We start from the raw sequence: 101946 nt of genomic DNA on the forward strand, positions 1-101946 counted from the left end.
TTGTGTCGCAAGGTTCGTCTGAAAGAGGTATTGGTCTTATTATTGATGCCGACCAAGCAACCCAGGCTGTTATTGCTTTAGAACGTGAGTTTGAAAGCGATTTTTATTCGCAGGATGTCAATAAAATTGATGTGGTTGATGATGTTTCGGTTATTTCTATTGTGGGTATCGAATTGAGTTCCTTCCATAAACCATTCAATGCACTGATAAAAAATCAAATTACACCGATACTTTTCAATAATACCGTTACCGGGAAGAATGTGAGTTTGGTGGTTAAAAAATCACAGTTACATAAAGCGGTTAACGTTATTCACGGTGAGGTTTTTGGTATTTCGAAAAAAATAAACATTGCCATTTTTGGTCACGGCGGAGTTGGCGGTGCGCTAATCAATCAAATTTTGAAATCGAAAGAAGATATTGAAAACCGAAAAGGTATTAACTTAAATGTGTTTGCCATTGCCAATTCAAAACAGGTGCTTTTAAATAGAAAAGGCGCCAGCAAAACTTGGAAACAAGATATCGCGAAAATTGATAACGACCTTTCCGTTAGTGACATTATTACCTTTGCTGAAAATCATCACTTAGAAAATTTAATAGCAGTTGATAATACGGCAAGTTCTGACTTTTACGAAAATTACATACCGTTGGTTGAGGCAGGTTTCGATTTGGTGTCATCAAATAAAATTGCCAATACTATTTCTCATGAATTTTATAAAGATTTGCGACTTCAATTAAAAGAACATAACAAGCAATATTTGTATGAAACCACTGTTGGAGCAGGTTTGCCATTAATTGATACGATTAAATTATTGCACGAATCGGGAGAAAATATTACGAGAATACGAGGTGTGTTTTCAGGAACATTAAGTTATTTGTTCAATAATTTTTCTATTCAAGACAAGTCATTCAGTGAAATAGTTCGGGAAACTATTGATAAAGGTTTCACCGAGCCAGATCCTCGAGAGGATTTTTCGGGAAATGATGTGGCCAGAAAGCTGTTAATTCTTGCAAGAGAGTTAGATTTGCAAAACGAATTTGAAGATGTATCAGTGCAAAACCTAATTCCGGAGGCCTATCGAGAAATTTCTGTTCAAGAGTTTTTAAGTCAGCTTAATGTTTTAAACGAAGAATATCAGCAGATAAAGTCAAGCCAAAAACCTGGGTATGTTTTGAGATATGTAGGTGATTTGTCTGGCGATTTATCAAAAGATAAAGGAACTTTAGAGGTTAAACTGGTTTCTATTCCTGAAGACAGTACTTTAGGACATGTAAAAGGTAGCGATGCCATTTTTGAAATTTTCACCGAAAGCTACGGCGAACAGCCCATTGTCATTCAAGGTGCCGGGGCAGGAGCTGAGGTTACGGCCAGAGGTGTTTTTGGAGACATTTTAAGGCTGTCAAAACATATAAATTAATGAGAAGGTTTAGCGTGGTTTAAGCCTAAAATAAGAGAAAATGAAAGAGAATATAAAGAATTTTGAAACAGAAGCCATCCGCACACAAGCTGAGACCTCTCAGTTTTCAGAACATTCCGTGCCGTTATATTTAACATCAGGGTTTGTTTTTGACGATGCCGAAGAAATGAGAGCCTCTTTTGCCGAAGAAAAACAACGTGATTTATATAGCCGTTATAGCAATCCAAATGTTAACGAATTTGTAGATAAAGTTTGTGCTATGGAAGGTGCAGAAGCAGGTTTTGCCTTTGCTAGTGGTATGGCCGCTGTGTTTTCAACATTTGCCACATTGTTGGATGCTGGAGATCATGTGGTGTCATGTAGTTCTGTTTTTGGAGCAACCCACGGCTTGTTTACTAAGTATTTTCCAAAATGGAATATTGAATGCTCCTATTTCAATATAAATGAAGTTGAAAATATTCAAGATTTAATTCAGCCTAACACTAAGTTTATTTACGCTGAAACACCCACTAACCCTGGTGTTGATGTGCTAGATTTAGAATATTTAAGTGCTATTTGTAAAAAGCACAACCTGTTGTTAGTGATTGATAATTGCTTTGCAACACCATACCTGCAAAACCCGATAAAGTATGGGGCAGATTTAGTAATTCATTCTGCTACCAAATTAATGGACGGGCAAGGCCGCGTTCTAGGAGGTATTACTGTTGGAAAAAAGGAATTGATAAGAGAGATTTATTTGTTTTCAAGACTTACAGGTCCTTCAATGAGTCCTTTTAATGCATGGGTGCTATCAAAATCTTTAGAGACATTGGCTGTTAGAGTTGAAAAACATTGTGAAAATGCATTGGAAATTGCCACATATTTGGAAACACATCCTAAGGTGAAATGGGTAAAGTACCCATTTTTAAAGTCGCACCCTAAGTATGATGTAGCCATTAAACAAATGCGTTTGGGCGGAAACATTGTAGCTTTTGAGGTAGAAGGAGGATTAGAAGGAGGAAGAGCGTTTTTAGATGGATTAAAAATGTGCTCGCTTTCTGCTAATTTAGGTGATACCCGCACTATTGCAACGCATCCAGCGAGTACCACACATGCTAAAGTTGAATCAGAAGTAAAAGCCGCAGCAGGTATTACTGATGGCATGGCGCGCATTTCTGTGGGATTGGAGCATGTGGACGATATTATTGCTGATTTGGAGCAAGCACTAAATTAATTATATTAGCCGAATGCTATCCAAAAAAACAAAATATGGCCTTAAGGCACTCACTTTTATAGCGAGAAATACTGGTGATTTACCTGTTCAAGTTGGTGAAATTGCCAAAAGTGAAAGTATTCCCCAAAAGTTTTTAGAGAGTATTTTGCTCACCTTACGGAAGTCGGGCATATTGGGTTCTAAAAAGGGTAAGCACGGTGGATATTATTTACGGAAAGAACCTTCAGAAATTTTAATGACCGAAGTTATGCGCGTTTTAGAAGGTCCCATTGCCATGGTACCTTGCGTAAGTTTAAATTATTATGAAAAGTGCGACGACTGCCCAGACGAAGCCCTATGTAGCGTAAATAAGCTCATGATTCAAGTACGTGATAGCACACTTAAGGTGTTCAGAAATACCACCTTAGCAGATTTATCCAAAAGAAATGAGTAAAGATTTCTTAATAAAAACAGTTTTTATTTTTGATTTTCTTCAGTTTGTCGTAAAAAAATGCCATTATTCTAAAAAGTTGTTAGTACAATTTGTCATCTAAAAAAAAGTATTACTTTTGTAATTCCTATTAAATTGATAGGATTAATATAATTCAACGACAAATGATTGGACAGATGTTAATAAAAGATAAAGAAAAGTCAACCTATGAAGCAGATGCTTCAAGCGAAAAACCAATAAGAAGTATAGTTAAGTCTTTAAGTTGGAGAACTATAGGCACTTTAGATACCATTTTAATATCGTGGATTATAACAGGTAAGTTAGATTTAGCGTTTTCAATAGGAGGTATCGAATTGGTAACAAAAATGGTATTATATTTTTTCCATGAGCGTATTTGGAATTCAATTAAGTGGGGAAAATAAAAAGTGAAAATTAAGATGTTTACAGAAACTCAAATAAAAGAATTAAACGAAGCATTTAAAGATGCTAAACCGGCCGACGTCATAAAAAAAGCATTTGAGCTTAATGATGAAGCTGTTGTTACGACTAATTTTAGACCTTACGAAGCGGCTATTTTACATGCCGTAAGTTCGGTTGAATCAAAAATACCGGTGGTATGGTGCGATACAGGTTATAACACGCCACAAACCTACAGGCATGCCGAGCAAGTTATAAAAGATTTAGATTTGAATATCTTTTTATACGTGCCCAAGCAAACATCGGCTCACCGCGATGTGGTGTTGGGAATTCCATCTGTCGATGCGCCAGAACATGCTTTATTTACAGAACAGGTAAAGCTAGAGCCATTCAAAAGAGCTATGGAAGAGCATAAGCCTAAAGTATGGTTCACCAACTTGCGCCAAGGTCAAACGGCGTTTAGAGATAGTATTGGTATTTTTAGTTTAAGCAAAGACGGTGTTCTAAAGGTGAGTCCGTTTTACTATTGGTCCGACGAAAAATTAGATGGCTATTTAGAAGAAAACAAATTACCAAATGAATTTAAATATTTTGATCCAACTAAAGCATTAGAAAATAGAGAGTGTGGTTTGCACGCATAATCCTGTCGGTAGTAGGCAGTCGCAGTAACTAGAAAGTAAATTAATATAATAACAAAACTCTTAACCCGCCCGAGTAAGAGTTCTCCCTTCGGGGGTTAGGGGGCAGAATATTATGAAGAAAGATACATCACATATCAACTCGCTCGAAAACGAAGCGATTTACATCATGAGAGAAGTAGCCGCACAGTTTGAAAAACCTGTACTGTTGTTTTCTGGAGGAAAAGATTCGATTACTTTGGTAAGGTTGGCCGTAAAGGCATTTTACCCTGCAAAAGTACCGTTTCCTTTGATGCATATTGATACAGGGCATAACTTTCCTGAGACCATTGAGTTTAGAGACCGATTGGTTAAGGAGTTAGGTTTGGAGCTTATTGTTCGCAACGTTCAGGATTCTATTGATCAAGGAAAAGTAAAAGAGGAGTCTGGCCGTTATGCAAGTAGAAACCAATTGCAAACCACTACACTTTTAGATGCCATTGAAGAATTCAAGTTCGATGCTTGTATTGGGGGAGCACGTCGTGATGAAGAAAAAGCTAGAGCGAAAGAACGTATTTTTTCAGTACGTGATGATTTCGGTCAATGGGACGAAAAAAACCAACGTCCAGAGTTGTTTGATATGCTGAATGGTGATATTGAGCATGGCCAGAACGTACGTGTATTTCCAATTTCAAACTGGACAGAATTAGACGTTTGGTCGTATATCGAAAAAGAAAACATTGAAATACCATCAATTTATTTCGCTCATAAGCGTAAAGTATTCTTAAGAGACGGCATGATATGGTCAGCAGATGACGAGGTGGTTTACAGAGATGATCATGAAGAAGTGATAGAGGAAATGGTTCGTTTTAGAACCGTAGGAGATATGAGTTGTACAGCGGCGGTGCTTTCCGAAGCTGCAACCATTTCAAAGGTAGTAGAAGAAATTAGAGATTCTACAATTTCAGAACGTGGCGCTCGTATAGACGATAAACGATCTGAAGCAGCTATGGAAAAACGTAAACAACAAGGGTATTTCTAAGATGGTTAATAGTTGTTAGTTATTGGATACTGGTAATTAGCAATTTGTAAAATATTCAAAAAAATAAAAATTAAGTTGTTGAAGTTTAAAAGGGAATTTAGAAAAATCTAACAACCAAAAACCAACAACCAATAACAAAATAAATGGAAGTATTAAAAATTGCAACAGCAGGAAGTGTAGATGATGGAAAAAGTACGTTAATAGGACGTATTCTTTACGATACAAAATCATTAACTACTGATAAATTGGAAGCTATTGAAAAAACAAGTAAACAACGTGGGTACGATTACTTGGACTTTTCCTTAGCTACGGATGGCTTGGTTGCCGAAAGAGAACAAGGTATTACTATTGATGTAGCACATATATATTTTTCAACAGGAAAGAAAAGTTACATTATAGCCGATACCCCTGGCCATGTGGAGTATACCAGAAATATGGTGACTGGAGCATCAACCTCGCAAGCATCCATTATTTTAATTGACGCTAGAAAAGGGGTGATTGAGCAAACTCACCGTCACTTCTTCATCAATAATTTATTAAGAATTAAAGATGTGGTTGTTGCGATAAACAAAATGGATTTAGTTGATTATTCTGAAGAGGTTTACAATAGCATTAAAGGCGATTTTGAGGAGTTGATGAGCAAGCGTGATTATCAAGACCAAAAAATTACTTTTATCCCTGTTAGTGCGTTAAAAGGTGATAACGTGGTTCATAAATCTGATGAGATGCCTTGGTATAAAGGTGAAGCTTTGTTAGAGCATTTAGAGCAATTGGATAAAGCCGATATTTTTAATGTAGGTACACCGCGTTTTCCTGTGCAGTATGTTATCCGTCCTAAAACCGAAGATTTCCATGATTTTAGAGGTTATGCCGGAAAAGTATACGGAGGGAATTTAAGTGTGGGCGATGATATTATCGTATTACCTTCAAAAACACGATCTAAAATAAAAGATATTTTTTTCTATGATGAAAAGTACGAAACGGCATCACGTCGTTCGTCCGTGACCATCACTTTAGAAAACGATATTAATGTTAGTCGAGGCGATATGATAGTAAAAGAAGGCGATTTACCAACTATCGATAAGCAGTTTACGGCCAATGTTTGTTGGATGGATTCAGATCATTTAACTACTGGCGGTAAGTATATTGTGCAACACGGTGTAAATAAAGTGTTGGCAAAAGTGGATAGAATCAACCATAAAATTCATCCAGATTATTCTGGGTTTGAGAAAGGTGTAACTAGTTTAGGCGTTAACGATATAGCTTCGATAACATTCAAGCTTAACAAACCTATTTTTTACGACCAATTTAAAAACCATAGAACAAATGGGTCGTTTATTTTAATAGATCCACAAACCAACCATACGGTTGGTGCAGGATTCATTCAATAAAAAAAAGAAAATGCAAAGTTTTAGAACAGAAATAGAAAATCCAATAGTTGAAAAAGATATTATTGAATTAGCCAATAAAATCGAGCTTTTCAACAATGGAAAAATAGACGAAGAAAAATTTAGAAGTCTGCGTTTAGCACGTGGGGTTTACGGTCAGCGTCAAGAAGGCGTTCAAATGATTCGTATAAAATTACCTTATGGAAAGGTTAAGGGTAGTCAATTACGCAGAATTTCAGATGTATCCGATGAGTATTCTCGTGGGCGCTTACATATTACAACACGTCAAGATATTCAAATTCATTATGTTGATTTGAATAGAACACCAGAACTTTGGGCAGATTTAGAACGTGATGATGTTACCTTAAGAGAAGCTTGTGGTAACACGGTAAGAAACGTAACCGCTAGCGAAACAGCTGGTATAGATGTAAATGAACCGTTTGATGTGTCGCCTTATGCAGATGCCCTTTTCAAGTTTTTCTTAAGAAATCCTATTTGTCAAGAAATGGGACGTAAGTTCAAGGTGTCATTTTCATCTTCCGATGAAGATACCGGGCTGTCTTACATGCACGATTTAGGTTTCATTGCTAAAGTTAAAAATGATACTCGTGGTTTTAAAGTGATGATTGGTGGCGGATTAGGGTCTCAACCCCGTGAGGCTGATGTGTTGTTTGATTTTATTGAAACCGATAAAATCATTCCTATAATGGAAGGTGTTTTAAGAATTTTTGATCGTCATGGTGAGCGTAAAAGCCGTGCCAAAGCGCGTATGAAATTCTTAATTAAAGACATAGGTCTAGAAGCGTTCAAGGAATTGGTTGAAGAAGAGCAAAAAGCTATAGAAAATAAATCAGTTGCTATAGACGCCGATGCTTACACTGCATCAAAACCGGTTGAAGTTTCAGAGATTCCTCAGGTAAATATAAAAGACGAGCAAGCTTTTGAAACTTGGAAATCTACCAACTTAATTCCTCAAAAACAGGAAGGTTATGTAGCTATTGGTATTAAAGTGCTTTTAGGAGATTTTTATACCGATAAGGCCAGACTATTGGCCGATTTGGTTGAAAACTATGCAGCAGGCGAAATTCGTTTGTCATTGCGTCAAAACATCGTTATTCCTTTTGTGAAAGAAGAATTGGTGCCGTTTTTCTATACAGAGTTAGAAAAATTAGGATTTGTTGAAGCAGGTTATAACAAAGCAGTCGATATTACCGCATGTCCGGGTACAGATACTTGTAATTTAGGTATTGCTAGTAGTACAGGTATTGCAGATGAGTTGGAACGTATTATAAAAGCCGAATATCCACAATATTTAAAGAACGAAGATTTAGTTATTAAAATTAGTGGATGTATGAACGCTTGCGGACAGCACAATATGGCAAATATTGGTTTCCAAGGGATGTCGGTCCGTACACCAGATAAATTGGTCGCTCCTGCTTTACAAGTATTGTTAGGTGGTGGAAATTTAGGAGACGGAAATGGTGTTTTTGCTGATAAAGTGGTGAAAGTACCTAGTAAACGTGGACCAGAGGCTTTACGTAGAATTTTAGATGATTTTGAAGCCAATGCAGGCGGCAAAAAGTTTGTTGATTATTACAAAGAGAAAGGCGAGCGCTATTTTTATGATTACTTAAACGATCTTCAAGATGTTAGTAATTTAACGCAAGACGATTTTATCGATTGGGGTACCGAAGAAGAATATGTAAAAGAGATTGGTATTGGTGAGTGTGCTGGTGTTGTTATCGATTTAATTGCTACTTTATTTTTAGAAAGTCAAGAGAAAATCGAAAACGCTGAAGAAGCCTTGGGCAACAAAGTATATTCGCATGCTATTTACCATGCTTACAGTTCTTTGGTTAATTCCGCGAAAGCGTTATTATTAGCCGAAAACAAGAAAACTAATACGCATGCTGGTATTATCAGTCAGTTTGACGACTTGTTTGTTGAAAGCGGAAAAATTGATTTAGGAATTTCATTCTCGGAATTAATTTATCAAATCAACAAATTTGCACCGAGCCAAGAATTTGCAGAAAAATATATTGGGGATTCTAATAAGTTTTTAGAAAAAGTAAAAGCTTACAGAGAGGCTGAAACTTTAGAAAAGAAAGTAGTTTAAATAAAAGAAATGATTGTAAAAATCCCAAAATTAACGATTGTAGGTGCTGGTCCTGGTGACGAAGACTTAATTACCCTTAAAGCTATTAAGGCAATTGAGTCTGCTGATGTCATTTTGTACGACGCACTTATAAACGAAGCCTTATTAAAATATGCTTCAGTAAACGCTGAGCTTATTTTTGTGGGCAAACGTAAGGGGTGTTATGCATTTCAGCAAGAGCAGATTAACGAGTTGATTGTTTCAAAAGCCAAAGAAAAAGGACATGTGGTGCGCTTAAAAGGTGGAGACCCATTCATTTTTGGTCGGGGAGCTGAGGAAATTGATTATGTTCGTGGTTTTGGTTTAGAAACCTTTTTAGTGCCAGGTATATCGTCATCGATGGCGGTTCCAGCTTATCAAGGTATTCCGTTAACAAAACGTGGTGCATCTGAAAGTTTTTGGGTTATTACAGGAACGACTAAAAAACATCAGATTTCTGGTGATCTAGCTTTAGCTGCTAAGTCAACCGCAACCGTTGTTATTTTGATGGGGATGGGCAAACTTGGAGAAATTGTTCGCATTTTTTCAGAAGAAAATAAACAGGATGCTCCCATTGCCATCATTCAAAACGGAACAAGAGAAGATGAAAAAGTGGGTATAGGTACGATAAGCACTATTCAAGGCATTGTGGCCGAAAAGCAATTGTCGTCACCAGCTATTATTGTTATTGGCGAAGTGGTTAAAGAACGAGCAGTTTTAAGTTCGGTTTTGTCAGAGGTAACAAAAGGATAACTCGTGGAAAGAAATAATCTATATCCTATTTTTTTAAAAGCGAAAAGCTTAAACGTTCTTATAATTGGAGGTGGTTTTGTGGCTGAAGAAAAATTAACATTTCTTCTAAAGTCTAGTCCAGATGCTTGTGTAACAATGGTGTCACCAATGTTCAGAGAAGGTACTGTGTCTTTGTCAAAACAGGGAAATGTTACTTTAATAAAAGATAAATACAAAAAAAAGTATTTAAAGGGGAAGCATATTGTTGTTGCCACGACCGATAAGCCCAAAGTAAACGTGAAGGTGCACAAACATTGTCGCAAAAAAAGCATTTTGGTAAATGTAGCCGACAACCCGCCATATTGTGATTTTTACATGGGTGGAATCGTCACCAAAGGAAATGTAAAAGTAGCGATTTCAACCAATGGAAAATCGCCAACAACAGCAAAACGTTTACGTCAGTTTTTTGAGGATGTGCTTCCTGAAAATGTAGACGATTTAGTGAAAAATTTAAACGAGTATAGAAAAACGATAAAAGGAGATTTCGAACAAAAAGTGGAAACACTAAACGAATTCACCAAAGGATTAATTGAAAAAAAAGAGTAAAACAGTATACAATGATTAAAACAGATATACTTATCATAGGAGCAGGGCCAACAGGGTTATTTACGGTTTTTGAAGCTGGATTGTTAAAGCTTAAATGCCACTTAATTGATGCATTGCCGCAACCGGGTGGTCAGTGTTCAGAGATTTACCCTAAAAAGCCAATTTACGATATACCTGGGTTTCCTGAAATATTAGCTGGTGATTTAACCAGAAATTTATTGGAACAAGGTAAGCAGTTTGAGCCAGGTTTTACATTGGGTGAACGTGCCGAAACTATTGAAAAGCAAGATGATGGTTCGTTTATTGTAACAACCAATAAAGGCACAAAACACCATGCGCCAGTAGTTGCCATTGCTGGTGGCTTAGGGTCTTTCGAGCCAAGAAAACCGGCTATTGATGGTATTACCGAATTCGAAGATAATGGTGTGGAATACATTATTAAAGATCCAGAGTTTTACCGCAATAAAAGAGTAGTGATTTCTGGAGGAGGTGATTCTGCTTTGGATTGGAGTATCTTCTTAACTGATGTGGCTTCGGAAGTTACCTTGATTCACAGGAGAAACGAATTTAGAGGTGCTTTAGATTCTGTTGAAAAAGTTAGAGATTTAACGCAAGAAGGTAAAATCAATTTAGTGACACCAGCTGAAGTAAAGGAACTTCATGGTGATGGAAAAATTGAAGCAATAACCTATGTAAAAGATGGCGAATCAACTAAAATTGAAACCGACCATTTTATACCATTGTTTGGGTTGTCGCCTAAATTAGGGCCAATTGGTAATTGGGGACTAGAAATTCAAAAAAATGCCATTAAGGTTGATAACACATTAAACTATCAAACCAATATTCCAGGTGTTTTCGCTATTGGTGATGTAAATACATACCCAGAAAAATTAAAGTTGATTCTTTGTGGTTTCCACGAGGCCACTCTAATGTGCCAAGCGGCATATCGAATTATCAATCCAGGTAAAAAATACGTTTTAAAGTATACAACCGTAAGTGGAATTGATGGTTTTGACGGTTCGCGTAAAGAAGCACCAAAGGCAGTAGTACAGGCTATAAACTAAAATAAACTAAATAAGAGGTTAAAAAAAATCCCGCAAGGTTATGTTAGCCTTGTGGGATTTAATATTTTTGAATGGTTTTTATCAGTAAAGACTATAGCAAAAAAGAAACCACCCAAACATAAAAAAAGCCCATGAAAAGTTACAATGTTTGTTTAAAGGATACAGTAAAAACGTTTACCAAAAAAATATTCTATTCATTGTTCGATTGTGAGCATGAAGAAGCCAATAGTCAATATTTAGAAGATACTTTTTTAAAGATACTTTCAAACTTGGATATTGAAAACGGTGAAAACATTTGGGCAACGTTTAAAACCGAACTTCTCGAAATTAGAAGAAAGCTCGATTTAGATGCCATCGCATTTGAAAAGAACGATCCAGCTTCGCACAGTTTGGCCGAAATATATATGGCATATCCAGGGTTTTACGCCATTTCAATTTACAGATTGAGTAATGCACTTCACAAATTGGGCGTTTATATTTTGCCAAGAATGATGAGTGAATTTATTCATGGAATCACAGGTATTGATATTCACCCCGGAGCAACTATTGGTGAATCGTTTTATATTGATCACGGAACAGGAATTGTAATTGGTGAAACCTCAATTATAGGCGAGAACGTAAAAATATACCAAGGGGTAACCTTAGGTGGTATTTCAGTAGCTAAAAGTTTAGCGTCTACAAAACGACACCCTACTATTGAAGATAATGTTTGTATTTATGCCAATGCGACTATTTTAGGAGGAGACATTGTTATTGGTAAAAACAGCATTATTGGGGCTAATGTCTGGATTACTGAATCGGTTCCAGTAGACTCATTGGTAACCTATCAAACAGAAATAAAAATCAGACCTAAAAAAAATGGGATACGAAAATAGCATCATTGGTCAAATAGGCAATACGCCATTGGTTGAAGCCACACACCTTATTTCAAAAAAAGGAGTAAGGCTTTTTTTAAAGTTAGAAGGCAATAATCCCGGAGGTAGCGTTAAGGATCGTCCGGCTTTTAATATGATAAATGAAGCCTTAAAACGTGGAGATATAAAAAAAGGAGGCACTTTGGTGGAGGCCACCAGTGGAAATACAGGTATAGCTTTGGCTTTTATTGCCAAATTATTAGGGATGAATATGGTGCTAATTATGCCTGAAAATTCTACTGAAGAGCGTGTAAAGACCATGCGAGCCTATGGAGCTGAGGTTATTTTAACTTCTGCTGATGTAGGTATTGAAGGTTCAAGAGATTTAGCTTTTAAATTAAGGGATGAAAAAGGTTATACCCTTTTAAATCAGTTTGAAAATGATGACAATTGGAAGGCGCATTATAAAACCACTGGCCCAGAAATTTGGAGAGATACTAAGGGTGAAATAACCCACTTTGTATCTGCTATGGGCACCACAGGTACCATTATGGGTGTTTCCACCTATTTAAAAGAACAAAATAAAGATATTACCATTGTTGGGGCGCAACCCGATGATGATTCCAGAATTCCAGGTATTAGAAAGTGGCCAGAAGAGTATGTGCCCAAGTTTTTCGATAGAAGCAAAGTAGATGAGGTTATCGAAGTTACCGAAGCAGATGCCAAGGAAGCGACCGTTAAATTAGCCAAGGAAGAAGGTGTGTTTGCTGGAATGAGTAGTGGTGGTTCTGTGTTTTGTGCATTACAAGTTGCAGAAAAGATAGACCAAGGAGTTATTGTGGCAATAATTTGCGATCGTGGTGATAGGTACCTCTCATCAACCTTGTTTGAGTAATATTGAATAAACTAGGTTTAGAGAGTTTTCAATAAAATAGGAAAACAAAAATATAGTCACTATTTTTGCATTCTGGTTTTAAGAACAAAAAGTTCATTAACGTAATAGTGTTATCAAGAAAGGTAGAGGGATTAGACCCAGTGAAACCTTGGCAACCCTTTAACTCGTAAAGAAGGTGCTACGTTCTGCCGCTTGTCCTAAATTTATTTCAGGAACTTAGTGGAAAGATAACGAATAGTATTTTTTACTTTTCTTGATGATATTATGTGCTTAAAATAATATCAAAAATGTCAAACATAAAAGAGGTTTTAAAAGAACGAATTTTGGTTTTAGACGGTGCTATGGGTACCATGCTACAAGCTTATAAATTCACCGAGGAAGATTTCCGAGGTGAGCGTTTTAAGGATTATTCTTTGCCATTGCAGGGAAACAACGATTTGTTGTCCATAACACAGCCTGAAGCTATAAAAACCATTCATGGCAAGTATTTTGAAGTAGGAGCCGATATTGTTGAAACCAATACGTTTTCGGGTACTACTATTGCTATGGCGGATTACCAAATGGAAGATTTAGTTTATGAACTGAATTATCAGTCTGCTAAAATAGCCAAAGAAGTTGCTGAAGAATTTAGTGCAAAAGAGCCCCATAAACCTCGTTTTGTGGCGGGTTCAATTGGGCCAACTAACCGTACGGCAAGTATGTCGCCCGATGTTAACGACCCAGGTTACAGAGCAGTCACTTTTGATGATTTAAGAGTGGCTTATAAGCAACAAGTTGAAGCTTTAGTAGATGGCGGTGTAGATTTGTTATTGGTTGAAACTGTTTTTGATACTTTAAATGCCAAAGCGGCATTGTTTGCGATAGAACAAGTTAAGGAAGAACGTAATATCGATATTCCAATCATGTTAAGCGGAACCATAACGGATGCATCAGGAAGAACACTTTCTGGACAAACAGCCGAAGCTTTTTTAATTTCGGTTTCTCATATACCGTTGTTGTCTGTCGGTTTTAATTGCGCTTTGGGTGCTAATTTATTGCAACCCCATTTGGAAGCTATTGCCAATAAAACCGATTTTGCCATTTCGGCACACCCCAATGCAGGATTGCCAAATGCATTTGGAGAATACGACGAAACTCCCGAAGAAATGGGCGAGCAGATTGAAGAATATCTTAAGAAAAATTTAATCAATATTATTGGAGGCTGCTGTGGTACTTCGCCAGAGCACATAAGGGTTATTGCTAAAATAGCTTCAAAATACAAACCGCGTCCTCATGCTGAAATTGTTTCAGTATCTCATTAGAAGCTAAGAAAGAAAATGAAAGTGAAGCAAACAAAATACATGAAATTGTCTGGTTTAGAGCCTTTGGTTTTAAATGAAAACAGCAATTTTATAAATGTAGGAGAACGAACAAACGTAGCTGGATCAAGGAAATTTCTTCGATTGATTAAAGAAGAAAATTTCGATGAAGCTCTGGATATCGCGCGTCATCAAGTAGATGGTGGGGCACAGATTATTGATGTAAATTTTGATGACGGACTTATTGATGGCAAGGAAGCCATGGTTAAGTTTTTAAACCTCATAGCTGCCGAACCTGATATTTGCCGAGTACCCATAATGATCGATAGTTCCAAATGGGAAATTATTGAAGCTGGATTACAGGTAGTTCAAGGTAAATGTGTGGTTAATTCCATTTCTCTTAAGGAAGGCGAGGAAAAGTTTATTTGGGAAGCTAAGCAAATATTGCGTTATGGAGCGGCAGTTATCGTTATGGCTTTTGATGAAGTGGGGCAGGCGGATAATTACGAACGCCGAATTGAAATAGCCAAACGATCCTATGATATTTTAGTAAACAAAGTAGGTTTTCCTTCAGAAGATATTATTTTCGATTTAAACGTTTTTCCTGTGGCAACGGGTATGGACGAGCACCGAAAAAATGCCGTCGATTTTATTGAAGCTACCCGTTGGGTTCGCGAAAACTTGCCAAATGTTAGTGTTAGCGGGGGTGTAAGCAACGTATCGTTTTCGTTCCGTGGAAATAATATAGTGCGAGAAGCGATGCACTCGGTATTCCTTTACTATGCTATCCAAGCTGGAATGAATATGGGAATTGTTAATCCTGCCATGTTGGAGGTTTATGATGATATTCCTAAAGATTTATTAAAGCATATTGAAGATGTTATTTTAGATAGGCGCGATGATGCTACCGAACGTTTATTGGAATTTGCCGAAACCGTAAAAGGTACAAAAGCTCAAAGAGCGGTCGATTTATCGTGGAGAGAAAACCCATTGCAAGATCGTATTACACATGCCCTTGTAAAAGGTGTCGACGCCTATATAATTGAAGATATTGAGCAGGCCAGACAAGAAGCCGATAAACCTATCGAGGTTATAGAAGGTCACTTGATGATTGGTATGGACGTGGTTGGTGATTTGTTTGGTGCAGGAAAAATGTTTTTACCGCAGGTTGTGAAATCGGCTCGTGTTATGAAAAAAGCCGTGGGGTATTTAAATCCGTTTATTGAGGCTGAAAAGACTGATAAATCTGAACCTGTTGGTAAAATACTAATGGCTACCGTAAAGGGCGATGTGCATGATATTGGTAAAAATATAGTAAGTGTGGTATTGGCTTGCAACAACTACGAAATTGTTGACTTAGGGGTTATGGTACCACCAGAAAAAATAATTGAAACCGCCATAAAAGAGCGGGTAGATGCTATTGGTCTTTCGGGTTTAATCACCCCGTCGCTTGACGAAATGGTGTATCTCGCCAAAGAAATGCAACGCCAAAATTTTAAGTTGCCTTTGCTTATTGGAGGAGCCACAACATCAAAAGCGCATACCGCAGTAAAGATTGATACACAGTATAAAAATGCAGTAGTGCATGTAAACGATGCATCAAGAGCTGTGACTGTTGTTGGTGATTTACTTAATAAAAAAACCTCGCACGAATATGTGTCGAAACTTAAAAAGGATTATGATGAATTCCGAACTAAGTTTTTAAAACGCGGAAAGGAAAAACCATATATTTCAATAGAAGAGGCACGTAAACGAAAATATAAAATTGATTGGGAAGCTTCAGAAATCACTAAGCCAAATGAAATGGGGGTTCAGGTTTTGAAACAGCTCAGTTTAAAAGAATTGCTACCATTTATTGATTGGAGTCCATTTTTTAGAAGTTGGGATTTACATGGTAAGTTCCCTGATATTTTATCTGATAAAGTGGTGGGCGAACAGGCAACTATCATGTACAATGAAGCCCAAGTAATGATTGAAGAAATCATTGCCAAGCAGTCATTAAAACCTAAAGCAGTTTTTGGTTTGTTTGAAGCTAATTCTATAAACGATGACGATATTTCGGTTAAGAAAAAGGGTGAAGAAATTGCGGTTTTTAGAACATTACGCCAACAATTAAGTAAGCGAGAAGGAATACCTAATCATGCTTTGGCCGATTTTGTTGCCCCAGAGGATTCCGGTAAAACAGATTATGTTGGTGCATTCTGTGTAGGTATTTTTGGTGCCCAAGAATTAGCAGATAGTTATAAGGCCAAAGATGACGATTACAATGCCATAATGGCTCAGGCTATAGCTGATAGATTTGCCGAGGCGTTTGCTGAATATTTGCATAAGCAAATAAGAACGAAACATTGGGGTTATGCTACCAAGGAGGATTTAACCAACGATGATTTAATAAAAGAAAATTATAAAGGTATTCGACCAGCTCCAGGGTATCCAGCATGTCCAGACCATTTGGAAAAAGAAACTATTTGGAAGGTTTTGAACGTTGAAGAGCTTATTGGGGTTAAACTTACTGAGAGTCTGGCCATGTGGCCAGCAGCAGCAGTTTCCGGATATTATTTTGCCAATCCGGAGGCTAAGTATTTTGGTCTTGGAAAAATGAAAGATGACCAAGTGACTGATTATGCCAGCAGGAAAGGCATTGAAAAAAGTGTAGCTAGAAAATGGTTACATCCTAATATAGCTGAGTAAAAGCCCCTCCTAACCTCCCCGAAGGGGAGGGGATTGGGTTTGTCAGTAACAGCGCGAAATTAGAATAAAGAGATAATTATAACTATTTAAAAAATAAAACCCTTAAATTCCCATCCTTTGGAGGGGTTAGGGGAGGCATCATGAAAGTAACAGACCACATAAAAAACGCCAACGGAAAAACATTGTTTTCGTTTGAAGTAATACCACCAAAAAAAGGTAAAGACATTCAGGATTTATATGATAATATTAATCCGCTAATGGAATTCAATCCGCCGTTTATTGATGTGACTACATCTCGCGAAGAGTATGTTTATATCGATAAAGGAAACGGTTTATTGGATAAACGTATTACGCGTATGCGTCCTGGTACGGTAGGTATTTGTGCTTCTATTATGCATAAATATAAAGTGGATGCCATTCCACATTTGCTTTGTGGTGGTTTTACTAAAGAAGAAACCGAATATGTTTTGGTAGACTGTCATTATTTAGGGCTAGATAATGTTATGGCACTGCGTGGCGACTCTATGAAAGATGAAGCATATTTTAAACCCGTTAAGGGTGGCAATGCTTATGCTAGCGAATTGGTAGAACAAATAGCTAATCTAAACCGCGGTCAATATTTACATGATGATGTTGAAGTGGAGCATAATTCTGATTTTTGTATCGGTGTGGCCGGTTACCCAGAAAAGCACATGGAAGCACCATCGTTAGAAACCGATTTAAAACGGTTAAAGACTAAGGTAGATGCGGGTGCTGATTATGTGGTTACCCAAATGTTTTTCGATAATCAAAAGTACTTTGATTTTGTTAAAAAAGCCCGAGATATGGGTATTACGGTTCCTATTATTCCAGGAATAAAGCCTTTGGCCGTAAAGCGTCATTTGCAGTTGTTACCACAGGTGTTTAAAATTGATTTACCTCAAAATTTAATCGAGGCCGTTGAAGATTGCAAAGACAACAAAGCCGTGCGCCAAGTGGGCATTGAGTTTGCCATTCAGCAATCAAAAGAATTATTAGATTTTGGTGTACCTGTGCTGCATTACTATTCTATGGGAAAAAGTGATAATGTTCAAGCGATAGCCTCGGCATTGTTTTAGCCATTCCCTTACATTTGCGGAATAGAAAACCCATTATGAAGTTATTTTATACCTACGTTTTATTTTTTTGCTTTAGTATTGTTTTAGCCCAAGATAAAACGCATACTTTGTATGTTGATGTAAATTATTTTCGAGGAAATATTGCTTTACACAATAATGAAATCCTACATTTAATAAAAGGCCACCCAGAGGGGGCTATTATAGGTTGGAATAAAAAAACTTACGGGTTTAAGGAGTGGGAACAACGTTTTAATTATCCAGATTATGGCGTTTCGTTTGCTTACCAAAACTTTAAAAATGAAGTTTTAGGCAGCAATTATTCCCTTTACGCACATTACAATTTTTATTTTTTTAATAGAAACGTCATGTTTCGTATTGGTCAGGGTTTAGCATACAATACCAACCCATATCACAAAGAAAACAATTATAAAAACGTGGCTTTTGGGTCAAAGTTTATGAGCAGTACTTTTGTGATGCTCAATTATAAAAAGGAAAGAATTTTTGATAAATTTGGGCTGCAAGCAGGGTTGTCGTTAATTCATTATTCTAACGCCAATGTTAAATCTCCCAATAACGGAACAAACTCAATCACACTCAACGTCGGAGTAACTTATAATTTGGATGATACCGATTTGGATTATCAAAAAACTATTGATAAGAAGTCCGACCAAGATTATACTGAACCCATAAAATACAATCTAGCCTTTAGAACTGGAATAAATGAAAGTGACATCGTGGGCAGTGGGCAATATGCTATGTACGTGGCTTCGGTGTATGCCGATAAACGTATCAATAAATCAAGTGCATGGCAGTTGGGAACAGACGTTTTCTTTTCGAATTTTTTGAAGGAGTTAATTTATTTTGAAAGCGTAGCTTTTCCTGAAAAGAACGTTGCAGGTGATGAAGATTACAAACGTATAGGCGTGTTTGCAGGACACGAATTGTTTGTAAACAGAATATCGTTAATCACCCAGTTAGGTTATTATGTTTATTATCCTTTTGATTTTGAGGGGAGAACCTATTTTAGATTAGGGCTAAAACGGTATTTTAATGATAAATGGTTTGGGACACTAAGCTTAAAATCGCACGGTGCGAGGGCTGAAGGTGTTGAATTTGGAATTGGAGTACGACTGTAATCATGAAAAAATTATTTTACATATTATGTTCAATTGTTTTATTTTGCTGTAACAGCGAAAACGCTGGCGATTGTTTTCAAACCACGGGTGAAATTATCCAAAAGGAAGTTGTACTTGCCACTTTTAATAAAGTTTTGGTAAATCGCGATGTTGAATTAATTGTTATTCAAGGAGCAGAGCAAAACGTTGTCATAGAATCAGGTGAAAATTTGATGAATGATGTAAGTGCTGAAGTTATTGACGGCCAACTGATTTTAACTGATAACAACACATGTAATTATGTGCGCGATTATGGCGCTACAAAGGTATTTGTAACCTCGCCAAACATTAATGAAATACGAAGCTCTTCACAATATGATGTCAGTTCGAATGGTATTTTAACTTACCCTAATCTGACCATTCTTTCTGAAGATTTTGGTGCGCCCAATACCTTTACCATAGGCGATTTTAGGTTGCAAATCGATAATAATAGTTTCTCCGTAGTGTTTAACAACCTATCTGTCTGCCACATTTCAGGAGAAACAGATAATTTGTCGGTGCTTTTTGCAGCCGGTAATTCACGTTTTGAAGGTAGAAACCTTATTGCTCAAAAAGTGTATGTAAATAACAGAAGTTCCAACGATATGATTGTTAACCCCCAACAAGAAATAAAAGGAACCATAAAAGGGGTGGGTAACATTATATTGGTTAACGAGCCACCCCTTGTTGATGTTGAGGAGCTATACAAAGGTCGGTTAATCTTCGAATAAACCTACCGATTGTTTAGCTATTTCAAGCTCTTCATTTGTTGGAATTACTAATATTTTAGTTTTTGAGTTATGACTGCTTATGTCGTGCACTTTATTTGAACGAATCTGGTTTTCCTCCTCATTTAACTCAATGCCCAAAAAGTCTAAATCCTCGCAAACCAATTGACGCATCAAACTGGAATTTTCGCCAATACCCGCCGTGAAAACAATAGCATCCAAACCATTTAAAACGGCAGCATAACTTCCTATATATTTTTTTATGCGGTAAGCATTCATTTGTAAGGCCAATTGGCATTTTTTGTTTCCTTTGTCGGCTTCGTCTATAATATCTCTTAAATCACTAAACCCAGTCAAGCCTAACATACCACTTTTCTTTAATAAAAGCGTGTTAACATCGTTTAAGTCATAGTTTAGCTTATCGGCTAAATAGAATGCAAATGCGGGGTCAATATCACCTGATCGCGTACCCATTATCAAGCCACCTAAAGGTGAAAACCCCATCGAATGATCGATGCTTTTTCCGTTCTTAACTGCGGTCATACTACAACCATTTCCTAAATGGATAGTAATGATTTTCGACTCTGGCTTGTCAAGGTATTCAATAGCTTTTTCTGAAACAAATTTATGGCTAGTGCCATGAAAACCGTACAAGCGAATACTGTATTTGTCCGAAAACTCATTTGGAATGGCATACTTATAAACATGTTCTGGGATAGATTGGTGGAAAGCGGTGTCGAAAACCGCTACCTGTTTCGCATTCGGGAATATTTCTTCGGCTACTTCAATACCCTCTAAATTAGGGGGGTTATGTAAAGGTGCTAACGTTGAAAGTGATTTTATTTTGTCTTTTACCTCTTTAGTGATTTCGGTGGTGTCGCTAAAATGCTTTCCACCATGCACCACACGATGTCCAACAATATCAATCTCATCAGAAGAAGCAATAATTCCTGTTTCCTTATCAAGTAATTGATTGGATAAAAGTTCCAATCCAGTTTTATGGTTCGGAATTGAGGTGGTGACCTCTATTTTTTTGCCGTTAGCTTTGAAAGTAAATTTACCATCATCTAAACCTATACGTTCAATTAAGCCTGAACACAAAATGGTTTTTTGCGGCATTGAAAAAAGTTGGAATTTTAATGATGAACTTCCTGAATTTAAAACGAGTACTTGCATTATTTTAAAGGTCTTGAGCTTGAATAGCGGTTATAATTACGGTGCTGTAAATGTCGTCTGCAGTACAGCCACGGCTTAGGTCGTTTACTGGTTTGTTTAGTCCTTGAAGCATTGGTCCAATAGCTAATGCCCCAGTTTCACGTTGAACGGCTTTATAGGTATTGTTTCCTGTGTTTAGGTCTGGGAATATAAGAACACTGGCTTGTCCAGCTACTTCAGAGTCTGGTAATTTACTTTTGCCAATACGCATATCAACAGCCGCGTCATATTGAATCGGGCCTTCAATTTTTAGTTCTGGAGCTTTTGCTTTAGCAATTTCTGTAGCTTCTCTTACTTTATCCACGTGCTCACCTTTTCCTGATGACCCCGATGAATATGACAACATAGCCACTTTCGGCTCAACACCAAAGTTTAACGCTGTTTGTGCCGACGAAATAGCTATCTCTGCCAACTGTTCGGCATTGGGGTTGGGATTGATTGCACAATCACCAAATATAGATACACGATCTTCTAAACACATAAAGAATACAGACGACACAATATTAACTCCAGGTTTAGTTTTGATGAATTGCAGCGCTGGGCGCAACGTATGCTGGGTTGTGTTTACGGCACCTGAAACCATCCCATCAGCATGGCCTTTATAAATCATCATCGTACCAAAATATGAAACGTCAGACATAGCATCTCTCGCCATATCCATATTCACATTCTTGTGTTTCCGTAATTCGTAAAAAGTGCTTACGTAGTCTTCAAAGTGCGGCGATTTTGTTGGAGACACAACGTTAACTTCTTCTAAATTCAATGGAATGTCATGTTTTTCTATACGCTCCCTGATTTTGTCTTCTTCACCAATTAAAGTTAAGTCAACAACGTGCGCATCAATTAACCTTGCCGCTGCTCTTAATACACGTTCGTCATAGCCTTCAGGTAAAACAATATGTTTTTTATTTTTAAGGGCACGTTGTAGCAAATTATATTGAAACATTCTTGGGGTGAATATTTCTGATTTAAATGTGATTAAATCATTCGCTAATTTCTCGGTGTCAACATGCTTTTCAAAAGTTGCAATTGAAGTTGTTATTTTTTCAATGTTTTCAGCATAAATTTTTGATTTTATTTTGCCTATACTATTGGTAGCATTATAAGTACCCGCATTAACGCTAATAATTGGCACAACACTTGAAAGTCCTTCTATTAGCCGTAAGATTGGTGTTTCAGGAATAAGCCCTCCCGTTAAAACTATACCGGAAATTTTAGGATAGTTTTTAGAGATATTAGCTTGTAGGGCACCTAAAATAATATCTGCCCTGTCTCCTGCAGTAATGACCAAGGAACCTTCTTTTAAGTGCGTTAGGTAATTTCTTAGTTGCATGGTTCCTACCCCAAAATTTTCCACGGGGTTGTTTAGCATATCTTTTCCGAAAAGAACCTGGCCTTCTAACAATTTTAAAACTTCTTTAACCGTAGGGTTTGCCAAACTGTGGATTTTGGGAATTACGGTAATGTCTGTACCATTACCTATACGGTCTTGTAGTAGTGATTTTAACTTAGGTATATTTTCTTCATTAACTTTATTGGTCATTATAGAAAGTACATCAACACTTTGTTTAAAAGTGTCGTGGGATAATTGGGCGCTTTCTACAAGTTCTTTTAAATCCTTTTTGTCACCTTGCATGACTATTATTACGGGTAGACTTAAATTTTTTGAAATCAATATATTCAAGTCAAGCTCTATACTAGAGTTTTCGTGCGAAAAATCAGTTCCTTCAACTAAAACGATATCAAAACGTTCTTCAAGGTATTTGTACTTCTTAATTATATGGTCAATAACATCACCAGATTTACCTTGGTTGTAAAGGTCCAATACTTCATTTCTAGTGTATGCATAAGTTTTTTTATAATTAAGGTCAATTTCAAAATGAGAGATGACCGTTTTAATATGGTTGTCCATTTCACCTTCTTCGGGATCCTCAATAATGGGTCTAAAATAACCTACTTTTGCCGTTTTTCCTAAAAGCATCCGCATTAAACCCAATACCACAACAGACTTCCCGCTGTTAGGTTCTAACGTAGCTACATAAATTCCTTTACTCATATTAATTTGTTTTTTTTATTTGCTTAATCGATTAAACAAAATCGAAAAAGGACTTGACTTGAATTGTTTTTAATTTAACGTTGACAAAATTAAGATGTAAATGAGTTACCAAAGATGACAATTGTCATTCTTGAAATATATTTTGGTTAATTGGATGTTAAATCCTTAAAAAGTGACTCCAAGCTAGCATTTTTTTGATTGAGCTGAAGTATTTTCAATTTGTTGTCGTGTGCAAAATCGAAAACATGAGAACGCATATCTTCTGAGGTTTTAAATGTAATTTCGTAAACAAAACCATAGGTGTTAGCAACGCTTTTAACTTTTGGTAGGCTTAACAAAAAGGCTTCTTCTACGCGATAGTCAAACTCAACAATAACCACTTGTTCTTTTTCGTCGCGTAAATCTTTTAGTTTTTTGTCGGCCACAATTTCACCATTGTTGATAATTATAACGCGGTCGCACATGGCCTCAACTTCCTGCATAATGTGGGTAGACAGAAACACCGTCTTTGTTTTTCCAACGGTTTTTATCAAATTTCTTATGTCGATAAGCTGATTGGGGTCTAAACCTGTTGTAGGTTCATCTAAAATTAAAACCTCTGGGTCATGCAGTAATGCATTGGCCAAACCAACACGTTGGCGATACCCTTTTGAAAGTTGACCAATTTTTTTATGGGCTTCCGGGGTTAATCCGGTAAGCTTGATGACTTCGTCAATCCGATTTTTTCCAACAGCATGAATGCTGGCATTAAAAGCCAAATATTCTCTTATGTACAAATCTAAATACAAAGGGTTATGCTCTGGTAAATAACCAACGCTTTGCTGAACTTGCTTAGCACGGTCTTTTACGCTATGACCATTTACTCGGGTTTTTCCACTATCAGCATTAAGGTAGGTCGTTAAAATTTTCATCATAGTCGATTTTCCAGCACCATTCGGACCTAAAAACCCGACAACTTCTGGGCTGTCCACTCTAAAAGATATGTTGTTCAAGGCCTTTTGCTTTCCATATAATTTAGAAACACTTTCTACTTCTATAGACATATTTAAAATTGTTTCTTCAAAAATAGTGATTATCCAACGCAAAGTTGTATTTGCCTAAAAATCTTTAAAACTTTTAAAAAAATAGCAAAAAAGATTTTAATCTGTTTTTATTTCTTAAAATAATATTTACTTTAGCGCCGTAATTATGATAAAGACAGCTTATTATACATATTTTAACAACTATTTCTTTTTTAGCGGAAGAAACGAGGCGTTGTATGTATAATTTATAAACATAAATTAGAATATGAGTCTCGATGAAAATCGGGACTTTTTTTTGTCAAGAATTGGTTGAAAAACATTTAATATTGAATCGCAAAGCAAATAAAATAATAAGGTGATAAAAACGGTGGCCATACAAGGAATCAAAGGGTCTTTTCATCATATTGTGTCGCAGCAATTTTTTGAAAAACCTGTAGACTGTATCGACTGTTTAACTTTCGATAGGGTGGTTGATGCATTGATTACAGAAGAATGCGATGCTGCTATTATGGCTCTTGAAAACTCTATTGCCGGTTCAATAATTCCAAATTATGCCCTTATTGACAAATATCACTTACATATTGTTGGTGAGCATTATTTAGATATTCAGCACAATTTAATGGTTTGGCCCGGCCAAAACATTGACGACATAAAAGAAGTGTATTCGCACCCCATGGCTTTGTTGCAATGTAAAGAGTTTTTTAAGGGATACCCACATATAAAATTGGTTGAAGATAAAGATACAGCCGAGGTGGCAGAGCGCATTCGCGAAAAAGAGCTGAAAGGTGTCGGAGCCATTGCCAGCATTGCGGCTTCCGAGATTTTTGAGCTAGACATTTTGGCACATAGTATACAAACTATTAAACATAACGAAACCCGTTTTGTTATAGTTAAACGTGTGAATTCTGAAGTTCCTGAAGATGAAATCAATAAAGCTTCGGTTAAGTTTGAGGCCAATCACAAACGAGGTAGTTTAGCAACTATTTTAAACGTTATGAGTGATTGTAAGTTGAATTTAACCAAAATACAGTCGTTGCCTATAGTGGAAACACCATGGAAATATGCTTTTTTTGTAGATGTTACGTTTGAAAGTTATGAAGATTTTAAAAAGGCCAAATCGTTAATCAATATTATGGCCGATGGCTTTAAAGTTTTAGGAGAATATAAAAACGCCAAGTTATGATAGAGGTAGCTAATAGGTTGCAAACAGTTGAAGAATACTATTTCTCGAAAAAATTACGGGAGGTAAACTTGCTGATAGCAAATGGAAAACCCGTTATTAATTTAGGTATTGGTAGCCCAGATTTACAACCGCCTAAAAAGGTTTTGGATGCAATTTTGGCTAGCTTTAGTAACCCAGGGGCGCATAAATACCAGAGTTACCAAGGGCTTCCGGAGTTAAGAGAAGCTATGGCTAAGTTTTATAAGTCGCATTTTTCGGTGAACCTGAGTCCTTCAACAGAAATTTTGCCTTTAATGGGAAGTAAGGAGGGAATCATGCATATTTCAATGGCCTATTTAAATAAAGGCGATGAAGTTCTTATCCCCAATCCGGGTTACCCAACATACCAATCGGTAACTAAATTGGTCGAGGCAAAAGGCGTGCTTTACGAATTGGACGAAGCCAACGATTGGTTGCCCGATTTTGATGCACTGGAAAAGCAAGATTTAAGTAAAGTAAAGCTTATGTGGGTCAATTATCCACATATGCCAACAGGTGCCAATCCAACCGAATCGTTGTTTGAAGATTTGGTAGCATTTGGCAAGCGCAACAATATTTTAATTGTAAACGACAATCCATACAGTTTCATTTTAAATGATTCACCCAAAAGTATTTTGAGTGTAGAAGGAGCCAAGGAAGTTTGTTTAGAACTTAATTCGTTAAGTAAAACCTTTAACATGGCAGGTTGGCGAGTAGGTATGGTTGTTGGAGATAGCACCCATATCAACAATATTTTAAAGGTAAAGAGCAATATGGATTCTGGTATGTTTTACGGCATACAAAAAGGAGCTATTGAAGCCTTGAAATGCTCAAATATGTGGTTTGCAACATTGAACAATGTATACCACGAGCGTCGGCAGTTGGTTTGGAAATTGGCTGAGGCCTTAAATTGTACTTATGATCAAAATGCATCCGGACTTTTTGTTTGGGCTAAGTTGCCTTCCTATTTAAAGTCTGAAGAGTTTATCGATTTGGTCCTCAAGGAAAACCATATTTTTATCACGCCAGGAACCATTTTTGGAAGCAAGGGTGAGGGCTACATTAGGTTTTCGTTATGTGCATCAACCGAAGTATTACAAGAAGCTATTGAAAGAGTAAAATAAGAATGAAAAATATATACGCCATAGGAGTTGGATTAATTGGAGGTAGTTTGGCTATCGACATCAAAAAGAATGACCCCAATGTGGTTATTCATGGTGTGAGTAGAAAACAAACGACGCTTGACCAAGCTTTGTCACTTAATTTAATTGACAAAAAAGCCTCTTTGGATGATATTGAACATGCCGATTTGGTTATAGTATCCATTCCAGTTGATGCAACAGTAAAACTATTACCTTCAATTTTAGATAAAATACCAGATACAGCATTGGTTGTAGACGCAGGTTCAACTAAAGTAGATATTTGTAAGGCTGTTGAGAACCATCCGAAGCGAAGAAATTTTTTGGCTATGCATCCCATTGCAGGTACAGAACATTCAGGGCCAAGTGCGGCAGTGGAAGGGTTGTTTGTGGGTAAAACCAATATTGTTTGCGAAGTAGAAAAAACAACTTTCAAATTACAGGAAAAGGCTTTGAAATTATTTGCAGATATCGGCATGCGCATTCGTTATATGAACCCTGAAGCACACGATAAGCATATTGCCTATATGTCGCATCTATCACACATTAGTTCGTTTATGTTGGGTAAAACGGTTATTGAAAAAGAAAAGAACGAACGTGATATTTTTGACATGGCAGGCAGTGGATTTGCTTCAACGGTGCGTTTAGCCAAAAGTTCACCCGAAATGTGGACCCCTATTTTTAGACAAAACAAAAGAAATGTTATTGAAACGCTCGAAGAATACATCTCAAATCTATCACATTTTAAAGAAATGATGAACCAAGATGACTTTGAAGGCATTTTCAATGAAATGAAAAACACCAATCACATAAAAGATATTTTAAAAGGAATTAGTTAAGAGTAAAATTATGGAAAACAAAAAAGAAATGAGAACATGGTTAGATGATTTAAACTTAGATCATCCGTTAGTAATTGCAGGACCATGTAGCGCCGAAACAGAAGAGCAAGTATTAAAAATAGCTCACGAGCTTAAGGATACTGATGTAAACTATTTTAGAGCAGGTATTTGGAAACCAAGAACACGTCCTGGTAATTTTGAAGGTGTTGGTGCTTTAGGATTAAAATGGTTGCAAAAAGTTAAAGCTGAAACTGGTATGAAAGTTTGTACAGAAGTAGCTAATGCTGCTCATGTGAAATTAGCTTTAGAGTATGATGTTGATTTATTATGGATTGGTGCGCGATCAACAGTAAGCCCGTTCATTATGCAAGAAATTGCAGATGCACTAGATGGAACTGATAAGCCCGTGTTAATTAAAAACCCAGTAAACCCAGATCTGTCGTTGTGGTTAGGAGGTATTGAAAGAATTTATTCTTCTGGTGTTAAAAATATAGGGGCTATCCACAGAGGATTTTCAACTTACGAAAAAACAAAATACAGAAATAACCCTGAGTGGCAATTGGCTATCGAGTTTCAAAATAAATTCCCCGATATTCCTTTAATTAGTGATCCATCGCATATTACAGGAAAACGAGATATGATTTTTGACGTGTCGCAAACGGCTTTAGATTTGAATTATGACGGATTGATGATTGAAACGCATTATGATCCAGATAACGCATGGAGTGATGCTGCACAGCAGGTAACGCCATCAAGTTTGGTTCAAATTATGAAAGATTTAAAAATTAGAAAGGAAACCGATTCTGAAGCAGCTTACAACAAAGCGCTGGATAATTTGAGAGCACAGATTGATGTGGTTGACAATCAAATTATTGATTTGTTAGGAAAACGAATGAAAGCAGCTGATGGTATCGGTGAATTGAAAAAGAATAAAAACGTAGCTGTTTTACAATCTAAGCGTTGGAACGAGATTTTAGGAAAAATGGTTCTAGAAGGAGAAGAGCACGGATTGAGTGAAGAGTTCATTTTAAGAATGTTTAAGGCTATTCACCAGGAATCGATTAATCATCAGGAAAAGGTTATTAATGGTTAATACAATTAAAAAAAGCCTCGCATTGCGAGGCTTTTTTGTCTTTATAAAATAAACTATTTGTTTCTTTTAAAAATATAACGGGTAATAAAAATACCTTGGTTATCCCCTTTCCCGGCACTTTCAACGGCACTGGTTACAAAAGCCAATTCCCAGCCTTCTTCTATCATAGTATTTATTTTTGACGTAATAATGGCATCATTGGCAGCTATATTTTGAAACCGGATACCTCCTAAGTTAAAAAAGTTTAACAGTTTGGTTTCATCAAATTCTTTAACTCTTATTTCGTCCCGTTTCGACTTGTTTCTTGTATTATCATCTTCAGTTTGAGTTGTAGTAAACTCTTTGTAATCTTTGTCTTCATTGGCACTTATTATTCTGGAGCGGCCCAGTCCGTTTGGAACAATCGATTCTACACTGGTTACCACTTTATACTCTACTTGTGCGCTGGTTTCAATAAAGGCAAATAAAGAAATACTTAATACGATTATAAGTTTTTTCATGTTGTTGTTTGTTTTTTTTTAGATTTTAGGCACTAATATAGTCTTTTTCTTAAATTGAAAAGTCGTTAATTTGTAGTATAATTGTTTTTAATGACGGGAAGTGTTTATAAATCTACGGGTAGTTGGTACACGGTTAAAACCGAATTAGGGCATACGTATCAGTGTCGTATAAAAGGTAAATTTAGAATAAAAGGTATTAAAAGTACCAACCCAATTGCTGTTGGCGATGTTGTAGATTTTGAACTAGAAACCGATAACAACCAAGAATCGGGCATTATTTATAATATTCATGATCGAAAGAATTATATCGTTCGAAAATCGGTAAACTTATCGAAGCAAACTCATATTATTGCGGCCAACATCGATCAGGTCTTTTTGATGATTACCATTAACAATCCGCCAACTTTAACGAGTTTTATTGATCGGTTTTTAGTAACCGCCGAGGCTTATTCGGTCAAGACCGTTCTGCTTTTTAATAAAATAGATACGTACGACCAAGAAACGTTAGACGATGTAAGATATTTGGCGCATGTTTACAGAAAGATAGGTTACGAATGTATTGGGGTATCGGCCAAAACAGGAAAAAATATCGAAAAGGTAAAGGCTTTAATGGAAAATAAAGTGAGTTTATTTGCTGGGCATTCGGGTGTAGGTAAATCTACTTTGGTCAACGCCATTGAACCTGGTTTAAATATAAAAACCAAGGAAATTTCAACCTTGCACATGCAAGGTCAGCATACCACGACATTTGCCGAAATGTTCGATTTAAGTTTCGGTGCAAGAATTATCGATACGCCCGGAATAAAAGGCTTTGGTGTTGTTGATATGGACAAAGAAGAAGTAGGGGATTATTTTCCTGAGTTTTTCGCTTTAAAACAAGATTGTAAGTTTAATAACTGCTTACACCTAAACGAGCCCAAATGTGCCATAAAAAAAGCATTGGATGAAGGTGAAATTGAGTACTCAAGATACCGTAGTTATTTGCAGATTATTGAAGGCGAGGAAGAAAATTATAGAACTGATATCTGGGATAAAGAATAGGCTATGAAAGTATTAATACAGCGAGTTACGAGGGGAAGTGTAACCATTGAAGGTGAAAAAGTGGCTTCTATAAATACAGGTTTTTTAGTGTTGCTCGGTATTGTTAATGAAGATAATCATAAGGATATTAAATGGCTTTCAAACAAATTGGCAAATCTGCGTATTTTTGGCGATGAAAACGGCGTGATGAACCGTTCTATTATGGACATAGATGGAGATGCCATTGTTGTAAGTCAGTTTACCCTTCATGCGGCAACCAAAAAAGGAAACCGACCAAGTTATATAAAAGCAGCCAAGCCGGATGTAGCCATTCCGTTGTACAAGAGTTTTGTGAACCAATTCCAAACCGATTTGGGTAAAAAAGTCCAAACGGGTGAGTTTGGTGCTAATATGAAAGTAGAGCTGATTAATGATGGCCCGGTAACTATTATCATCGATTCAAAAAATAAAGAATAATGCCATCGGTTTTTGGTCATAGTGCTGTTGGTTACACTTTGGCTAAATTGTTGGATTCCAAAAATTCAAAATGGCTCCTTTTGGCTGCCATCTTTTCGACTAATCTGCCAGATTTTGATGTGCTAGCCTTTAAATTCGGTATACCGTACGAGCACCCTTTCGGTCATCGAGGATTTACACATTCGGTTATTTTTGCATTTATATGGGCAGTAATTTTAATGTTTGCTTTTGGTAAAAACCGCAAAATGTTATGGTTTTTAGTGGTTTTCGTGGGCACCTTATCACACGGTATTTTTGATGCCATGACTTCTGGGGGGAGAGGAGTTGGCTTCTTTATTCCAATTGATAATAGTCGTTATTTTTTTCCTTTCCGTGATATTAAAGTTTCACCAATTGGGGTAGATCGTTTTTTTTCTGCTTGGGGAATAAAAGTACTTTTTAGCGAAATTAAATATATTATTTTTCCATGTTTTCTTATATTAGCTGTAAGATTTTTATTTCTAAAGTTGAAAAGGATGGAAAAACGGTGAAGCATGACAAAACTCATCTTTTATCAGAAAGTGCTTTTTTACTTTTAGCTAAATTGTAATTATGAGATTATTGTATCTGCCCAAGGTTTTATTTTTTTTTATTGCTCTTCAAGGTTTTACACAAGAAAATTTATATACAAGTTTAACGATTCCTACACCGCTTTCACAAGAGGCTAATGCCGTGATTAGGCTAGACGATTTGTTTATAAATCTAGAATCATCAAATGAAATGCTTATTCGCAGAAAACGCATTATCACCGTTTTAAATAAGGCTGGAAACAAAAGTGTTGATGCCTATGTGTATTATGATGATAATGTGAAAATAAAAGGATTAGAGGTAAAGGTTTATAACAAGTTTGGTGCTAACATAAAAAAAATCAGAAAGAAAGATTTTAAAGATGTTAGTGCGGTTGATGGCGGTACATTATATACTGATTCTAGGGTGAAATTTCTGGAATACACACCTACAGATTATCCTTACACGATTGAATTTATTTGCGAAACCCAAACCAACAATACTGCTTTTATTCCACCCTTTACTCCGGTTTCAGATTACTTTGTTAGTGTAGAAAATAGCAGCTATGATATAATTTTTCCAGAAAATATTAACGTTAGAAAAAAGGAAAAAAACCTTGAAGGCTATGATGTTAACAAAGAGGAGATGTCCAGAGAACTCATTTATCAAATAAAAAATTTGAATTCTTTTAAGCCTGAGGAGTACAGCCCGTCAGTTAATGATATAGCCCCGAGGGTTTTGTTTGCGGCTGAACAATTCACATTGGAGGGCGTTGCGGCGGAAGTTAAAGATTGGAATACTTTTGGTAAATGGATGTACCACGACATTATAAAAGAAACCCATGATTTGCCAGAAAGCACTATAAAAAAAGTAAAGGATTTGGTCAAGAATGAAACCAATGATTTGGATAAGGCAAAAAGAATTTATCAGTATGTTCAGGATAAAGTACGGTATATCAGCGTGCAGGTAGGGATTGGTGGGTGGAAGCCGTTTAAGGCTTCTGAAGTGGATGCGCTGGGTTATGGAGACTGTAAAGGTTTGACCAATTATACCATGTCATTATTAAAGGCTGTTGGAGTGGAGTCTAATTACAGTGTTATTTATGCAGGTAAATCACAGAGAAGTGTAGAAAATGATTTTGCAGCGATGCAAGGTAACCACGTTATTTTATCTATTCCTTTTAATGGTAAAACTGTATGGCTTGAATGTACTAGCCAAAAACTTCCTTTTGGTTTTATTGGAGATTTTACAGATGACAGGGATGCCCTTATAATTACTCCAGAAGGAGGTAAAATCGAGCATACCAAAAAATATAAAACCGAAGAGAATTTACAAGATATAAAAGGAAGCTACAAAATAAATAACGATGGCGGTTTAGAAGCAGAAGTCCAATTAATATCAAGAGGTATTCAGTACGACGATAAGTATTGGCTAGAAACCGAAACAGAGCGCGATTTGGATATGCACTATAAAAAAAGGTGGAAATACATAAATAGTATTGTTATTAATGATATGACCATTGATAACGATAAATCCACAATTTCGTTTAAGGAAACTGTAACTTTTAAAGCTCCAAATTATACCAAAAAAGCAGGTAGTAGAATGTTGCTGACCGTTAATGCATTCAATAGAAGTACTCACATTCCAGATCGATATCGGAATAGAAAATATCCTTTAAAAATAAGAAGGGGTTTTATTGATAATGACGAAGTAGAAATAACCCTGCCCTCGGGTTATTCTGTTGAAGGCCTGCCGAAAAATATTGAAATAGAAAATAAATTTGGAAGTTACAAGGTTTCATTCACCAAAAAAGATGAAACTAAACTGGTTTACAATCGGACATTTATAGTTAACGATGGTGAATATCCCAAAGAGGACTATAAAGCATTTAGAGAATTTTATAAAGAGGTTGCAAAAATGGATAATGCCAAAGCAGCCTTAATAAAGAATGAACTATAAAACCAAACAAACTAAATATGAAGACCACCACCTTATTCTTTATGCTATGTTTCAGCATATCGGCGTTTTCGCAAAATTACAAATTCGGAAAAATTTCAAAAGAAGAGCTTCAGGAAAAGTTTTATCCATTGGATTCTTCTTCAGCTGCCGCTTTTTTGCATAAAGAGAGACTAACGTATATCAAATACAGGCAGGGAGAAGGTTGGTATATGCAAACCGATGTACATGAGCGTGTGAAAATATATAACAACGAAGGCTTTGATTATGCCACCAAACAAATTAATTTACATGTGAGCAATAACGAAGAAGAAAACATATCGGGAATAAAAGGTTCTACTTATAATCTAGTTGGGAATAAAATTGAAGATACCAAGTTAGATAAGCAAAGTATATTTAAAACCGAGTTGTCAAAATTCAGAAATCAAGTTAAGTTAACTATGCCGAATATAAAAGAAGGTTGTGTTATTGAATATAAATATTCTATTATATCACCTTTTTATTGGTATGTTGATGATTATGTGTTTCAGCATGATATTCCGATTAAAAATTTACATGCCAAATTTGAATCACCAGAGTATTTCAATTTCAAAATTAATTCAAAAGGCTATTTTCCCGTTAAACCTGTTTATGGTAAAAAGCGGGGAGTTGTTAGGTTTAGAACTGTAACAAGGGCGTCTTCAAGTTTAAGTGGCGGTTCAGCCTCTTCCAGTATTAATAATTCTGAATTTGATTTTATATTAAACACTACAACGTATGATCTTTCTGATGTACCCGCATTAAAAGACGAACCGTATGTGAACAATATTAATAATTATCGTTCTACCATTGAATATGAGTTGTCGTATACCAACTTTCCGCAATCACCTCTAAAGTATTATGCTACTACTTGGGAAGATGTGGTTAAAACTATTTACAAAAGTGATAATTTTGGGAAAGAGTTAGATAGAAGTGGGTATTTTGAAGGTGAAATAGATGCTTTAACAGCCGGTGCATCTAGCCCAATGGAAAAAGCGGCTTTGGTTTACAATTTTGTAAAATCGCATATGTCATGGAATGGTTATTATGGTAAATTCACAGACGAAGGTGTTAAGAAAGCATTTCAGGCAAAAACGGGTAATATAGCCGACATAAACTTAATGCTAACAGCTATGCTTCGTTATGTTGGATTAAACGCAAACCCTGTACTAGTTAGCACAAGGCACAACGGCGTGCCCTTGTTTCCAACGATTGATGGCTATAATTATGTGATAACAGCCATTGAATCACCACAAGGAATTTTATTATTGGACGCAACCAATCCTTACGGCGTACCAAATATATTGCCAGTCCGAGTTTTGAATTGGGAAGGACGTATTGTAAGAAAGAACAAAAGTTCTTCAACTATTAACCTATATCCAAAACAAAAATCGAAAAATGCGGTAACTATGATGGTAAGTTTGAGTGATAGTGGTGTTTTAGAAGGAAATATTAGGTCTATAAGAAATAGCCATTTTGCTATGTCCTATCGGACAAAGTATTTTGAAACCGACCCTGATCAGTTTTTAGAAAAATTAGAAAACAGATATGGAGGTATTGAAATATACGGTTTTGAAGTGAAAAATGACAAAGATTTATCGAAGCCAGTTATGGAGTCTTATAAGTTTTCTCTCGAAAGTCAGGCAGATATAATAAATGATAAAATATACTTTTCGCCTTTGTTTTTTCTGAGATCTAAGGAAAACCCGTTTAAACTAGAAAAACGAGAGTTCCCCGTGGATTTTAGTTATCCAATAAGTAAAAAATATATGGTAATTGTTAATTTACCCGAAGGGTATAAAGTGGAGTCTGTACCTGAACCAGCAGCTATGATGCTGCCCGATAATTTAGGGGCGTTTAAGTATAATTTGCAGGCTAAAGACGCTCAAATCCAAATTATTGTCGAGGAGGAAATTAATCAAGCCATTATATCGCCTATTTACTATGATGCTTTAAAAGCGTATTTTAGCAAACTCATAGAAAAAGAATCAGAGCAAATAGTTTTAACCAAAGCATAATGGATATAAAAAACGCCCAAAAAATAGTTGACGATTGGATAAGCGAACACGGTGTACGTTATTTTAATGAACTAACAAACATGGCACAACTTACCGAAGAAGTAGGTGAGGTAGCAAGAATAATTGCACGTCGTTATGGCGAACAAAGCGAAAAAGAAAGTGATAAGGATAAAGATTTAGGTGAAGAATTGGCTGATGTGCTTTTTGTAGTACTGTGTTTAGCCAACCAAACAGGGGTAGACTTGCAGGCTGCTTTTGATAAACGAATGGACAAAAAGGCAAAACGAGACCATGATAGGCACCATAATAATGAAAAATTAAAATAAATTATAAGTATCTTTGGGCGCTTCTTTTAAAGAAGCGCTTTTTTTGTTTGTCAAGTATAACTGGGCATCAATCATGTTAATTTTTTAAAATGAATTTTACGCTCCACAAATCGCAATTAGCGAATCAAAAATCTCAAATAACCATAACGGGCTCAAAAAGCGAGTCTAACCGATTGTTACTATTGCAAGCACTTTATCCAGAGTTTAAACTCGAAAATGTTTCCAATTCAGACGATAGTAACTTAATGACGAATGCACTGGCTTCGGGTGAAAAAATTGTGGATATCCACCACGCGGGAACAGCTATGCGATTTTTAACTGCTTATTTTTCCATTCAAGAAGGCAGGGAAACCATTTTAACGGGTTCAAAACGGATGAAAGAACGCCCCATTAAAATATTGGTTGAAGCATTAAAGGAATTGGGAGCAGATATCAGATATGAGGAAAACGAAGGTTTTCCACCTATAAAATTACAGGGAAAAAAGCTTACTAAAAATAAAGTATCTTTAAAAGCTAACGTAAGTAGCCAGTATATTTCTGCATTATTACTTATAGCTTCCAAATTAGAAAATGGAATAGAATTAACCTTAGAAGGTGAAATTACTTCGGTGCCTTACATAAAAATGACCTTGGCGTTATTGGATGAAATTGGTGTAGAATCCTCATTTTTAGGTAACATAATTACCGTAAAACCATCAACTAAAAACCAACAACCAAAAACCTTAACTGTAGAGTCCGATTGGTCATCGGCATCCTACTATTTCAGTATTGTTGCCCTTTGCGATGTAGGGACAGAAATTACACTCTCATCGTATAAAGAAGATTCGTTACAAGGTGATTCTTCATTGGTGGAAATCTATAAGCATTTTGGTGTCTCAACTGTCTTTAACGGAAATAGTATGACTTTAAAAAAGGATGCTACCAATTTTAAACCATTAAACTTAGATTTAGTAAACGCACCAGATATTGCACAGACCATTGCCGTAACGTGCTTTGCGTTAGGCATGCCTTGCAATTTAACAGGACTTCACACTTTAAAAATTAAAGAAACAGACAGGTTGGTGGCTTTAAAAACTGAAATTGAAAAATTGGGAGGTGAGGTGAATATCACCGATAAATCTTTACACCTTTCAGCTTCAAACCAGATAAAAGAAATGGTGCCTATAGCCACATATAATGATCATCGAATGGCCATGGCTTTTGCGCCATTAGCCCTAAAAACATCCTTGGTTATTGAAGATGCCATGGTGGTTTCAAAGTCATATCCAACCTTTTGGGACGATTTAAAATCCATCGGGTTCCAAATAAGCAAATAATAATCACATATTTACTTGACAACCCCTGCTTTCAGATTGTATATTTGCAGCTTTATCAAAATATAAATAAATGAAATTATCAAATTTTGGGTTCGAATTACCGAACGAATTATTAGCAGAATATCCAGCAGAAAATAGAGATGAATCTCGTTTAATGGTTCTGAACAGAAAAGAACAAACCATCGAACATAAAATGTTTAAAGATTTAATCAACTATTTTAATGAAGATGATGTGTTGATTCTGAATAATACCAAAGTGTTTCCTGCAAGATTATTTGGAAATAAAGAAAAAACAGGTGCCAGAATCGAAGTGTTTTTGTTAAGAGAATTAAACGAAGAACAGCGTCTTTGGGATGTATTGGTAGATCCAGCAAGAAAAATAAGAATTGGTAACAAATTGTATTTTGGTGAAGATGAGACTTTAGTAGCCGAAGTGATAGACAATACCACATCACGAGGTCGTACATTGCGCTTTTTGTATGATGGTTCATACCGCGAATTTCGTTTAAAGCTTAATGAGCTTGGCGAAACACCACTTCCAAAATACATAAAAAGAGATGTTGAGCCAGAAGATGAAGATCGTTACCAAACCATTTTCGCAAAAAATGAAGGTGCTGTAGCTGCACCAACAGCAGGACTTCACTTTTCAAAGCACTTGTTAAAGCGTTTAGAGATTAAAGGAGTGAATTTTGCCGAAGTAACGCTACATGTTGGATTAGGTACATTTAATCCGGTAGAGGTTGAAGATTTGTCCAAACACAAAATGGACAGCGAGGAGTTGAAGATTAACGAAAAAGCAGTTGAGATTGTTAATAAGGGAATACAAGAAAAACGCCGTGTTTGTGCTGTTGGAACCACTGCCATGAGAGCAATTGAAAGTGCCGTGTCATCAAACGGTATGCTTAACGAATTTGATGGTTGGACCAACAAGTTTATCTTCCCGCCTTACGATTTCAGTATAGCCAACTGTATGGTAACCAATTTCCACACACCAAAATCAACTTTACTGATGATGGTTTCAGCATTTGCAGGCCATGATTTCATAAAACGTGCCTACGAAGAGGCTGTTAAAGAGCAATATAAATTTTATAGCTACGGTGATGCCATGCTAATAATATAATCCAAATTGGGATTAACAAAATACAAGAGGCTGTCTAAGAACAATGGGCAGTCTCTTTTTTATTTTGGACAAGCTTCTTCTAATGACTTTATAACAAGAGTTTCCTCCTTTGGAGGATTAAGGGGGCTTTTTTCACTATTTTTGCAATCTAATGAGCACCGATAAAAAAGACATAAGGGCGTTAACCAAAGAACAACTTCGCGACTTTTTTGTAAACCAAGGCGATAAAGCCTTTCGAGGAAATCAGGTATACGAATGGCTCTGGCAAAAATCGGCGCATACTTTTCAAGATATGACCAATATATCGAAAGAAACGCGCCAAATGCTGGAAAATCATTTTGTAATCAATCATATTCAGGTTGATACTATGCAGCGAAGTAACGACGGAACTATTAAAAATGCCGTACGTTTGCACGACGATTTGGTGGTTGAATCTGTGCTTATTCCTACTAAATCCAGAACAACAGCTTGTGTGTCCAGTCAAGTGGGATGCAGTTTAGACTGTAAATTCTGCGCTACGGCTCGCTTAAAGCGCATGCGCAACTTAAATCCAGACGAAATTTACGACCAAGTGGTAGCCATAGATAACGAAAGCCGTTTGTACCATAACCGCCCTTTAAGCAATATTGTTTTTATGGGAATGGGCGAGCCACTCATGAACTACAACAATGTTTTAAAAGCTATTGAAAAAATCACTTCACCTGAAGGTTTGGGTATGTCGCCAAAACGTATTGTAGTTTCAACTTCAGGAGTGCCTAAAATGATTAAAAAAATGGCTGATGACGAAGTGAAATTTAAGTTGGCCGTTTCGTTGCATTCGGCCATTGATGAGGTGCGTACGTCCATTATGCCTTTTAATGCTACTTTTCCGTTAAATGATTTGCGTGAAGCTTTACAATACTGGTACTCTAAAACTAAAAATAGAATTACTTACGAATATGTGGTTTGGGATGGCATTAATGACAAAAGAAAAGATGTTGATGCTTTAGTGGAGTTCTGTAAATTTGCACCAAGCAAAGTAAATCTAATTGAATATAATCCCATTGATGATGGCGAATTTCAGCAGGCTAATTCAAAAGCTTTAGATATATATGTAAAGGTTTTAGAAGCTAGCAATATTACGGTCACGGTTAGGCGGAGTAGAGGGAAGGATATTGATGCCGCTTGTGGGCAATTGGCTAATAAAAATTGATAAAGGTTGCGCGTGAAATATTATCTTTGGTTTTCTAAATGAAAATAGTAGAGCAAATAAAACAGCCTGTAGCTTTTGAAATGGATCTTTTTGAACAAAAGTTCCAACTTTCGATGTCCAGTAAGGTAGCTTTGCTTAATCGGATTACCCACTATATTGTGAATAGAAAGGGTAAGCAAATGCGCCCCATGTTCGTATTTTTGGTAGCTAAAATGGTCTCCAATGGCGAGGTGAGCGAACGAACCTACCGAGGAGCTTCCGTTATTGAGTTGATACATACCGCGACTTTAGTACATGACGATGTTGTTGACGATAGTAATAGACGACGGGGGTTCTTCTCTGTAAATGCGCTTTGGAAAAATAAAATAGCCGTTTTAATAGGCGATTTTCTATTGTCAAAAGGCTTGTTGCTGTCTATTGATAATAATGACTTTGATTTACTGAAAATTATTTCCATAGCCGTCCGTGAAATGAGCGAGGGCGAGTTGCTTCAAATTGAAAAAGCCCGAAAGCTTGATATTACCGAGGAGGTTTATTACGAAATTATTCGTCAAAAAACGGCAACTTTAATAGCGGCATGTTGTAGTTTGGGCGCTGCCTCGGTAAAACCAGGATCAATTTATATAGAATCGATGCGTAAGTTTGGTGAACTTATTGGTATGGCTTTTCAAATTAAAGATGATTTATTTGATTATGGTGATGCCCAAATAGGAAAACCGACAGGAATAGATATTAAAGAGCAGAAAATGACGCTGCCTTTAATTTATGTGTTAAATAAATCATCTAAAAAGAATAAGAGCTGGTTGATAAACTCAATTAAAAACCATAATAAAGATTCAAAACGAGTAAAAGAAGTGATTGCTTTTGTAAAAAATAATGGCGGTTTGGATTACGCCATAAATAAGATGAAGCAATTTCAAGATGAAGCTCTGAACCTTTTAGAGAATTACCCTGAATCCGAGTACAAGAACTCACTAAAACTTATGGTCAATTATGTGATTGACAGAAAAAAGTAGTTCGTATTTATTTTACTGCTGCTGCTGCTGATGTTGTTGTCGAAATTCTAAATTACGTTGAAAACTATTACCGTTCTCTGAAACAGAGGTTGCTTGCGGTGTATCTGTACTTTGATATTTTTCGGTTTTTACTTCAACGGATACTTCCATTTGGGATTCAACGTTGCCTTTAAAAACACCTTTTACCGGGGAGCAATCACTATAATTTCTGCCTATAGCCAGTTTTACATGGTTCTCATCTGCAATCGCATTATTTGTTGGGTCTATACCCAACCAACCATAAAATGGAATGTACGCCTCAATCCAAGCGTGTGTAGCACCTTCGCCACGCGTTATTTCGTCATTAGGACAAATGTACCCGCTTATATAGCGCGCAGGAATGCCCAACATTCTAACCATTTGCAATAAAATATTAGTAAAATCCTGACATACACCGGCTTTCAATTTCCAAATATCATCTAACTCGCTGTGAATATTTGTAACGCCTATTTTGTACTTAAAGTTATCGTAAACATACTCGCAGAGCTCCAAAACGGCCTTATAAGGCGATTTAGATTTTAAGTTTTTCGCTTTAATAATTTCGTTAGCTTCAGGGCTTCCATCGAATTTTTTATATCTTAAAAAATCAATAAATGCTACATTGTGTTTTATGGAATCCAAGTTTTCCCATTGGCTTTCAATGTCAACAGAATCATCAGGAAATAACCTGCCTCGGGTTTCTACTTCTATTTCTGAGGTTATACTTAGTTCGTAATGGGGCTCCGTTACCATAAAAGTACCTACCCGGTTATAAAAGAAATCAAAAAAAGTTTCAATGAACGGGTCATTTGTAATAGATAGAAGATGGGAATTTACTTTCTGAAAAGCATCATTAATTGGGTGTAACCTTATAAATGTGGCACCATCTATCACCTTATCGGAATAGCTGTATTTTGTGTTATGTTTTATGTAAAAAGTAGCCATGTGGGTTTAAATCAATTGTTTTGGGAAAAGTACACTGCATTTATATTTAATGATATGTTTCTGATGTCCTCTTTTATGCCGTCAATAAAATTTGTTAGTCCAATGTTATTGATATTTTCAATGGTCGTATATTTTATTTGACTCTCTAGTTTCCCGAGTAAAAATTCTAAATTATTTTTTTCAAGTTGTTCTGCTTCAATAAGTCCATTTATATGACGGTTTAATTTTTCAATACAATAATAAACAGATCTGGGAAACAGCCTGTCTTGAAAAACCATTTGTATAACATGATCTTCATTAAAGGTAGATTTATGCGTTTTTAGATAGAGCTGATAACCACCGATGGATAAAAGCAAGTTTTTCCAATAAAAGCTTTTTTCTAAATTATCAGTTGTGTTTGCTATTTCTTGGAGCTTTAATCCTGTAAAATCTGAAATTAGCATGACACGCTCAAGATACTTGCCAACATTCATAAAATAATATGAAGGCCCTCGTTCTTGTGTAATATCGCAGGTGCCGCTATACACTAAATGATGGTTTTTTAAATCTTCAAGAAACTGTACGGGATCTTCTTCTTTTAACTTATTTGGTAAATCTTTGTTTGTAAGGTACAAATAATAACTATTAATGCATAACCATAGTTCCCTTGAAATATGCTCTTGGACGCTTCGGGCATTCTCTCTTGCCTTTGTTACAATATTTAAAATAGAGTTTGAATTATCTGTGTTAAATACCATAAAATTGATGCATTCTAGGGCATCCTCCGTGTAAAATTCATTATCATAGGGAGTGAAATTCTTTATAATTGGTGACCATGAGAATAATTCCGGCGAGTCCTGATTTGCGTAAAAATTCACTTTGAGTAAACCTAAAATTCCATTTCCGCGTTCCATGTATCTTTCTAACCAAATGAGGTTATTTGCTACTCTACTTAACATATATTACATATTAATTTATGGATATTAATCTATTACCCAAGTATCTTTACTGCCACCTCCTTGAGAACTGTTAACAACAAGCGACCCCTTTTTTAAGGCAACCCGTGTTAAACCACCGGGGCAAATATCTATTCCATCTCTTCCAGAAAGGGCAAAAGGTCTCAGGTCTATACACCTAGGAGACAGTTTTCCATCTATATAACACGGTGCTGTAGATAGTTTTAAGATGGGTTGGGCAATAAAATTATCCGGTTTCTTTTTTACATTATCAAGATAATCTTTTATTTCTTCATCTGAGGCTTCATGCCCCATTAACATACCATAGCCACCACTTCCATCGGTTTTCTTAATAACCATGTCTTTAACATTCTTGGTTACATAGTCCAAATCCTCTGGTTTTCCCAATTGGTAGGTCTCAATATTTTTTAAAATTGGATCTTCCTCTAAGTAGTACTTTATCATATCTGGCACAAAAGTGTAGATTGCCTTATCGTCTGCTATGCCTGTTCCTGGAGCATTAACAATGTTAACATTGCCTTTTCTATAAGCAGCCATGATACCTGCAACACCTAAAACACTTTTGGCGTTAAATTCCAAGGGGTCTAAGTAATCATCATCAACACGTCGGTAAATAACATCCACTTGTTGTAAGCCATTTGTTGTTTTCATGTAAACAATATGGTTTTTTACAACCAAATCGGTTCCCTCAACCAATTCAATGCCCATAAGCCTAGCCAAGGTTGTATGCTCGTAATACGCAGAATTGTAAATTCCAGGTGTTAAAAGCACAATATTGGGATTTGCTTTATCTGAAAGCTCTTTAAGTTTTTTGTACAATACGTTTGGGTATTCTGATACCGAACGAACTTTACTTTTTGGCAAAATGCCAGGGAACAATCGCTTTGAAATTTCTCGGTTTTCAAGCATGTAGCTCACCCCTGACGGCGTTCTTAAATTATCTTCAAGTACATAAAATTCACCATCATTATTGCGGATTAAATCAACACCTGAAATATGAACGTAAACATCATAAGGTACTTTTACGCCTTTCATTTCGCGCAAAAAATAGGGGCAGGAGTATATTAAATCGGCAGGGATAATGCCATCATTAATAATATATTGGTCATGGTATATATCTTTAATAAACAGATTTAACGCCCGCAAACGTTGTTTGATTCCCAATTCAATTTTAGTCCACTCCTCGGAGGTAATAATTCTTGGAACAATATCAAAAGGAAAGATTTTTTCAATACCCTCATTGTCATTATAAACCGTGAAGGTAACACCTTGGTTCATAAACAACTGTTTTGATAAATCTTCTTTTTTAGTAAGTTTTTCGGCAGAAGTGCCTTCAAGATATTTTACAAAGCCTTCATATTGTAATCTGAAATTAGCTTCGTCATTATACATTTCGTCCCATGTTTTAGGAAGCTTGTCATAAGATGAGAAAAGATTATTGTTTTTCATAGGCTAATGATATCTTATCAAATATAAGTAATTGTTGATGTAATTTCAATCAATTTAAACTTTACTTAAATAAAATTTAGCAATTATTAGAATTTAATAAAAATTCTATTATTTATTGATTTTAGGTGCAGATTTTTCAAGGATAATTATTATTGCTACCAATTATGGACCTAATTGATTTTGTAACGCCCTTAGTTATGATGTGAACTGGATTATATGATTAAGAAATAGATAATAGAATTTTTGAGAAGGTTATAAATTCGTATGAATCATAAATATAGATGCTATGCGTTAGTGTTGATTAGCTTCTGTATATAAGCAGCTAATTATTACTTTGAAAAAGATAGGACTCTAATTTTTTTAAAATCAGTTAATTAAATAATGGCTGATATTTTTTCTTGAAATTTAATATTAGCAGTACATTTAAAATTGCAACAATTAATGCAGGCCAAATTTTTATTAAATCGTTGTTTGAAATATTAAAAACCAAGAATGAAATAGTTAACGGAAACAACACTATTAAAATAAAAGGTGTCCATTTATTTATAACTAGTAAGAATCCAATCAAAATTTCAAAAATGTACAGAAAGGGCAAATAGCCAACTACTGCATCAATAAAATCCCTGGTGTTTTCAGGCATTTCTCCGTAAGTAAATGGTATAAAATGAATAAATTGGTTTAGCGCATATACAATTAGAAATAGCCCCAGTATAATTCTTAACCATTTAGATATGTTATCTTTTGTTTCCATAGGTCTTATGTTTTTAATTAATTATAAAGTTGATTTTGAAATCATGCTTAAGATACTTTAAGCGTTGTAAATAAAACATGATTAATGTCATATGCAAAAAGTGTTGTAAACCATTTAATTGAACTTTTTTTAACTTTTGAAGTGATTTATAAATTTCTAAAATGAATAGTTTATATTACTTTTACATGCATTCCCATGAAGAGGGGAAACCGGGATATAATATTTTGTAATAAATATAATTTCTTATTTCAATAAAACAACTAACAATTTGATATCAAATTCATCTATAGACGAAGTGTTTGAAACCGCCCGTGTTGAGGAGGTTATTGGCGATTTTGTTCAACTTAAAAAGTCAGGAAGTAATTTTAAGGGTCTGAGTCCGTTTAGTGATGAGCGAACTCCCAGTTTTATGGTTTCTCCAGTGAAGCAAATTTGGAAAGATTTCTCAACCGGAAAAGGCGGTACAGCCGTTTCGTTTTTAATGGAGCATGAGCATTTTACTTATCCAGAGGCCATACGTTATTTGGCTAAAAAGTATAATATTGAACTTGAAGAAACTGAGCAAACCTCTGAGCAAAAGGAAAAAGCTGATGAGCGTGAAAGCTTGTATTTAATAAATGAATTTGCCAATAAATATTTTCAAAATATTCTATACAAAACCGATCAGGGAAAAAGTATTGGTTTAAGCTATTTTAAAGAACGCGGTTTTACCGAAGAAACTATAAAGAAGTTCGATTTAGGTTACTCACTTGACGAATGGCAGGCCTTTACGGATGAAGCTTTGAAAAAAGGTTATAATATTGATTATCTTGAAAAAATAGGTCTTACCATTGTTAAGGAAGAAAAACGTTTTGATCGCTTTAAAGGTCGCGTAATGTTTCCTATAAAAAGTATGAGTGGCCGTGTTCTGGGTTTCGGGGGGCGTATTTTAGTCACAGATAAAAAGGCTGCAAAATATCTAAACTCACCCGAGAGTGATATTTACCATAAAAGCAAAGTGCTTTATGGTATTTATAATGCGAAACAAAGTATTTCTAAAGAAGATAATTGTTATCTGGTTGAAGGTTATACCGATGTTATTCAGTTTCATCAAGCAGGAATAAAAAACGTGGTGTCCTCTTCTGGTACAGCTTTGACTTCAGAGCAAATTCGATTGATAAACCGGTTGACCAAAAACATCACGGTACTTTTTGACGGTGATGCTGCGGGGTTGCGCGCTTCGCTTCGAGGCATTGATTTGATTTTGGAACAGGGTATGAACGTCAAGGTATGTACATTCCCAGAAGGTGAAGACCCTGACAGTTTTGCTAAACATAACACCATTGAAGAACTTACTGAATACCTTTCTGAAAATGCCAAGGATTTTATTCAATTTAAAGCTTCAATATTGTTTGAAGAATCGAAAAATGACCCCATAAAAAAAGCTGATACAGTTAGGGATATTGTTAATAGCATCTCTAAGATTCCTGATCGTATTAAAAAAGAAATCTATGTGCAGGAATGTGCCAGGATTATGGATATTAGCGAAGAGGTGTTGTTTAGCACCTTAGCGCAAATTGATAAAAAGGATTTTCAGGAAGAAAATAAAAAATTTAAAACCCAACAAAAGGCCTTTGAGGTTATTAAGCACCAGCAACCTCTAAAAAAGGTAGATGTTCAATATGTCCTGGAACGGAAAATCATTGAAATCTTATTGCTTTATGGAAATAAAACCGAAGATTTTGAAGATTTGGTACTAAAGGAAGACGATAATGGCGATTTGGGTTTAAAGCCAGAAATACACCGTGCTAAGGTATTTGAGAAGGTGTTTTTGGATTTACAGGATGATGAAATGCAGTTTTCAAATCCGCATTTTCAAACCTTATATTATACGGTTATTGAAAGGCTTAACCAAGATGCCGAATTTGAGCTAAAGAACTTTGTCAATTCTGTTGACCAAGATATGGCTAATGAAATAACTACCATCCTAATGGATGATGAGCGGTATTCTCTTGATAATTGGAACCGAATGAATATTTATCCAAAAGAGAAACAGCACAGCATTGCCCAACTTGTGAGCGAGACCATTTTAAGTTTAAGATGTTTTTTAATCGATCAAAAGGTAAAAGAGTTTCAGCACGAAACTCTTAAAAATAAAATAGACTCGAATAGAAATGTACTTGAAGAAGTAAAAGACTATTCAAGTCTAAAAATGTTATTATCTAGAAAATTAAATAGGGTATTATGATACCTCCTGGCTTAACTTTGCCTGGTTAACTAAATCTACTAAGTTAGTAACTTTTAATTTTCGCATTAAGCGAGCTTTATATGTACTAACCGTTTTTTCGTTAATATCTAATTCTTTAGAAATTTCCTTGTTCTTTTTACCAATGGTTAACAGCTTTAAAACTTCTGCTTCACGGGTAGAGAGCTTTTTGTAGTAATTTCCACTTTTGCTAGATCTTGTGCCAAAAGCCAATTGTTGGGTTAACTCATTACTTAAATAAATGCCACCATCGTGAACTTTGGTAATGGCTTCACTAATGGTAATAACATTTTCCGATTTATTGATATATCCAGAAGCACCAGCTTTAATGGCGTTAATGGCATAAACTTCTTCGGGTTGCGCACTTAGAATAACAGTTTTTACATCCGGATGATCATTTTTTAAATACCTAAGCAATGTTAAACCATTTAATTTTGGCAAGTCTGCTTCAGTTAAAAGAATGTCTACAGGGTTTTTTTTTAAAAATTCTAAAATGGCTTCGCCATTGTCTACACTTCCAACAACTTTTATGTTGGGAGATGCTGAAAATAGGACTTCTAGTCCCTTTCTCGTAATTGGGTGGTTGTCTGCTATTAATAAATTTATCATAATTGAAAGCTTTTTTAGATAACTACTTGATAGTTGAGAGATAGTTAAGGTTGAGAGTTTAAGCTTAATGTAAATGTACTACTTTTTTGGATAATCTACAACAATTGAGCTAAATCGGTAGGAATTTCGCAAATCGGAATAGGAATCATCTTATGCTTATTGGCGTTGTTAAATCGTTTGTAAATTTTAAACACTTCTTTTTGTCTGCCGGAGAAATCATCTATGGTTTTACCTTGGTCATCCATTTTCATGGCCCATTCTAGTTCAGGATATGACGCTCCTATTTGATCTTCGTCGGTTCTGTCGTCACCCCAAAGGCCGTCGGTTGGTGCTGCATCTATAATTTCTTGGTTTATTCCTAGAAATTTGGCGACTTCATAAACTTCGGTTTTAAGCAAATCGGCTATAGGGCTTAAGTCTACACCTCCATCGCCATATTTAGTGTAGAAACCAACACCAAAATCTTCAACTTTATTACCGGTACCGGCAACCAGTAGGCCTTCTAACGCTGCAAAATAATACAACGAAGTCATTCGTAATCGGGCACGTGTATTAGCTAACGACATAAAACGTTCTTCTTCATTATCAACTGGCGGCAATGAATCTATCAAACTGTCAAAAACAGGTGTTAGGTTAACCTGGGTCATACTTACTTTTTCAAAATTTGATTTTAACCAGTCAATATGATTCAAAGCTCTATTAACTTGCGAAGGGGCTTGGTGAATAGGCATTTCTAAACATAGCAAGTTAAGTCCCGTTTTTGCACAAAGTGTGGATGTAACAGCCGAATCAATACCACCTGAAACCCCAATAACAAAACCATTAACGCCAGCATTTGTAGCATAATCTTTAAGCCAGTTTACAATATAATCTACAACTTTTTCTGTTTGCATTTTTATCAAATTTAATTCTAAGAATAGTACCTTTGCTAACAAAAATAACCCATAAGCTCAATTTATAAAAATTTATGACGTTTAAGTTTTTTATGAAGACTGTTTTATATGTTTTTGCCTTGCTGCTCATAGTAAGTTCCTGTAAAAATGATAGTGGATTAGAGGGCGAAATTGCCAATGTAAATACGGATGTTAAGATTGAACGTTTTGATATGCTCTTTAAAAAAGTGAATGAAGAAAGCTTTCCTAATCTCAAGAAATCTTATCCATTTATGTTTCCTGAAAAGTATACCGATTCGTTTTGGTTGGCCAGAAAAGAAGATAGCCTTCAGATACAATTATTGGAAGAAGTAGTTGATGAATTTGCTGAATTTGAAAACGTCGAGGGAGAAATAGAATCGCTTTTCAACCATATAAAATATTATTTTCCAGAATTTAATCCGCCAAGAATAATTACTGTAACTAATGATGTCGATTACAGAAACAGTATGATTGTTACTGATACTATTGCCTTAATCGCATTAGATTCGTATTTGGGTGGCGACCACAAGTTTTATCAAGGTATTCCTAAGTATGTTCGGGCCAACTTAAGAAAGGAACAAATCGTGGTTGATTTGGCTGATGCCTATGCAGAAAAATTTATTTTTCAACCGAAGAGAAAATCCTTGTTGGACGAAATGATTTACTTTGGAAAACAACTGTATTTTAAAGATGTGGTTATTCCGTTTAAAACCGATGCCGAAAAAATAGCTTATACTAGTTCAGAACTAGAATGGGCGAAATCCAACGAAAGTTATATATGGCGTTATTTTGTGGAGCGCGAACTATTGTTTAGCAACGACACAAAATTACCAAGCCGGTTTATAAACCCTGCGCCTTTCAGTAAGTTTTTCCTAGAAGAAATTGACACCGATTCACCTGGCCGTTTGGGTAGGTACATAGGTTGGCAAATTGTGCGGGCATACATGGAAAATAACAACGTATCGTTAAACGAAATGCTCATAAAAAGCACTGAAGATATTTTTAACAACTCAAAGTTTAAACCTAGAAAATAATGGCTAATATAAAATCGAAAATAGAATTAAACATTGAACTAGACGAAAACCGAGTGCCCGAAAAACTGAAATGGACAGCACAAGATGGCGGAATAACCAACCAAGAAGCCAAAGCCATGATGTTATCTGTTTGGGATTCTAAGACACAAGAATCTTTGCGAATAGATTTATGGACCAAAGATATGCCCGTAGATGAGATGAAAGTGTTTTTCCATCAAACCTTAGTAGCCATGAGTGATACATTTTATCGCGCTACACAAGACGATAAAATGAGTGCCACCATGAAAGATTTTTGCGATTATTTTTCCGAGAAATTGGAGTTGAAAAAGTAAAGAATACTACTTTTTAGCATCTTGTGTTTCCTTTTTAAGGTGGTCTAAATAAAGTATTCCATTTAAATGGTCAATTTCATGCTGAAAGATTACTGACGTAAAATTTCCTACCGTTTCAGATTTATGTTTACCAGCCATGGTGTCGTACTCAATTTTAATGGTTAAAGCGCGGCAGTTTAAAGTGTCAATTCTGTTTGGAATGGATAAGCACCCCTCTCTAGCGGTTTGCTTTTTTTCTGAATACTCTACGATTTCAGGGTTTAAATACACTTCAAAAGGGAAGTTTTCCTTATCAAAACGTTGTACCCAAATAATGTTTTTCGAAATGCCTACTTGTGGTGCTGCAACGCCCACACCCAAACTCATAGAGTCTGTTACGGTGACGTAAAGTCGTTTCACAAAGGTTTTAAGAACTGGGTTTTTTGGATTTGGTTTTATATAGGAACTTTTAGTTCGAAGAAGCAAAGAATCTGTTTTACTGGTGATTTTATAAACCCTCATAGGTTTAAGGCTATCAGAATTCATAATGAGTTTTGTTTCTTCAGAAGAAAACCCTTTTTTCGAAACAGTTTTTGTGCTCGAACAGCCAGCAATTAATAGAAAGGTGAAGATTATAGCTACTCGGTATTTCATCAGAAAAAGTAATTAAAAAAAAATTATAGAGCTACCATTCGTTGATGCGGTTAGAATCCAATTTAATAAAAATAAAGATTAATATTGTAAAAGCCCAAAGCCCAGAACCTCCGTAACTAAACAGAGGCAATGGAATGCCAATAGTGGGTATTAAGCCCATAACCATTCCAATATTTATAAAAAAGTGGATAAAAATGATTGCAGCTACACTGTAGCCATAGACCCTGCTGAATTGTGATTTTTGCAACTCGGCCAAATGGAGTATGCGAAGCAACAACAATACAAATGTTATAACTACCAAGCTGCTTCCTAAAAAACCCCATTCTTCACCAACGGTGCTAAAAATGTAATCGGTGTGTTGCTCGGGAACAAATTTTCCAGTGGTTCTTGTGCCTTCCAAAAAACCTCTGCCTAGAAAACCTCCCGAACTAATCGCTTTTTCTGACTCATTAAGGTTGTAAGCGAATGTTTGTTTCATCCTTTCTAGCTTTACGGGGTCTTTTTCTAGATTTAGCCAAAGACTAATTCGGTCTTGTTGGTGAGGTTGTAAGATATTTTGATAAAAGAACTTTACACCGAACGACATGGCAATGGCAAACACCGAAATAAGAATAGACTGATAGATTCTCAATTTCTTTTTGCTCAAAAAATGGTAGCTTATAACAGCAACAATGGCTATAACAGAAGTAATAATAGCACCGAATTTTAATGCTAAAACCGATAATATAACAGTGGAGATTCCGAAGGTAAGGTAGTATCTTGGTAGCCCTTCTCTGTATAATACGAAGAAAAATGCACCATAAACAATGGTGCTTCCCGTATCATTTTGCAATAGCACCAAAACCGCGGGAATGAGAATGATGACAAAAAGCTGGATTTGGTTTTTTAGAGAATTTATGTTGAAGTTTAAATCGCTAACATATTTAGCGACGGCAAGAGCAGTAGCCATTTTCGCAAACTCACTGGGTTGAATGGTCATGCCCCCAATGGCATACCATGAGGTGGCACCATTTACATTTTTTCCAAATACAAAAAGACCGACCAAAGACAACATGGATGTGAAGTAAATAATACTTGAAAACCGTTCATAAAATTTCGCGTCGATAGCCAGCAACAAAACAATAAGCCCAACAGTCAGAAAAATGAAAATCAGTTGTTTGCCAAAAGGTTGTGAAAAATCAAAATAATCTATGGAAGTTCCTGTGTGTGATGCTGACAGTATATTTAGCCAACCAAAGCCGACCAATAGCAAGAAAAGAATAATGGTAATCCAATCGAATCTGAAATGCCTGTTAGTGTCTCTAACCATTAATTGTTCGTTTCGTTAATTTTTTTCAATTCTCTTTTTAGCTGTTTGTATTCCTGTTCTTCAACTAATTGCATAGTTGTATAGCCATTTATTTTAAATGGTTCGCCAGAATAGGGTTTAGCATATTCATTTTCTAAGCTATGTGTTAAAAGCCATTCTTCCAAATCGGTTCTGGTAATGTAACCCTTAATGTGTTTTTCTATCATTAAACTGGCCACTTTTCCAGCAAACCTACTGCCCCAATAACCGTTTTCAACAAAAACAGCAATGGCGATTTTTGGGTTTTCTTTGGGTGCGAATGCAACAAATATGGAGTGGTCTGTTAGCTGGGTTTTTACGCTATCTATTTTAACAAAATTCTCAACCGTTCCTGTTTTTCCACAGATTTCAATTTCCTTAACTTGTAATGAGGCGGCCGTTCCTTTTTTATATACCTGCAACATACCTTCAATTACAGGATCAAAATGTTTGCTGTCAATGGTTGTCTGCTTGGGTTTTGTAAACTGTTCGGGCAACGTTTCGTTCTCTATGTTTTTTATAATATGAGGTGTATAGTAATAACCCCTATTGGCTATGGCAGCAGCCATATTTGCCAACTGAATGGGAGTTGTAGCCACTTCACCCTGACCAATAGCGTTTGAAATGGTATAGGTTGAATAAAACGTTTTTGGATAAATATTTTTATAATAATCCCGATCGGGAATTCTGCCTTTTTGACCTACGTACAGGTCATTGTTTAAAAATTCACCCAAACCAAAACTTTTGGCATGTTTGCTCCAGGCATCAATGCCGTCGGAAGCATTACCATTTTTGTCTAATATTTTACGGTATGTTGTTGCAAAATAAGCGTTGCAGGATCTTTGGATACCTGATATTAAATTATTTCTTGTGCCATAATTACAGTGGCATTTCATAATTCGGTTGCCATAGCGGTAGCCTTTGTAGCAGGTAACGGATTCTTCAGGGGTAATGACGCCCTCTTGTAAAGCGATTAAGGCATTCATTAGTTTAAACGGCGAACCCGGCTCGTAAACGCCTTGCAGACTTCGGTTAAAAAGTGGTTTGGCAATAGAATCGTTGTAAAGTTTGGTAAAGTTTTTTGAGCGTTCGCGCCCTACCAAAATATTAGGGTCGTAAGTTGGTGCCGCAACCATGGCCAAAATTTCACCGGATGAAGGTTCAATGGCTATTACGCCCCCACGCTTATTTTTCATTAACAGTTCGCCATAGGCTTGTAGTTGGGCGTCAATGGTGATGGTGATGTCTTTTCCAGGCACAGGAATAGTGTCGAATTTACCGTCTTTATAAGGTCCAATATTTCTGTTAAAACGGTCCTTCTGAATGAACTTTTTGCCCTTTGTGCCTCGCAATGTCTTTTCGTACGAAGCTTCAACACCTTGCTTTCCAATTAAATCGCCCATACGGTAGTAAGGGTCTCTACTTATTATCCGGTTGTTTACTTCACCTATGTCGCCCAAAACATTAGCGCCAATGGAAGTGGTGTAGTGCCTTAAAGAACGTTTTTGAATATAAAATCCTTTAAACTTTCGCATTTTTTCCTGTAAAACGGCATAGTCTTCTTTGGATAAATGAGAAACAAAAACCGATTCTAAACGAGGCGAGTAGTTATAGGCTCTTTCATATTTCTTAATGAAATCTTTTTTTTCAATTTTTAAAAGTCTGCAGAATTCCAAGGTATCCAAAGATTCTACTTCCCGTGGAATAACCATCACATCGTACGATGGTTGGTTAGATACCAAAAGCTCGCCATTGCGGTCGTAAACAAAACCACGTTTGGGTAGATCAAACACCTTTCTAATGGCATTATCGTCATACAAACTTTGGGTGTTGGTAGTGTAAACCTGCAAATAAAAAAGCCTTGAAATAAATAGGAGGCCTACGGCAATTACCGAAATAAAAAGTAATAATTGTCTCATTTCGCTTTTCTACTAAAGATAATGGTTACTATCACACTTAATAAGATAGTAAATATAATAGAGAATAACGTTTTTTGTAGCACTAAAAGTATTTCCGAAACACTAAAAATTTCTAAAGAAAATAGCACAAAATGGTGTAAAACGGTTAGGAGTGTAAAATAGGTGAGTTTTGAACCAAAATCTATAGTGTTGAACTTAACGTTTTGGTGTTCGTAAACGGTTCCGAAAGATGACTTTAATATCATAGGGCGTAAATAGGCGATAAATACTGAAGCGCCAGCATGTATACCTCCGGTGTCAAGAAATAAATCAATAATTAACCCTAATAAAAATGCCAATAACAAGAGGATAATGCGATTGTGCTTTATGGGAAAAAGAGCTATAAAAAGTATATAGATATACGGATTAATATAGCCCATAAAATTAATATGGTTCAATATTAAAACCTGCACAATAACCAAGGTTATAAAACGGACGGTATGAATTGAAAGTAGGTTGTTCATTTAATTATCATCGTCCAATAGTTGGTTGATTTCCTTTCGGTTTACATTTTCAATTATATAAACATGTTCCAAGTTGGTCATGTCGTTAAACAGTTTTACATTGAGTTCATAAAAATTTTGGTCATTATCTAATTGAAAATCATCAACGGTACCTATGGGAATTCCTTTAGGGAAAATTGAACTTATTCCAGAAGTAATGATCGTGTCGCCTTTTGATACTGGGGCGATTTTTTGAATATCAATTAATTGAGCATGTGAAGGGGCTTTCCCGTTCCATACTAAAGAGCCATAATGATTGGTTTTTTTCAGTTGGGCACTAATTTTTATGGTTGAATTTAAAATTGATATTACCGTACTGTATCCACGACTGGTTTTGTCAACGATACCCACTATGCCTTTTGAAGAAATAACACCAAAATCCTGTTTAATACTATCTTTTTTTCCTTTATTTATTGTTAAATAGTTATCGGTTAGCGAGTAACTATTTTTTATAATATTAGCTGTATAAAATCGATAGGCTTTGTTAAAAGTTACACTGTCAATGTAAGTGGAGTCGGTTTCTATTACAGAATTTTGAAGTAGTGCTCTAAGTTTTCTGTTTTCTTCTGCCAGTATTTCATTTTGAGATTTTAAATTGAAATAACTGCTGATGTTATTGACGGAATTATAAACACCTCCCGTTAAAAAATTAGCAGAATTGATAAATTTACTGGTGTGATACGAATGTGACTGTATGGTAAACAACAACGAAATAGAAAAGAGCAACAAGAACAACAAAAAGTTTTTGTTCTTTATTATAAAATTAATAATCTGTTGCATGGGTGTTCGCCTATTTTACGCTTACTTTATCAATACGCTTTTGTATTTAGGTAAATTTTTAAGGGTGATGCCTGTACCTCTTACAACGGCACGCAAAGGGTCTTCGGCAATGTAAACGGGCAAGTCTGTTTTTTGTGATAAACGTTTATCTAAGCCGCGTAACATCGAACCACCACCGGCCAAATAGATACCAGTATTGTAAATATCGGCGGCCAATTCTGGAGGGGTTTGCGAAAGGGTCTCCATAACGGCGTCTTCAATTCGCAGAATAGACTTATCTAATGCTTTAGCAATTTCACGGTATGAAATTGAAACCTGTTTTGGTTTTCCAGTTAATAAATCACGCCCTTGAACACTCATATCTTCAGGTGGCAATTCCAGATCTTCGGTAGCGGCACCTATTTGGATTTTTATTTTTTCAGCTGTACGCTCACCAACATAAAGATTGTGTTGCGTACGCATGTAATAAACAATATCGTTAGTAAATACATCACCGGCAATTTTAACTGATTTATCGCAAACAATTCCGCCAAGAGCGATAACAGCAATTTCAGTGGTACCACCACCTATATCAACGACCATATTCCCTTTAGGCTGCATGATGTCAACCCCAATACCAATTGCCGCAGCCATAGGTTCGTGTATTAAATATACTTCTTTTCCATTTACACGTTCAGCACTTTCTTTTACAGCGCGCATTTCCACTTCGGTAATTCCTGATGGAATACAGATAACCATACGCAGTGCAGGAGTGAAAAACTTCTTTTTTAATGCTGGTATGTTTTTAATGAACATACTTATCATTTGTTCCGAAGCATCAAAGTCGGCAATCACGCCATCTTTTAACGGACGAATGGTTTTTATGTTTTCATGGGTTTTACCCTGCATTAAACTAGCTTGTTGACCAACGGCAATTATTTTGCCAGAAATTCTATCTCGTGCTACTATTGAAGGGGCGTCAACAACAACTTTGTCGTTGTGAATAATAAGTGTATTTGCAGTACCTAAATCTATTGCAATTTCTTCTGTTAAGAAATCAAAAAATCCCATGCGCTATTAAAAGTTGTTTATGGTTAAAAAACGAATCTCGTAAAAGTAATAAAAGTTAATAAATATATGAGTTTTAAAAGGTTCAAATTGATTTTTAAAACAAAGCATACGATACTTATACGCTATTAGTCGATTTTTGGACGATTATAATTAAAATACTCGCCCCAATTATGTTAGTTTTAGTGCTTAAAATGACGTGTGCCTGTCATGACCATTGCTACGTTGTTTTCATTGCAATAATCAATACTCAATTGGTCTTTAATAGATCCGCCTGGTTGGATTACAGCTGAAATACCCGCATTATTTGCAATCTCTACGCAGTCTGGAAATGGGAAAAACGCATCGCTTGCCATGACGGCTCCTTCTAATTCAAACTCGAAGGACTTCGCTTTGTGGATGGCTTGTTGCAGCGCATCAACACGACTAGTTTGACCAGTTCCACTGGCACATAATTGCTTGTTTTTAGCTAATACAATAGTGTTTGATTTTGTGTGCTTGCAAATTTTAGAAGCAAATAATAAATCTTCTACTTGAGCATCCGTTGGTGCTGTGTTTGTAACAGTTTTTAAATCCTCAACTTTATCGGTGATATTATTTCTGTCTTGAACCAAAACCCCATTTAAACAACTTCTAACGTTAGTTTTAGGCATATCAACATCATGTATTTCCAATAAAATTCTATTCTTTTTGCCTTTCAACAATTCTAATGCATCAGAGGTGAAAGAAGGTGCAATAACCACCTCGCAGAACAACTTGTGTATTTCTTCGGCAGTAGCCAAATCAATTTCGGTATTGCTGATTAAAACACCGCCAAAAGCAGAAACAGGGTCGCCAGCTAAAGCATCAACATAAGCTTGGTGCAAATTGTTTCGTTGGGCTAGGCCACAAGCATTGTTATGTTTTAAAATGGCAAATGTTGGAGCATCGTTTTTAAATTCCAACATTAAATTTACTGCAGCATCAACATCTAAAAGATTGTTGTAACTCAACTCTTTTCCATGTAGTTTGGTAAACAACTCATCAAAATTCCCAAAGAAAAATCCTTTTTGGTGTGGGTTTTCGCCATAACGCAATACTTTTCCGTTGGTTTCGCTAATTTTTAAGACGGCTTCATCATGGTTTTGGTTGAAGTAGTTGAAAATGGCTGTATCGTAATGCGATGATACATTAAACGCTTTTCCGGCAAAACGTTTTCTGTCTTCTTCTGAAATGGAACCATTATTTGCTGAAATCAATTCCAAAAATTCGGCATAATCATCAACCGAAGAGACACAAATAACGTCGGCATAATTTTTTGCTGCAGCACGTATTAGCGAAATGCCTCCAATATCTATTTTTTCAATAATGTCTTGATTGCTGGCTCCCGAAGCTACGGTTTTTTCGAATGGGTATAAATCTACAATCACCACATCAATTTGCGGGATTTCATATTCAGCCAATTCGGCCACATCGCCATCATGATTCTGACGGTTTAAAATTCCACCAAACACTTTAGGGTGTAATGTTTTTACACGTCCGCCAAGAATGGAAGGGTATGAGGTTACATCTTCGACGGGAACAACATTAACGCCTAAATCGTTAATAAATTTTTCGGTACCACCGGTAGAATAAATGGTAACGCCTTGTTTGTCTAATTCTTTTACGATCGGCTCTAGGCCATCTTTACTGAATACAGATATTAATGCCGACTTAATGGTTTTTTCGTTGCTCATTGCTGATAAATATGTATTAATTTTTGCCGTTTGAGAGGGGTCTCCCTAAAATTATAAATAAGTGCAAAAATACTTATTTCCTTTAAAAAATGAACTATGAGTTATTGGAAAACAGCGTGATTTTTCAACTAATAAATGAAGTTGTTAACACATTAGGTGAAAATTAAATATCCGAGGTAGATTAATGTTTGTTGTTTGTGATAATAATTACTCTAAAATACATGCCACTTCTTTGCAAACAAACTCCAAGAAACGCTCGTCGGCTTCTGTAAATGGGTCCGGCGTATTCGAGTCAATATCAATCTGGCCTATGTTTTCGTTATTTACGAAAATAGGAATAACAATTTCAGCTTTAACGGTTATACTGCAAGCAATATAGTTGTCTTGAGCAGACACGTCTGGTACTACAAAATTCTGGTTGCTCAAGGCTACTTGTCCGCAAATGCCCTTGCCGAAGGGAATAATAGTGTGGTCTGTAGGTTCGCCAACATATGGTCCGAGTTTTAATTCGTCTTTAGCACCGTTTTTAAAATAAAATCCAACCCAATTGTAGTGCTCAATATGTTTTTCAAGCAATTCGCAAATACTCAAAAGGCGTTGGTCAACTGTTTTGCTACTATTTGAAACAATTGTTTTTACTTGAGGTTTTAACTGTTCGAAAATCATAAAGTGAAAAGTTTTGGTAAAAGTATTTAAAAAGGTGTAATTTCGGTGTTCAGTTTATTCAATTTTTTGCGAGCGCTTTTTATAAAATACAAATCGGTTATAAGATTTATCCTAACGTTTTTGTTGGTTTATGTGGTGCTGTCTTTTAGTTATAAATTGTATTTGCAGTTTTCCGGTGGCTCAAAATTCTATCCGGATTATATGACGCTTTTGGTAGCAAAACAAAGTGAAGTTTTACTAGATTCCTTTGGCTATAATACTGAGGTTTTGCCCCATCCTGATGAACCTTCTATGAAAGTGATTGTTAACGGACAATATTTAGCCCGTGTTGTTGAAGGATGCAATGCTGTTAGTGTTATTATTTTGTTCATATCATTTATTGTTGCTTTCGCCGGTAAATGGAAAACTACTTTTTTCTTTATTCTATCAGGAAGCGTTTTAATTTACTCTGTGAATTTGTTGCGTATTGTTTTTTTGACAATAGGTTTGTACCATTATCCTAAATATGGAGATGTACTGCACACCGTAATTTTTCCAGCTATTATTTATGGTATGGTGTTTTTTCTTTGGATTTTTTGGGTGAATCGGTTTTCAAAATTAAAAAGGAAACATGGGTAAAGTTTCAAAATACATATGGCTATCTGGATTGTTTTTTTTATTGATGTTAATTCGGTTTTTTGAGGATTCCTTGTTTTACGACCCTTACTTAACATTCTTTCAAAATGATTATTTATACATTGATAGCCCAAGACGTGAAGTAGCCAAATTGGTAGCCTTTACAACTTTAAGGTATGTGCTAAATACGGTTATTTCGATGGGTATTTTATATGTTTTTTTTAAGGATAAAAGCATCGTCAAGTTTTCGGCCATTATTTATACAATGGCTTTTGTGGTGTTGATGCTTTTCTATTTATATTTTGTGGTTAATCCGAGGCAAGAGGATTATTATTTGTTTTTTAATATCCGAAGGTTCTTGATTCAACCAATCATACTAATTCTATTATTACCCGCTTTTTATTACCATAGGCTGAAACAATAGAATGTTAATCAAATTGTAAAAACGGTTTATGTGAAACGGGTTTTTTGTAAATTTGTATTGTGATTAAACAAATAGCACATAAAAGTTTTTCGGTTGCATTAGCACTGTTGGTGTTAATTTCTACTATGTCTTTTGCCATTGAAAAGCATTATTGTGGAGATACTTTAGTGGATGCTGCAATATTTTCAAGTGCCAAAGGTTGTGGCATGGAAATGTCTAAAACCGAAACAGGTATCAAGAAAAATAACTGCTGTAAAGATGAAGTTGAGGTTGTAAAAGGTCAAGATGACTTAAAAATCAACTCTTTTGAGGAATTGAAGTTTCAGCAACAACTGTATTTTACTGCTTTTGCCTACGTTTATAAAAACCTTTTTGAAAGTTTACCAAAACAAATAACTCCTCTTAAAGATTATTCCCCTCCCAATTTGGTCACCGACATACAGGTTCTAGACCAAGTTTTTATAATTTGATTTTTTGTTATACCTGCGAGTGTGGCAATCTACTATTTTATTGACGATGAATTTAAAATCGTAAAATCAAATTATTATTAAATCATGAAACATACATATAAAATTACAGGAATGACCTGTAATGGTTGTCGTTCGCACGTTGAGAATGCCCTCAATGAAGTTGATGGCGTTGTTAATGCACATGTCGATTTAGAAAAAGCCGAAGCTTCAATTGAAATGGATAAGCATATTGCTATTGAAACGTTTCAAAATGTTCTGGGCAATCATTATGGCATTCATCTTCACGGGGAAGCGTATCGTCATGTTGAACATAAAAAAGAAAAACAAGGTGAGGGTACAGGTGTATTTTATTGCCCAATGCGTTGCGAAGGTAATAAAATATACGATAAACCGGGTGACTGTCCTGTTTGTGGGATGGATTTGGTTGAAGAAATGAGCACATCAGATTCTGTTGATTCAGCCCATTCCAAAACCTATAAAAAACTCCTTAAAAAATTCTGGATTTCGGTGGCTTTTACATTGCCTATTTTTTTAATCGCCATGTCCGAAATGATTCCCAAAAACCCGTTTTATGGCATTTTAGACTTAAAATATTGGAATTACATCCAGTTCGGATTATCACTCCCAGTAGTGTTCTACACTACTTGGATGTTTTTTGAGCGCGCTTATAAATCCATAAAAACATTGCGTTTAAACATGTTCACGCTCATAGGAATGGGGGCAGGTGTGGCATGGTTGTTTAGTGTTTTTGGGATGCTGTTTCCAGATATTTTGCCCAACCAGTTTAAATCTGAAACAGGAACCGTTCATGTTTATTTTGAGGCAGCAACCGTTATTTTAACCCTAGTTTTACTGGGGCAATTGTTAGAGGCGAAAGCACACAGCAAAACAAATTCAGCAGTAAAAGAACTACTCAAATTAGCACCCAATAAAGCGATTATTGTTGTTGATGGTGAAGAACAAGAGATATCGATTGATGATATAAAAATGGGCGATATATTACGCGTTAAACCTGGTGATAAAATACCGGTGGATGGTGTTATTTCGGAAGGTAATAGTTCGATAGATGAGTCTATGATTACGGGTGAGCCCATTCCTGTTTCAAAACGAATTGAAGATAAAGTTAGCGCTGGAACTGTAAACGGTAAACAATCGTTTTTAATGAAGGCCGAAAATGTGGGTGAAGATACTTTGCTGTCGCAAATTGTGAAAATGGTTAATGATGCTAGCAAAAGTAAAGCGCCTATTCAAAAATTGGCCGATAGAATATCTGGATATTTTGTGCCAATTGTAGTACTCATATCTGTTATCACATTTGTGATTTGGAAATTTTTTGGTCCAGAACCGTCATATGTTTATGCCTTGGTAAATGCCATTGCAGTGCTAATTATTGCCTGTCCGTGTGCGTTGGGATTGGCAACCCCCATGTCTGTTATGGTTGGTGTTGGCAAAGGTGCAAAATCTGGTGTGCTGATAAAAAATGCCGAAGCTCTTGAAAATTTCAACAAAATAGATGCTCTAATAATAGATAAGACAGGAACGATAACCGAAGGAAAACCTTCAGTTGAAGCAGTAAAAAGCGTTCATAAAGATTTCGACGAGAACAAAGTACTTCAATACATTGTTTCCTTGAATAAATTGAGTGAGCATCCCATTGCCGATGCCACGGTTAAATATGGAAAGGAAAACGGTGCTAAAACTTTAGAAACTAAAGAATTCAGTTCCATAACAGGGAAAGGCGTTAGCGGAAAAGTTGAGGACAAAGATGTTTTGCTTGGTAATGAAAAACTCCTTGTAGATTCAAATATCTCAATTTCACAAAACATTAAAGATGAAATTTATAAACAGCAAAAAACTGGCAAAACCGTACCCATTCTTGCTATAAATAATGAGGTGGTCGGTTATGTGGTTATTGCTGATAAAATTAAGGAAAGCAGTAAAAAGGCCATTTCAAAACTACAAGAAAAAGGCATTGAAGTGGTAATGCTTACGGGTGATAATAGCGATACGGCAAAAGCTGTAGCGGAAGAAATAGGATTATCCAATTTTAAAGCTGAAATCCTTCCGGAAGGGAAACTGGAAGAAGTTGAGAAACTTCAAAATGAAGGAAAAATGGTAGCTATGGCGGGTGATGGTATCAATGATGCGCCAGCATTGGCAAAAAGCGATATAGGAATTGCCATGGGAACCGGTACAGATGTAGCTATCGAAAGCGCCCAAATCACCTTAGTTAAAGGTGATTTACATGGTATTGTAAAAGCATATAATTTAAGCGAAAAAGTAATGAAGAATATCAAACAGAATTTATTCTTCGCTCTTTTTTACAATAGCATTGGCGTGCCAGTTGCTGCTGGAATTTTATTTCCGTTTTTCGGCATTTTATTATCTCCCATGATTGCGGCGGCGGCTATGAGTTTTAGCTCTGTTTCGGTAATCGCAAATGCTCTAAGATTAAAAAATATCAATATTGATTAACAAATGAAAAACCTACTATATATAATCATAATGCTTCCTGCTGTACTTTTTTCACAAGAGAAAATCACGGGCATGATTATGGAAGCTAACGACAAAAACCAACATATTGGTTTACCGGGAGCCAATGTATATTGGTTAAATACAGAAGTTGGAACTGTTACGGATATTGATGGTAAATTCAATCTTAGGTACAAAAAAGAATATTCAAAGTTGGTAATTAGTTATGTGGGCTTTAAAACCGATACATTAACTATTAAAGAACCTAAAATGGTGCACCATTGGTTGCAACCAATCGATAATTTAGATGAAGTTACCGTAACGTCGAGAAAGCAGGCTACGGCTAAGTCGTATCTAAAGGCGGAAAATACGTTTACAGTGAGTAGTGACGAATTGTTAAAAGCCGCTTGCTGTAACCTATCTGAAAGTTTTGAAACCAACCCGTCCATTGATGTTAATTTTGCCGATGCCGTTACCGGAACGCGACAAATAAAAATGTTGGGGCTCACTAGTCCGTATATTTTGATTGCTACCGAAAATATTCCAACGGTTCGTGGGGCGTCACAAGCCTTTGGTTTGAGTTTTATACCGGGTACTTGGGTAGAAAGTATTCAAATTACCAAAGGGGCAGGAAGTGTGGTGAATGGCTACGAAAGTATTGCAGGGCAAATAAATGCAGAGTTGGTAAAACCGGCAACCGATAATAAATTATTTGTTAATCTTTACGGTGCATCAAGTGAGCGATTAGAGCTGAATGCGCATGTTAACGCTAAAGTGGGCAACAGGTGGCACACTGGTTTGTATTTACATGGAAATACTCATAATAAAAAGCACGATGTCAATAATGATGGGTTTATGGATATGCCATTGTACGACCAAATTAATGTGATGAACCGCTGGCAATATTCCGATTTAGAAAAGGGCTTCGTAAGTTTTATTAATTTGAAAATTTTGAATGATGAAAAACAAACAGGGCAATTGAATTTTAACCCGGACACTGATAAATTAACCACCAATGCCTGGGGAAGTGAAATTGACACAAAACGTTACGAGATTTCGGCAAAGTTTGGTTATGTAAATCCAGAAGTTCCTTGGCAAAGTATAGGGGTGCAAACAGCGTTTAGTAGTCATAAACAAGATTCTTATTTTGGGCTAAATCAATATGATATTATGCACAATAGTTTGTATGCCAATGCTATTTATAATTCCATAATTAGTGATTCTAGGCATAAAATAAAAACAGGAATAAGTTACACGTACGACCGTTATGATGAAATGCTAGCCGTACAAAACTTAGATTCGGATTATGAAAGAACCGAAAATTCAGTAGGTGCTTTTTTCGAATATAACTTTGATGATTTGAATAAGTTGAATTTAACCGCAGGAGCTCGTATAGATCATCATAATTTAATGGGCACTTTTGTTACTCCCAGGTTTCATGCGCGTTATACGCCTTGGGAAAAGTCTGCTTTACGGGTGTCATTTGGTAGAGGAAAGCGCAGTGCCAATATCTTTGCCGAAAACCAAAATATGTTTTCAACCTCAAGAGCCATTAATATTATTAGTTCTTCCCCTACGGGTAGGCTAGGAGGGGCTATTTATGGTTTAGATCCAGAAATAGCTTGGAATTATGGTTTGTCGTACCTGCAAGGCTTCAATCTTTTTGGGAGAAAAGCCGACTTGACTTTAGATTACTACAAAACCGATTTTAAAAATCAAGTTATTATAGATTATGAAAACCCTCAAGAAGTTAACTTTTATAATTTGGATGGAAAAAGCTATGCCAATAGTTTTCAAGCTGAAATGAACTACAATGCTTTTGATTATTTTGATTTAAGGTTGGCATACAAATATTATGAAGTGAAAACCCAGTATAATTCTGGTAAACTAGAAAAATCATTAGTGCCAAGGCACCGGGTTTTTGCAAATGCGGGGTACGAAACACCAATTAAAAATAATAGTAACTGGAAGTTTGATGCGACATTTAATTGGCTGGGTTCACAGCGGTTTTCGTCTACGTTGGCTAGTCCTATGCAGTATCAATTACCAGAAAGAACTTCTGCCTTAACGACCTTAAATGCGCAGGTAACTAAAGTGTTCTCTCCAAGATTTGAATTATATTTGGGAGGAGAAAACATTACAAATGTTAGGCAACCGAATCCAATTGTTGGAGCAAACGACCCATTTGGCGCAAATTTTGATACTACTTTTGTATACGGTCCTATTTTTGGTAGTATGTATTATGCAGGGCTAAGATTTAAAATATAATAGAAAATGAACCGTCATTACGAGGAGGACGAAAGCGACGTAGTAATCTCATGAATTTGAACTTAAATTTAAAAGATTGTCACGATTTCTTAAAATCTCGCAATGATAGCTAAAAATTAAGTAATGAAAAAAATACTAGTAATAACGTTAATGCTAATAACAACAACCGCATTTGCTCAAAACAAAAACGCCCAAACCATTTTAGAAGTTGATGGTATCTGTATGATGTGTAAATCCAGAATTGAAAAAGCATGTTTAAGTACAAAAGGTGTGAAAAGTGCCAATTGGAATGTGGAAACCCATGAGCTTAAAGTGTATTTTGATGAACGTAAAACCAATTTAGATACCATAAAATCTAAAATTCTTGGCGCTGGCCACGACTTAAAGGAGTTAAAGGCTACTGATGAGGCTTATGCAACCGTTCACCCCTGTTGCAGGTATCGCGATGTTGGTGTAGTTGATGATCATAAAGGTGAAGAAAGAATTGAAGACTAATGCTAAAAGGCCCAAACATTTAAGTTTGGGCCTTTTATTTTACAATAAGTTAACTAATTTTCTGCTCGGTCAATTTAAGTAAGAAATGAATCAAAACAACAAATTGAGAGAAGTTGCAGGCCTATTTTTTAAATTGGGTTGTATCGCTTTTGGTGGCCCAGCAGCTCATATCGCCATGATGGAAGATGAAGTGGTTAAAAAAAGAAAGTGGATAACCCAAGAACATTTTCTTGACCTTATTGGAGCGACAAACCTTATCCCAGGACCTAATTCTACTGAGATGACCATGCATTGTGGTTATGAGCGTGCCGGGTGGAAAGGGCTTTTTGTTGCAGGGATTTGTTTTATTTTTCCAGCCGTTGTTATCACCGCCGTTTTTTCGTGGCTGTATCAAGAATACGGTCAGCTGCCCAAAGTAGAGCCTTTTATTTATGGTATAAAACCTGCTGTTATAGCCATTATTTTTATGGCAGCTTTTAGACTGGGAAAAAAGGCGGTTAAAAATACCCAACTTATTGTTTTGGGGCTCTTAGCTGTAGTAGCCTGTTTGTTTGGGCTAAATGAAATTATAGTACTGTTGGGTTGTGGTGTCTTTGGGTTGCTGCTTTATTTTTTCAGTAAAAAGGCAACTACATTAAATAGCATAATTCCACTTATATTTTTACAAACCCAAACCACAATGTCAATTAGTGCAATTAAAATATTTCTAACTTTTTTAAAGGTTGGCGCTATACTATACGGAAGTGGTTATGTGCTGTTTGCTTTTTTAGATGCTGAATTAGTCGGAAACGGTTGGCTAACACGTCAAGCTCTAATTGATGCCGTGGCTGTTGGGCAAATTACACCAGGTCCTGTTTTGTCTACAGCAACTTTTATTGGATGGCAAATGAATGGGGTAACAGGAGCGCTCGCAGCTACTCTTGGTATCTTTTTACCATCATTCCTTTTTGTACTTCTTTTGAATCCATTGATTCCTAAAATGCGAAAATCACCGATAATTGGGGCTGTTTTAGACGCGGTAAATGTTGCAGCCGTAGCATTAATTATTGCGGTGTGTATCGAAATGGGGAGGGAAACCTTAACCGATTGGCGCACCATCATAATCGCTGTTATCAGTTTAATACTTGTGTTCACTTTAAAAAAAGTAAATAGTGCTTTTATTGTTTTGGGTAGTGCATTGGTGGGTTATGTGCTCAGTTTTTTATGAGTTCAATATATAAACAGTTTAAAAAATAACTTTAAAAATACTTGAATCGTTGTCTTTTGTCAATTTAATAATATATAAACCTTTTAAGGCTAGCGATATTTGGTTTAGGTTATTTTGCAACTCTTCTTTGTGGATTAATCGACCGTTTAAATCATAAATAGATGTTGTAGTCTGCGGTTGGGTTTTAATCATTAAAAGTTTACCGCTTGTCCAAACTCTACTTATCATGTTTGTCTTTTTATTAATGCTAAGCGGTTCTTCAGAAATTTTTCCAATACCACTATATGTTGATACTATTGAGGGAACATTGGTTGTCGCTATCAATATATTCGAATAATCATATAAATTTGAAGGAGTGAAATTACAGTCCCTATTAAACTCTTCGCTTTCACTTAACGGGTCAGATTTACCGCCATTAATATTGGAAATTCCAGCGGGCAATCTGCTGCAGTTTTCAAAAATATTGTCGATTAATATACCTTGGCCATTTTCCGAAATTTTTCCGAAGACAGGTTTTTTGGAATTCTTAAAATAGTTTTGCTCAATGTAAGCATTGGTATTTATACGCAGATTAACTCCATCTCCAGGGCAATCTGTCATATAATTATTAAAATAATGATGCTGCCCATATCTTAATAAAGGTAGGCGCGAACCATCAATTCTTGCAAAATAGTTATGGTGAAAGGTAATGGTACGATTGTAAATGTCGCTGTTGCCGCTTCCTGAAAGTAAAGCTTTTGAATGGTCATGAAAGTAATTCCATGAAATAGTTAGGTTTTGGGTGTTGTTTTTATTGTCCACCAGTCCGTCGTATCGGTCTTTGTTATCAATGTTTTCGTTGTAGAATTCACAATGATCAATCCAGATATGCTGACTGATACGCTGCGGTTCGGGAATGCTTTCTTTGTCTGCCTGAATGCCAATGCAATCGGGGTCACCTAGAGTGGTTACACCATCCGTGTCCAATATTTTGTATTCGCCGTCGCGAGTGGCAGGTACGTGTTTCATCGTAAATTTTATATTTCTGATGATAATATTCGATTGACATTGAATAACCAACCCTATTCGGTTAAAGAAGGCTTGGTCGGCAATACCAATAAGTGTTTTATTAGACCCAACCCTTAATATGTCTCCAAATGTGGTTTCAATAGCGCCTGGAGCATCACTGGCAACAAGGCCTCCATCGGCATCCACCCATGTTTGAACTCCAGTATTAAACTCCTTATCAATTCTTATAACGTAAGGGGTCGTGGCATTTTCAACATATTGTTTTAGTTCTTGAAGCGTAGTTGGGGTTACAATTTGTCCGCCCGCGCCACCATTAGTTCCGCCGCCCAATGTAGCAAAGCCTGTCATGCTGAAATCTGGGGCTTGACCAAAAATTTGCATCGAAGTCAATAGAATAAAAACGAAAAACTTAATGGAAGGAGCCTTTGTTATGGTCATCGTATTAATAGATTAGAAATTTCACCTAGTAAAGATAGCGCTAAAAAAACTTCAATTGGTGTCCTTTCAAATACAATTTTGGTAGAAAATTAATCCTTATCGAAACGTGCTCCAATAGAAATATTATTTTAATCTGTATTTTGGTTTTTGAAAATAGGTAAAAGATGTATATTTTTTGCAAATGGTTGCCTATGGGGATTGTTTTTTTGAATTTAGTTAAATTTTTCCCAATGGAATGATAACGGATTTAACTTCTCACTACCTTTAGTGTGTTCTTTTTAAATTAAGAAACTATGGGACAATTAAAGTCTAAAAGTAAGTCTTCTTTGCCAAAACAAGCGATAAAGAAGACAACACAGGCTCCTGCTAAAAAGAAGTAGTTTGTGTGTTAGGTTTGTTTAGAATAAACCGCATTTATGAAAGAGAAAAACTTGTAGCCACCTTCAAAAAAGGTGGTTTTTTAGTTTAGGGGATTATAAAAAAAGCTTTCTATTTTAAGAGAAGTTTTTTTATAAATTGACTACCATGGCTTTTGACTACATCATGCTTGGTATACCGCTACCCATGCCAACTTGCATAGCAGTATAATATTTTATGGGTAAATCGTTTAAAAAGATAATTTTATAATTAATTAGTCTGTAAAATTTGTGCGAGTCGTTATGAAATCTGTATTAAAGTTATTAGGTAGCTTTAAAATCCCATAATTTTTTGCACTATTATATTAATTATTTGATCAAAATTTGGTCAGAAATTGGTGAAATTAACTTACATTTAAATTTCAATTAAAAATTTATAGTTTATTATGAAGTATTTTATACCTAAAATTAAGTGTTTTTTGTTGGTTTTTGCTGTAGTATTGACTGCATCTTGTTCTCCTGAGGATGGCGCTGATGGCGTACAAGGTCCTGCTGGTCCTGCTGGTCAAGACGGTATCGATGGCGTTGACGGTATCGATGGAAACGCTAATGTTATTTCAGTGGTACTTGAAGATGTAGCTCTTGTTTTTGGCTCTAATGAAATTTCAATTGCAGAGCTTACGGCAGATATAGCTAGCAACGGTTTTGTTCAGGGTTATATTGCAGACCAAACGGCTAATCAATGGTATACTTTGCCCCTTGCTGATTATAAACCAGTAGAGGCTCTAATATTTGATGAGGGTGGAAATCAAACAGGAACGGAAATAGCTGCCGCTTCTGCTATCTTGTTACATATTGAGGCTGTGGGGTCAGGAAAAGTGATTTTGTATTCTTTATTTGAGGGAACTGTTGATTTAAGATTTGCATTAGTTGAAGCTAGCACCCCTTAATGTTTTATGTTTTCTTAATAGGAACAGAATAAAAAATTTTAAGTGAGTTAATATGAAATATTGGCTCACTTTTTTATATAACCTTTAATGATATTATAGAGTTATTTAATTCTGTAATAAAAAAAACATCTTTTTTTTTACTGTTATAACATATATCATTGGATGTAGTTACAAAAGCATTTTATAAAAAATAAGCGCTTCCATTAATGGAAGCGCTTATTTTTATTTTTCACCTACTCTAAGGGTAAGTAATTACATCATGCCTGGCATACCGCCACCCATGCCACCTGGCATAGCAGGAGCATCTTCTTTAATATCGATTAAAGCACACTCTGTAGTTAAAATCATTCCAGCAACCGATGCTGCATTTTCCAATGCAATACGTGTTACTTTTTTAGGGTCTATGATACCTGCTTTTAGCATATCAACATATTGCTCAGATTTGGCATCATAACCAAAATCTTTTTTGCCTTCAAGCACTTTGTTGATAACAACACTTCCTTCTCCACCAGCGTTTTCAACTATAGTACGTAAAGGAGCTTCAATGGCTTTGTTCACGATTTGAACACCTGTTGTTTCATCAAGGTTTTCAGTTGTGATTTTTTCCAATACGGCTTTAGCTCTCACTAAGGCTACACCTCCACCGGCAACAATACCTTCTTCAACGGCAGCACGCGTAGCGTGTAAAGCATCGTCAACTCGATCTTTCTTCTCTTTCATTTCAACTTCAGAAGCAGCACCAACATAAAGAACAGCAACACCGCCAGCTAATTTAGCCAAACGCTCTTGAAGTTTTTCTTTATCGTAATCGCTAGTAGTCGTTTCAATTTGAGCTTTTATTTGGTTTACTCTCGCTTTAATAGCTTCAGCATCACCAGAACCGTTCACGATAGTTGTATTGTCTTTATCAACCGTTACGGTCTCAGCGGTACCTAACATGCTTAAATCGGCATTTTCAAGAGTAAATCCTCTTTCTTCAGAAATTACAGTTCCGCCAGTTAAGATAGCAATATCTTCAAGCATAGCTTTACGTCTGTCACCAAAACCAGGTGCTTTTACAGCGGCAATTTTCAATCCGCCACGTAATTTGTTTACTACCAAAGTAGCTAGAGCTTGACCATCAACATCTTCTGCGATAATTAATAAAGGACGGCCAGATTGTGCCACAGGCTCTAGAATAGGAAGGATTTCCTGTAAATTAGAAATCTTTTTATCGAATAATAAAATGTATGGATTTTCTAAATCGGCAATCATTTTATCAGAATCAGTTACGAAATAAGGTGATAAATAACCTCTGTCGAACTGCATACCTTCAACTACATCAACATAAGTGTCCAAACCTTTAGCTTCTTCAACGGTAATAACACCTTCTTTACCTACTTTTTCGAAAGCTTGGGCAATCAATTCACCAATAGTGTCGTCGTTATTTGCAGAAATAGCTGCTACTTGCTTGATTTTCTCAGACGAATTACCAACTTCTTCAGATTGTTTTTCAAGGTCTTTAGTGATGGCTGCAACGGCTTTATCAATACCTCTTTTTAAATCCATTGGGTTAGCCCCTGACGCTACGTTTTTTAAACCTTCTTTTACGATAGCTTGAGCAAGAACGGTAGCTGTAGTAGTTCCATCACCAGCTAAATCGTTTGTTTTGCTGGCTACTTCTTTTACCATTTGCGCACCCATATTTTCGTGCTCGTCTTCTAATTCGATTTCCTTAGCTACAGAAACACCGTCTTTAGTTACAGATGGTGCTCCAAAACTTTTGCTAATGATTACATTACGGCCTTTAGGGCCTAAAGTTACTTTTACTGCATTTGCCAATGCGTCCACGCCGCGTTTTAATCCATCGCGTGCTTCAATATCAAATTTTATGTCTTTTGCCATTTTATTAAATTTTTAGCTGTTTGCCTTTAGCTATTCGCTATTGGCTTGGGTTTGTGATTAATTTTAGTTGTGCTAAAAGCCAAGGGCTAATAGCAAAATAGCCATTTACACGATTGCCAAAATATCGCTTTCGCGCATTATTAAGTAGTCTGTTCCTTCAAGTTTTAGTTCGGTTCCGGCATATTTGCCATATAAAACAGTATCGCCAACTTTTACGGTAATTGGGTCGTCTTTTGTTCCAGGCCCGGCAGCAACAACAGTGCCTTTTTGTGGTTTTTCTTTAGCGTTGTCTGGAATAATAATTCCTGAAGCTGTTTTAGTTTCAGCTGCAGCAGGTTCAATAAGAACTCGGTCTGCCAATGGTTTAATGTTCAATGCCATTTGTTGTATATTTTTATGTTTAAAAAATTAATATTTATGATTAGCCTTTAAGCTAAAAATGTGCCAATACAATTAGACTGACAAACTTGCAGAAACAAAAATGCCAGCTTTATTAGCTGGCATTTTTTATGTTCGTTCAAAAAACAATTTATTTGTTGTCAGATGAAGTATCTGCTGCTCCATCAACTGGAGTTGCGGGTGCTGCATCTTGCGCGTTTGGTAAAGCTTCTGGTAGCGGTTGTGTTGTCGTAGCATCAGGATCTAATGCTTTTGAGTCTACTGTTTCAGAGCTTCTGTTAATTGCTACGTTAGAAAGTAAAATTAATACTAAAAGTAAAGTAGCTAATGTCCATGTGCTTTTGTCTAAAAAATCGGTGGTCTTTTTTACACCTCCCAATTGTTGTGTGCCGCCGCCGCCAAAAGACGATGACAAGCCGCCGCCTTTAGGGTTTTGCACCATAACTACTACTATTAGTAAGAAGGCGACAACCACTATAAGGACTAAAAATATTGTAAACGTACTCATTGTTCTTTATTATTTTGTTCTTGTAATTGTTCTACTGCTTTAATTTGGTTTGCAAAGAAACTACTTTTTTCTGGATATTTCAAACTTAAAATTTTATATGATTGAATGGCCTTTTTGAAGTTTTTTTGTTCAACATAAATACGGGCCAAAGTCTCGGTCATTAAAGATTCTGGCTTTATCATTTGGGCTTTTGCTAGATTACCCTTTTTAGCAACGGATTTTACCGGACTTATTTTCGGGCTTTTTGATATAAACCTGTCGATAAGCTCAAATTTCTTTTCTTTTTCTGAAGCAACAAGTGTTTTTTTCTCCCTGATGGGGTTTTTAGGAGTTTCATCACGAATTATAGGTTTAAAACGTGTAAGCTTGAGCCATTCGTTGAAAGAGTGTTTTTCGCGTTTATCGAATTGTAATGGCTGCCCCAATTTTAAAATATCTTCGGCTGATGCTTCCTGGGTTTTGGTATCTTGGGTAACCGCTTCGATAGTTTCAGATTCATCTAAAATAAAAGAACTCACCTTTGTAGGGCGGGCTTCTTTGGGTTCAAATAATTCCGGGTCTAAAATGCCTTCGGTTTCCTTTATCTGCTCGTTTAAAGCATCATCAATGTTAATGCTTTTCTGAACTGAAATATCTTCCGAATCAACTGCTAAATCTTTTAAATTGGACGTATTTTGTTTTATGAATTTTGAAATTTTATTCTGGATAAAAGTTTCGGAAGTTATAAAATCAAATAGAATACTTCTATCGGTGGTATAGGCTGCCGTCTTTTTTAGTTCTTGGTTGTAATTGATGCTGCCTTGGTCTTTTAAGCCTTTAAGATAAATAGCGCGTGCCGACTGAAAATAAGGGAATTCATCAATAATAGATTTTATGCCCTCGGTTTGCTCGTGAGTAATGCTTTGAGGGTTTTGGAGAATATATGTGAAATCTATATTATTCATTGGCTGAACCAAATTTATCGATTTTTTTTTAATGGTTTAGTTTTACAGCTGGCTGAGACTGAAAACGGGCATCTTTTAAATTACCATTTTGCCAAAGTAGCATTAAAAATATCTTGGGTGATACGTTCAAAAATGGTTTCGTGTGCCGTCGTTTTTTGTCCGCCAATAAGTTGTTCACTACCCGGGTAATCATAAAAAAATGTGAAACTCTGTTCCAAATCGTCTTCTTCTTTTTTAGTATTAAAAAACCGTAGCTTAACACTAATGGTCAGTCGGTTTTGCGCTGCCGTGTTCTGAGATGTTGCTGTGGTTGGTGAAATTCTGTAGTCGGTTATTTCGCCTTCGTAAACTAAATCGGCATTAGATTGCACCAAGGTTAAATTGGTTTGGTTTTGTATTAAATCTTCCAAGGCGAGTTTAAAGTCGCGTTCTAGACCGGGTTCGACCAAAAGTGCCGTGTTTTCAAAACGGTTAACTTGGTAGGTTTCTGTGCCCGGAGGGATGGATGCACCCGTAAACGAATAGAATCCACAATTTAATAGTGTAAAACTAATGGTTAAAAGAGAAAAGTATATGATGGTTTTTTTCATGCGATTTTGTTGAGCTCGGCTGTAAATCAATTGTTTTTTTAACGTTTTCGTTTTTAGAATGTTGTTGCTAAAGGTCGTATTGCTTTATCTTTCTGTACAATGTACGTTCGCTAATACCTAGCTCGGCAGCCGCTAATTTGCGCTTTCCGTGGTGACGCTCCAGCGATTTTTTAATCAATTCCAGTTCTTTATCCTGTAAAGATAGGGTTTCCTCTTCCTCAATTTCTTCGGCAAAGTGGTATTTGTCTTGGGTACTGTCGATTTCATCTTTGGCTTCAACGTGTTCTGGGATAGAAAGTACTTTGGGTTCATCCATAGACTCCTCAAAATCGATATCATCTTCATCATCGTCACCATATATTTTTTGAATTAAACCTTCATTTTCTTTTTCAACCTCTTTGACGTTTCCAGTTTTCATGAGTTCCATGGTGAGCTTTTTTAAGTCGTTGAGGTCACTTTTCATGTCAAAAAGCACCTTGTACAGAATTTCACGTTCGCTACTAAAATCGCTATCGGATTTTGAAGTCTTTACAACTGTAGGTAAATTGGTGCCGGTAGTGGGTAAATACTTCCTCAGCGTATCGGCAGTAATGGTTCTGTCTTGTTCTAGAACCGATAATTGTTCGGCAATATTTCGAAGTTGCCGAATATTTCCACTCCAGCGGTATTTATTGAGAATCTGTACGGCATTATCAGTCAGTTTTACGGTGGGCATTTTGTACTTTAAAGCAAAATCGCTCGCAAACTTCCTAAACAATAAATGTATATCGTCGTGGCGTTCGCGTAATGGAGGCAAATGAATATCTACGGTGCTTAACCTATAAAACAAGTCTTCACGAAACTTTTCTTTTTGTATGGCTTCAAACATATTAACGTTGGTTGCCGCTACAATGCGCACATTGGTTTTTTGCACTTTGCTGGAACCTACTTTTAAAAATTCGCCATTTTCTAAAACACGGAGCAATCTTACTTGCGTGGTTAGTGGTAGTTCGCCTACTTCATCAAGAAAAATGGTACCACCATCAGCTACTTCAAAATACCCTTCGCGGGTTTGGGTGGCTCCTGTGAAAGCACCTTTTTCATGACCAAAAAGTTCACTGTCTATAGTGCCTTCGGGAATAGCTCCGCAGTTTACAGCGATATATTTGTTGTGTTTTCTGTGTGATAATTGATGGATTATCTTTGGGATGCTTTCCTTACCTACACCACTTTCTCCAGTAACCAGTACCGAAATATCGGTAGGTGCTACCTGTATGGCTTTTTCAATAGCGCGATTAAGGCCAGGTGTATTACCAATAATTCCAAATCGTTGTTTTATAGCTTGAACTGATTCCATGTAACTTAGATTCGGTTTTTAATTTTTCTCAGAATATCCAATAGCTTCTCCAATGAGGGTGGCCGTTGTACAATCTATAGTTTTTACATTTACAAAATCCCCAATTTTATAATGTTCTTTAGGAAAAACACAAACTAGATTTTCTGAGGTTCTACCAGACCAGTGGGCGTCCGATTTTTTGGATTCTTTTTCAATTAACACTTCAACTACAGTGTTAAGATGTTCTTTCGTGCGGATACCACTGTGTTTTTGCTGAAGCTCAACAATTTCTGCAAGTCTGCGTTTTTTTATGGGTTCAGGCACATCGTCTTCCATTTTTCGTTCTGCCAAAGTTCCAGGGCGTTCAGAGTATGTAAACATATACCCAAAATCATATTTAACGTATTCCATCAATGATACGGTATCTTGAAAATCTTCCTCAGTTTCGGTTGGAAACCCAACAATCATATCTTGGCTAATGGCACATTTCGGAATGATACGACGAATGTTGTCAATCAATTCCATATATTCCATACGGGTATGTAAGCGGTTCATTTCCTTTAAAACACGGTCGCTTCCACTTTGCACAGGTAAATGTATGTGCTTGCAAATATTATTGTGCATGGCCATAGTTTCTACCACATCTAAAGTTAAATCTTGCGGGTTTGAAGTAGAAAAACGAATACGCATTTTTGGCTGAGCTTTGGCACATAAATCCAGTAATTTGGCAAAGTTTACGGCTGTGGCTTTTTGTAGGTCGCTAGCTTTTTCAAAATCTTTTTTAAGTCCCCCGCCGTACCATAAATAACTATCAACGTTTTGGCCAAGAAGCGTAACTTCTTTGTAGCCTTTGTTCCATAAGTCGTTTATTTCTTCAATAATACTTTGCGGCTCTCTACTGCGTTCACGTCCACGTGTAAAAGGCACCACACAGAATGTACACATATTATCGCAACCTCGGGTAATAGAAACAAAAGCAGTAACGCCATTTGTGTTTAAGCGAACAGGAGCAATATCGCCATAAGTTTCTTCTTTTGAAAGAATAACGTTTATGGCATCTCGGCCTTCGTTAACCTCGCTTAAAAGATTCGGTAGATCTTTATAGGCATCGGGACCCACTACTAAATCGACAATTTTTTCTTCCTCGAGAAATTTAGCTTTTAGGCGCTCCGCCATACAGCCTAAAACGCCCACTTTCATTTTGGGGTTATGGTCGCGTTTTACGGCGTTATATTTTTCAAGGCGTTTGCGTACAGTTTGTTCGGCTTTGTCGCGAATAGAGCAGGTGTTTACCAAAACCAAATCGGCTTCTTTTAAATTTTGTGTGGTATTAAAACCTTCAGATGCCAAAATGGAAGCTACAATTTCGCTGTCACTAAAATTCATGGCGCAACCGTAACTTTCAATAAAAAGTTTGCGTTGGTTCCCTTCTTTTTGTTCTAAAACCAAGGATTCCCCTTGTTTGTTTTCGTCAATAATTTTTTCCATAGTCAATACTGAAACTTGTACCAGTCAATAAGCATGCAAAGATACAATATTATTTGTGTTTATGACAAAGTGGCAGTTTAATTTTGCCTTAGGTTTTTATAAAAAATGTTAATTTAAGTACGCAACCAAATGGCAATTTTTGTATCTTATAAATAAATTGAGTTTTAATGAGAAGGCCTTTGAGAAGTGTTGTTTTAGTGGTTCCTTTGATGTTGTTTTTTGTGAACATGACTTGCGATAAGAATGATGATGCAGATAATTATAATGGAAGTTGTGACCAAATAACTATTGTCGATAGCGACATGTATAATAATTTAGAAACAGATTATTTCACATTTATTGAAGCAGAAATAGTTGATGATTGCTTGTATATTGAATTTGGTTCTTCTGGTTGCGATGGTAACTCTTGGAGGTTTAATTTAGTTGATTCTGGGGCTGTTGCTGAGTCGTTTCCTGAACAGCGGTATTTAAAATTTCAACTTAAAAATGAAGAAGCCTGTTTGGCTTATTTTACCAGAACGGTTTCGTTTGATTTAAAACCTATTCAAGTTAGTGGAAGCAATGAAATCATTCTAAATATTGAAGGTTTTGAGCCTTCTCTAAAATATAAATACTGAGTATAAATCCCATTGTTATGAAATTGAAATACCTTTTTTTGTCTCTATTGGTTGTAATGTCCTTTTCTTGCGACACTAACGACGAAGATTACGAATTTGTGCAAGTGGCCACGCCACAGTTAATGAGTAAAACTGCGTTTAGGAGTTCGGTAAAGGTTGATGCTCCCCAAACTATTGAAAATATTGGGAAGATTTATGCCTATAAAGATTATATTTTTATAAGTGATGAAGGTAAAGGGGTTCATGTTATTGACAACTCTAACCCTGAAGTACCAAACGCGGTTAAGTTTATAAAAATTCCTGGAAACGAAGATATTTCAGTAAAAAACGACTTTTTATATGCCGATAGCGCAACCGATTTGGTGGTTTTTGATATTTCTGACATCAATAATGTTACTGTAGAGGGACGTTTGGAAGAAGTTTTTAATGTCTATGATTACGCTGTTCCTCTTGAAGCCGAGGTGGTTGATTATGAAAAATTTAATTATGAAACCGATATCATTGTCGGTTGGACGATAACTACAGAAAGACGAAAAAAAGTAGATGAAAATGTTCTCATTGACGTAGCTATGGATGGCGGACGAGTGTTGAATGCTGCCGAGTCAACTACGGGTACAGGTGGTTCCTTGGCGCGTTTTCAAATTGTAGAGAATTATTTGTATGCCGTTGGTAATTATGAAATGGCCATTTTTAACATACAGGATTTATCTGAACCCGTGCTCGCAAACACTCAATATGCAGGTTGGAACATTGAGACCATGTTTCAGTCTGATGGTTTCTTGTACTTGGGAAGCACAAACGGTATGTACATTTATAATTTAAACAACCCGGCGTTTCCAGAATATGTTTCCGAATTTACGCATTGGGAGGGTTGTGATCCGGTTGTTGTCGATGGAGACTATGCTTACCTCACGTTGCGAGGAGGTAATGATTGTGGCCAGTTGGAAAGCGTTCTGGAGATTATAGATGTAAGCGATAAATCAAAACCATCTCTAGTGGCAAGACACGAACTCGAAAATCCTTATGGTTTGGGTATAAAAAGCAATACATTATATGTGTGTGATGGAACAGCCGGGTTGAAATTATTCGATAAAACGGATCCATTGGCGGTGAGTATGCTAAATGCTTACAAAGATATTCAAGCTAAAGATGTTATTCCGTTAGAGGATAAATTGCTAATGATAGGAGGCAACACCCTTTATCAATACAGTTATGTTGAAAATGGTGTGGAATTGGTCAGTAGTTTTTCGTTATAAACATCTAAATAGTTTTATTCTTTAGATAAAATCCTGCTAGAATGCAGGATTTTTTTATTAGTGCTTAGTGGTGGTTTTCAAAAAACAGTTACATTTATGCCTAAATAAAACTAACCAATTACCAAATGGACTCATTCAACCGTTTGTTGCATAAAATTGAAAATGCAAAACCTTTAGATTTCAGTACTATTTTTGACAACGTTATAGAACTCTTCAAGAAAGTTTGGCTAAAAGGTTTTTTGATGGTTCTAATTATGGTGGGTTTCGCCATTGTCGTGGGAATTGTGTTTTCCTTAATAGGTTTGGCGCCCAACGACCAGCTTTTTTCAGACGGATTTAATCTTGAGGCTTATACTGAATTCTATTCATCTAGTATATTGCCAAGTGTGCCACAAAACATACTCACCACTACTGTTACGTTAGCATTGGTTTCTGCTTTTTATAGAATGTGCATTAAAATTGATTCTGGAATAAACGCCGTTGAGGATTACTTTTATTTTTTCAAAAAAGAATATTTTTCCAAACTCTTAATGCTTGGTATTATCCATACGGGCATAGCTGCGTTGGCACAACTTATGTTCTTTCTGCCGTACATCTATGTGCTGGTGCCCTTAGCTTATTTCGCCATTATTTTTGCCAATAACCCAGAGCTGAGTGAAATGGAAATTGTAAAGGCCAGTTTTAAACTAGGTAATAAAAAATGGCTGATAACCTTCGGAACCTTGTTGGTTGCTGGTATACTGGGTTTGCTTGGGCTTTTAGGTTGCGTAATAGGAATGCTATTTACTATATCCATAGTTTATTTGCCTACATTTTTTATCTACAAAGAGGTTGTGGGGTTTGATGATACGAACGAAATAGATCAAATAGGGAATAACGACAATTTAGGTTATTAATAATAAATTCATATAAAAATGAGCACGCTTGCTAGTTTAATTGAAAAATTAGAACATGCTAAAAAACTAGATTTTGGTAATATTTTCAATAAATCTATAGAACTTTTTAAGAAGGTTTGGGTTCAAGGTTTGGTTTCCTATTTGCTTTCAATGGTTTTGGCTCTTCCTTTATTTATAGTTTTTTATGTGCCTATGGTTCTTTTAGGGCTAATTAGTCCAGAAACTTTTGAGGGTGATATTGATATAGATGGTGTAGGTGTCTTAATTATAATATTTGGAGCTTTGTTTTTTTTGCTTTTGTTCGTTGGAATGATAACGGTTTCCGTTGGTTTAAAAGCTGCTTTTTTTAGAATCATAAAAAACAAAGACTTAGGACAGAATACAACTGATGATTATTTTTTCTTCTTTAAGAAAAGGTATTATAAAAAAACTTTTGGTCTAAGCCTTGTTGTTTTTGGAATTGTAATTTTAGCATACATTTTGTGTGTATTGCCTATTTTTTATGCAATTGTTCCTGTTTATTTTATTATTACATCTTATGCAATGAATCCAGATATTTCTAATTCTGATCTTGTGAAAATTGGATTTAAACTAGGAAATAAAAAATGGTTAATAACATTTGGTCTTTTATTTGTTGCGTGGTTGCTATCAACAGTTGTTGGATTTTTATTGTGTTTTATAGGTTTGTATGTAACACAACAATTTATAGATATACCAGTCTATCAAGTTTATAAAGAAGTTATAGGTTTCGATGACAAAAACGCCATCGACGAAATAGGAGAACCAGTAGAATAAAATTTAAATTTTCAATAAGAAAGCCTGTTTTAGAAGCCTGATGTGCAATTTTTTTTATTTAGTTTATACACAGATAATCCATAAAATGCTACAGATAAACTTTTTTTGATATACATTTGTAGCTTCAAAAAGTGAAGTATGGCGAAGAATTTAGTGATAGTAGAGTCACCTGCAAAGGCAAAAACCATTGAAAAATTTCTTGGTAAAGATTTTAAGGTTGAGTCTAGTTTTGGGCATATAGCCGACCTGCCTTCGAAGGAGTTAGGGGTTGATGTTGATGGTGATTTCAAACCCAAATATGAAGTTTCAAAGGATAAAAAGGCAGTAGTAAAAAAGTTAAGAGATTTAGCTAAAAAAGCAGAAATAGTTTGGCTAGCAAGTGATGAAGACCGCGAGGGAGAGGCCATTGCATGGCACTTAGCGGAGACTTTAAAGCTCGATAAAGACAAAACCAAACGTATTGTTTTTCACGAAATAACAAAATCGGCTATACAAAAGGCCATTGAAAACCCAAGAGGGATTGATTACGATTTGGTTGATGCACAGCAAGCACGCCGTGTGTTGGATAGAATTGTAGGTTACGAACTGTCTCCCGTTTTATGGAGAAAAGTTAAAGGTGGCCTTTCTGCTGGAAGGGTGCAGTCGGTTTCTGTTAGATTGATTGTTGAGAAAGAAAGAGAAATTGAAGGATTTACATCTGTTGCCTCATATAGAATTGATGCCGAGTTTTCAAATGAAGATGGCCAGACTTTTAAAGCTAAACTTCCAAAGAATTTTTCAAATAAAGAAGAGGCTCAAAAATTCTTGGAGAAAAATGCCAAAGCTGATTTTAACGTTGCCGAGTTAACCAAAAAACCAGCTAAAAAATCACCAGCAGCACCATTTACAACTTCAACATTACAACAGGAAGCTTCGCGTAAATTATATTTTTCGGTAAGTAAAACCATGACGATGGCACAACGCCTATACGAAGCAGGTTTAATTACTTATATGAGAACCGATAGTGTGAATTTATCGGATGAGGCTAGAAAAGGAGCCGAAGCCGAAATTAAAGATGCTTTTGGCAATGAATATAGCCAACCACGAAATTATACAGGAAAATCTAAAGGTGCACAAGAAGCTCATGAGGCTATTCGCCCTACAAATTTTGCGATGCATTCGGTAAATATTGATAGAGATCAAGCGCGTTTATACGATTTAATTTGGAAACGTGCCATAGCATCGCAAATGAGCGAAGCCAAATTGGAACGAACAAATGTTAAAATAAGCGCATCAACGCACAATGAAACGTTTACGGCAAACGGAGAGGTGATTACTTTTGATGGGTTTTTAAAGGTGTACCTAGAAGGTACCGACGACGAAGATGTTGAACAAGACGGTATGTTGCCGGCAATGAAAGTTAATGAGGCATTGCTGAACAGCTACATCACAGCAACAGAGCGTTACACGCGTCCACCAGCTCGATATACTGAAGCGTCTTTGGTGAAAAAATTAGAAGAATTAGGTATTGGTCGTCCGTCAACATATGCGCCAACCATTTCAACCATTCAGAATAGAAATTATATAGAAAAGGGCAGTGTAGATGGCGTAGAACGAAACTATTCTCAACTCAAATTACAGGATGGAGTAGTAAAAGATAAAATGCTATCTGAAAAAGTGGGCTCTGATAAAGGAAAATTAGTACCAACGGATATCGGAATGATTGTTACCGACTTTTTAGTAAATCACTTTGATGCCATATTAGATTACAATTTTACAGCAAAAGTTGAGGCTGATTTTGACGAAATTGCTGAGGGTAACGAGGATTGGACAAAAATGATGAAGTCTTTTTATAAAGGTTTCCATCCTGTTGTTGAAGATGTAAAGGAAAATGCTGATAGAGAATCTGGTGAGCGCATTTTAGGTAAAGACCCCAAAACAGGCAAACAGGTTAGTGTGCGTTTGGGAAGATTCGGGCCAATGGTCCAAATAGGAACGGTTGACGATGAAGAGAAGCCACAATTCGCCAGTTTAAGCCCAGACCAGCAACTTAATACCATTACCTATGAAGAGGCTATGGATTTATTCAAGCTTCCAAAACAACTTGGAGAGTACGAAGGTGAGCCCGTTGAGGTCAATAATGGACGATACGGTCCTTTTGTTAAGTTTGGAAAAGCATACGTGTCGTTACCAAAAGGAACTGACCCGCTAAGTGTAGAGTTGGATGATGCCATTGTTTTAATAAAAGAAAAGCAAAAAGCCGATGCACCTATATATATGTATAAAGATTTACCGGTGCAAAAAGGTAAAGGCCGTTTTGGCCCGTACATTAAATGGAACAATATGTTCATTAATGTGAACAAAAAATACGATTGGGATAATTTATCAGATGACGATATCGTTGAATTGATTGAAGATAAAATTCAAAAGGAAATAGATAAAGTCATTCACAATTGGGAAGAAGAAGGCATTCGTGTTGAAAAAGCTAGATGGGGTAGGCACAACGTCATCAAAGGGAAAGTGAAAGTAGAATTAGCTAAAACCGTTGAGGTTAAAGATATGACGCTCGATGAAGCCAAAGCTATTATTGAGGCTAAAGCCCCAAAGAAGAAAGCGTCCAAAAGAAAAACTACAAAAAAGAAAACATCAGCAAAAAAGAAGTAAAAGCCCATGAACTTTAATTTTCTCTCTCCGGTTTCAGATTTAGTACTTGCACATAACGAGCTACTGTCTGCACAAGCATTGGGAAGAAAAATTAAAATTCATTCTGCCCAGAATGGAATTCCTGATTTAGAAGGTGTAGATGTTGCCGTTTTAGGGGTTATAGAAAACCGAAACGATGTTAACTATATTGGCGAAGAGTTTCAGTTGGATGAAATCCGAAAGGGATTTTACAGTCTATTCCCAGGAAGTTGGAATACCACAGTTGCCGATTTAGGCGATATTAATAAAGGTGAAAGTGTTGAAGACACCTATTTTGCTTTAAAAGAAGCCATTGGTATTTTAGTGAAGAAAAGGGTGATTCCGTTAATATTAGGTGGCTCGCAAGATTTAACCTATGCCAATTATCGGGCTTACGATTCACTAATTCCTATGGTAAATATTGTTAATGTTGATGCTCAGTTTAATTTGGGTGATTCAACAAAACCTATTAAAAACAATAGTTTTGTGGGTAAGATTATTCTAGATAAGCCTTATAACCTCTTTAATTATGCCAATATTGGCTATCAAACTTATTTCAATTCCCAGGAAGAAATAGATTTGATGGATAGCCTTTATTTTGAATCGTATAGGTTGGGAGAAGTTTCTAAAGATGTTACTATTGTTGAGCCCGCATTGAGAGATGCTCATATTGTGAGCATCGATTTGAATTCAGTAAAGAGTTCAGAAGTTAGTCTTAGGCAAAAATATTCTCCAAATGGTTTAGACGGAAAAGAAATTTGTGCTATTGCACGTTATGCAGGTATAAGTAATAAGGTAAGCTCTTTTGGGGTTTATGAATACAAACCCTCCAAAGATGATGAAATGACAGCCATGTTGGTGGCACAAATACTTTGGTATTTCATTGAAGGTGTTAACTATCGAGTAAAGGACGACGATTTTTCGGATGATAGGAATTATAAAAAATTCATAACCTTGGTGGAAGAACAGGAGTTGGTATTTTATAAAAGCAATAAAACTGGAAGATGGTGGATAGAGATTCCTTTTTTGGCAGAAGTTAATAATAAATTAAAAAGACATACGTTATTACCATGCATGCATCAAGATTATCTTGATGCGTGCAATAATAAAGTGCCAGAGCGTTGGTACAAGGCTTTTCGAAAGAACAGCGTCTGATAGTAAAGTATAGTTAAACAGTCAATTTCATCGTTGAAACGCTGTTTTTTTACGATGAAATGTTATTTTTTTAGATAAAAAGTTGTTTTTTAAGAAATATATAAATATGTTTACCATCTCAAAATTGAAGCAAGAATAATTAACCTCGAGTTTTCTATGGATATGAAGAAGTTTATTTTATTAACCGCAGTATTGGCAATATTAACTAGTTGTGGCTCTAAAGATAGAGGCGAGCTGGTTGGTGTTAAAGGAAAAAAATGGCACCCAGAAAAGCCATATGGAATGGAACTTATTCCAGGTGGTGCATTTATCATGGGTAAAGCCGATGACGATTTAGCAGGTGTGCAAGATGCACCGTCTAAAACAGTTACAGTAAGAGCATTTTATATGGATGCTACCGAAATTACAAATAGCGAATACCGCCAATTTGTAAATTGGGTTAGAGATTCAATCGTTAGATACAAACTAGCTGTTTTAGCAGATGAAGTTGGAAAAGTTCCAGATGATGGAGGTATTGGAGAGTATGCGTTTAAAGATGCAGATACAGCCAACATGTCTGTTTATGAAAAATATATGTTCGAAAACTACACAGGTTTGGGACCAACAGGTTATGAAGGGCGAAAAATAAACAAAGATATCGAGTTGATTTTTGATACGGCCGATTATCCTGACGAGTACTACACTGAGGTTATGGATACTATGTATTTGCCTATGGAAGAATCTTATAATGGTCAACGTACTTGGGATGTAACCAAATTTAAGTTCCAATACAGCCATATGGACATTCAAGAAGCGGCTAGAAATAGAGGTATTAAGCGTAAAGATGTTATTATAAAAGAAGAAATTGAAGTTTATCCAGATACAACCGTTTGGATTAGAGACTTTGCTTATTCTTACAACGAGCCCATGCACAATGACTATTTTTGGCATGATGCATATAGTGATTATCCAGTTGTTGGAGTATCTTGGGCTCAGGCCAAAGCGTTTTGTGAGTGGAGAACCATTAACAAAAACTCTTACCAAAAGTCTAAAAAAGGATCTGCTATGGTAAATACTTTTAGATTGCCTTCTGAGGCCGAGTGGGAGTATGCTGCCAGAGGCGGATTGCAAGCTGCAACGTACCCTTGGGGAGGGCCTTACACAAAAAGTGATAGAGGATGCTTTATGGCAAACTTTAAACCTGTAAGAGGTGATTATGCAGCAGATCAAGCTTTATATACTGTAGAAGCAAAATCTTATGAGCCAAATGATTACAACTTGTATAATATGGCTGGTAACGTAGCAGAATGGGTGAATGCATCATACGATCCTTCTTCATACCAATATACATCAACTATAAATCCAAGTGTGAATGATAACGACAATCAGCGTAAAATTGTTCGTGGGGGATCTTGGAAAGATGTAGCATACTTTTTACAAGTAAGCTCGAGAGATTACGAATATGCTGATTCAGCAAGAAGTTATATAGGTTTCAGAACCGTTCAAGATTACATGGGGACACAAGTAACTAGCAGCGGAAAATAATTTTTAATCAAATCAAAATCATAAACTAATTATTAACCTACTTAAGTAAATCTACTTAAAATTTAAAACCGAAAATTATGGTAAAGTCAAAAGCAAACAAGAAATTTATGAATATGGCCTATGGATTAGGAGCCGCAATTGTAATTGTTGGTGCACTATTCAAAATTATTCACTTCGAAATAGGCCCACTTACAGGTAACGTTATGTTAACCATTGGTCTGATAACCGAGGCAATTATATTTGCTTTATCAGCGTTCGAACCTGTTGATGAAGATTTAGATTGGTCTTTGGTATATCCAGAATTAGCCGGAGGGCAATCAAGCAAAAGCGAATCAAAAGAAGATGCTCAAGGATTGTTATCTAAGAAATTAGACAACCTTTTAAAAGAAGCTAAAATTGATGGTGAATTAATCGCTAGTTTAGGCGACAGTATCAAAAACTTTGAAGGAGCAGCTAAAAATATGTCATCTACAGTTGATTCAATTGAAGCGACTAAAAAATATGGTGAAGAATTGTCATTGGCCGCAGCACAAATGGAATCTCTTAATGGCTTGTACAAAGTACAGTTAGAAAGCATTAATAAGCAGGCTGCTATTAATGAAGAGTCTGTAGAAAATGCTACTAAATTAAAAGAGCAAATGCAATCATTAGCGTCTAATCTGTCATCATTAAATGGTGTTTACGGTGGTATGCTATCTGCTATGAACAAATAATTAGGGGTTAATCCTAAATTTATTAATTAACCAAAAACCTAATTAAAACATGGCCCAAGCAAATTTATCACCCAGACAGAAAATGATTAATCTGATGTATTTGATATTCATTGCGATGCTAGCATTGAATATGTCGAAAGAAGTACTTTCAGCATTCGGATTAATGAACGAAAAGCTTACAGATTCTAACCAAGCTACAGAACAAAGAAATAATAATTTCGTAGCAAGTTTAGAACAAAAAGCTACAGATCAGCCAGAAAAATATAAGCCTTTAAAAGCTAAGGCCGATCAAATTGATGCCTTGGCGCACGAGTTTGATGGTTATCTAGAAGACTTGAAAGGTAAAATGACGGCAAAACTTGATGATCCTACCGATTATGAAATCATGGATAAAGGGACTTACCTTGACGAGAATTTCTTTAAGGGCGACAAGTTAAAAGAAGATGGAAAGGAATTTTTAAACCAAATCAACTCCTTTAGAGAAGGTGTAGTAAGTATTCTTGAGAATGAGCCTGGGATGGATCACATTGTAAAAGATGTGAAAGAAAAATTCAGCACTAATCAAGAAATCAATAGAGATGGTATCAAAATTGATTGGTTAGAATATCACTACAAAGGATTTCCTTTAGTGGCATCATTAACAAAAATGACCCAGTTACAGGCTGATATCAAAACTACAGAGTCTGAAATCCTTTCTAATATGTTACAAGGAACACTTTCAACTGAAGTGTCTATGACCAACTATACCACTTTGATGGAAACTTCTAAATCAGCTTACTTTAATGGCGAGCAGTTTGATGGTCAAATCGTATTAGGTCGTAAGGATGCTACTACGAAACCTAAAAGAGTTGAGTTAACCTTGGATGGAAGAAAGCTTTTAGAAAATCAGTACTCTATTGAAGACGGTAAGGTGAAATTGAAAATAGGAACAGGTGGTGTTGGTGAGCATAAAATTGAAGGTATGCTAATCTTTGGTGAAGATGGTGAAGAAATTGAGGTACCTGTTAACTCGTCATTTGCAACTGTAGCTAAGCCAAATGCTGCAACGATTTCAGCCGATAAAATGAATGTGGTTTACCGTGGTGTTAAAAACCCAATGACCATTTCTTTTGCTGGTATTCCAGACAATAAGGTTAGCGCTAGTGCTCAAGGTTTATCTAGAGCTGGTGGTAGCCGATATGTAATGGATGCTACAAGAATCCAAGGTAGAGAAGTAACCATTAGTGTTACTGGTACATTACCAGATGGTAAAAAAGTAAGTGATAATGCTAAATTCAGAATTAAAGATTTACCGAAACCAACCGGAACCATTAGAGGTGAAGATGGCCAAGTAAAAATGCAACGTAACAGCCTTGAGATTTCTACTGTTGGCGCTATGTTTGATGATTTTGACTTTGAATTGCCATTACGAGTTACAGGATTTAAATTTAAAGTTCCAGGACAGCCTACAATAAATGTTAACGGAAATAAGTTAGATAGTAGGGCAAAAAGCGCATTGCGTAAAGCAAAACGTGGTTCTTCGGTTCAAATATTTGATATTGAAGCTAAGGCTAGTGGTGTAAGTGTTATACTTAAGAAAGTATCGCCAGTGCTTATTGAACTTACAAATTAGAAAAACTATTTGGGATGGTTATTGAACCAACCATCCCGAATATTGATAATACAAAATAAAATTTAAGATGAATCTAAAAAGTTTTTTATTAACCGCTGCAACTGTTTTAACGGCCTCAAGTATGTTTGCACAAGCCAATATACTCAACGCCACAAGTCCTGAGGAAATTGGTGTAAGAACCGAAGCTCAGAAAGCAGTTGACAATGATAAGCCATTGGAATATGGTTATGTTGATGATAGGGATATCTTGTATTCTAAACAAGTATGGGAAAAAATCGTTCTAGATGAGCGTGCGAACTTTCCTTTGTACTATCCTATAGACACTAACAATATTGGTAGCAATAGAAGGTCGTTGTATGATGTGCTCATGAAGAACATCCAAAACGGTACAATAGGGGATATTTATGATGATTCTTATTTTACTACAAAGCGAACTTTAAAAGATATTGAAGGAGCACTAAAGATGATTGATACCACAGAGTTGGGTATTGAGCAAATTAATGCTGGTGAAGAACTGTCTGCACAATATATTATTAGAAGAGACATTACAGCAGCTGATATTAAAGAGTATCGCATTAGGGGACTTTGGTATTTCGATAAGCGACAAAGTGAAATGAAATACAGGCTACTAGGTATTGCTCCTGTTGCGCCCGATGTAAACTTTATTGATTCTGATACACCAGATTTGGTAGAATTGTTTTGGGTATTTTTTCCAGATGCAAGGGAGGTATTGCACGAAGCCAAATCATTTAATGATAAAAATAGTTCTATGCCGTTTTCTTTTGATCATGTGTTGAACGCTAGACGTTTTCAGGCATATATCTATAAAGAAGAAAATGTTCAGCAAGACCGTACTATTCCAGAATATGTATCAGACAATGCTTTGATGCAGTTATTGGAATCTGAAAGGATTAAAGATAAAATTAGAGATTTTGAGTTGGATATGTGGACTTACTAATCCAATGAAAATATCAAATAGTTATAGAAAGACCATCATGAAAATGATGGTCTTTTTTTGTTTATGTTACTGATGAAAACGGCTTTTCTGAGTATATTCGTATAAAATTATGCAAACAGATTATATTATTGTAGGTGTTGGTATAGCGGGCATTAGTTTTTGCGAACAGCTAAAGACGAATAAGAAAACTTTTGTGGCATTTGATGATGCTTCTCAGCAATCATCAACCGTAGCGGGTGGTTTGTACAACCCGGTTGTACTTAAGCGCTTTACATCGGTTTGGAAAAGCAAAGAACAGCTTAACATAGCCTTACCGCTTTACGCCCAAATTGAAAAAGAACTAAACGTAAAATTGGATTATAAACTTCCAGTTTACCGAAAATTTGCATCGCTCGAAGAGCAAAATGATTGGTTTGTGGCATCAGACAAGCCATTACTTTCTGAATACATTTCAACAGATATTATCAAAAATAAAAATCAAGCTATTGAGGCGTCTTTTGGTTTTGGCGAAGTGCTCCAAACAGGCCGAATTGATGTTAAAACTATGGTTGAAGCTTATAAATCTGACCTATTGAAAAAGGGACTACTGATTGAAGAATCTTTTAAATACGATGAGCTGAATACTAAAAATGAAGAGGTGGTTTACAAAGACATCACGTCAAAGCATATCGTTTTTGCCGAAGGTTTTGGGCTAGTTAAAAATCCGTTTTTTAAAAATTTGCCATTGCTACCCGCCAAAGGTGAACTTTTAATTATTAAAGCCCCTAATTTGAAAATTGACTACGTTCTAAAGTCAGGTGTATTTTTAATTCCGTTGGGTAGAGAGTGTTATATTGTTGGTGCCACATACGAATGGAAGGATTTGAGTAATAAAACAACCGAAAAGGCTAAAGAAATACTTCTGGGTAAGTTAAAAAAGTTGCTTGCTTGTGATTTTGATATTATTAATCAAGTAGCAGGTGTTAGACCAACGGTTAAGGATCGCAGGCCTTTGGTTGGACAGCACCATCGCCATGAAAATATGTTTGTGCTTAATGGTTTAGGAACGCGTGGCGTTATGATTGGACCTTATGTAGCTAAGCAACTTTACAATTTTGTTGAAAATGGTACACCTTTAGAAAAAGAGATTGATATCAAACGATTTGAAAAAGAGTAGGTGTTGGTATAGTTAGGACGTACACCTGTTATTTTTTCTTAGCCAAAGATTTATCATAACTCATAAAAAAGTTAATCCAAATATTTCTGGAAATCCTCATTATGATTGGCATAAACACGATTAAAGTGCCAACAATGGAAATGAATATCCAATTAAGGCTAGCGTTAAAAACAAAGTAGCTTATTACAAATGCGGCTACAGCAAAAGCAATTCCTACGGCATAACTTACGTACATAGCGCCATAAAAAAAGGAAGGTTCGATTTTGTATTTGGTGCCACAATGGCTGCATTTTTCGTTCATGCTTAATGCTTCAGAAAGTAAATACGGATTTTTGTTGGCGTACATGGATTCCTCGTGGCATTTAGGGCATGTACCAGTAAATATGCTATATAGCTTTGTTCCTTTTTTAAACATATTATTTAGTGTATTTTTGCAGGCGCAAATTCGGTTGTAAAATTACATATTTATATTAATGGGTTTGTGCTAAAGGTTACATTTCTATGATGAATATTCATAATTTATCGATTTCATTCCAAGGAGAATACCTCTTTGAAGATATTACGTTTAAGCTTGGTAATGGCGACAGGGTTGGTCTTATTGGCAAGAATGGTGCTGGAAAATCTACCATGCTTAAAATTTTGTCGAAGGAAATGGAACCCGATACGGGACAAATTGCAGCCGATAAGGAACTGAAAATAGGCTTTTTAAAGCAGGACATTGATTTTGTTTTTGGCCGAACGGTTTTAGAAGAGTCGTATGAAGCTTTTACCGAAATAAAGGAACTGGAATCAAAAATGGAGGCTGTTAATACCCAAATGGCTGAGCGTACCGATTATGAAAGTGAGGGTTACCATCAACTGATGGTTGATATTAACGAATTGCAGCACCAATATGAAATTATAGGTGGATATAATTATCAAGGCGATACCGAAAAAATACTTCAAGGTTTAGGTTTTAAGCGTGAAGATTTTGATAAACTAACCGATACGTTTTCCGGAGGTTGGCGTATGAGAATCGAACTGGCCAAATTACTGCTTCAAAATAATGATATCTTGCTTTTGGATGAGCCTACTAACCATTTGGATATTGAATCGATTATTTGGCTGGAAGGTTTTCTAAAGAATTATGCCGGGGCCGTAGTTATTGTTTCGCATGATAAAATGTTTTTGGATAACGTAACTAACCGAACTATTGAAATTTCCTTGGGAAGAATTTACGATTATCCAAAACCGTATTCAAAATATTTGGTGTTACGCGAGGAGCTTAGGGAACAGCAGTTGGCATCGCAAAAAAACCAGCAAAAACAAATTGAGCAGACCGAAAAACTCATTGAAAAATTTCGTGCCAAGGCGTCTAAAGCAACCATGGCGCAATCGTTAATAAAAAAGCTCGATAAAATTGATAGAATTGAAGTAGACGAAGATGATAACAGTGTGATGACACTTAATTTTCCGATATCGGTTACGCCTGGGAAAGTGGTGGTTGAGGCTGAAGAAATTTCAAAAAGTTACGGTGATAATCGAGTACTCACTAGTGTAGACTTATTGATTGAACGCGATAGCAAAACCGCTTTTGTTGGCCAAAACGGACAAGGTAAATCGACACTGGCTAAAATCATTATAGGTGAAATAAAGCACAAAGGGCATTTAAAACTGGGTCACAACGTGCAAATCGGCTACTTTGCCCAAAACCAAGCCGAGTATTTAGATGGCAACAAAACCGTACTCGATACCATGATTGATGCTGCCAACGAAACCAACCGTAGTAAAGTTAGGGATATTTTAGGGTCGTTTTTATTCCGCGGCGAAGAGGTAGAAAAATATGTAAGGGTGCTTTCTGGGGGCGAACGAAACAGGTTGGCATTGGCCAAATTGATGTTGCAACCTTTTAACGTACTGGTTATGGATGAGCCTACAAACCATCTGGATATTAAATCTAAGAATGTGCTAAAGGAAGCTTTAAAACGTTTTGCGGGTACGTTGATATTGGTATCGCACGACCGTGATTTTCTTCAGGGATTGACCAATATTGTTTATGAGTTTAAAGACCATAAACTAAAAGAATATTTGGGAGACATTGATTACTACCTAGAACAGCGCAAAGTCGATAATTTACGTGAAGTTGAAAAACGGACAGTGGTTAAAGAAACTCCGAAAGAGAAGAAACAACAAAGTTATGAAGTGCAGAAAAAACTGAAATCACTTAATAATAAGCTAAGTAATGTTGAATCTAAAATAAACCAATTAGAACGCGATATAAGAGCTATTGATGTGGAATTGGAGACCAACTACGAAGAAACGTCTTCAAAACCCAATTTCTTTGATAACTACCAAAAAAAGAAAACCGATTTGCAAGACTATTTGCAACAATGGGAGGATATTCAGCTTGCAATTGAAGCTTTTGAAGTCTAGTTTTTTATGTTTATTTTAACTGATTAAATCAACAATTTAGGTAATTTTGGTCTTTGATTATCAAAATTTCCAATATGCGTAAAATTATACTTTCCGTTCTCGGAATTTTACTAATTGTCTTTTCCGTTCTTTTTGCTAAAAGACTTATCGATAACAAAAATAAACCGAAACCCGTTAAGGAAAAGGTGGTCAAAACAGTTTTTACTGATACGGTAAAAAATGGTACAGTTAAAATTATAATTCCCGCTAATGGTAGTTTAGTAGCCAAACATCGCGTAGAATTATATTCTGAGGTGCAAGGTATTTTTAAATCGTCGTCCAAATTGTTTAAACCAGGTCAAGAATACAATAAGGGCCAGGCACTTATTCGAATGGATGCATCCGAGCATTTCGCCAACGTACAATCTGCAAAGAGTAAATTATATAATACCATTGCGGCTATTATGCCCGATTTACGTCTTGATTTTCCTGAGGTATATCAAAAGTGGCAAACTTACCTTAATGGTTTCGACATGGGCAAGTCAACTCCTGAATTGCCTGAAATGACCTCTAAAAAGGAAAACTATTTTATTACAGGGCGCAATATTGTTACTGATTATTATAACGTAAAAAACCAAGAGCAGCGCCTTTCTAAATTTACCATTATGGCCCCATTTACGGGTATTTTAACCGAAGCTCTGGTTACTGAAGGTTCATTAATTAGAAATGGCCAAAAACTGGGTGAATTTATTAACACCTCGGTTTACGAAATGGAAGTGGCATTAAGTAAAGATTACGCCAATTTGTTAAAAGTTGGCGAACCAGTTGTTCTCAATAACTTAAATGAGACGGAAACTTATGCGGGCGAGGTGTCGCGCGTCAACGGCAGTATTGATCCTGATACGCAAACCATAACTGCTTTCATTGAAGTTAAACATGATGATTTGAAAGAAGGCATGTATTTGGAAGCCAAGTTGGAGGCAAAAGAAGAGCCTAACGCCATTCAAATTGATAGGAACCTTCTATTGGAAAATCAGCAGGTTTTTGTGGTTCGCGATAGTTTATTAGATGTTATTGACGTTAAGCCGGTTTATTTTTCGGACACTAAAGTGATTTTGAAAAACATACCTGATGGCACGGTTATTCTAAAAAAGTCGGTTCCAGGGGCTTATGCCGGTATGCTCGTAAAACCTTTTGAAACTCAAACGGAAAAAGAAGCTAAACCATGAGAAAATTAATTGGTTACTTTATACGGTATCATGTTGCTGTAAACATCTTTATTTTCGCGTTTTTTGTCTTTGGTGTTATTGGTATATTGTCTCTTAAGTCGTCTTTTTTTCCGCTGGTAGAGTCGAAAATCATTAATATAAACATTACTTATCCAGGTGCATCTCCTCAAGAAATAGAGGAAGGTGTAGTACTTAAAATAGAAGATAACTTAAAAGGGTTAAAGGGCATAGACCGTGTTACGTCCATTTCTCGAGAAAACAGTGGTTCTATCACCGTAGAGATTGAAAAGGGCGAAAATATCGATTTTATGCTTTTGGAGGTGAAAAATGCGGTAGACAGGGTGCCATCGTTTCCAACGGGTATGGAGCCTTTGATTGTTGCAAAACGTGAGGAAATGAGGCAAACCTTATCATTTGCTTTAAGTGGGGATGATATTCCTTTAGCGACCTTAAAACAATTGGGACGTCAAGTAGAAAACGACCTACGGGCCATTGATGGCATTTCACAGATTGAAATCACAGGATACCCTGAAGAAGAAATTGAAATTGCCGTTAACCAAACCAGTTTGTTGGCTTATAAACTCAGTTTTTCCGATGTGGCACAGGCTGTTAGCGCCTCAAATATTTTGGTAACAGGTGGTAATATAAAAACAGTGGCTGAGGAGTATTTGATTCGTGCCAACAACCGATCGTATTATGGCGATGAGCTTTCGAACATTATCGTAAAAGCTTTTCTAGATGGTAAAACGGTGCGATTAAAAGATGTAGCAATAATTCGTGACCGTTTTTCAGAAACACCAAATGCATCCTATTTTAATGAAAATCTTTCGGTTAATATTACCGTTACTAGTACTAATAATGAAGATTTAATTTCGGCCGCCGATAAGGTGAAAGACTACATTGAAGGGTATAACCAAAGCCATAACAACGTAAGCTTAAATGTTGTTAGGGATATGTCGATTGCCTTAAATCAGCGTACCAAGTTGCTGATAGAGAATGGTATGGCTGGAATTATTTTGGTGCTTATTTTCTTATCGTTATTCCTAAATACCCGTTTGGCATTTTGGGTGGCTTTTGGGCTTCCTATTTCGTTTTTGGGTATGTTTATTTTTGCAGGTCAATTTGATGTTACCATAAATGTGTTATCGCTTTTTGGGATGATTCTAGTTATTGGTATTTTGGTTGATGACGGTATTGTAATTGCTGAAAATATTTATCAGCATTATGAAAAAGGAAAAAAACCCATACAGGCCGCTATTGATGGTACCATGGAAGTTATTCCACCAGTAATTTCAGCCATTATAACAACGCTGTTGGCATTTTCATTGTTTTTGTTTTTAGATAGTAGAATTGGCGAATTTTTTAGTGAGGTTTCGGTTATCGTAATTTTAACTTTAGTAGTTTCTTTAGTTGAAGCGTTAATTATTCTTCCTGCGCATTTGGCGCATTCCAAGGCATTGCGAAAACCGATTGAAGTTGAGAACCCTTCTAAAATGAAGCAGTTTTTTGCTAAAATGCGTTTCATCAATAAGCTGGGCGATAGAATCATGTCGTTTTTAAGAGACAATATTTACAGTCCAACTTTAGATTTTGTTTTAAAATTTAAATTACTTTCATTAGGGATTTTTGTTGCGCTTTTAGTGCTTACGTTTGGTTCTATTGGTGGCGGAATAATCGGTATGACTAGATTTCCCGCTATTGCCAGCGATACAGTTTCCGTAGAACTGGATATGCCAAATGGGACCAATGTAAAAGTGACGGATTCTATTATATCGATGATTGAAAAGAAATCGTATTTAGTGAATAAGGAATTCACGGAAAAATATTTAAAAGGAACAGGCAAAGAACTTTTTGAAAATACTGTTTTAACTTTAAACAGTTCGTCAAGCGCAAGATTGGAAATTAATATGCTTCCCGGGGAAGAGCGTCCAGATGAAGTACAATCGTTTTTAGTGTCGAACCGTTTAAAAGAATTGGTTGGTCCAGTAATAGGTACTGAGCGACTGATTTTTGGCTCTGGAGGAAATTTTGGAGGCAGTCCTGTTTCCGTATCCCTTTTAAGCAATAATATTGCAGATTTAAAAGGCGCGAAGGCTGAGCTTAAAGAGGTTTTGCAAAGCAATCCGTTGTTAAAAGATATAGAGGACAACGACCCTGCTGGAATCAAGGAAATCCGGCTTCAGTTAAAAGAAAGTGCTTATTTATTGGGCTTAGATTTAAGAACAGTGATGTCGCAGGTTCGTGGTGGTTTTTTTGGTGTTCAAGCCCAACGTTTTCAGCGCGGTCAAGATGAAATTAAGGTCTGGGTACGATACGACCGAAGCGATAGGGAATCCATTAATAACTTGGACGATATGCGAATAGTAACACCCTCAGGTCAACGTGTTACTTTAAAGGATATTGCTACTTACAACATCGAAAGAGGCGACGTAGCAATAAACCATTTGGAGGGACATCGCGAAATACAAGTGTCTGCGGATTTGAAGGATCCAAACCAAAGTACGGCGGAGATATTGGATGATATAAAAGAAAATGTTATTCCTGAAATTCAATCTAAATACTCGACAATTTCGGCATCGTTTGAAGGACAAAATAGGGAGTCGGATAAGTTGTTGAGCTCTTTAAAAATGGTTGGAATACCAATTTTAATATTAATTTACATTGTTATAGCATTTACTTTTAGGAGTTACAGTCAACCATTACTCTTGCTAATATTAGTTCCTTTTAGTTTGACAGCTGTAGCTTGGGGTCATTGGTTTTGGGGTTTTCCTTTAAGCACACTTTCACTTCTGGGCATTATTGCACTAATTGGTATTATGGTAAACGACGGCTTAGTGCTAATTGGAAAATTTAATACGAATCTAAGAGAAGGTTTAAATTTTGATGAGGCCCTTTCAGAAGCCGGAAAATCAAGGTTTCGGGCTATTTTCCTTACATCCTTGACTACTGTGGCTGGATTAGCACCCTTACTACTTGAAAAAAGTAGGCAAGCCCAGTTTTTAAAACCTATGGCTATTTCTATTTCTTTTGGAATAGCCTACGCAACCATACTTACCTTGTTAGTGTTGCCTTTGTTTTTATCATTTAGCAACGACATTAAGAAGAATGTAAAATGGTTGGCCACTGGTAATGATGTGACAAAAGAGGAGGTAGAACGAGCAATAAAAGAACAAAAAGAAGAAGATGAACATTAAATGCGTTTTTTGTATCGGACTATTAATAGTGCAAAGTTTTGGTTTTGCACAAGAGCTTATTACGCCAGAAAAGGCCGTAGATCTGGCATTAGAAAATAACTATGGTGTTAAATTGGCCAAAAAAGATGTTGAATTAGCCATAAACAATGCAAGTATTTTAAATTCGGGATATCTTCCAACAGTTACAGGAAGTGCGGGAGGAACATTTAATTTGGATAATACCGAGGCCGAGTTTTCCGATGGACGTGTAACAACACTTAATGGTGCTGAAAGTTCCAGATACAATGCATCAGTAAATTTAAATTACATATTTTTTGATGGATTGGGGCGTGCTTATAATTATAAGCAATTAAAAGAGACACAACAGTTAACGGAGCTGCAAGCCCGGGAAACTATTGAAAACACCATTTTGCAGTTATTTACCGTTTATTATAATGTGGCTGAACTTGTTGAAAATACAAGTGCTATTGCGCAAACTCTTGAAATATCAAATGATAGGTTAACACGCTCAGAATATCAGTTTGAATATGGACAAAATACGAAGTTAGCCGTTTTAAACGCTCAGGTTGATATTAACAACGATAGTATTAACTTGATGAATTCTCAACAACAATTACAGAATTACAAAAGAGATTTAAACCTTGTTTTGGGAAATACATTAGTGAACGGCTTTAATATTGATACTTCGGTAGAATTTAATAATCTTTATAATAAAGAAGTGCTTTTACAAAAAGCTAAGGCCAATAATGTAGGGTTGCTGCAGATTAATAAAAATATTGATATCAACTCTCTTGGGGTTAGGTCACAAAAATCCGCATACTTGCCAACCATTGGTTTATCTGGTAGTTATGGTTGGAATAAAAACAATAATAATGCAGCGTCTTTTGTGGCGGTATCAACAAACACAGGTCTTTCGGGAGGCTTAAATTTAACATGGGATTTATTTGATGGCGGCAGTGCCATTACCCGTGTCAAGAACGCAAAAATAAACCTAGAAGCAATTAATATCCAAAAGCAACAATTGGAAGTTGCCATAGATCACGATTTTATGAACGCATGGGATGATTATCAGAATAAATTGGATATCTACAGGCTTCAGGAGGAAAATATAAAAACATCCCAAAATAATTTTGACCGGACGGAGGAAAAATTTAAACTCGGTCAAGTTAATTCTATAGAGTTTAGGCAAGCGCAACTGAATTTATTAACTACAGAATTGAGTAGGAATAGAGCAAAATACCTAGCTAAGCTTGCAGAGCTGCAAATGCTTCAGATTTGTGGTGAATTACTCAATGTAAAGTTTTAACCTTGAGGTTTCAATAATTATAACAACTTTAATTTATATATTAAAACAGTTTATCGATAGGTAAATGTTAAAAAAAAATGCATTTCATCGAATAAAATAGTTTTTAGTCTTGTTTCTGGTTACTTTCGTAGGAGAATTAATCCCAAATCTAATTTAAAATGAAGACTTTTAAACTTTTAGTTGTATGTTTCTTAATATCGGCCTATTCGTTTGCTAATGTTTCTAAAACAGAAAAAAGCGCCTTAATCGCACTTTATAATTCTACAAATGGAGCCAATTGGAATTCTACTTGGGACATAAATGCGTCTGTAGATACTTGGTACGGTGTTAAAATTGAAGACAACAGCGTTGTGGAAATTAATTTGCAGTTTAATAATTTAAGTGGAAGCCTTCCTCAGGAGATAGGAGAACTTACAAACTTAAGAAAGATTAGTTTAGGTTTTAATAAACTTAGTGGCGAGATTCCATCTTCATTAGAAAATTTAAAAAATCTGGTTTCTTTAGAGCTTTTTATGAATAGATTTGAGGGAAATATTCCTTCTGAAATTGGGACTTTAAAAAAATTAGAGTCGTTAAAACTGTATAGTAATCAATTAACGGGAGAAATGCCTAGTTCATTAATGGAGTTGACTAACCTTAAAGAACTTTTGTTAGGGAGTAACTTCTTAACAGGTCAAATTCCAACTGAAATCTATGCTTTATCAAAATTGCAAAAGTTAAGTTTGATGGATAATCAAATGGATGGTGAAATTCCAGTTGAAATTTCGCAATTACTACAACTAGAAGAGTTGTTGTTGTCAAGTAATGAATTTACAGGGGAATTGCCAATGGAGTTTATGAACTTGCCAAACTTGAATACCATGATGGTAAGTGATAATAACTTGAATCAAGAATATATCACGGTTTCTGGAAAGAATCCTCCAGGGTTAAAGATGTTAGATTTGCAGAATGCTACTGCGACTATGGATATTGAAAAAGAATAATTTAAGTTTTTATAAAATTAGTAAATTAAGGCCATCAAAGTTTGATGGCTTTTTTTGTTTTTAGGTGATGGTTGAACATTATTTTACATGCCCCTATTGCTGGGAAAGTATTTCCATGCTATTGGACAATACGATTTCAAATCAAAATTATATTGAGGATTGCGAGGTTTGTTGTAATCCTATTCAAATAAAGCTAAAATTTTTTGGGTCAGAACTTCAAGATTTTCAGGCTGATAGTATAGAGCAGTAATTTTTTGTAAATTTCTTATTGTAAAAAGTAAAAAGGATTGTATATTTGCAATCCAATATCGCGGGATAGAGCAGTAGGTAGCTCGTCGGGCTCATAACCCGAAGGTCACTGGTTCGAGTCCAGTTCCCGCTACAAAGATGAAAATCCTCTAAAGGCAACGGTTTAGTTCACTCTAAACCGTTTTTTTATGGATAACATTTTAGAATTAATTACCTTCGAGCCCCAAAATGAACACGATTTGGAACACGAATCTGAACACAAATTAAAATTTTCTGAGCCCAAAATTTACGATGCCAACGGAGACCTGACCAAACGCTGGTACGTTTACTTTTCATTTGTCGATCCACGAACGGGCAAACTCAAGCGGATGAAAAACATCTATGGGAAAACCAACCGCTACAAAACCAAGGAGTCCCGTTATTTTCTGTTAAGCCTTTACAAAAAGCGTCTGCTCAAACTATTAAAAGAAGGCTATGATCCTTTTGAGGATAATACAGCGCGCTATTTAAAGAAAACAAAAAGTCCGGCAGGGGAGAACCCACAAGACAAGACTTCAAGCACTAAAGAAGTCATATCGACGCCAGAAGAAGTGCCTAAGGAAGAAGATAAGCAAGGTCTGCCAGTCAAGGAAGCATTAGAATATGCCCTGAAGCTTAAAACGAATATTGTTGGAGAGCGAACCCTGGTAGATTACAGAAGTCGCTGTGATCTGTTCCTAAAATGGCAATCAGAGCGCTTTAAAACCATAGAAACTATAGATCAGGTCGATAAGAAGATGGTTTCAGAATTTTTAAACCACGTACAGTTAAAAACATCCCCTAGAAATAGAAACAATTACAGGACCTGTTTGGGGAGCTTGTTTCAAGTATTGGAGGATAATGATATTATAGACAAAAATTTTATCAGTGCCATTGCTAAATTAAAAACCAATCCCAAGCGCAACAAGACCTATTCAGAGAAGCAGCATCAGGATATTTTTGATTATCTCGAAAAGCAGGACCCTATAATGCTTCTTTTTATAAAATTTGTTTCATATAATTTTTTGAGACCCATTGAAGTGTGCAGGTTACGGGTGAAAGATATTAACCTTGATTCCAATACACTGCAGTTCCAAGCCAAGAACAAAGCCTTGAAAACAAAGATCATACCCGATATACTAGTAAAGGACCTGCCGGATTTAAGAGGTATTGATGGGGATATGCTCTTATTTACACCAAACAAGATCGGTGGTACTTGGGAAGCGACCTTAAGCAGTAGAAGAGGGTTTTTCAGTAATCGTTTTAACAAGGTGGTAAAACAGCATTTTGGCTTAGATAAAAACTATGGATTATATAGCTTTAGGCATACCTTCATTACAAAGCTATATCGGTCTTTGGTTAGTGAATCATCACCGTTTTCAGCAAAGAGCAGCTTAATGCAAATAACGGGGCATGCATCCATGTCCGCCTTAGAAAGCTACTTGAGAAATATTGACGCAGAATTACCAAAAGATTATTCCAGTCATTTAATTAAAAAGGCAAAATAATGAGTGCGGGCAAGCATATGGAAGAACTGTTGAAACGTATATACATGCCGTCTGTATTTTATTTCCCGAAAGCGCTATTTCCAAATTTATCAGCAGAAACAAGGCAAATGCTGGATGTATATGGATTTTTTGAAGATACGGGGATACTAAAGGCCAATGGGGATGTGGGGTCTATAACAACCCCTGTCAATGCTTTGGAGATTTATAAAAAGGAAGATGTCTTGAATGGCAATCTGTTTCAACTTTTAGAGATAAAAGAAGGCCACCAAAATAAATCCTTTGGTTTTCTATTTGAAAAGTATCTGTCACAGGTAAAAACATGGGCCGGTGTCTATGATTGGCTGCTCAATAACCTTGAAAAGCAGATACCCCAGGAGTACCATGGTCAAAAACCATTATTTGAGTACCAATGTATTGTTCTCGATAAGCATTTAACCATGCTCGACCAGGAATTTCAATTTAATATTGATGAGACAGCCACAACAAATGTGGTGGATATTTTAGCAGAAAATGAAGCGATATTGCCAATAAGTGGATTGCTAAGCAATGATTTGCAGGCGAGCAGGAGCGGTGAAGCAATAAACAAAAAGCAAAAAGTAACAAAACCATCAAAGAAGCCATTGCTGTTAACAGAACAAGAAGCAGATGAATACCTGTTGGAAAGGGTCTTCAATGTGAAGTTAGGCTAGACCGGTTATAATTTGAATTAAGTGAAATAAAGCGATTCTAAATTAAGATAAACGTAAACAGAAATGAAAAAAGAGGTCACTTCAATTAATTTAAAGTTATCTGACGAGTTAAAAGAAAAAGTAAAGAACAGGGCAGGATTAAGAAAGCAGACGATATCCAAATATGTTAGGGAGCTGCTATCAAATTATTTCGATGGAAGTTTATGTAAAGGGGAAATAATTAAAAATGAAAAGAAGGAATTCATTAACTCAACAGATTTTTTACAATTAATAGTTTGGATTTACTCCAAAAGAAGGTCTAATACATTTAAAGAGCAACCCGGGGAACTGGAAGGTTATATAGGAACACTCAAAAAAACGGCCGACCATTTTCCAAAACACTTGGTGTTAGAATTTGATAAGGTGTTACTGGATCTTATTAGAGTCCAAAACGTAACAACCGATTTTGGCAAGGATTATAAATTTGCAGATGGATATTCATACACACCAAATTTTAACTTTGAGATACTAGAGAAATACCTGCTTAATTATAGTGAAAAATTAAGTTTCCTAATCTAAGTAATTATAATTTACCAAAAAAAAGCAAGATGGTAAATAAGTAATAATAGCAATGGTAAAAAAGTGATAAAAAGGTGATAAAAAAAATATCGCAATTTTTTTAAGTTGTTTTACATTCAATTTTAATCAATAAAACGTTGTAAAACAGGGCTTTTTATAGGGTGTCTACCTAAAGCATAAAAATGTACTGGTAATTTTATAGAGTTGTAAAAGTGATATTATATCTATCAACTACATGTCTTAAAGTAGCTAGTACCGGGGTTATTTGTGCCAAGAAAATTTCTCCAATTTGACCTCATCTCAAATTTAGCTGTCGGTCAAAATACACTTTATGAAAAACAACTTTTGGAATTTGGATTTGGTTATGAAGTAGGTTCATTTATTAAAATGAATAGTTCTCAATACAAATTTGGGATTATTATTCTACTTTTAAACAGTTCAGTTTTAGGGGAAGCTTACAAATAACCAGAATAATAAAGTCAAAATTGGCGTAATTGCATAAAAACTAAAGTAAAATCCAATTTTCTTAAATGGCTTTAAATTCCAGAAAAAGAGAATAATTCCACTTCCATAAACTAATAAGTTTATAATATAAGCAAGTCTATAATTCAGACTTATTTCAATCGTGCTTTTCAGGGTAAAATTCAGTAAAGCAAATCCCAAAAGGTAGAAATGAATCTTTGTTATTATATTTCTGATTTGGGTTTTCGTCATATTGTGGCTAACGTGTTTGGCTATGGTTTCGTTGCGTGAAAATCCGAGAGGATTTTCCGCCGTAAACCGAAGATAGCAAATTTGCGAGGACTTTCCGAAAGGAAAGTCAGAAGCAATGAACTATAGCCGTTGTGCCTGTTGCACAACCTTTCAAATATAGTTTAAAATTTCAATTTCTGCATGAAACTTCTTATTTTTAAGAATGC

The 101946-nt window shown here is 36.0% G+C and carries 90 protein-coding genes, 1 tRNA gene and 1 riboswitch (1 of these 92 only partly in view); of the genes, 64 read left to right on the top strand and 27 right to left on the bottom strand.

Annotated features, from left to right (window positions below; genetic code table 11):
* From thrA to ACIEHO_RS07890, 18 genes are all read left to right on the top strand, one after another.
* Positions 1–1415: the final stretch of a bifunctional aspartate kinase/homoserine dehydrogenase I gene (thrA, locus tag ACIEHO_RS07805; RefSeq protein ID WP_406970550.1), read on the top strand. 1984 nt of this gene lie to the left of the window's left edge; 1415 of the gene's 3399 nt are visible here — the last part of the coding sequence; its start codon lies off the left edge, out of view; it ends in the stop codon at positions 1413–1415.
* Positions 1416–1455: 40 nt separating this feature from the next.
* On the top strand, positions 1456–2628 hold the full coding sequence (locus ACIEHO_RS07810) for a trans-sulfuration enzyme family protein (RefSeq protein WP_406970362.1): 1173 nt from the start codon (positions 1456–1458) through the stop codon (positions 2626–2628).
* 13 nt (positions 2629–2641) lie between these two features.
* On the top strand, positions 2642–3061 hold the full coding sequence (locus tag ACIEHO_RS07815) for an RrF2 family transcriptional regulator (RefSeq protein WP_406970364.1): 420 nt from the start codon (positions 2642–2644) through the stop codon (positions 3059–3061).
* 161 nt (positions 3062–3222) lie between these two features.
* A complete protein-coding gene (locus tag ACIEHO_RS07820) occupies positions 3223–3480 on the top strand; it encodes a DUF2061 domain-containing protein (RefSeq protein WP_406970366.1) in 258 nt (85 codons plus the stop codon).
* A 15-nt stretch (positions 3481–3495) separates the two neighbouring features.
* Positions 3496–4116 (top strand): phosphoadenosine phosphosulfate reductase domain-containing protein, encoded by a 621-nt coding sequence (locus ACIEHO_RS07825; RefSeq protein WP_406970368.1) that lies wholly within the window; start codon positions 3496–3498, stop codon positions 4114–4116.
* Positions 4117–4228: 112 nt separating this feature from the next.
* On the top strand, positions 4229–5134 hold the full coding sequence (gene cysD, locus ACIEHO_RS07830) for a sulfate adenylyltransferase subunit CysD (RefSeq protein WP_406970370.1): 906 nt from the start codon (positions 4229–4231) through the stop codon (positions 5132–5134).
* A 143-nt stretch (positions 5135–5277) separates the two neighbouring features.
* Complete coding sequence (locus ACIEHO_RS07835) at positions 5278–6525, top strand: sulfate adenylyltransferase subunit 1 (RefSeq protein WP_406970372.1); 1248 nt, start codon at positions 5278–5280, stop codon at positions 6523–6525.
* Between the two features lie 10 nt (positions 6526–6535).
* Positions 6536–8638, top strand: coding sequence for a HEPN domain-containing protein (locus tag ACIEHO_RS07840; protein ID WP_406970374.1), 2103 nt, complete (start codon positions 6536–6538; stop codon positions 8636–8638).
* A 9-nt stretch (positions 8639–8647) separates the two neighbouring features.
* Positions 8648–9409, top strand: coding sequence for a uroporphyrinogen-III C-methyltransferase (gene cobA, locus ACIEHO_RS07845; protein ID WP_406970376.1), 762 nt, complete (start codon positions 8648–8650; stop codon positions 9407–9409).
* 3 nt (positions 9410–9412) lie between these two features.
* A complete protein-coding gene (locus tag ACIEHO_RS07850; protein ID WP_406970378.1) occupies positions 9413–9994 on the top strand; it encodes a precorrin-2 dehydrogenase/sirohydrochlorin ferrochelatase family protein in 582 nt (193 codons plus the stop codon).
* Positions 9995–10005: 11 nt separating this feature from the next.
* Positions 10006–11058 (top strand): NAD(P)/FAD-dependent oxidoreductase, encoded by a 1053-nt coding sequence (locus tag ACIEHO_RS07855; RefSeq protein WP_406970380.1) that lies wholly within the window; start codon positions 10006–10008, stop codon positions 11056–11058.
* A gap of 131 nt (positions 11059–11189) precedes the next feature.
* Positions 11190–11933: a serine O-acetyltransferase EpsC gene (gene epsC / locus ACIEHO_RS07860; RefSeq protein WP_406970382.1), complete on the top strand. Its 744-nt coding sequence runs from the start codon at positions 11190–11192 to the stop codon at positions 11931–11933.
* Complete coding sequence (gene cysM, locus ACIEHO_RS07865) at positions 11917–12807, top strand: cysteine synthase CysM (RefSeq protein WP_406970384.1); 891 nt, start codon at positions 11917–11919, stop codon at positions 12805–12807. The genes epsC and cysM overlap by 17 nt, the downstream gene beginning before the upstream one ends.
* 107 nt (positions 12808–12914) lie before the next feature.
* A riboswitch (SAM riboswitch) is annotated at positions 12915–13041 on the top strand.
* Positions 13042–13094: 53 nt separating this feature from the next.
* Positions 13095–14108: a homocysteine S-methyltransferase family protein gene (locus tag ACIEHO_RS07870; protein WP_406970386.1), complete on the top strand. Its 1014-nt coding sequence runs from the start codon at positions 13095–13097 to the stop codon at positions 14106–14108.
* Between the two features lie 15 nt (positions 14109–14123).
* Positions 14124–16796 carry a methionine synthase gene (metH, locus tag ACIEHO_RS07875; protein ID WP_406970388.1) on the top strand — a complete coding sequence of 891 codons (2673 nt, stop codon included), beginning with the start codon at positions 14124–14126 and terminating at the stop codon, positions 16794–16796.
* Positions 16797–16936: 140 nt separating this feature from the next.
* On the top strand, positions 16937–17893 hold the full coding sequence (metF, locus tag ACIEHO_RS07880) for a methylenetetrahydrofolate reductase [NAD(P)H] (protein WP_406970390.1): 957 nt from the start codon (positions 16937–16939) through the stop codon (positions 17891–17893).
* Between the two features lie 35 nt (positions 17894–17928).
* Entirely contained in the window at positions 17929–19029 is a 1101-nt protein-coding gene (locus tag ACIEHO_RS07885) for an acyloxyacyl hydrolase (protein WP_406970392.1), read from the top strand.
* A 2-nt stretch (positions 19030–19031) separates the two neighbouring features.
* Positions 19032–19778 (top strand): head GIN domain-containing protein, encoded by a 747-nt coding sequence (locus ACIEHO_RS07890; protein ID WP_406970394.1) that lies wholly within the window; start codon positions 19032–19034, stop codon positions 19776–19778.
* Here ACIEHO_RS07890 and ACIEHO_RS07895 read toward each other — a convergent pair.
* The 3 genes from ACIEHO_RS07895 to gldA form a co-directional block, all read right to left on the bottom strand.
* Positions 19764–20951, bottom strand: a complete 1188-nt coding sequence (locus ACIEHO_RS07895; RefSeq protein WP_406970396.1) for an acetate/propionate family kinase — start codon at positions 20949–20951, stop codon at positions 19764–19766. The genes ACIEHO_RS07890 and ACIEHO_RS07895 overlap by 15 nt on opposite strands.
* A gap of 4 nt (positions 20952–20955) precedes the next feature.
* Complete coding sequence (gene pta, locus ACIEHO_RS07900; RefSeq protein ID WP_406970398.1) at positions 20956–23046, bottom strand: phosphate acetyltransferase; 2091 nt, start codon at positions 23044–23046, stop codon at positions 20956–20958.
* Between the two features lie 146 nt (positions 23047–23192).
* The gene (gene gldA, locus ACIEHO_RS07905) at positions 23193–24089 is read right to left on the bottom strand and encodes a gliding motility-associated ABC transporter ATP-binding subunit GldA (RefSeq protein WP_406970400.1); all 897 of its coding nucleotides are present in this window, start codon (positions 24087–24089) and stop codon (positions 23193–23195) included.
* Between the two features lie 334 nt (positions 24090–24423).
* Between gldA and ACIEHO_RS07910 the strand changes: the two genes are divergently transcribed.
* The 4 genes from ACIEHO_RS07910 to ACIEHO_RS07925 are packed head-to-tail and all read left to right on the top strand — an operon-like array spanning position 24424 to position 28340.
* Complete coding sequence (locus ACIEHO_RS07910; RefSeq protein WP_406970402.1) at positions 24424–25251, top strand: prephenate dehydratase; 828 nt, start codon at positions 24424–24426, stop codon at positions 25249–25251.
* Positions 25248–26393: a pyridoxal phosphate-dependent aminotransferase gene (locus tag ACIEHO_RS07915; RefSeq protein ID WP_406970404.1), complete on the top strand. Its 1146-nt coding sequence runs from the start codon at positions 25248–25250 to the stop codon at positions 26391–26393. Before ACIEHO_RS07910 ends, ACIEHO_RS07915 begins: the two co-directional genes overlap by 4 nt.
* Before the next feature lie 2 nt (positions 26394–26395).
* Entirely contained in the window at positions 26396–27247 is an 852-nt protein-coding gene (locus ACIEHO_RS07920; RefSeq protein ID WP_406970406.1) for a prephenate dehydrogenase, read from the top strand.
* 10 nt (positions 27248–27257) lie between these two features.
* On the top strand, positions 27258–28340 hold the full coding sequence (locus ACIEHO_RS07925) for a chorismate mutase (protein ID WP_406970408.1): 1083 nt from the start codon (positions 27258–27260) through the stop codon (positions 28338–28340).
* Between the two features lie 53 nt (positions 28341–28393).
* Here the strand turns inward: ACIEHO_RS07925 and ACIEHO_RS07930 are convergent, their stop codons facing one another.
* A complete protein-coding gene (locus ACIEHO_RS07930; RefSeq protein ID WP_406970410.1) occupies positions 28394–28840 on the bottom strand; it encodes a hypothetical protein in 447 nt (148 codons plus the stop codon).
* A 90-nt stretch (positions 28841–28930) separates the two neighbouring features.
* Here ACIEHO_RS07930 and rsgA point away from each other — a divergent pair, with 90 nt between their 5' ends.
* From rsgA to ACIEHO_RS07980, 10 genes are all read left to right on the top strand, one after another.
* Positions 28931–29881 (top strand): ribosome small subunit-dependent GTPase A, encoded by a 951-nt coding sequence (gene rsgA / locus ACIEHO_RS07935; RefSeq protein ID WP_406970412.1) that lies wholly within the window; start codon positions 28931–28933, stop codon positions 29879–29881.
* Positions 29882–29884: 3 nt separating this feature from the next.
* Complete coding sequence (dtd, locus tag ACIEHO_RS07940; RefSeq protein WP_406970414.1) at positions 29885–30337, top strand: D-aminoacyl-tRNA deacylase; 453 nt, start codon at positions 29885–29887, stop codon at positions 30335–30337.
* Entirely contained in the window at positions 30337–30867 is a 531-nt protein-coding gene (locus tag ACIEHO_RS07945) for a metal-dependent hydrolase (RefSeq protein WP_406970416.1), read from the top strand. Before dtd ends, ACIEHO_RS07945 begins: the two co-directional genes overlap by 1 nt.
* Before the next feature lie 61 nt (positions 30868–30928).
* Complete coding sequence (locus tag ACIEHO_RS07950; RefSeq protein ID WP_406970418.1) at positions 30929–32842, top strand: DUF3857 domain-containing protein; 1914 nt, start codon at positions 30929–30931, stop codon at positions 32840–32842.
* Between the two features lie 17 nt (positions 32843–32859).
* Positions 32860–34875: a transglutaminase domain-containing protein gene (locus ACIEHO_RS07955; RefSeq protein WP_406970420.1), complete on the top strand. Its 2016-nt coding sequence runs from the start codon at positions 32860–32862 to the stop codon at positions 34873–34875.
* Positions 34875–35201 (top strand): nucleotide pyrophosphohydrolase, encoded by a 327-nt coding sequence (locus ACIEHO_RS07960; protein WP_406970422.1) that lies wholly within the window; start codon positions 34875–34877, stop codon positions 35199–35201. The genes ACIEHO_RS07955 and ACIEHO_RS07960 overlap by 1 nt, the downstream gene beginning before the upstream one ends.
* Before the next feature lie 89 nt (positions 35202–35290).
* The gene (locus ACIEHO_RS07965; protein ID WP_406970424.1) at positions 35291–36517 is read left to right on the top strand and encodes a 3-phosphoshikimate 1-carboxyvinyltransferase; all 1227 of its coding nucleotides are present in this window, start codon (positions 35291–35293) and stop codon (positions 36515–36517) included.
* 70 nt (positions 36518–36587) lie between these two features.
* Complete coding sequence (queA, locus tag ACIEHO_RS07970) at positions 36588–37637, top strand: tRNA preQ1(34) S-adenosylmethionine ribosyltransferase-isomerase QueA (RefSeq protein ID WP_406970426.1); 1050 nt, start codon at positions 36588–36590, stop codon at positions 37635–37637.
* A 151-nt stretch (positions 37638–37788) separates the two neighbouring features.
* On the top strand, positions 37789–38829 hold the full coding sequence (gene rlmN, locus ACIEHO_RS07975; RefSeq protein WP_406970428.1) for a 23S rRNA (adenine(2503)-C(2))-methyltransferase RlmN: 1041 nt from the start codon (positions 37789–37791) through the stop codon (positions 38827–38829).
* A 38-nt stretch (positions 38830–38867) separates the two neighbouring features.
* Entirely contained in the window at positions 38868–39845 is a 978-nt protein-coding gene (locus ACIEHO_RS07980; protein ID WP_406970430.1) for a polyprenyl synthetase family protein, read from the top strand.
* Positions 39846–39857: 12 nt separating this feature from the next.
* Here the strand turns inward: ACIEHO_RS07980 and ACIEHO_RS07985 are convergent, their stop codons facing one another.
* From ACIEHO_RS07985 to ACIEHO_RS08000, 4 genes are all read right to left on the bottom strand, one after another.
* Positions 39858–40808, bottom strand: coding sequence for a transglutaminase family protein (locus tag ACIEHO_RS07985; protein ID WP_406970432.1), 951 nt, complete (start codon positions 40806–40808; stop codon positions 39858–39860).
* An 11-nt stretch (positions 40809–40819) separates the two neighbouring features.
* Complete coding sequence (locus ACIEHO_RS07990) at positions 40820–41746, bottom strand: alpha-E domain-containing protein (protein ID WP_406970434.1); 927 nt, start codon at positions 41744–41746, stop codon at positions 40820–40822.
* A gap of 24 nt (positions 41747–41770) precedes the next feature.
* Entirely contained in the window at positions 41771–43213 is a 1443-nt protein-coding gene (locus tag ACIEHO_RS07995) for a circularly permuted type 2 ATP-grasp protein (protein ID WP_406970437.1), read from the bottom strand.
* 370 nt (positions 43214–43583) lie between these two features.
* On the bottom strand, positions 43584–43964 hold the full coding sequence (locus ACIEHO_RS08000; protein WP_406970439.1) for a DoxX protein: 381 nt from the start codon (positions 43962–43964) through the stop codon (positions 43584–43586).
* A 268-nt stretch (positions 43965–44232) separates the two neighbouring features.
* Here ACIEHO_RS08000 and dnaG point away from each other — a divergent pair, with 268 nt between their 5' ends.
* A complete protein-coding gene (gene dnaG / locus ACIEHO_RS08005) occupies positions 44233–46191 on the top strand; it encodes a DNA primase (protein ID WP_406970441.1) in 1959 nt (652 codons plus the stop codon).
* Here dnaG and ACIEHO_RS08010 read toward each other — a convergent pair.
* Both ACIEHO_RS08010 and nadE read right to left on the bottom strand, forming a co-directional pair.
* Positions 46186–46818: a response regulator gene (locus ACIEHO_RS08010; protein ID WP_406970443.1), complete on the bottom strand. Its 633-nt coding sequence runs from the start codon at positions 46816–46818 to the stop codon at positions 46186–46188. The genes dnaG and ACIEHO_RS08010 overlap by 6 nt on opposite strands.
* A gap of 95 nt (positions 46819–46913) precedes the next feature.
* On the bottom strand, positions 46914–47711 hold the full coding sequence (gene nadE / locus ACIEHO_RS08015; protein WP_406970445.1) for an NAD(+) synthase: 798 nt from the start codon (positions 47709–47711) through the stop codon (positions 46914–46916).
* Positions 47712–47803: 92 nt separating this feature from the next.
* Between nadE and gldB the strand changes: the two genes are divergently transcribed.
* Together gldB and gldC are read left to right on the top strand one after the other, a co-directional pair.
* The gene (gene gldB / locus ACIEHO_RS08020) at positions 47804–48766 is read left to right on the top strand and encodes a gliding motility lipoprotein GldB (RefSeq protein WP_456237550.1); all 963 of its coding nucleotides are present in this window, start codon (positions 47804–47806) and stop codon (positions 48764–48766) included.
* Positions 48766–49098, top strand: a complete 333-nt coding sequence (gldC, locus tag ACIEHO_RS08025) for a gliding motility protein GldC (RefSeq protein WP_406970449.1) — start codon at positions 48766–48768, stop codon at positions 49096–49098. Before gldB ends, gldC begins: the two co-directional genes overlap by 1 nt.
* A 6-nt stretch (positions 49099–49104) precedes the next feature.
* Here the strand turns inward: gldC and def are convergent, their stop codons facing one another.
* The 8 genes from def to ACIEHO_RS08065 all read right to left on the bottom strand — a co-directional run bounded on the left by def (position 49105) and on the right by ACIEHO_RS08065 (position 57727).
* On the bottom strand, positions 49105–49731 hold the full coding sequence (gene def, locus ACIEHO_RS08030) for a peptide deformylase (RefSeq protein ID WP_406970451.1): 627 nt from the start codon (positions 49729–49731) through the stop codon (positions 49105–49107).
* A 31-nt stretch (positions 49732–49762) separates the two neighbouring features.
* A complete protein-coding gene (gene rodA / locus ACIEHO_RS08035) occupies positions 49763–51040 on the bottom strand; it encodes a rod shape-determining protein RodA (protein ID WP_406970453.1) in 1278 nt (425 codons plus the stop codon).
* Positions 51040–52977 (bottom strand): penicillin-binding protein 2, encoded by a 1938-nt coding sequence (mrdA, locus tag ACIEHO_RS08040; protein ID WP_406970455.1) that lies wholly within the window; start codon positions 52975–52977, stop codon positions 51040–51042. The genes rodA and mrdA overlap by 1 nt, the downstream gene beginning before the upstream one ends.
* Positions 52974–53480, bottom strand: a complete 507-nt coding sequence (locus tag ACIEHO_RS08045; protein ID WP_406970457.1) for a rod shape-determining protein MreD — start codon at positions 53478–53480, stop codon at positions 52974–52976. Before ACIEHO_RS08045 ends, mrdA begins: the two co-directional genes overlap by 4 nt.
* Positions 53481–54299: a rod shape-determining protein MreC gene (gene mreC / locus ACIEHO_RS08050; RefSeq protein ID WP_406970459.1), complete on the bottom strand. Its 819-nt coding sequence runs from the start codon at positions 54297–54299 to the stop codon at positions 53481–53483.
* 21 nt (positions 54300–54320) lie between these two features.
* Positions 54321–55349: a rod shape-determining protein gene (locus ACIEHO_RS08055; RefSeq protein ID WP_370479847.1), complete on the bottom strand. Its 1029-nt coding sequence runs from the start codon at positions 55347–55349 to the stop codon at positions 54321–54323.
* A 179-nt stretch (positions 55350–55528) separates the two neighbouring features.
* The gene (purH, locus tag ACIEHO_RS08060) at positions 55529–57061 is read right to left on the bottom strand and encodes a bifunctional phosphoribosylaminoimidazolecarboxamide formyltransferase/IMP cyclohydrolase (RefSeq protein WP_406970461.1); all 1533 of its coding nucleotides are present in this window, start codon (positions 57059–57061) and stop codon (positions 55529–55531) included.
* Between the two features lie 207 nt (positions 57062–57268).
* Complete coding sequence (locus tag ACIEHO_RS08065; protein ID WP_406970463.1) at positions 57269–57727, bottom strand: GAF domain-containing protein; 459 nt, start codon at positions 57725–57727, stop codon at positions 57269–57271.
* A 66-nt stretch (positions 57728–57793) separates the two neighbouring features.
* Here ACIEHO_RS08065 and xrtF point away from each other — a divergent pair, with 66 nt between their 5' ends.
* The 7 genes from xrtF (at position 57794) to chrA (ending at position 65678) form a co-directional block, all read left to right on the top strand.
* A complete protein-coding gene (xrtF, locus tag ACIEHO_RS08070) occupies positions 57794–58345 on the top strand; it encodes an exosortase family protein XrtF (protein ID WP_456237551.1) in 552 nt (183 codons plus the stop codon).
* Positions 58338–58766 (top strand): exosortase F system-associated membrane protein, encoded by a 429-nt coding sequence (locus tag ACIEHO_RS08075; RefSeq protein WP_406970467.1) that lies wholly within the window; start codon positions 58338–58340, stop codon positions 58764–58766. The genes xrtF and ACIEHO_RS08075 overlap by 8 nt, the downstream gene beginning before the upstream one ends.
* A 62-nt stretch (positions 58767–58828) precedes the next feature.
* Positions 58829–59236 carry an HYC_CC_PP family protein gene (locus tag ACIEHO_RS08080; protein ID WP_406970552.1) on the top strand — a complete coding sequence of 136 codons (408 nt, stop codon included), beginning with the start codon at positions 58829–58831 and terminating at the stop codon, positions 59234–59236.
* Between the two features lie 84 nt (positions 59237–59320).
* Positions 59321–61711: a heavy metal translocating P-type ATPase gene (locus tag ACIEHO_RS08085; RefSeq protein ID WP_406970469.1), complete on the top strand. Its 2391-nt coding sequence runs from the start codon at positions 59321–59323 to the stop codon at positions 61709–61711.
* A gap of 3 nt (positions 61712–61714) precedes the next feature.
* Positions 61715–63976: a TonB-dependent receptor gene (locus ACIEHO_RS08090; RefSeq protein WP_406970471.1), complete on the top strand. Its 2262-nt coding sequence runs from the start codon at positions 61715–61717 to the stop codon at positions 63974–63976.
* 123 nt (positions 63977–64099) lie between these two features.
* Entirely contained in the window at positions 64100–64471 is a 372-nt protein-coding gene (locus ACIEHO_RS08095; RefSeq protein WP_406970473.1) for a heavy-metal-associated domain-containing protein, read from the top strand.
* 85 nt (positions 64472–64556) lie between these two features.
* Positions 64557–65678: a chromate efflux transporter gene (gene chrA, locus ACIEHO_RS08100; protein WP_406970475.1), complete on the top strand. Its 1122-nt coding sequence runs from the start codon at positions 64557–64559 to the stop codon at positions 65676–65678.
* An 18-nt stretch (positions 65679–65696) separates the two neighbouring features.
* On the opposite strand, the gene ACIEHO_RS08105 is transcribed toward chrA, so the two are convergent.
* Positions 65697–67124, bottom strand: a complete 1428-nt coding sequence (locus tag ACIEHO_RS08105) for a pectate lyase family protein (protein ID WP_406970477.1) — start codon at positions 67122–67124, stop codon at positions 65697–65699.
* An 802-nt stretch (positions 67125–67926) separates the two neighbouring features.
* On the opposite strand from ACIEHO_RS08105, the gene ACIEHO_RS08110 reads away from it, so the two are divergent.
* Complete coding sequence (locus ACIEHO_RS08110; RefSeq protein WP_406970479.1) at positions 67927–68430, top strand: hypothetical protein; 504 nt, start codon at positions 67927–67929, stop codon at positions 68428–68430.
* A gap of 252 nt (positions 68431–68682) precedes the next feature.
* On the opposite strand, the gene groL is transcribed toward ACIEHO_RS08110, so the two are convergent.
* The 7 genes from groL to miaB form a co-directional block, all read right to left on the bottom strand.
* Positions 68683–70314: a chaperonin GroEL gene (gene groL, locus ACIEHO_RS08115; protein ID WP_406970481.1), complete on the bottom strand. Its 1632-nt coding sequence runs from the start codon at positions 70312–70314 to the stop codon at positions 68683–68685.
* A gap of 105 nt (positions 70315–70419) precedes the next feature.
* A complete protein-coding gene (locus tag ACIEHO_RS08120; RefSeq protein WP_406970483.1) occupies positions 70420–70695 on the bottom strand; it encodes a co-chaperone GroES in 276 nt (91 codons plus the stop codon).
* Positions 70696–70843: 148 nt separating this feature from the next.
* Positions 70844–71221, bottom strand: a complete 378-nt coding sequence (gene secG, locus ACIEHO_RS08125; RefSeq protein ID WP_406970485.1) for a preprotein translocase subunit SecG — start codon at positions 71219–71221, stop codon at positions 70844–70846.
* Positions 71218–72165 carry a hypothetical protein gene (locus tag ACIEHO_RS08130; RefSeq protein ID WP_406970487.1) on the bottom strand — a complete coding sequence of 316 codons (948 nt, stop codon included), beginning with the start codon at positions 72163–72165 and terminating at the stop codon, positions 71218–71220. Before ACIEHO_RS08130 ends, secG begins: the two co-directional genes overlap by 4 nt.
* A gap of 80 nt (positions 72166–72245) precedes the next feature.
* Positions 72246–72755 carry an LPS assembly lipoprotein LptE gene (gene lptE / locus ACIEHO_RS08135; protein WP_406970489.1) on the bottom strand — a complete coding sequence of 170 codons (510 nt, stop codon included), beginning with the start codon at positions 72753–72755 and terminating at the stop codon, positions 72246–72248.
* A 67-nt stretch (positions 72756–72822) separates the two neighbouring features.
* Entirely contained in the window at positions 72823–74091 is a 1269-nt protein-coding gene (locus tag ACIEHO_RS08140; RefSeq protein ID WP_406970491.1) for a sigma-54 interaction domain-containing protein, read from the bottom strand.
* Positions 74092–74109: 18 nt separating this feature from the next.
* Positions 74110–75558, bottom strand: coding sequence for a tRNA (N6-isopentenyl adenosine(37)-C2)-methylthiotransferase MiaB (gene miaB / locus ACIEHO_RS08145; RefSeq protein WP_406970493.1), 1449 nt, complete (start codon positions 75556–75558; stop codon positions 74110–74112).
* Between the two features lie 167 nt (positions 75559–75725).
* Here miaB and ACIEHO_RS08150 point away from each other — a divergent pair, with 167 nt between their 5' ends.
* The 11 genes from ACIEHO_RS08150 (at position 75726) to ACIEHO_RS08200 (ending at position 88901) form a co-directional block, all read left to right on the top strand.
* Positions 75726–76175: a hypothetical protein gene (locus tag ACIEHO_RS08150; protein WP_406970495.1), complete on the top strand. Its 450-nt coding sequence runs from the start codon at positions 75726–75728 to the stop codon at positions 76173–76175.
* Positions 76176–76192: 17 nt separating this feature from the next.
* Complete coding sequence (locus ACIEHO_RS08155) at positions 76193–77431, top strand: LVIVD repeat-containing protein (RefSeq protein WP_406970497.1); 1239 nt, start codon at positions 76193–76195, stop codon at positions 77429–77431.
* A gap of 125 nt (positions 77432–77556) precedes the next feature.
* Positions 77557–78327 carry a hypothetical protein gene (locus ACIEHO_RS08160; RefSeq protein WP_406970499.1) on the top strand — a complete coding sequence of 257 codons (771 nt, stop codon included), beginning with the start codon at positions 77557–77559 and terminating at the stop codon, positions 78325–78327.
* Positions 78328–78345: 18 nt separating this feature from the next.
* Positions 78346–79122, top strand: coding sequence for a hypothetical protein (locus ACIEHO_RS08165; protein ID WP_406970501.1), 777 nt, complete (start codon positions 78346–78348; stop codon positions 79120–79122).
* 138 nt (positions 79123–79260) lie between these two features.
* Positions 79261–81765: a type I DNA topoisomerase gene (gene topA, locus ACIEHO_RS08170; protein WP_406970503.1), complete on the top strand. Its 2505-nt coding sequence runs from the start codon at positions 79261–79263 to the stop codon at positions 81763–81765.
* Between the two features lie 6 nt (positions 81766–81771).
* On the top strand, positions 81772–82938 hold the full coding sequence (locus tag ACIEHO_RS08175; protein WP_406970505.1) for a formimidoylglutamase: 1167 nt from the start codon (positions 81772–81774) through the stop codon (positions 82936–82938).
* Between the two features lie 162 nt (positions 82939–83100).
* Entirely contained in the window at positions 83101–84462 is a 1362-nt protein-coding gene (porK, locus tag ACIEHO_RS08180; RefSeq protein ID WP_456237552.1) for a T9SS ring complex lipoprotein PorK/GldK, read from the top strand.
* 77 nt (positions 84463–84539) lie between these two features.
* On the top strand, positions 84540–85175 hold the full coding sequence (gene porL / locus ACIEHO_RS08185) for a type IX secretion system motor protein PorL/GldL (protein WP_406970509.1): 636 nt from the start codon (positions 84540–84542) through the stop codon (positions 85173–85175).
* 49 nt (positions 85176–85224) lie between these two features.
* A complete protein-coding gene (gene porM / locus ACIEHO_RS08190) occupies positions 85225–86787 on the top strand; it encodes a type IX secretion system motor protein PorM/GldM (protein WP_406970511.1) in 1563 nt (520 codons plus the stop codon).
* Positions 86788–86854: 67 nt separating this feature from the next.
* Complete coding sequence (gene porN / locus ACIEHO_RS08195; RefSeq protein WP_406970513.1) at positions 86855–87745, top strand: type IX secretion system ring subunit PorN/GldN; 891 nt, start codon at positions 86855–86857, stop codon at positions 87743–87745.
* Between the two features lie 109 nt (positions 87746–87854).
* A complete protein-coding gene (locus tag ACIEHO_RS08200; protein WP_406970516.1) occupies positions 87855–88901 on the top strand; it encodes an NAD(P)/FAD-dependent oxidoreductase in 1047 nt (348 codons plus the stop codon).
* A gap of 28 nt (positions 88902–88929) precedes the next feature.
* Here ACIEHO_RS08200 and ACIEHO_RS08205 read toward each other — a convergent pair whose 3' ends face one another.
* Positions 88930–89316, bottom strand: a complete 387-nt coding sequence (locus tag ACIEHO_RS08205) for a DUF983 domain-containing protein (RefSeq protein WP_406970518.1) — start codon at positions 89314–89316, stop codon at positions 88930–88932.
* 86 nt (positions 89317–89402) lie between these two features.
* Here ACIEHO_RS08205 and ACIEHO_RS08210 point away from each other — a divergent pair, with 86 nt between their 5' ends.
* From ACIEHO_RS08210 to ACIEHO_RS08255, 10 genes are all read left to right on the top strand, one after another.
* Positions 89403–91313: an ABC transporter ATP-binding protein gene (locus ACIEHO_RS08210; protein ID WP_406970520.1), complete on the top strand. Its 1911-nt coding sequence runs from the start codon at positions 89403–89405 to the stop codon at positions 91311–91313.
* A gap of 74 nt (positions 91314–91387) precedes the next feature.
* Positions 91388–92521, top strand: coding sequence for an efflux RND transporter periplasmic adaptor subunit (locus ACIEHO_RS08215; protein ID WP_406970522.1), 1134 nt, complete (start codon positions 91388–91390; stop codon positions 92519–92521).
* Positions 92518–95715 carry an efflux RND transporter permease subunit gene (locus tag ACIEHO_RS08220; protein WP_406970524.1) on the top strand — a complete coding sequence of 1066 codons (3198 nt, stop codon included), beginning with the start codon at positions 92518–92520 and terminating at the stop codon, positions 95713–95715. Before ACIEHO_RS08215 ends, ACIEHO_RS08220 begins: the two co-directional genes overlap by 4 nt.
* Positions 95705–97021 (top strand): TolC family protein, encoded by a 1317-nt coding sequence (locus ACIEHO_RS08225; RefSeq protein ID WP_406970526.1) that lies wholly within the window; start codon positions 95705–95707, stop codon positions 97019–97021. The genes ACIEHO_RS08220 and ACIEHO_RS08225 overlap by 11 nt, the downstream gene beginning before the upstream one ends.
* Before the next feature lie 158 nt (positions 97022–97179).
* Positions 97180–98004: a Two component regulator three Y domain protein gene (locus tag ACIEHO_RS08230; RefSeq protein WP_406970528.1), complete on the top strand. Its 825-nt coding sequence runs from the start codon at positions 97180–97182 to the stop codon at positions 98002–98004.
* Between the two features lie 67 nt (positions 98005–98071).
* Positions 98072–98254: a CPXCG motif-containing cysteine-rich protein gene (locus ACIEHO_RS08235; protein WP_406970530.1), complete on the top strand. Its 183-nt coding sequence runs from the start codon at positions 98072–98074 to the stop codon at positions 98252–98254.
* Between the two features lie 59 nt (positions 98255–98313).
* Positions 98314–98386 (top strand) — tRNA-Met (locus ACIEHO_RS08240).
* 55 nt (positions 98387–98441) lie between these two features.
* A complete protein-coding gene (locus ACIEHO_RS08245) occupies positions 98442–99779 on the top strand; it encodes a tyrosine-type recombinase/integrase (RefSeq protein WP_406970532.1) in 1338 nt (445 codons plus the stop codon).
* The gene (locus ACIEHO_RS08250) at positions 99779–100468 is read left to right on the top strand and encodes a hypothetical protein (protein WP_406970534.1); all 690 of its coding nucleotides are present in this window, start codon (positions 99779–99781) and stop codon (positions 100466–100468) included. The genes ACIEHO_RS08245 and ACIEHO_RS08250 overlap by 1 nt, the downstream gene beginning before the upstream one ends.
* Before the next feature lie 63 nt (positions 100469–100531).
* The gene (locus tag ACIEHO_RS08255; RefSeq protein WP_406970536.1) at positions 100532–101026 is read left to right on the top strand and encodes a hypothetical protein; all 495 of its coding nucleotides are present in this window, start codon (positions 100532–100534) and stop codon (positions 101024–101026) included.
* Positions 101027–101946 lie beyond the last annotated feature (920 nt).

It is taken from the genome of Flavisericum labens (assembly GCF_045446075.1).
Lineage (GTDB): Bacteria > Bacteroidota > Bacteroidia > Flavobacteriales > Flavobacteriaceae > Flavisericum > Flavisericum labens.

Excerpts from the sequence above, each read along its gene's own strand:
- ACIEHO_RS07810 (WP_406970362.1), top strand. The coding sequence starts at position 1,456 with ATGAAAGAGAATATAAAGAATTTTGAAACAGAAGCCATCCGCACACAA.
- ACIEHO_RS07815 (WP_406970364.1), top strand. The coding sequence starts at position 2,642 with ATGCTATCCAAAAAAACAAAATATGGCCTTAAGGCACTCACTTTTATA.
- ACIEHO_RS07820 (WP_406970366.1), top strand. The coding sequence starts at position 3,223 with ATGATTGGACAGATGTTAATAAAAGATAAAGAAAAGTCAACCTATGAA.
- ACIEHO_RS07825 (WP_406970368.1), top strand. The coding sequence starts at position 3,496 with ATGTTTACAGAAACTCAAATAAAAGAATTAAACGAAGCATTTAAAGAT.
- cysD (WP_406970370.1), top strand. The coding sequence starts at position 4,229 with ATGAAGAAAGATACATCACATATCAACTCGCTCGAAAACGAAGCGATT.
- ACIEHO_RS07835 (WP_406970372.1), top strand. The coding sequence starts at position 5,278 with ATGGAAGTATTAAAAATTGCAACAGCAGGAAGTGTAGATGATGGAAAA.
- ACIEHO_RS07840 (WP_406970374.1), top strand. The coding sequence starts at position 6,536 with ATGCAAAGTTTTAGAACAGAAATAGAAAATCCAATAGTTGAAAAAGAT.
- cobA (WP_406970376.1), top strand. The coding sequence starts at position 8,648 with ATGATTGTAAAAATCCCAAAATTAACGATTGTAGGTGCTGGTCCTGGT.
- ACIEHO_RS07855 (WP_406970380.1), top strand. The coding sequence starts at position 10,006 with ATGATTAAAACAGATATACTTATCATAGGAGCAGGGCCAACAGGGTTA.
- epsC (WP_406970382.1), top strand. The coding sequence starts at position 11,190 with ATGAAAAGTTACAATGTTTGTTTAAAGGATACAGTAAAAACGTTTACC.
- cysM (WP_406970384.1), top strand. The coding sequence starts at position 11,917 with ATGGGATACGAAAATAGCATCATTGGTCAAATAGGCAATACGCCATTG.
- ACIEHO_RS07870 (WP_406970386.1), top strand. The coding sequence starts at position 13,095 with ATGTCAAACATAAAAGAGGTTTTAAAAGAACGAATTTTGGTTTTAGAC.
- metH (WP_406970388.1), top strand. The coding sequence starts at position 14,124 with ATGAAAGTGAAGCAAACAAAATACATGAAATTGTCTGGTTTAGAGCCT.
- metF (WP_406970390.1), top strand. The coding sequence starts at position 16,937 with ATGAAAGTAACAGACCACATAAAAAACGCCAACGGAAAAACATTGTTT.
- ACIEHO_RS07885 (WP_406970392.1), top strand. The coding sequence starts at position 17,929 with ATGAAGTTATTTTATACCTACGTTTTATTTTTTTGCTTTAGTATTGTT.
- ACIEHO_RS07890 (WP_406970394.1), top strand. The coding sequence starts at position 19,032 with ATGAAAAAATTATTTTACATATTATGTTCAATTGTTTTATTTTGCTGT.
- ACIEHO_RS07895 (WP_406970396.1), bottom strand. The coding sequence starts at position 20,951 with ATGCAAGTACTCGTTTTAAATTCAGGAAGTTCATCATTAAAATTCCAA.
- pta (WP_406970398.1), bottom strand. The coding sequence starts at position 23,046 with ATGAGTAAAGGAATTTATGTAGCTACGTTAGAACCTAACAGCGGGAAG.
- gldA (WP_406970400.1), bottom strand. The coding sequence starts at position 24,089 with ATGTCTATAGAAGTAGAAAGTGTTTCTAAATTATATGGAAAGCAAAAG.
- ACIEHO_RS07915 (WP_406970404.1), top strand. The coding sequence starts at position 25,248 with ATGATAGAGGTAGCTAATAGGTTGCAAACAGTTGAAGAATACTATTTC.
- ACIEHO_RS07920 (WP_406970406.1), top strand. The coding sequence starts at position 26,396 with ATGAAAAATATATACGCCATAGGAGTTGGATTAATTGGAGGTAGTTTG.
- ACIEHO_RS07925 (WP_406970408.1), top strand. The coding sequence starts at position 27,258 with ATGGAAAACAAAAAAGAAATGAGAACATGGTTAGATGATTTAAACTTA.
- ACIEHO_RS07930 (WP_406970410.1), bottom strand. The coding sequence starts at position 28,840 with ATGAAAAAACTTATAATCGTATTAAGTATTTCTTTATTTGCCTTTATT.
- rsgA (WP_406970412.1), top strand. The coding sequence starts at position 28,931 with ATGACGGGAAGTGTTTATAAATCTACGGGTAGTTGGTACACGGTTAAA.
- dtd (WP_406970414.1), top strand. The coding sequence starts at position 29,885 with ATGAAAGTATTAATACAGCGAGTTACGAGGGGAAGTGTAACCATTGAA.
- ACIEHO_RS07945 (WP_406970416.1), top strand. The coding sequence starts at position 30,337 with ATGCCATCGGTTTTTGGTCATAGTGCTGTTGGTTACACTTTGGCTAAA.
- ACIEHO_RS07950 (WP_406970418.1), top strand. The coding sequence starts at position 30,929 with ATGAGATTATTGTATCTGCCCAAGGTTTTATTTTTTTTTATTGCTCTT.
- ACIEHO_RS07955 (WP_406970420.1), top strand. The coding sequence starts at position 32,860 with ATGAAGACCACCACCTTATTCTTTATGCTATGTTTCAGCATATCGGCG.
- ACIEHO_RS07960 (WP_406970422.1), top strand. The coding sequence starts at position 34,875 with ATGGATATAAAAAACGCCCAAAAAATAGTTGACGATTGGATAAGCGAA.
- ACIEHO_RS07965 (WP_406970424.1), top strand. The coding sequence starts at position 35,291 with ATGAATTTTACGCTCCACAAATCGCAATTAGCGAATCAAAAATCTCAA.
- queA (WP_406970426.1), top strand. The coding sequence starts at position 36,588 with ATGAAATTATCAAATTTTGGGTTCGAATTACCGAACGAATTATTAGCA.
- rlmN (WP_406970428.1), top strand. The coding sequence starts at position 37,789 with ATGAGCACCGATAAAAAAGACATAAGGGCGTTAACCAAAGAACAACTT.
- ACIEHO_RS07980 (WP_406970430.1), top strand. The coding sequence starts at position 38,868 with ATGAAAATAGTAGAGCAAATAAAACAGCCTGTAGCTTTTGAAATGGAT.
- ACIEHO_RS07985 (WP_406970432.1), bottom strand. The coding sequence starts at position 40,808 with ATGGCTACTTTTTACATAAAACATAACACAAAATACAGCTATTCCGAT.
- ACIEHO_RS07990 (WP_406970434.1), bottom strand. The coding sequence starts at position 41,746 with ATGTTAAGTAGAGTAGCAAATAACCTCATTTGGTTAGAAAGATACATG.
- ACIEHO_RS07995 (WP_406970437.1), bottom strand. The coding sequence starts at position 43,213 with ATGAAAAACAATAATCTTTTCTCATCTTATGACAAGCTTCCTAAAACA.
- ACIEHO_RS08000 (WP_406970439.1), bottom strand. The coding sequence starts at position 43,964 with ATGGAAACAAAAGATAACATATCTAAATGGTTAAGAATTATACTGGGG.
- ACIEHO_RS08010 (WP_406970443.1), bottom strand. The coding sequence starts at position 46,818 with ATGATAAATTTATTAATAGCAGACAACCACCCAATTACGAGAAAGGGA.
- nadE (WP_406970445.1), bottom strand. The coding sequence starts at position 47,711 with ATGCAAACAGAAAAAGTTGTAGATTATATTGTAAACTGGCTTAAAGAT.
- gldB (WP_456237550.1), top strand. The coding sequence starts at position 47,804 with ATGAAGACTGTTTTATATGTTTTTGCCTTGCTGCTCATAGTAAGTTCC.
- gldC (WP_406970449.1), top strand. The coding sequence starts at position 48,766 with ATGGCTAATATAAAATCGAAAATAGAATTAAACATTGAACTAGACGAA.
- def (WP_406970451.1), bottom strand. The coding sequence starts at position 49,731 with ATGAAATACCGAGTAGCTATAATCTTCACCTTTCTATTAATTGCTGGC.
- rodA (WP_406970453.1), bottom strand. The coding sequence starts at position 51,040 with ATGGTTAGAGACACTAACAGGCATTTCAGATTCGATTGGATTACCATT.
- mrdA (WP_406970455.1), bottom strand. The coding sequence starts at position 52,977 with ATGAGACAATTATTACTTTTTATTTCGGTAATTGCCGTAGGCCTCCTA.
- ACIEHO_RS08045 (WP_406970457.1), bottom strand. The coding sequence starts at position 53,480 with ATGAACAACCTACTTTCAATTCATACCGTCCGTTTTATAACCTTGGTT.
- mreC (WP_406970459.1), bottom strand. The coding sequence starts at position 54,299 with ATGCAACAGATTATTAATTTTATAATAAAGAACAAAAACTTTTTGTTG.
- ACIEHO_RS08055 (WP_370479847.1), bottom strand. The coding sequence starts at position 55,349 with ATGGGATTTTTTGATTTCTTAACAGAAGAAATTGCAATAGATTTAGGT.
- purH (WP_406970461.1), bottom strand. The coding sequence starts at position 57,061 with ATGAGCAACGAAAAAACCATTAAGTCGGCATTAATATCTGTATTCAGT.
- ACIEHO_RS08065 (WP_406970463.1), bottom strand. The coding sequence starts at position 57,727 with ATGATTTTCGAACAGTTAAAACCTCAAGTAAAAACAATTGTTTCAAAT.
- ACIEHO_RS08075 (WP_406970467.1), top strand. The coding sequence starts at position 58,338 with ATGGGTAAAGTTTCAAAATACATATGGCTATCTGGATTGTTTTTTTTA.
- ACIEHO_RS08085 (WP_406970469.1), top strand. The coding sequence starts at position 59,321 with ATGAAACATACATATAAAATTACAGGAATGACCTGTAATGGTTGTCGT.
- ACIEHO_RS08090 (WP_406970471.1), top strand. The coding sequence starts at position 61,715 with ATGAAAAACCTACTATATATAATCATAATGCTTCCTGCTGTACTTTTT.
- ACIEHO_RS08095 (WP_406970473.1), top strand. The coding sequence starts at position 64,100 with ATGAAAAAAATACTAGTAATAACGTTAATGCTAATAACAACAACCGCA.
- chrA (WP_406970475.1), top strand. The coding sequence starts at position 64,557 with ATGAATCAAAACAACAAATTGAGAGAAGTTGCAGGCCTATTTTTTAAA.
- ACIEHO_RS08105 (WP_406970477.1), bottom strand. The coding sequence starts at position 67,124 with ATGACCATAACAAAGGCTCCTTCCATTAAGTTTTTCGTTTTTATTCTA.
- ACIEHO_RS08110 (WP_406970479.1), top strand. The coding sequence starts at position 67,927 with ATGAAGTATTTTATACCTAAAATTAAGTGTTTTTTGTTGGTTTTTGCT.
- groL (WP_406970481.1), bottom strand. The coding sequence starts at position 70,314 with ATGGCAAAAGACATAAAATTTGATATTGAAGCACGCGATGGATTAAAA.
- ACIEHO_RS08120 (WP_406970483.1), bottom strand. The coding sequence starts at position 70,695 with ATGGCATTGAACATTAAACCATTGGCAGACCGAGTTCTTATTGAACCT.
- secG (WP_406970485.1), bottom strand. The coding sequence starts at position 71,221 with ATGAGTACGTTTACAATATTTTTAGTCCTTATAGTGGTTGTCGCCTTC.
- ACIEHO_RS08130 (WP_406970487.1), bottom strand. The coding sequence starts at position 72,165 with ATGAATAATATAGATTTCACATATATTCTCCAAAACCCTCAAAGCATT.
- lptE (WP_406970489.1), bottom strand. The coding sequence starts at position 72,755 with ATGAAAAAAACCATCATATACTTTTCTCTTTTAACCATTAGTTTTACA.
- ACIEHO_RS08140 (WP_406970491.1), bottom strand. The coding sequence starts at position 74,091 with ATGGAATCAGTTCAAGCTATAAAACAACGATTTGGAATTATTGGTAAT.
- miaB (WP_406970493.1), bottom strand. The coding sequence starts at position 75,558 with ATGGAAAAAATTATTGACGAAAACAAACAAGGGGAATCCTTGGTTTTA.
- ACIEHO_RS08150 (WP_406970495.1), top strand. The coding sequence starts at position 75,726 with ATGAGAAGGCCTTTGAGAAGTGTTGTTTTAGTGGTTCCTTTGATGTTG.
- ACIEHO_RS08155 (WP_406970497.1), top strand. The coding sequence starts at position 76,193 with ATGAAATTGAAATACCTTTTTTTGTCTCTATTGGTTGTAATGTCCTTT.
- ACIEHO_RS08160 (WP_406970499.1), top strand. The coding sequence starts at position 77,557 with ATGGACTCATTCAACCGTTTGTTGCATAAAATTGAAAATGCAAAACCT.
- ACIEHO_RS08165 (WP_406970501.1), top strand. The coding sequence starts at position 78,346 with ATGAGCACGCTTGCTAGTTTAATTGAAAAATTAGAACATGCTAAAAAA.
- topA (WP_406970503.1), top strand. The coding sequence starts at position 79,261 with ATGGCGAAGAATTTAGTGATAGTAGAGTCACCTGCAAAGGCAAAAACC.
- ACIEHO_RS08175 (WP_406970505.1), top strand. The coding sequence starts at position 81,772 with ATGAACTTTAATTTTCTCTCTCCGGTTTCAGATTTAGTACTTGCACAT.
- porK (WP_456237552.1), top strand. The coding sequence starts at position 83,101 with ATGAAGAAGTTTATTTTATTAACCGCAGTATTGGCAATATTAACTAGT.
- porL (WP_406970509.1), top strand. The coding sequence starts at position 84,540 with ATGGTAAAGTCAAAAGCAAACAAGAAATTTATGAATATGGCCTATGGA.
- porM (WP_406970511.1), top strand. The coding sequence starts at position 85,225 with ATGGCCCAAGCAAATTTATCACCCAGACAGAAAATGATTAATCTGATG.
- porN (WP_406970513.1), top strand. The coding sequence starts at position 86,855 with ATGAATCTAAAAAGTTTTTTATTAACCGCTGCAACTGTTTTAACGGCC.
- ACIEHO_RS08200 (WP_406970516.1), top strand. The coding sequence starts at position 87,855 with ATGCAAACAGATTATATTATTGTAGGTGTTGGTATAGCGGGCATTAGT.
- ACIEHO_RS08205 (WP_406970518.1), bottom strand. The coding sequence starts at position 89,316 with ATGTTTAAAAAAGGAACAAAGCTATATAGCATATTTACTGGTACATGC.
- ACIEHO_RS08210 (WP_406970520.1), top strand. The coding sequence starts at position 89,403 with ATGATGAATATTCATAATTTATCGATTTCATTCCAAGGAGAATACCTC.
- ACIEHO_RS08215 (WP_406970522.1), top strand. The coding sequence starts at position 91,388 with ATGCGTAAAATTATACTTTCCGTTCTCGGAATTTTACTAATTGTCTTT.
- ACIEHO_RS08220 (WP_406970524.1), top strand. The coding sequence starts at position 92,518 with ATGAGAAAATTAATTGGTTACTTTATACGGTATCATGTTGCTGTAAAC.
- ACIEHO_RS08225 (WP_406970526.1), top strand. The coding sequence starts at position 95,705 with ATGAACATTAAATGCGTTTTTTGTATCGGACTATTAATAGTGCAAAGT.
- ACIEHO_RS08230 (WP_406970528.1), top strand. The coding sequence starts at position 97,180 with ATGAAGACTTTTAAACTTTTAGTTGTATGTTTCTTAATATCGGCCTAT.
- ACIEHO_RS08235 (WP_406970530.1), top strand. The coding sequence starts at position 98,072 with ATGGTTGAACATTATTTTACATGCCCCTATTGCTGGGAAAGTATTTCC.
- ACIEHO_RS08245 (WP_406970532.1), top strand. The coding sequence starts at position 98,442 with ATGGATAACATTTTAGAATTAATTACCTTCGAGCCCCAAAATGAACAC.
- ACIEHO_RS08250 (WP_406970534.1), top strand. The coding sequence starts at position 99,779 with ATGAGTGCGGGCAAGCATATGGAAGAACTGTTGAAACGTATATACATG.
- ACIEHO_RS08255 (WP_406970536.1), top strand. The coding sequence starts at position 100,532 with ATGAAAAAAGAGGTCACTTCAATTAATTTAAAGTTATCTGACGAGTTA.